Annotated in this window: 95 protein-coding genes, 1 other RNA gene, 3 pseudogenes and 1 riboswitch; of the genes and pseudogenes, 63 read left to right on the plus strand and 36 right to left on the minus strand. The window is 37.1% G+C overall.

Annotation, left to right across the window (positions count from 1 at the left end; all coding sequences use genetic code 11):
• Window positions 1–535: 535 nt before the first annotated feature.
• The 4 genes from ACIQZA_RS19470 to cydS all read left to right on the plus strand — a co-directional run bounded on the left by ACIQZA_RS19470 (window position 536) and on the right by cydS (window position 3,920).
• Window positions 536–1,312, plus strand: coding sequence for a sulfite exporter TauE/SafE family protein (locus tag ACIQZA_RS19470; protein WP_400941758.1), 777 nt, complete (start codon window positions 536–538; stop codon window positions 1,310–1,312).
• A gap of 129 nt (window positions 1,313–1,441) precedes the next feature.
• Complete coding sequence (locus ACIQZA_RS19475; RefSeq protein ID WP_400941760.1) at window positions 1,442–2,785, plus strand: cytochrome ubiquinol oxidase subunit I; 1,344 nt, start codon at window positions 1,442–1,444, stop codon at window positions 2,783–2,785.
• A complete protein-coding gene (locus tag ACIQZA_RS19480) occupies window positions 2,782–3,810 on the plus strand; it encodes a cytochrome d ubiquinol oxidase subunit II (RefSeq protein WP_400941762.1) in 1,029 nt (342 codons plus the stop codon). Before ACIQZA_RS19475 ends, ACIQZA_RS19480 begins: the two co-directional genes overlap by 4 nt.
• Window positions 3,811–3,821: 11 nt before the next feature.
• Complete coding sequence (gene cydS, locus ACIQZA_RS19485; RefSeq protein WP_400941765.1) at window positions 3,822–3,920, plus strand: cytochrome bd oxidase small subunit CydS family protein; 99 nt, start codon at window positions 3,822–3,824, stop codon at window positions 3,918–3,920.
• Window positions 3,921–4,324: 404 nt separating this feature from the next.
• Here cydS and ACIQZA_RS19490 read toward each other — a convergent pair whose 3' ends face one another.
• Window positions 4,325–5,230 carry a TetR/AcrR family transcriptional regulator gene (locus tag ACIQZA_RS19490; RefSeq protein ID WP_400941768.1) on the minus strand — a complete coding sequence of 302 codons (906 nt, stop codon included), beginning with the start codon at window positions 5,228–5,230 and terminating at the stop codon, window positions 4,325–4,327.
• Between the two features lie 157 nt (window positions 5,231–5,387).
• Here ACIQZA_RS19490 and ACIQZA_RS19495 point away from each other — a divergent pair, with 157 nt between their 5' ends.
• From ACIQZA_RS19495 to ACIQZA_RS19525, 7 genes are all read left to right on the plus strand, one after another.
• Entirely contained in the window at window positions 5,388–6,902 is a 1,515-nt protein-coding gene (locus ACIQZA_RS19495; RefSeq protein ID WP_400941770.1) for a DHA2 family efflux MFS transporter permease subunit, read from the plus strand.
• 590 nt (window positions 6,903–7,492) lie between these two features.
• Window positions 7,493–7,921: a helical membrane plugin domain-containing protein gene (locus tag ACIQZA_RS19500; RefSeq protein WP_049667242.1), complete on the plus strand. Its 429-nt coding sequence runs from the start codon at window positions 7,493–7,495 to the stop codon at window positions 7,919–7,921.
• A 50-nt stretch (window positions 7,922–7,971) separates the two neighbouring features.
• Entirely contained in the window at window positions 7,972–9,156 is a 1,185-nt protein-coding gene (locus ACIQZA_RS19505; protein ID WP_400941772.1) for an NAD(P)/FAD-dependent oxidoreductase, read from the plus strand.
• Between the two features lie 455 nt (window positions 9,157–9,611).
• A complete protein-coding gene (locus tag ACIQZA_RS19510; protein ID WP_402883525.1) occupies window positions 9,612–9,911 on the plus strand; it encodes a hypothetical protein in 300 nt (99 codons plus the stop codon).
• A gap of 300 nt (window positions 9,912–10,211) precedes the next feature.
• Entirely contained in the window at window positions 10,212–11,180 is a 969-nt protein-coding gene (locus ACIQZA_RS19515) for a quinone oxidoreductase family protein (RefSeq protein ID WP_402883523.1), read from the plus strand.
• Window positions 11,181–11,832: 652 nt separating this feature from the next.
• Complete coding sequence (locus ACIQZA_RS19520) at window positions 11,833–13,290, plus strand: MBOAT family O-acyltransferase (protein WP_400941777.1); 1,458 nt, start codon at window positions 11,833–11,835, stop codon at window positions 13,288–13,290.
• A gap of 18 nt (window positions 13,291–13,308) precedes the next feature.
• Complete coding sequence (locus tag ACIQZA_RS19525; RefSeq protein ID WP_400941779.1) at window positions 13,309–14,352, plus strand: hypothetical protein; 1,044 nt, start codon at window positions 13,309–13,311, stop codon at window positions 14,350–14,352.
• Window positions 14,353–14,424: 72 nt separating this feature from the next.
• Here ACIQZA_RS19525 and pdxR read toward each other — a convergent pair whose 3' ends face one another.
• On the minus strand, window positions 14,425–15,801 hold the full coding sequence (gene pdxR, locus ACIQZA_RS19530) for a MocR-like pyridoxine biosynthesis transcription factor PdxR (RefSeq protein ID WP_402883522.1): 1,377 nt from the start codon (window positions 15,799–15,801) through the stop codon (window positions 14,425–14,427).
• A gap of 95 nt (window positions 15,802–15,896) precedes the next feature.
• Between pdxR and ACIQZA_RS19535 the strand changes: the two genes are divergently transcribed.
• Window positions 15,897–16,493 (plus strand): GNAT family N-acetyltransferase, encoded by a 597-nt coding sequence (locus ACIQZA_RS19535; protein WP_402883520.1) that lies wholly within the window; start codon window positions 15,897–15,899, stop codon window positions 16,491–16,493.
• 28 nt (window positions 16,494–16,521) lie between these two features.
• Here ACIQZA_RS19535 and ACIQZA_RS19540 read toward each other — a convergent pair whose 3' ends face one another.
• The 5 genes from ACIQZA_RS19540 to ACIQZA_RS19560 all read right to left on the minus strand — a co-directional run bounded on the left by ACIQZA_RS19540 (window position 16,522) and on the right by ACIQZA_RS19560 (window position 21,214).
• Window positions 16,522–17,226 carry an ABC transporter permease gene (locus ACIQZA_RS19540; protein WP_400941786.1) on the minus strand — a complete coding sequence of 235 codons (705 nt, stop codon included), beginning with the start codon at window positions 17,224–17,226 and terminating at the stop codon, window positions 16,522–16,524.
• Window positions 17,223–18,071 carry an ABC transporter ATP-binding protein gene (locus ACIQZA_RS19545; RefSeq protein WP_142509655.1) on the minus strand — a complete coding sequence of 283 codons (849 nt, stop codon included), beginning with the start codon at window positions 18,069–18,071 and terminating at the stop codon, window positions 17,223–17,225. Before ACIQZA_RS19545 ends, ACIQZA_RS19540 begins: the two co-directional genes overlap by 4 nt.
• Before the next feature lie 148 nt (window positions 18,072–18,219).
• Window positions 18,220–19,176 (minus strand): LytTR family transcriptional regulator DNA-binding domain-containing protein, encoded by a 957-nt coding sequence (locus ACIQZA_RS19550; protein WP_400941789.1) that lies wholly within the window; start codon window positions 19,174–19,176, stop codon window positions 18,220–18,222.
• Between the two features lie 3 nt (window positions 19,177–19,179).
• Window positions 19,180–19,767, minus strand: a complete 588-nt coding sequence (locus ACIQZA_RS19555) for a dienelactone hydrolase family protein (protein WP_402883518.1) — start codon at window positions 19,765–19,767, stop codon at window positions 19,180–19,182.
• Window positions 19,768–20,389: 622 nt separating this feature from the next.
• Window positions 20,390–21,214 (minus strand): methyl-accepting chemotaxis protein, encoded by an 825-nt coding sequence (locus ACIQZA_RS19560; RefSeq protein ID WP_400941792.1) that lies wholly within the window; start codon window positions 21,212–21,214, stop codon window positions 20,390–20,392.
• A 539-nt stretch (window positions 21,215–21,753) separates the two neighbouring features.
• Between ACIQZA_RS19560 and ACIQZA_RS19565 the strand changes: the two genes are divergently transcribed.
• Together ACIQZA_RS19565 and ACIQZA_RS19570 are read left to right on the plus strand one after the other, a co-directional pair.
• On the plus strand, window positions 21,754–23,268 hold the full coding sequence (locus ACIQZA_RS19565) for a DEAD/DEAH box helicase (protein ID WP_402883516.1): 1,515 nt from the start codon (window positions 21,754–21,756) through the stop codon (window positions 23,266–23,268).
• Window positions 23,269–23,285: 17 nt separating this feature from the next.
• A complete protein-coding gene (locus tag ACIQZA_RS19570; protein WP_400941797.1) occupies window positions 23,286–24,065 on the plus strand; it encodes a YqhG family protein in 780 nt (259 codons plus the stop codon).
• 39 nt (window positions 24,066–24,104) lie between these two features.
• Here the strand turns inward: ACIQZA_RS19570 and ACIQZA_RS19575 are convergent, their stop codons facing one another.
• On the minus strand, window positions 24,105–24,425 hold the full coding sequence (locus ACIQZA_RS19575; RefSeq protein ID WP_400941799.1) for an ArsR/SmtB family transcription factor: 321 nt from the start codon (window positions 24,423–24,425) through the stop codon (window positions 24,105–24,107).
• Window positions 24,422–24,847: an SRPBCC family protein gene (locus ACIQZA_RS19580; protein WP_400941800.1), complete on the minus strand. Its 426-nt coding sequence runs from the start codon at window positions 24,845–24,847 to the stop codon at window positions 24,422–24,424. Before ACIQZA_RS19580 ends, ACIQZA_RS19575 begins: the two co-directional genes overlap by 4 nt.
• 176 nt (window positions 24,848–25,023) lie before the next feature.
• Here ACIQZA_RS19580 and ACIQZA_RS19585 point away from each other — a divergent pair, with 176 nt between their 5' ends.
• The 3 genes from ACIQZA_RS19585 (at window position 25,024) to ACIQZA_RS19595 (ending at window position 26,449) form a co-directional block, all read left to right on the plus strand.
• Window positions 25,024–25,662: a LysE family translocator gene (locus ACIQZA_RS19585; protein ID WP_400941803.1), complete on the plus strand. Its 639-nt coding sequence runs from the start codon at window positions 25,024–25,026 to the stop codon at window positions 25,660–25,662.
• A gap of 248 nt (window positions 25,663–25,910) precedes the next feature.
• Window positions 25,911–25,985 (plus strand): NINE protein, encoded by a 75-nt coding sequence (locus tag ACIQZA_RS19590; protein ID WP_400941805.1) that lies wholly within the window; start codon window positions 25,911–25,913, stop codon window positions 25,983–25,985.
• Between the two features lie 242 nt (window positions 25,986–26,227).
• Window positions 26,228–26,449: a TM2 domain-containing protein gene (locus tag ACIQZA_RS19595; protein ID WP_323656730.1), complete on the plus strand. Its 222-nt coding sequence runs from the start codon at window positions 26,228–26,230 to the stop codon at window positions 26,447–26,449.
• A gap of 524 nt (window positions 26,450–26,973) precedes the next feature.
• On the opposite strand, the gene ACIQZA_RS19600 is transcribed toward ACIQZA_RS19595, so the two are convergent.
• Window positions 26,974–28,287, minus strand: a complete 1,314-nt coding sequence (locus ACIQZA_RS19600) for a short-chain fatty acid transporter (protein WP_400940328.1) — start codon at window positions 28,285–28,287, stop codon at window positions 26,974–26,976.
• Window positions 28,288–28,583: 296 nt separating this feature from the next.
• Between ACIQZA_RS19600 and ACIQZA_RS19605 the strand changes: the two genes are divergently transcribed.
• From ACIQZA_RS19605 to ACIQZA_RS19620, 4 genes are all read left to right on the plus strand, one after another.
• The gene (locus ACIQZA_RS19605; RefSeq protein ID WP_400940330.1) at window positions 28,584–29,462 is read left to right on the plus strand and encodes a LysR family transcriptional regulator; all 879 of its coding nucleotides are present in this window, start codon (window positions 28,584–28,586) and stop codon (window positions 29,460–29,462) included.
• Between the two features lie 107 nt (window positions 29,463–29,569).
• Entirely contained in the window at window positions 29,570–30,277 is a 708-nt protein-coding gene (locus ACIQZA_RS19610) for a CoA transferase subunit A (protein WP_402883515.1), read from the plus strand.
• Window positions 30,277–30,918 carry a 3-oxoacid CoA-transferase subunit B gene (locus ACIQZA_RS19615; RefSeq protein ID WP_400940335.1) on the plus strand — a complete coding sequence of 214 codons (642 nt, stop codon included), beginning with the start codon at window positions 30,277–30,279 and terminating at the stop codon, window positions 30,916–30,918. Before ACIQZA_RS19610 ends, ACIQZA_RS19615 begins: the two co-directional genes overlap by 1 nt.
• A 385-nt stretch (window positions 30,919–31,303) precedes the next feature.
• Window positions 31,304–31,717, plus strand: coding sequence for a VOC family protein (locus ACIQZA_RS19620; protein WP_400940337.1), 414 nt, complete (start codon window positions 31,304–31,306; stop codon window positions 31,715–31,717).
• A gap of 167 nt (window positions 31,718–31,884) precedes the next feature.
• Here ACIQZA_RS19620 and ACIQZA_RS19625 read toward each other — a convergent pair whose 3' ends face one another.
• Both ACIQZA_RS19625 and ACIQZA_RS19630 read right to left on the minus strand, forming a co-directional pair.
• A complete protein-coding gene (locus ACIQZA_RS19625) occupies window positions 31,885–32,340 on the minus strand; it encodes a hypothetical protein (RefSeq protein ID WP_402883513.1) in 456 nt (151 codons plus the stop codon).
• Between the two features lie 415 nt (window positions 32,341–32,755).
• Entirely contained in the window at window positions 32,756–33,886 is a 1,131-nt protein-coding gene (locus ACIQZA_RS19630; RefSeq protein ID WP_142509668.1) for a CamS family sex pheromone protein, read from the minus strand.
• Window positions 33,887–34,666: 780 nt separating this feature from the next.
• On the opposite strand from ACIQZA_RS19630, the gene ACIQZA_RS19635 reads away from it, so the two are divergent.
• Entirely contained in the window at window positions 34,667–35,239 is a 573-nt protein-coding gene (locus tag ACIQZA_RS19635) for a tetratricopeptide repeat protein (protein ID WP_400940341.1), read from the plus strand.
• A 453-nt stretch (window positions 35,240–35,692) separates the two neighbouring features.
• Window positions 35,693–36,871, plus strand: coding sequence for a NupC/NupG family nucleoside CNT transporter (locus ACIQZA_RS19640; protein ID WP_142509670.1), 1,179 nt, complete (start codon window positions 35,693–35,695; stop codon window positions 36,869–36,871).
• A 194-nt stretch (window positions 36,872–37,065) separates the two neighbouring features.
• Here the strand turns inward: ACIQZA_RS19640 and ACIQZA_RS19645 are convergent, their stop codons facing one another.
• On the minus strand, window positions 37,066–37,314 hold the full coding sequence (locus ACIQZA_RS19645) for a DUF3923 family protein (protein WP_400940470.1): 249 nt from the start codon (window positions 37,312–37,314) through the stop codon (window positions 37,066–37,068).
• A 702-nt stretch (window positions 37,315–38,016) separates the two neighbouring features.
• Window positions 38,017–38,238, minus strand: a complete 222-nt coding sequence (locus ACIQZA_RS19650) for a TM2 domain-containing protein (RefSeq protein ID WP_132363744.1) — start codon at window positions 38,236–38,238, stop codon at window positions 38,017–38,019.
• A 907-nt stretch (window positions 38,239–39,145) separates the two neighbouring features.
• Between ACIQZA_RS19650 and ACIQZA_RS19655 the strand changes: the two genes are divergently transcribed.
• Complete coding sequence (locus ACIQZA_RS19655; protein WP_142509673.1) at window positions 39,146–39,352, plus strand: transcription initiation factor TFIIIB; 207 nt, start codon at window positions 39,146–39,148, stop codon at window positions 39,350–39,352.
• A gap of 112 nt (window positions 39,353–39,464) precedes the next feature.
• Window positions 39,465–39,731, plus strand: a complete 267-nt coding sequence (locus ACIQZA_RS19660) for a hypothetical protein (RefSeq protein ID WP_142509674.1) — start codon at window positions 39,465–39,467, stop codon at window positions 39,729–39,731.
• Window positions 39,732–39,959: 228 nt separating this feature from the next.
• Here ACIQZA_RS19660 and ssrS read toward each other — a convergent pair.
• Window positions 39,960–40,152, minus strand: a non-coding RNA gene (ssrS, locus tag ACIQZA_RS19665) — 6S RNA.
• A 246-nt stretch (window positions 40,153–40,398) separates the two neighbouring features.
• On the opposite strand from ssrS, the gene ACIQZA_RS19670 reads away from it, so the two are divergent.
• Window positions 40,399–40,737, plus strand: a complete 339-nt coding sequence (locus tag ACIQZA_RS19670) for a zinc ribbon domain-containing protein YjdM (RefSeq protein WP_402883511.1) — start codon at window positions 40,399–40,401, stop codon at window positions 40,735–40,737.
• A 265-nt stretch (window positions 40,738–41,002) separates the two neighbouring features.
• Here ACIQZA_RS19670 and ACIQZA_RS19675 read toward each other — a convergent pair whose 3' ends face one another.
• Both ACIQZA_RS19675 and ACIQZA_RS19680 read right to left on the minus strand, forming a co-directional pair.
• Window positions 41,003–41,515, minus strand: coding sequence for a zf-HC2 domain-containing protein (locus ACIQZA_RS19675; RefSeq protein ID WP_402883510.1), 513 nt, complete (start codon window positions 41,513–41,515; stop codon window positions 41,003–41,005).
• A gap of 102 nt (window positions 41,516–41,617) precedes the next feature.
• Window positions 41,618–42,256, minus strand: a complete 639-nt coding sequence (locus tag ACIQZA_RS19680) for a YfbR-like 5'-deoxynucleotidase (protein ID WP_132363732.1) — start codon at window positions 42,254–42,256, stop codon at window positions 41,618–41,620.
• A gap of 324 nt (window positions 42,257–42,580) precedes the next feature.
• On the opposite strand from ACIQZA_RS19680, the gene ACIQZA_RS19685 reads away from it, so the two are divergent.
• Window positions 42,581–43,021: a hypothetical protein gene (locus ACIQZA_RS19685; RefSeq protein ID WP_400940353.1), complete on the plus strand. Its 441-nt coding sequence runs from the start codon at window positions 42,581–42,583 to the stop codon at window positions 43,019–43,021.
• 239 nt (window positions 43,022–43,260) lie between these two features.
• Here ACIQZA_RS19685 and ACIQZA_RS19690 read toward each other — a convergent pair whose 3' ends face one another.
• The 4 genes from ACIQZA_RS19690 to ACIQZA_RS19705 form a co-directional block, all read right to left on the minus strand.
• Complete coding sequence (locus tag ACIQZA_RS19690) at window positions 43,261–45,096, minus strand: FtsX-like permease family protein (protein WP_402883507.1); 1,836 nt, start codon at window positions 45,094–45,096, stop codon at window positions 43,261–43,263.
• On the minus strand, window positions 45,086–45,847 hold the full coding sequence (locus tag ACIQZA_RS19695) for an ABC transporter ATP-binding protein (protein WP_400940358.1): 762 nt from the start codon (window positions 45,845–45,847) through the stop codon (window positions 45,086–45,088). Before ACIQZA_RS19695 ends, ACIQZA_RS19690 begins: the two co-directional genes overlap by 11 nt.
• 116 nt (window positions 45,848–45,963) lie before the next feature.
• Window positions 45,964–46,944 carry a sensor histidine kinase gene (locus tag ACIQZA_RS19700; protein ID WP_402883505.1) on the minus strand — a complete coding sequence of 327 codons (981 nt, stop codon included), beginning with the start codon at window positions 46,942–46,944 and terminating at the stop codon, window positions 45,964–45,966.
• The gene (locus tag ACIQZA_RS19705; protein WP_142509681.1) at window positions 46,941–47,630 is read right to left on the minus strand and encodes a response regulator transcription factor; all 690 of its coding nucleotides are present in this window, start codon (window positions 47,628–47,630) and stop codon (window positions 46,941–46,943) included. The genes ACIQZA_RS19700 and ACIQZA_RS19705 overlap by 4 nt, the downstream gene beginning before the upstream one ends.
• A 986-nt stretch (window positions 47,631–48,616) precedes the next feature.
• Here ACIQZA_RS19705 and ACIQZA_RS19710 point away from each other — a divergent pair.
• The gene (locus ACIQZA_RS19710; protein WP_400940366.1) at window positions 48,617–49,639 is read left to right on the plus strand and encodes a GGDEF domain-containing protein; all 1,023 of its coding nucleotides are present in this window, start codon (window positions 48,617–48,619) and stop codon (window positions 49,637–49,639) included.
• Between the two features lie 333 nt (window positions 49,640–49,972).
• Here ACIQZA_RS19710 and ACIQZA_RS19715 read toward each other — a convergent pair whose 3' ends face one another.
• Window positions 49,973–51,094, minus strand: a complete 1,122-nt coding sequence (locus ACIQZA_RS19715; RefSeq protein ID WP_403009955.1) for a response regulator — start codon at window positions 51,092–51,094, stop codon at window positions 49,973–49,975.
• A 534-nt stretch (window positions 51,095–51,628) separates the two neighbouring features.
• On the opposite strand from ACIQZA_RS19715, the gene ACIQZA_RS19720 reads away from it, so the two are divergent.
• The 8 genes from ACIQZA_RS19720 (at window position 51,629) to nhaC (ending at window position 61,267) form a co-directional block, all read left to right on the plus strand.
• The gene (locus tag ACIQZA_RS19720) at window positions 51,629–52,411 is read left to right on the plus strand and encodes a 3D domain-containing protein (protein ID WP_400940368.1); all 783 of its coding nucleotides are present in this window, start codon (window positions 51,629–51,631) and stop codon (window positions 52,409–52,411) included.
• A 185-nt stretch (window positions 52,412–52,596) separates the two neighbouring features.
• Entirely contained in the window at window positions 52,597–53,148 is a 552-nt protein-coding gene (locus tag ACIQZA_RS19725; protein WP_132363714.1) for a superoxide dismutase family protein, read from the plus strand.
• Between the two features lie 427 nt (window positions 53,149–53,575).
• Window positions 53,576–54,568 (plus strand): TAXI family TRAP transporter solute-binding subunit, encoded by a 993-nt coding sequence (locus tag ACIQZA_RS19730; protein WP_402883503.1) that lies wholly within the window; start codon window positions 53,576–53,578, stop codon window positions 54,566–54,568.
• A 502-nt stretch (window positions 54,569–55,070) separates the two neighbouring features.
• Window positions 55,071–55,586, plus strand: coding sequence for a DUF1850 domain-containing protein (locus tag ACIQZA_RS19735; RefSeq protein ID WP_400940375.1), 516 nt, complete (start codon window positions 55,071–55,073; stop codon window positions 55,584–55,586).
• Window positions 55,583–57,622, plus strand: coding sequence for a TRAP transporter permease (locus tag ACIQZA_RS19740; protein WP_400940377.1), 2,040 nt, complete (start codon window positions 55,583–55,585; stop codon window positions 57,620–57,622). The genes ACIQZA_RS19735 and ACIQZA_RS19740 overlap by 4 nt, the downstream gene beginning before the upstream one ends.
• A gap of 293 nt (window positions 57,623–57,915) precedes the next feature.
• Window positions 57,916–58,059, plus strand: coding sequence for a hypothetical protein (locus ACIQZA_RS19745; RefSeq protein ID WP_400940379.1), 144 nt, complete (start codon window positions 57,916–57,918; stop codon window positions 58,057–58,059).
• A 372-nt stretch (window positions 58,060–58,431) separates the two neighbouring features.
• Window positions 58,432–59,547, plus strand: coding sequence for an amidohydrolase (locus ACIQZA_RS19750; RefSeq protein ID WP_400940381.1), 1,116 nt, complete (start codon window positions 58,432–58,434; stop codon window positions 59,545–59,547).
• A gap of 274 nt (window positions 59,548–59,821) precedes the next feature.
• Window positions 59,822–61,267, plus strand: a complete 1,446-nt coding sequence (nhaC, locus tag ACIQZA_RS19755) for a Na+/H+ antiporter NhaC (RefSeq protein WP_400940383.1) — start codon at window positions 59,822–59,824, stop codon at window positions 61,265–61,267.
• A gap of 107 nt (window positions 61,268–61,374) precedes the next feature.
• On the opposite strand, the gene ACIQZA_RS19760 is transcribed toward nhaC, so the two are convergent.
• Window positions 61,375–62,613, minus strand: coding sequence for a hypothetical protein (locus tag ACIQZA_RS19760; protein ID WP_402883501.1), 1,239 nt, complete (start codon window positions 62,611–62,613; stop codon window positions 61,375–61,377).
• 85 nt (window positions 62,614–62,698) lie between these two features.
• Between ACIQZA_RS19760 and ACIQZA_RS19765 the strand changes: the two genes are divergently transcribed.
• Together ACIQZA_RS19765 and ACIQZA_RS19770 are read left to right on the plus strand one after the other, a co-directional pair.
• Window positions 62,699–63,811: a mandelate racemase/muconate lactonizing enzyme family protein gene (locus ACIQZA_RS19765; protein WP_400940388.1), complete on the plus strand. Its 1,113-nt coding sequence runs from the start codon at window positions 62,699–62,701 to the stop codon at window positions 63,809–63,811.
• A gap of 12 nt (window positions 63,812–63,823) precedes the next feature.
• Window positions 63,824–64,504: a GNAT family N-acetyltransferase gene (locus ACIQZA_RS19770; RefSeq protein ID WP_402883499.1), complete on the plus strand. Its 681-nt coding sequence runs from the start codon at window positions 63,824–63,826 to the stop codon at window positions 64,502–64,504.
• Window positions 64,505–64,571: 67 nt separating this feature from the next.
• Here ACIQZA_RS19770 and ACIQZA_RS19775 read toward each other — a convergent pair whose 3' ends face one another.
• Window positions 64,572–65,279: a Fe-S oxidoreductase gene (locus ACIQZA_RS19775; protein ID WP_402883528.1), complete on the minus strand. Its 708-nt coding sequence runs from the start codon at window positions 65,277–65,279 to the stop codon at window positions 64,572–64,574.
• 108 nt (window positions 65,280–65,387) lie between these two features.
• Between ACIQZA_RS19775 and ACIQZA_RS19780 the strand changes: the two genes are divergently transcribed.
• Together ACIQZA_RS19780 and ACIQZA_RS19785 are read left to right on the plus strand one after the other, a co-directional pair.
• On the plus strand, window positions 65,388–65,828 hold the full coding sequence (locus ACIQZA_RS19780; protein ID WP_402883498.1) for a DUF4395 domain-containing protein: 441 nt from the start codon (window positions 65,388–65,390) through the stop codon (window positions 65,826–65,828).
• A gap of 561 nt (window positions 65,829–66,389) precedes the next feature.
• Entirely contained in the window at window positions 66,390–66,878 is a 489-nt protein-coding gene (locus tag ACIQZA_RS19785; protein WP_402883496.1) for a GNAT family N-acetyltransferase, read from the plus strand.
• Window positions 66,879–66,940: 62 nt separating this feature from the next.
• On the opposite strand, the gene ACIQZA_RS19790 is transcribed toward ACIQZA_RS19785, so the two are convergent.
• The 3 genes from ACIQZA_RS19790 to ACIQZA_RS19800 all read right to left on the minus strand — a co-directional run bounded on the left by ACIQZA_RS19790 (window position 66,941) and on the right by ACIQZA_RS19800 (window position 70,090).
• Window positions 66,941–67,906, minus strand: a complete 966-nt coding sequence (locus ACIQZA_RS19790; RefSeq protein WP_400940394.1) for a DMT family transporter — start codon at window positions 67,904–67,906, stop codon at window positions 66,941–66,943.
• A 90-nt stretch (window positions 67,907–67,996) separates the two neighbouring features.
• The gene (gene pepT / locus ACIQZA_RS19795) at window positions 67,997–69,226 is read right to left on the minus strand and encodes a peptidase T (protein WP_402883495.1); all 1,230 of its coding nucleotides are present in this window, start codon (window positions 69,224–69,226) and stop codon (window positions 67,997–67,999) included.
• Between the two features lie 213 nt (window positions 69,227–69,439).
• Complete coding sequence (locus ACIQZA_RS19800; protein WP_403009958.1) at window positions 69,440–70,090, minus strand: lysoplasmalogenase; 651 nt, start codon at window positions 70,088–70,090, stop codon at window positions 69,440–69,442.
• A gap of 152 nt (window positions 70,091–70,242) precedes the next feature.
• On the opposite strand from ACIQZA_RS19800, the gene ACIQZA_RS19805 reads away from it, so the two are divergent.
• Entirely contained in the window at window positions 70,243–71,922 is a 1,680-nt protein-coding gene (locus ACIQZA_RS19805; protein ID WP_402883492.1) for a hypothetical protein, read from the plus strand.
• Window positions 71,923–71,989: 67 nt separating this feature from the next.
• Here ACIQZA_RS19805 and ACIQZA_RS19810 read toward each other — a convergent pair whose 3' ends face one another.
• Together ACIQZA_RS19810 and chrR are read right to left on the minus strand one after the other, a co-directional pair.
• Window positions 71,990–72,415, minus strand: coding sequence for a hypothetical protein (locus ACIQZA_RS19810; protein ID WP_402883490.1), 426 nt, complete (start codon window positions 72,413–72,415; stop codon window positions 71,990–71,992).
• Between the two features lie 197 nt (window positions 72,416–72,612).
• Window positions 72,613–73,344: a class II chromate reductase ChrR gene (chrR, locus tag ACIQZA_RS19815; protein WP_400940407.1), complete on the minus strand. Its 732-nt coding sequence runs from the start codon at window positions 73,342–73,344 to the stop codon at window positions 72,613–72,615.
• Between the two features lie 353 nt (window positions 73,345–73,697).
• On the opposite strand from chrR, the gene scpC reads away from it, so the two are divergent.
• Window positions 73,698–75,218 (plus strand): succinyl-CoA:acetate CoA-transferase ScpC, encoded by a 1,521-nt coding sequence (scpC, locus tag ACIQZA_RS19820; RefSeq protein WP_402883488.1) that lies wholly within the window; start codon window positions 73,698–73,700, stop codon window positions 75,216–75,218.
• Between the two features lie 197 nt (window positions 75,219–75,415).
• Here scpC and ACIQZA_RS19825 read toward each other — a convergent pair whose 3' ends face one another.
• Window positions 75,416–76,897, minus strand: a complete 1,482-nt coding sequence (locus tag ACIQZA_RS19825) for a DASS family sodium-coupled anion symporter (protein ID WP_142509704.1) — start codon at window positions 76,895–76,897, stop codon at window positions 75,416–75,418.
• 463 nt (window positions 76,898–77,360) lie between these two features.
• Window positions 77,361–77,993 (minus strand): glycerol-3-phosphate acyltransferase, encoded by a 633-nt coding sequence (locus ACIQZA_RS19830; RefSeq protein ID WP_400940414.1) that lies wholly within the window; start codon window positions 77,991–77,993, stop codon window positions 77,361–77,363.
• Window positions 77,994–78,290: 297 nt separating this feature from the next.
• Window positions 78,291–78,403: riboswitch (SAM riboswitch) on the plus strand.
• Window positions 78,404–78,520: 117 nt separating this feature from the next.
• On the opposite strand from ACIQZA_RS19830, the gene ACIQZA_RS19835 reads away from it, so the two are divergent.
• The 3 genes from ACIQZA_RS19835 (at window position 78,521) to ACIQZA_RS19845 (ending at window position 82,516) form a co-directional block, all read left to right on the plus strand.
• Entirely contained in the window at window positions 78,521–79,822 is a 1,302-nt protein-coding gene (locus ACIQZA_RS19835) for an O-acetylhomoserine aminocarboxypropyltransferase/cysteine synthase family protein (protein WP_400940416.1), read from the plus strand.
• A gap of 354 nt (window positions 79,823–80,176) precedes the next feature.
• Window positions 80,177–80,563 (plus strand): hypothetical protein, encoded by a 387-nt coding sequence (locus ACIQZA_RS19840; RefSeq protein ID WP_400940419.1) that lies wholly within the window; start codon window positions 80,177–80,179, stop codon window positions 80,561–80,563.
• A gap of 966 nt (window positions 80,564–81,529) precedes the next feature.
• Window positions 81,530–82,516: a homoserine dehydrogenase gene (locus tag ACIQZA_RS19845; RefSeq protein WP_248718722.1), complete on the plus strand. Its 987-nt coding sequence runs from the start codon at window positions 81,530–81,532 to the stop codon at window positions 82,514–82,516.
• 52 nt (window positions 82,517–82,568) lie between these two features.
• On the opposite strand, the gene ACIQZA_RS19850 is transcribed toward ACIQZA_RS19845, so the two are convergent.
• Entirely contained in the window at window positions 82,569–82,799 is a 231-nt protein-coding gene (locus ACIQZA_RS19850; protein WP_049667308.1) for a MerR family transcriptional regulator, read from the minus strand.
• 633 nt (window positions 82,800–83,432) lie between these two features.
• Between ACIQZA_RS19850 and ACIQZA_RS19855 the strand changes: the two genes are divergently transcribed.
• Genes ACIQZA_RS19855 through ACIQZA_RS19865 form a run of 3 tightly spaced genes read left to right on the plus strand, consistent with a single transcriptional unit; the run spans window position 83,433 to window position 86,469 of the window.
• Window positions 83,433–84,125 (plus strand): response regulator transcription factor, encoded by a 693-nt coding sequence (locus ACIQZA_RS19855; RefSeq protein WP_142509710.1) that lies wholly within the window; start codon window positions 83,433–83,435, stop codon window positions 84,123–84,125.
• Window positions 84,103–84,258, plus strand: a complete 156-nt coding sequence (locus tag ACIQZA_RS19860) for a hypothetical protein (protein WP_185903509.1) — start codon at window positions 84,103–84,105, stop codon at window positions 84,256–84,258. The genes ACIQZA_RS19855 and ACIQZA_RS19860 overlap by 23 nt, the downstream gene beginning before the upstream one ends.
• A 15-nt stretch (window positions 84,259–84,273) precedes the next feature.
• A complete protein-coding gene (locus tag ACIQZA_RS19865) occupies window positions 84,274–86,469 on the plus strand; it encodes a sensor histidine kinase (RefSeq protein WP_400940424.1) in 2,196 nt (731 codons plus the stop codon).
• Between the two features lie 514 nt (window positions 86,470–86,983).
• Here ACIQZA_RS19865 and ACIQZA_RS19870 read toward each other — a convergent pair.
• A complete protein-coding gene (locus ACIQZA_RS19870; RefSeq protein ID WP_400940427.1) occupies window positions 86,984–88,132 on the minus strand; it encodes an acyl-CoA dehydrogenase family protein in 1,149 nt (382 codons plus the stop codon).
• Window positions 88,133–88,555: 423 nt separating this feature from the next.
• On the opposite strand from ACIQZA_RS19870, the gene ACIQZA_RS19875 reads away from it, so the two are divergent.
• The 4 genes from ACIQZA_RS19875 (at window position 88,556) to ACIQZA_RS19890 (ending at window position 93,823) form a co-directional block, all read left to right on the plus strand.
• Complete coding sequence (locus tag ACIQZA_RS19875) at window positions 88,556–89,635, plus strand: metallophosphoesterase (protein WP_400940429.1); 1,080 nt, start codon at window positions 88,556–88,558, stop codon at window positions 89,633–89,635.
• A gap of 324 nt (window positions 89,636–89,959) precedes the next feature.
• Window positions 89,960–90,793 carry an undecaprenyl-diphosphate phosphatase gene (locus ACIQZA_RS19880; protein WP_400940431.1) on the plus strand — a complete coding sequence of 278 codons (834 nt, stop codon included), beginning with the start codon at window positions 89,960–89,962 and terminating at the stop codon, window positions 90,791–90,793.
• A gap of 443 nt (window positions 90,794–91,236) precedes the next feature.
• Window positions 91,237–92,538 (plus strand): protoglobin domain-containing protein, encoded by a 1,302-nt coding sequence (locus tag ACIQZA_RS19885; RefSeq protein ID WP_402883484.1) that lies wholly within the window; start codon window positions 91,237–91,239, stop codon window positions 92,536–92,538.
• Between the two features lie 322 nt (window positions 92,539–92,860).
• Complete coding sequence (locus ACIQZA_RS19890; RefSeq protein ID WP_402883483.1) at window positions 92,861–93,823, plus strand: 2-hydroxyacid dehydrogenase; 963 nt, start codon at window positions 92,861–92,863, stop codon at window positions 93,821–93,823.
• Between the two features lie 330 nt (window positions 93,824–94,153).
• Here ACIQZA_RS19890 and ACIQZA_RS19895 read toward each other — a convergent pair whose 3' ends face one another.
• Complete coding sequence (locus tag ACIQZA_RS19895) at window positions 94,154–94,954, minus strand: TIGR00266 family protein (protein WP_142509717.1); 801 nt, start codon at window positions 94,952–94,954, stop codon at window positions 94,154–94,156.
• Between the two features lie 497 nt (window positions 94,955–95,451).
• Between ACIQZA_RS19895 and ACIQZA_RS19900 the strand changes: the two genes are divergently transcribed.
• From ACIQZA_RS19900 to ACIQZA_RS19925, 6 genes and pseudogenes are all read left to right on the plus strand, one after another.
• On the plus strand, window positions 95,452–96,930 hold the full coding sequence (locus ACIQZA_RS19900) for an aldehyde dehydrogenase family protein (RefSeq protein WP_402883482.1): 1,479 nt from the start codon (window positions 95,452–95,454) through the stop codon (window positions 96,928–96,930).
• 26 nt (window positions 96,931–96,956) lie between these two features.
• Entirely contained in the window at window positions 96,957–98,129 is a 1,173-nt protein-coding gene (locus ACIQZA_RS19905; RefSeq protein ID WP_142509719.1) for a saccharopine dehydrogenase family protein, read from the plus strand.
• A gap of 10 nt (window positions 98,130–98,139) precedes the next feature.
• Window positions 98,140–99,333 carry an acyl-CoA dehydrogenase family protein gene (locus tag ACIQZA_RS19910; RefSeq protein ID WP_402883480.1) on the plus strand — a complete coding sequence of 398 codons (1,194 nt, stop codon included), beginning with the start codon at window positions 98,140–98,142 and terminating at the stop codon, window positions 99,331–99,333.
• Between the two features lie 428 nt (window positions 99,334–99,761).
• Window positions 99,762–102,647, plus strand: a pseudogene (locus tag ACIQZA_RS19915) (collagenase); the annotation flags it as partial.
• A 6-nt stretch (window positions 102,648–102,653) separates the two neighbouring features.
• Window positions 102,654–102,992 (plus strand): annotated as a pseudogene (locus tag ACIQZA_RS19920) (PPC domain-containing protein); the annotation flags it as partial.
• Between the two features lie 252 nt (window positions 102,993–103,244).
• A complete protein-coding gene (locus ACIQZA_RS19925) occupies window positions 103,245–105,335 on the plus strand; it encodes a beta-propeller domain-containing protein (RefSeq protein WP_402883478.1) in 2,091 nt (696 codons plus the stop codon).
• Between the two features lie 51 nt (window positions 105,336–105,386).
• On the opposite strand, the gene ACIQZA_RS19930 is transcribed toward ACIQZA_RS19925, so the two are convergent.
• On the minus strand, window positions 105,387–106,793 hold the full coding sequence (locus tag ACIQZA_RS19930; protein WP_402883477.1) for a polysaccharide deacetylase family protein: 1,407 nt from the start codon (window positions 106,791–106,793) through the stop codon (window positions 105,387–105,389).
• A gap of 271 nt (window positions 106,794–107,064) precedes the next feature.
• Between ACIQZA_RS19930 and ACIQZA_RS19935 the strand changes: the two genes are divergently transcribed.
• Together ACIQZA_RS19935 and ACIQZA_RS19940 are read left to right on the plus strand one after the other, a co-directional pair.
• Complete coding sequence (locus ACIQZA_RS19935; RefSeq protein ID WP_400940453.1) at window positions 107,065–107,817, plus strand: threonine/serine exporter family protein; 753 nt, start codon at window positions 107,065–107,067, stop codon at window positions 107,815–107,817.
• A 12-nt stretch (window positions 107,818–107,829) separates the two neighbouring features.
• Window positions 107,830–108,297, plus strand: coding sequence for a threonine/serine exporter family protein (locus ACIQZA_RS19940; RefSeq protein ID WP_400940456.1), 468 nt, complete (start codon window positions 107,830–107,832; stop codon window positions 108,295–108,297).
• An 88-nt stretch (window positions 108,298–108,385) separates the two neighbouring features.
• Here ACIQZA_RS19940 and ACIQZA_RS19945 read toward each other — a convergent pair whose 3' ends face one another.
• On the minus strand, window positions 108,386–110,407 hold the full coding sequence (locus ACIQZA_RS19945) for a GGDEF domain-containing phosphodiesterase (protein WP_142509725.1): 2,022 nt from the start codon (window positions 110,405–110,407) through the stop codon (window positions 108,386–108,388).
• Window positions 110,408–110,634: 227 nt separating this feature from the next.
• On the opposite strand from ACIQZA_RS19945, the pseudogene ACIQZA_RS19950 reads away from it, so the two are divergent.
• From ACIQZA_RS19950 to ACIQZA_RS19960, 3 genes and pseudogenes are all read left to right on the plus strand, one after another.
• A pseudogene (locus tag ACIQZA_RS19950) lies at window positions 110,635–111,315 on the plus strand (DMT family transporter).
• Between the two features lie 76 nt (window positions 111,316–111,391).
• Window positions 111,392–113,113, plus strand: a complete 1,722-nt coding sequence (locus ACIQZA_RS19955) for an ABC transporter ATP-binding protein (protein WP_402883475.1) — start codon at window positions 111,392–111,394, stop codon at window positions 113,111–113,113.
• Window positions 113,113–114,945, plus strand: a complete 1,833-nt coding sequence (locus tag ACIQZA_RS19960; protein WP_402883473.1) for an ABC transporter ATP-binding protein — start codon at window positions 113,113–113,115, stop codon at window positions 114,943–114,945. The genes ACIQZA_RS19955 and ACIQZA_RS19960 overlap by 1 nt, the downstream gene beginning before the upstream one ends.
• Window positions 114,946–115,343: the final 398 nt, after the last annotated feature.

The raw sequence follows: 115,343 nt of genomic DNA on the forward strand, positions 1-115,343 counted from the left end.
ACGATATTCGCTGTCAATTTGAAACGGATATTAAAGCTACTAAATGAAAATGAATAAGGAATAGAGACAGAAATAAGGCGCTTCCTGTTCAAAATTGAACAAGAAGTGCCTTATTTTTATCTGAGAAAGGTTCGCTTTTATGAAAACGTAAGTTTTTCAGTGCCCTCCGGACGTGAGTGGTCTTTTTTTTATCTCCGTTCAGTAAATGTCCAAACATCTGCTGGAATAGAGAAACTCAGTCTAAGAATGCCACGTACTGTGGCAATACCGAAATGACCGACATCGTGTCAGCCCTCATGTTGCCGCTGCCGCTGTGCTCTCGCGCAAAAAACATCTGCCGCTGCGCTTTCGCGAAAAATACATCTGCAAGCATAGCACAAAACTGACTTTGGAAGTAATTATGCCAATTGATTCTATCCGAAATAATTTGCAATATTGTCACAGTGAGTAAAGCTAATAGTGGAAAACCCCTATATGTCTGAAATTACAGCAGGACTATACTGAAAGCACATAAATAAAAGGAGATGCAAGCACAGTGGATATAACATTTATAATTGTCATTTTCTTGATTGGATTCGTTGGATCTTTTGTGTCCGGTATGTTGGGAATAGGCGGTTCAATCATTAAATACCCAATGCTACTCTATATACCGCCACTTTTTGGCTTAGTCGCATTTTCAGCACATGAAGTTTCAGGCATCAGTGCGGTACAAGTGTTTTTTGCGTCGATAGCAGGTGTTTGGGCATATCGAAAGGGTGGCTATCTTAATAAGCCTCTCATTATTTATATGGGTGGAGCAATTTTAGCTGGTAGCTTTGTTGGGAGCTACGGATCACAGTTTTTATCTGAAAACAGTGTGAATATCGTATACGGCGTTTTAGCATTGATTGCAGCTGTGATGATGTTTGTTCCTAAGAAACAAATCGAAGATATGCCGATGAATGAAGTAACTTTCAACAAGCCACTAGCGGCAATTTTAGCATTTATTGTTGGGATTGGTTCAGGGATTGTTGGTGCTGCAGGTGGTTTCTTGCTTGTTCCGATAATGCTTGTAGTGCTCGGTATTCCAACGCGTATGACGATTGCAACTAGCCTAGCTATTACGTTTATCTCATCGATCGGAGGAACAGTCGGGAAGTTAATGACAGGGCAAGTCGATTACTATTCTGCAGTCATCATGATAGTGGCAAGTTTACTGGCGGCTCCACTTGGCGCAAAAATAGGTAAAAAGATGAATACGAAAATTTTGCAAAGTATTTTAGCTATACTCATCTTAGCGACAGCAATTAAAATTTGGGTTGATTTACTATGATGAAAAAACAAAAGGTTGCTACGTATAAATCACATGAGAAAAAGCTGATACTTATAAGTTTTTTAGTAGCTGGAATAATGTTTCTTTCGATAATTGGGAGAATTTTTGGTACCTAGGAGATGAAATAAAATGAATGATTCAGCTGTAATGTGGAGTCGGGCCTTAACAGAGTTAACATTGTCATTCCATATCGTTTACGCAACAATTGGTGTCGGTATACCTTTAATGATCATGATTGCTCAATGGGTTGGATTGAAAAATAATGACGAACACTATTTATTACTCGCAAGAAGATGGGCAAGAGGATTTGTGATTACTGTGGCAATCGGAGTTGTCACTGGTACTGCGATTGGATTGCAGCTATCGCTACTATGGCCAAACTTTATGGAATTGGCTGGTCAGGTAATTGCATTACCATTGTTTATGGAAACGTTCGCGTTCTTTGTTGAAGCAATTTTCTTAGGGCTTTATTTATATACATGGGATCGATTCAAAAATCCAAAGAGACATCTTTTATTATTGATCCCGGTAGCTATTGGTGCATCTATGTCGGCTGTTTTTATTACGATTGTGAATGCATTTATGAACGCGCCACAGGGCTTTGACCTTGTAGATGGAGAGCTTGTAAATATTCAACCGGTATTGGCTATGTTAAATCCCGCAATGCCAACGAAGGTAGCGCATGTATTAGTAACATCTTATATGACAGCAGCATTTTTATTAGCTTCTATTGCAGCTTATCGTATGCTGCGAGGATCGAAGCATGTGTATCATAAAAAAGCCTTACATCTTTTATTGAAACTTGGACTAGTATTTTCGCTAGCGGCACTCGTTGTAGGTGACTTTTCAGGGAAGTATTTAGCTGAATATCAACCAGAAAAATTAGCTGCTGCTGAATGGCATTTTGAAACAAAAGAGGATGCTTCACTTGTGCTATTCGGCGTGCTGGATGGAGAAGAAGTGAAATACGCCATTAAAGTACCATACGCACTAAGTGTATTGGCGCATAATAATCCTTTTGCTGAAGTAAAAGGTTTAGATCAATTTTCGAACGATGAACAGCCACCACTTTATATCCATTATTTGTTTGACATCATGGTAGTAATCGGAACTTTATTAATAGTCGTAGCAGTTAGTTATGTGCTAGGTAAGTGGCGGGGATGGAAGTTTATTTCTTCAAAAAGCTTTAAGAGAATAGTAGTAGCAAGTGGTCCATTATCGCTTATTGCTGTAGAGGCAGGCTGGTGGTTTGCGGAAGTAGGACGCCAGCCATGGATACTTCGTGGTTATATGAAAACAGCGGAAGCTGCCACAACAAGTGGCCAAGTCGATACTATGCTAATACTATTTGCAGGGCTGTACATTGTATTAGGGATAGGAAGTATCGTCGTACTTATTCGTATGTTCCGTAACAATCCGATTGAACTTGAAATTGAAGAACATAAACAAGTGGAAGGAAGTGCAGGGCAATGAGCTTAGAGATATTAGGAATTTCAGTACTATGGTTATTTCTTTTCGGCTATGTCATTGTTGCGTCCATAGACTTTGGAGCGGGCTTCTTTAGTGCTTATAGTGTCTTGATTGGTAAAGACCAAATACTAGCCAATATTATTAAGCGCTATTTATCTCCGGTATGGGAAATTACCAATGTCTTTCTTGTATTTTTCTTTGTTGGAATGGTAGGTTTCTTTCCTCAAACAGCTTATTATTACGGCACAATTTTGCTAGTGCCAGTTAGTATCTCATTAATATTGATAGCAATTAGAGGGAGTTATTATGCTTTTGAATCCTACAGTGAAAAAGGTGGACACATTGGTTATACAATGATGTACGGAATTACTGGTTTATTTATACCTGCATCCCTTTCTATTGTGTTAACGATATCTGAGGGAGGGTTCGTGAAAATTGTAAATAAAGAACCACATTTGCAAATTGCTAAACTTTTCACGAATCCGTTAACTTGGTCTATTGTGCTATTAAGTATAGTGGCAGTTTTGTATATTTCGGCTGTTTTTTTAACATGGTATGGGAAAAGAGCGCGAGATGAACATGCTTCAGATTTAATGAGAAAATATGCGCTCGGTTGGTCTTTGCCGCTCGTAATAAGTGTAATAGGGATTATGGTGGAGTTAAAGGGACATGTGCCTGAGCATTATGAAAATATGTTAAATCTATGGTGGCTTTTCGCCATTTCGGGTGTGCTATTTCTTATAACATTAATTCTTTTATTTAAAAAGAAAAACTATGGTATAGCCGTCTTTTTAATGGTCGCTCAGTTTGGCTTTGCATTTTTCGGCTATGGTATTTCACATTATCCGTATTTACTGTATCCGTATTTGTCGGTCTATGATAGCTTTACAAATGAAACAATGGCGATAGCATTAGTGATAGCGTTTGTTGGAGGGTTAGTTCTACTCATACCTTCACTATATTTAGTAATGAAATGGTTTGTGTTTGATCGTGATTATGCTTGCGGTAAACATGATCATCATGCATAGGGGGAACTATAATGAATCAATTTATTATTTTGTATGCACCTTTTCTTGTAGTAGCTATTAGCATTGGGATTGGCTTTTGGGTAGGGCCGAAAGATCGTCAAGTTAAGTAATAAATGCATTCATCACTGTAATGTGTGTTCTGACTGGGCGCTTTCCTAGGGGCGTCGGGGTAACAGATGTTTTTTGCGCGAAAGCGAAGCGACAGCAACAACGTGTTTTGTCTGTGCGAAAGCGAAGCGACAGCAACAACGTGTTTTGTCTGTGCGAAAGCGAAGCGACAGCAACAACAGGATGTTGGTCACGAAGGTGTTATCACAGGAAGTGATGCTTTTAGCCTTCGTACCTCTATCGCTAATCCCCAAGGAATCGCCCAGCCTCCACTCCAATCAACTTACAGGTTTATCAAATGCGCATAATAAAATAAATGAATAGGATAAAAGCCTGGAAAAAGGAGCTAGATGGAAAGTCATGAGTGTTTGACTTTCTATAAGCTCCTTTTGTTTATGTGGTTATTTTACTTGATGCACCGCTCTGATGGTCGTTCGATTTTTACATAGCGCCATAAGCTATTAGCGATATCACGTGCCTCTTCTGTGTGTTCGGTCCCAACGAATGCTTTACGGAAAGGCGTAAGAAGTGATTCAATGATAAAGAGTTTTGGTTTCTCGCGCTGCAGTTCCTCTAATAAGAATTCTACGTACTCTAACCCTTCCACTGTTTCATTCTTAGATAACCCTTTTTTAAAGCCTGTTAATTGCTCGATGACTATTTCTTTATTAACTGGTCTATAGTTCACGACGTTTTGTATCGTGTTGATCATTTCCGTACTAATGAGGATCTCTTTTGATTCAAGCATAACGGGTATAATTACGCTAATATTGCGTAATGCTACACGTACAATGGCTTCGCGATTTATATATTTATAGTCAGCAATTAAGACTGCACGCAATGTGAGGTTAATCATACCAAGTGTCTGCACAGCACATTCATAGCTAATTGAGCTAATTTCTTCTCCAAAGACTTGTACAAGTCGGTTAGCAAGCCACTCCAGTTCTTGTAAATGATAGTTTAAAATAATTTTTTTCAGTTCATTATCACGAGAATGGAAAACCGATTCAAAAATTTGAATTAAATTATGTTCTCGATTGACATACATGAGTACTGCAACTTGCTGTGTTAATACTTCTAAATCAGTAGGATCTTTGCCGTAAAGAAGCTCGTGTCGGCGATTACTTGCCTCCTCGCGCCCTTCATCTAATATGGCGATTAAGCATTCATTTTTAGAAGATAAATGATTATAAAATGTGCCCTTTGAGATTTTGGCCTCACTAATGATGTCGTTAATCGATGTATCCACGAAACCCTTTTCAATAAATAGGGCACGAGCAGCAGTAATAATTTGTCTTTTTCTTTTGTTCATAACCTCACCTTTTTAAAAATATTATACTCTTATTCTATATCAAAAACGCCTATATATCAATGTTTTTGAAATTTATAATCTTAATTGTTGAAAAAAGTAGACTGCGAGTATAAAATAAGTTTTATCGAAAAAAACAAGAAAGAATTGAGGGATATAAATGAATAGTGGTCAAACACTACAAAAGCCACCCTATGGTATGATTGGTATTTTATTTGTGGGTGCTTTTGTTGCTTTTCTAAATAACACATTGTTAAATGTTGCATTACCAACAATCATGAAAGATTTTGGTATAACGTATTCAAAGGTACAATGGTTAGCAACAGGTTATATGCTTGTAAGTGGTATTTTAGTACCTGCTTCAGCATTCTTTGTAACACGCTTTAAAAATAGACATCTATTTATTGCAGCGATGTCAGTCTTTACAATCGGTACAATTATGGCTGGCTTTGCGCCTAACTTTGGTATGTTACTGGCAGGTCGTATGGTGCAAGCAGCGGGTGCTTCAAGTATGTCACCACTTTTAATGAATGTAATGTTAATTAGCTTCCCAAAAGAAAAACGTGGGGCGGCAATGGGGATCTTTGGTTTAGTCATGATTACAGCACCAGCGATCGGTCCAACATTATCAGGATATATTGTTGAGCATCATGATTGGCGTATGCTATTCCAAATGATTATTCCGTTTGCTGTAATTAGTTTATTGTTTGGCATTTGGAAATTAGAAAACGTGATGGAGACACGTAAAATTCATTTAGATTTCCTTTCAGTACTATTATCAACAGTTGCATTCGGTGGTATTCTCTATGGTTTCAGTACTGCTGGGGATAAGGGTTGGTCAAGTCCTTGGGTATATGGCACAATTTCAGCTGGTCTTCTTGCTTTAATCATCTTCATATTTAAACAACTACGTATGGATCAGCCTTTACTAGAATTACGTATTTATAAATACCCAATGTTTGCGTTAGGGTCAGCTATCTCGGTTATCGTGTCAATGGCTATGTTCTCTGGGATGATTTTAACTCCTGCTTATGTACAATCGATTCGTGGAATTGATCCATTTAAAGCGGGCTTAATGATGCTTCCTGGAGCAGTTGTAATGGGGATTATGTCGCCGATTACTGGGAAGCTTTTTGATAAATTTGGACCGCGTATACTAGCGATTATCGGTTTAACGATTACAACAATTGCGACATTCGGTTTAACAAAGTTAGAAATAGATTCAAGCTATACATTTATTGTGTCCTTGTACACAATTCGTATGTTTGGTTTATCAATGGTTATGATGCCGATTATGACAAACGGTTTAAACCAATTACCACTAACGATGAACCCGCATGGTACAGCTATTAATAATACTGTACAGCAAGTGGCAGGGGCAATTGGTAGTGCCGTGATGGTAACGTTCATGAATAACCGTACAAAAGCAACAGCCGAAGATTTAATTGTAGAAGCAAAAGCCAATGCAGCGCAATCAGGTGTTGCGATGACACCTGAGCAAATGCAACAAATGCAGGATCAGATTATGCAAACTGCTTTATTAGATGGTATTACACACTCATTCTTAATAGCAGCTTGTGTTACAGTCCTTGCGCTAGTGCTTGCGTTCTTCCTAAAACGCGTAAAAATTGAAAGCTCAGCCGCTTCTATGGATTTGAAAAAACCAACTAAATAATTATGTTTTTAGGCCTGTTAGTAGAATTGTTCTTCTAACAGGTTTTTTGATAAAAAATGTGGCAATTTGGGCGATAAATCGTGATTAGGTATCGAGAAATAAAAAAAATAGGCGATAAATTTTTTTATTAGTATTATACGAACAATCGAGGGGAAGTTTAAATAGACTAAATACTATTGAAAATCAAATGTTTTACAGTGACAATTTAAAAATTTGAAATCAAAAATATTGTATTTTTTAATAGTGGAGATAAAAAGAAAACTTAAATACGATGCATTGTTAACAAAATCAATGAATTTTGAAAAGATTGTCGAAATTGTGATTTAGCGCATTGAAATAATGTGCAAACAGACTTATAATGGAGTTTATAATGTCACCAAGACAAGATAAGGATGGAATTATGATGCACTTTTTGCAAAATAAAGTTAACATTGTAATAACAAGTTATACGGATTGCTATCCAGCTCTTGGGACTGGTGATTTGTAAGATATACGCGCTGTAACGACTGTTAAGAAGTGCCTTAATGGTCTTTTTTACATGGAAGCAATAAAATTAAAATAGTAAAAGTGATGGCAAAGGAGAGTTCAAAATGTCAGAAACGAAAAACCAAACACAGTCTGAACAATTAACTGTGAGTCAAGAACAACTGGATGTGCTAGATCAATTATTAAAGCCTGAGGTTCAGGAATCACTTACAACTTTAGTTGAACAATTACCTAAGTTAACTGAAATGATGACGTTATTAACAAAATCATATGAGTTTGCTCAAGCTGTTGCAACTGACGAAGTACTTAAAAATGATACTGTTGGTGCGGTAACAGAAATGGCTGGTCCAGTAGTAGGCTCAGCTAAAAACCTTGCAGCTACTGCAATTGAAGCGAAAGACCGTGCTTCTGAAAGCCAAGAAGTAATTGGTTTATTCGGTCTTATGAAAATGTTAAAAGACCCGCAAGTTCAAGGTGTTTTCCGTTTTGTTAATGCTTTCTTACAAGTAAGCGCTGAACGTAAAGCTAAATAAGACTCGACTCGAGATACATTCAATTCGTAAGGACGGAGGATTAATTAATCATGTCAAAAGAAATCGTCATCTTAGGTGCTGGTTACGCTGGCGTTTTAACTGCATTAACAGCACGCAAGTATCTATCGGCTGATGAAGCTAAAATTACTGTAGTAAACCAATTCCCAACACACCAAATCATCACTGAACTTCACCGTTTAGCTGGTGGTACTATTGCTGAAGGTGCTGTTGCTTTACCACTTAAAAAAATCTTTAAAGGTTTAGATATCGATTTACAAATCGCTAAAGTTACAAAATTCAATGTAGACAGTAAAAAAGTGGACCTAGATACTGGTTATACTTTAAACTACGATACTTTAGTAGTATCTTTAGGTAGCCAAACTGGATTCTTCGGTATCCCTGGATTAGAAGAAAACTCTATGGTACTTAAATCAGTGAACGAAGCAAATAAAATTAACAAACACATCGAAGATCGTATTAAAGCATATGCACAAACAAAAGACGAAGCAGATGCAACAATCGTTATCGGTGGTGGCGGTTTAACAGGTGTAGAGCTTGTTGGTGAAATCGTGGACAACTTCCCGAAAATCGCAGCAAAACACGGTGTTAACTTTGCTGATCTTAAAATTAAACTTGTTGAAGCTGGTCCAAAAATCTTACCAGTACTTCCGGATGCACTTATCCAACGTGCAACTGAAAGCTTAACAAAACGTGGCGTTGAATTCATTACAGGTACTCCTGTAACAGGCGTTGATGGTAATGTTATCTCTCTTAAAGATCGCGAACCAATCGTTGCTAATACACTTATTTGGACAGGTGGGGTAGCTCCACTTCCAATCGTAGGCGAGTCTGGCCTTGCTGCTGACCGCGGTAAAGCTACGATTAACGAGTTCTTACAATCTACATCTCACGATGATGTATTCGTCATCGGTGACGCATCTGTTGCATTACCAGCTGATGGCGGGCGTCCGCTATATGCACCAACTGCTCAAGTTGCATGGCAAATGGGTGAGTGTGCTGGTTACAACTTATTCGCACAATACAAAAACCAAGAGATGAAGCCTTTCTCGGCAATTAACTCTGGTACACTTGCAAGCTTAGGTCGTAAAGACGCTGTTGCGACTATCGGTGCTAGCAACACAGAACTTAAAGGTCTTCCTGCAACACTTATGAAAGAAGCGTCTAACATTCGCTATCTTACACATATTAAAGCGCTATTCGGCTTAGCGTATTAATATTTTATGAGGCTGAGACATAACTAATAAGCTCTTTGCGAAAGCCGAATTCTTTCAAATAAATTAAGCAATATATATAGAAAACCCGAACAATGGCAAAACACCGTATGAGTGTCTTGCAGATTTGTTCGGGTTTTACTTTAGCTAAAATACTTTGTTTTATTTTAGGGTAGCTAAAGCGAAAAATCAGAGCGACGGAATGAAGAATTAAAGCGACGGAGAGAATAGCCAGAGTGGCGGACAGAAAAGTCGAAGTGATAGAAAGACCAGCCAAAGCGACGGAAGAAGAGCCGAAGTGACGGAAAGAAATCGGAGCGACGGAAAGAAGAGCCGAAGTGACGGATAGAATCGTCAAAGTCGTGGATAGAGTGGCCAAGGTCGTGGATAGCCCTGAGCGACGGAAAGAAAAGTCAGATTGACGGAAAGAAATCGGAGCCACGGAAAGAAGAGCCGAAATGATGGATAGAATCGTCAAAATCGTGGATAGAGTGGCCAAAGTCGTGGATAGAACAGCAAAAATCGTGGATAGCCCCGACAAAGCGGCGGAAAGAAGAGCCAGAGTGACGGAAAGAAGTCAGAGCGACGGAAAGAAGAACCGAAATATGGATAGAATCGTCAAAATCGTGGATAGAGCGGCTAAAGTCGTGGATAGAACAGCAAAAATCGTGGATAGCCCCGACAGAGCGGCGGAAAGAAGAGTCAGAGTGGCGGAAAGAAATCGGAGCGACGGAAAGAAGAGCCGAAGTGACGGATAGAATCGTCAAAGTCGTGGATAGAGCGTCCAAAGTCGTGGATAGAACAGCCAAAATCATGGATAGCCCCGACAGAAATGCCAAAGAGACGCAAAAGCCAGATTTTATAGGAATATTTCTGAATTCGATGACTAGAGGAAGGTTTAATGCTAAAGCAATAGCAAATAGTAGCACCTTCTATTAAAGAGATGCTTGTATGAGATTCCGTGGTATTGTTCTTTTATCATTTTTATTTTTATGGAAATACAACCTATTTATTCCCTTTTATTTTATAATCTAACTATAACAAGGAGGGGGAAGTTTATGCAGGCTGTGATTATTAATGAGTTTGGCACTTCTGATGTTTTAAAGTATGTGGAATGTCCAAAGCCCACTATTTCAGCGGGGGAAGTATTAATACGTACGACGTATACGAGTGTGAATTTTGCTGATATTAAAAATAGAAAAGGTAATAAAGCAAAAGCAAATTTCCCAATGATACTCGGTTTAGATGTAGCTGGTGTAGTTGAGGAGGTTTTTGCTAAAAGTAGCGCTTTTAAAGTTGGAGATGTGGTTCTTGCATTCCCGAAAAATGGAGCCTATGCAGAATATGTAGTGGCGGATGAGCAGCTAGTCTTTAAAGTTCCGAATGATGTCCCTTTGGAAAAGGCAGCCGCTGTGCCAACGGTTTTGTTTCTATCCTATCTTTTGGCACATCAAATCGCTCCAATTAGCTCAGATGATAGCGTATTAATTCATGCTGCATCTGGTGGGGCAGGGACGATGCTGATTCAAATGGCGAAAAAGCTAGGCGCCAAGAAGATTATTGGCACTGTTGGTGATATGGGGAAAGCGACAATTGCCCTTGAACTAGGTGCACATCATGTACTGACATACGATAATTTTAGTGCGCAAGTCAATGAATATACGGATGGTCATGGTGTTAACATTATTTTTGACTCCATTGCCGGGGATATTACGGAAGAGAGTTTTAACTGTTTAGCTCCGTATGGTACGCTAGTGCAATTTGGAAATAGCGGTGGTAAAGCCGGGAATATAAAAACATCTGACTTGCATAGTAGCTGCCGCAATGTGAAAGGGTTTAGCTTAGGAACGACTCGGGCTTCCAAGCCTGCAGTGCTACAACAAGTTGCACAGGAGATGTTTGCGCTGTTGAAGGATGAAAGTTTCCAAGTACCAATTGCTAATATTTTTGCATTAGAAGACATGCAGAAAGCGCATGATTTGATGGAAAGTCGTCAGCATCAAGGAAAGATTTTAATTAAAATATAGATGAACGACCTCTGTATAGTGATCAACACGCTATACAGAGGTTACTTTTGTTTTAGATCCTATAGCTTGAAAAAAGCATTGTTGTGAGTGGATGCCCAAAATCAAACCCACCCATTAATAGAATGAAAGCAAACTAGTAAAAACTTTATTAGGAATCACCACTTTATTTGTAGGTATAATTCTAACTTTCATTTTTCGACAACAAACAGGAATTTCCTTTAAACAATTGTTAAAATGAGGTATTATTATATAGGTTTTTGTCTTTCTCTACCTTATTTTGAAATCGTTATTTGTTTTAGGTTAACTTTTTAGTATAATATAATATTTGGCCTCTTTAAATACATAATGAATATAACAATGGTATTTATTTCATTTAGATTTTACGAGTGTATCAATGTTAAAGTGTTATATGGCTAATTTAAGTGATGTAAATATAATATTAAAACATTAAATTTGATAGGCTCTTCACTAAATATTTGTTAAACGTATGTCGTGTTTTAGGTTGATTGTAGGCCTTTGGAAATGCGTCAAAGATGAGATCCCTGGAGCGCAAGTGAACGCCTTCAGGTAAGCGTCTAGTCGGAACGGAAATGTTGTGGTGAGGAGTCTTAAATTTTGAATATAAAGGAATGGCTATTAGGGGAGTGGTGCAATGCTTTTTAATTCCTTTGAATTTATTTTCTTGTTTTTACCTATAACATTTATTATCTATTTTTTATTAAATCGTTTCAGAGACCAGCAATATGCGATCTATTGGTTGGTACTGAGCTCTTTGATTTTTTACGGCTATTTTAAGTTAACTTATTTAGCAATCATCTCAATTTCAATAGTTGTGAACTTTGCTTTAAGTCGGGTAATTAGTAGTACCAATAGTCGTTGGAGAAAAACGTATATGATAATTGGAGTCATCTTCAATATTATAATTCTCTGTTACTATAAATATACCGATTTCTTTATTGGTAATATAAATAGTTTATTTGGTACAAATTTTGCACTGTTGCACTTATTGCTACCATTAGGACTTAGTTTTATTACATTCCAACAAATTGCTTTTATTGTTGATAGTTATCGTGATGGAACAGCTCATTATAAATTTAGCCATTATGCGCTGTTCATTTTGTTTTTCCCGCAGTTAATTGCAGGACCAATTGTTCAGCATGATGAAATGCTTCCGCAGTATGATACTAAGGGAAATCGTAAAATTATTCATGAACATGTTGCACGAGGTTTATTTATTTTTGCAATTGGTTTAGTGAAGAAAGTTGTAATTGCTGATACGGTGGGCATATGGGCGAATGAAGGCTTTGCCAATTATAGTAACTTAAGTTTTATAGAAGCTTGGATTACCTCATTATCGTATACAGTGCAACTTTATTATGATTTTAGTGGATATTCTGATATGGCGATCGGTTTAGCATTATTATTTAATATTAAACTGCCAGTAAATTTCTACTCTCCTTATAAAGCACGTAATATTCAGGAGTTTTGGAAAAAGTGGCATATGACGTTGAACCGGTTTTTAACTACATATGTCTATTTTCCATTAGGTGGTAGTCGTAAAGGGGCATATAGAACGTATATAAATATATTAATTATTTTCTTCATCAGTGGATTTTGGCATGGTGCAGGATGGAATTTTATTTTATGGGGACTGATGCATGGCTTTGCGTCTGTAGTTGTGAGACTTTTTAGTAAAACAGGTATTAAGCTTCCGTATTTACTTTCGTGGTTTATGACTTTCCAATTTGTTAATATCGCTTGGGTATATTTCCGTGCAACAAGTATTGAGCAAGCGAATACTATTATAGCCAAAATGTTTACGCCAAACATGACAGCTATAACTAATTTCTTTACGGAGCCGCACACGAATTTTGCGCAAGCGGGAGCTTTTAATATTTTGGGACTATCATTCAGTGATCCAATAGTTATTGTTGTAGGACTCTTAATCACACTTGTTATTGCATTTACGGCATTAAATTCTATTCAATTAATGGATAAGATGAAATTTAATTGGGGAGCAATCATTTATACGCAATTTATGATTGCACTAGTGCTAGTATCGATTTATTATATGCAAAAAAATAGTATATTCTTATATTTTAATTTCTAAATAAAGGTGTGAATGAACTTGGATCCGAAAAAATGGTTAGTAAAATTATTTGCCACATCTTTCATAGTAATAGGATTACCTGTTTTCGGAATTATGGGTTTCAATTATTATATTGACCCTCTTTGGAATTACACACATGCGAATGACTTTAACGACTATCAGCTTGGCTTTGATGAAAGACAATTAAAAACAAATTATATCAATAGCCATGATTTTAACTATGATAGTTTGTTAATGGGAACGAGCAGGATTACGTATCTTGATGAGAGGGCTTTTACAAAAGAAAATGTTTATAACTATTCATTGAGCGGACTGCATATTACAGAATATTTGCCTTACATGAAATATGCTGAAAAGAAAAATGGTAAGCCGTTTAAGAGAATTTTTATTGAGTTATATTTTGATTCGGCGAATGCTGGCAAACCTAGTACATCGAATCCGCCGCAAACTTATATCGAGGCGTCGGAGGCACCTTTTTATGCAATAAAGTCCTTATTTTCAGCAAGCACGATGCATTATGCTCTTTTTAATTATGATATTTCAAAAGCAAATCATTACGACGGTGCTCGTAGTTACACACGTAATAATATTGCACAAACTACGTATCCAAATGATGATATGGAGCAGGGGTGGCAAAAATTCCAGAAAAATTTTAAAGCAGGGACAGCCAAGCCTTTTATGTACGATACCGACTATCGAAAAAGGCTTCAAGCTATAAAAGACGCATTCCCAAATACAGAACTAGTAGTCTTTACAGAATTAATGCCTGCCAAACGGCTTCAGACAATTTTGCATAATGAAAATCGTTACGAGGCTTATAGTAGATGGATGAATGATATGGTAGATGTGTTTGGTACCGTGTACAGCTTCCATGGTGTGAATGAAATAACAGCGAATGAGAACGACTTTTTCGACTGGTTGCATTACTACCCAAACGTTGGGGATTTAATCATTAAAGCTTTAGAGAACAGGGAACAACGATCAACTATTATGCAGACTGTAGATAAAGGGAATCTTGATAAGTACCTTAAAAATGTAGTGGTAGATATTAATATTGACTAAATGATGAAAAGATGACGCTGATATGTACTGTCAGGGTCATCTTTTTTTATCCATAAAAAGGTTTATCTGCGATTATTCTAGTAAGGGGGATTGCCAAATTGTTGCAAGTAATACAATGCTTTCGTTAATTTGCCCAAGGGTTAGCCCACCATAGCCCATAATGACCATAGCATGTTTAGAGCCTTGCTGATAGGAGGTTGAACATGGATAGACTTTAATTCCTACCTCCTGTGCAAGCCTAATGGCATTATGTTCAGAAAGCCTTTTTGGTAACTTCATAACGATGTGTAGCCCAGATTTTTCACCAATTACTTCGAATTCCTCAGAAAAATGGGTGTTAATAGCTGCTAGTAACGTCTGTTGCTTTTTACGGTAAATAGTACGCATTTTGGCTAAATGCTTATCGAATAAGCCTTGAGCAATAAAATCGGCTAATACAAGCTGATCTATTTTTGAGACAACAGATTTTTGCTCCTGATTAAAAAGCATAAATTCTTCGACTAACGATTTAGGCAAAATCATATAACTAATACGGAGCGATGGGATAAGTGTTTTAGAAAAGGTTCCGAAATAAATAACACGTTGTAGCTGATCCATCTTTGCTAAAGAGGGAATAGGGAGCCCCTTATAACGAAATTCCGAGTCATAATCATCCTCAATAATATATGCCTTCGCAGAATTAGCCCATTGTAGAAGTTCTGCACGCCGTTCAACCGGCATGACCATCCCGAGCGGAAACTGGTGTGCGGGTGTTGTGTATAACATGTGGATGGGTTTTTTCGGTATTGATACCCCTAAGTTATCAACAGGAATAGCATGAGTTATTAATCCACATTGTTGCAATGTTGCACGTACTCTTTTAAAGCCAGGCTCCTCTAAGCCAACGTGTGCTTTTTGGCCAAAAAAGTGACAGAGAGCCTGAAGCTGATTTTGTGTACCACTATAAACGAACACCTGTGATGCTTCACAAGTAACTCCTCTTGATCGTTCAACATAGCGAGCGATTTCCGTCCGGAATATAGCTTCTCCTGGCCAAGGACTTGTTGTTAAATTATCCACATTAAAGTGCTTTTTCAACAGCTTATGCCAGATCGAAAATGGAAAAGCTCCCTTATCCACATGTCCGTTATTAAAATCAAATTTTATAGTATATGTAGTTGGTGTTATAGCTGTGGATATGTGCTGATTTTGCTGCTGTTCCCATTCAAATTCAAAGGGCGCTATAAAATAACCAGAGCGTTCCTTACTATAGATATAGCCTTCAGCTAGTAATTGTTCATAAGCTTCCTTAATCGTGTGGACACTAACATCAAGCGTTTTAGCAAGTGTTCGTTTAGATGGCAATTGCTCATGGGCCAGTAGTTTCTTGCTTAAAATTGTTTGTTTTAATTCCTCGTAGATTTGCACGTATTTCGATGCATCTCCAGTAAATGAGATCGATAACTCCAAAATATTGCACCTCCTGGTACGGTGAATTTTTTAAAAATTGGTTCTATCTATCATATCAAAAATACCGTTAAATAGGTAAAAAGGAGTGAAGCAACATGAATTTTAAAGCATTAGAAAATGAGGTAGTATTACTGAAGCCATTAGAACAACAGGACACGCAAGGGCTATTGGAGGCAGCTAGTTATCCAGAGATATGGCCCCACATGTCCACAACAATTGAGAAAATGCTCGATGTGAATAACTTTGTGGACAAGGCATTAACAACAAAACGTGAAAAAACTGAGTTTCCATTTGTAATTGTGGATAAAAAATCTGGACAAATCATTGGTTCGACTCGGTTTATGGACATTGATGAAACGCATAAACGACTTGAAATAGGTACTACATGGATAACACCTGCTTTTTGGCGTACGGCCATTAATACGAATTGCAAATATTTATTATTACAATACTGCTTTGAGGTACTCTACTTACAGCGTGTTCAAATTAAAACAGACCACGGAAATTTACGTTCTCAAAAGGCGATTGAACGTTTAGGGGCAACAAAGGAGGGGGTCTTACGTAATCATATGGTGCGGAAGGATGGTACGACTCGTCATACAGTGATGTACAGCATTACTTTACAAGAATGGCCACAAGTGAAAAACCATTTGCAGCAGTTGCTAGTTGATGCTACAGAGAAATTGGGGTAAAGAAATTAGTACATAAAAAGAATGGTCATTAGTCGACCATTCTTTTTTTATAAATAAATCCTGCTACAATCCAAGTTACTAGTGACCAAACGATGATTGAAGCTATTGGAATAATGACATCCATTGTTGTGTATGATCCTTCTAAAGCTTCTGCTAATAGTACCAATTGAGAACTTGGTAACCACTCGGCAATCTTTAAAATCGGATTAGCAGAAGACATAGCTAGTGCAAGAGGACCGAATGAGAAAATAAGGACAACGGGTAGAATGATAAGAGATCCTTCCATAATCGTTTTGGCGAATAATCCACATAATGTTCCTATTGCAATATAAAACACAGTCGAAAGTATTAAAGCGATAGCTAAGATGAAAGGATTAGCTGGGGTATAGCCCACAATGAAAATAGTCAATGCCACGATTACTATCGTAATGATAAAGACAAACAAGCTTTTACCAATTAAAATATCGCCAAGTGAAGCAGGGGAAAGCATGAGACTACGAAGCGTATTTTTTTCTTTCTCCTCTGCAATTAGACTGCATTGTACATAGGTAGTCACCATAGAAAATGCCATATTAATTAAAAGGAAATAGAAAGCAATAGCAGTTGAACCTGATTTTAAAAAGAATGCCAAAACAAGTGGCATAAGTACCATAATGGATACCGCATAGTTACGTGAAAATTCCTTATAATCCTTCATTAAAATAGCTTGAATACGTGTCATTGAAAGGTTCATACTAAATCACTCCCTGTTATTTGCATAAAAATATTTCCTAGTGTTGGCTCGTTCGTATATATCCGAGAAACTTCGTTAGATTGCATCCAATGAAACAGTTTTTCAGCATCTTGTTCTCCATTTTGAATGATTTCACAAGCACCATTTGTTAATTCCACTGTAATAGATTCATCGCCAAATTCTTTTTTCAAATCCTTTGGCGCACCAATTGCTCGAATTTTACCTTTATGTAAGAAGGCTACACGATCACAAAGTATTTCGGCTTCACTCATATCATGTGTTGTTAAAAATATTGTCGTACCCATCTCGTTTAATTTGCGCAAGCCATTATAAATATGCTGTGTATTAACAGGATCGAGAGCAGAAGTTGGCTCGTCTAAAAATAATAATTCGGGTTTATGCATGATAGCACGTGCAAGCGTAACACGTTGCATCATTCCTTTAGAAAGCTGACTAATCTTCTTTTTACGATCACCGTATAAGTTAACAAAATCCAACGCTTCTTTTATGGCTGATTTAGGTAATTGATATAAATTACTGAATAGTAATAAATTCTCCTCGATTGAAAGTCGCGTATATAGTCCGCTATTATCTGTTAAAATACCGAAGCGTTTACGATTATTACTTTGTTTCATCTCATTTGCTGGGCGGCCAAACAATAAAACGTCGCCAGCAGTCTTTTCAGTTTGTGCTGTTAATATTTTTATAGTAGTAGTTTTTCCGGATCCGCTAGGTCCAAGAAAGCCGAATATTTCACCTTTTTGAATGGAAAATGAAACATCCTGTAATGCTGTTTCCTTATTAAATGTCTTTTTCAAATGCTGAACATCGATTACTGCGTTCATTTGAAAACCTCCCTGTGTTGTTGTTGATATCTACACTATAAGGGACAATAAGGGTCTCAACATTATATTACAGGTGAAAGGCTGTGAAATGACCTTTAGTGGAGAAATATTTCAGCTGACAGGAGTCGTTTATTTCCTGGGAAATCTACTAAATTCCGAGTATTTTCTTTAAATCTGCGAGTTTGTTTTTCGACAAAGGTACTACGGTCTTTTCATTGCTGTTTAAGGCTAGGCTATAGCTATTGCGAGTCCACGTAATGATTTCCCGTACCTTTTGTAAGTTAACGATATAAGAGCGATGACTTCTAAAGAAGCCGAACGGTGTCAATTTTTGCTCAAGATCATTTAATGATAATGTGCATGGATAGGCTTCACCTGCAACATATAGTGAAACAATACCCTCAACACTTTCGATATAATCGATTTCAGGGGGATTAAATAAAATGATCTTATCATTTTTCTTTGTAGGGATTTTATCAAGTCGAATCGGTACGCTTTCTTGAGAGGGGGGAGTTGGTTCTGTTCCATCCTCTTTAACGTCTAATGCATGTATGCCCGTGATATCCAGTCTATGTACTTCTGTACTCGAAATAATTAAATCCTCAAGATTGTTAGATAATAAAATGACTGTTTTATTCTTTTTTTGAAGTGCATCCAATAACTGAATGACTTTTTGCTTGGAAAACTCATCTAGGTTTTGGAATGGCTCTTCTAAAACATGTATCTGTGCCTGATTGAGATATGTATGAATCAATTTTAAACGTTGCTTTTCTCCATTCGAAAGCTTGCTGATTTTAATGCTTTTTTGCTCCATCAAAGCGAATAATTTTAATAGATCCTCCATCTTTTCAGAAGAAGCATTGAAAAGCTTTAAGCAAAAGTTAATATATTCTCGGACCGTCAGTCGCTCATACAAGGCATTTTCACGAAAATGTGTATACGTATTACTTTGCTTCGAAAACCATTGTATTAATGTATGTATTTTTGACACATCCGTATGGATGCCGATAATAATACCAGGCCGCATAGAAAGGTGAAAGTTTGGATAAATTACATTTCCTCCTTCTATATAAGGGTCAATAATTATGCTTTCAATTTGGTTCATTACTTAGTCCTCCTTGACTTCATTTGATTGCAAAAATTGCGAGATTTCAGTTTGTGACTGTAAAAAACTTCTATAGTGATAGTTTCCGTTATTAGAGTCCATAAAACCGTGCTGACCTATATATTGTCTCGTATGAACAAATGGAAATGTATCGAGTGTTTCTTTTAATTCATGGACATTAAAACTTTTCTCATGGCTTGGTAAAATAACGAGTGTCGGACAGGAGGGCATTGTATCCAAGTATTGACGAATGCGTGAACCATAAACGCAAACGATACCTTGTAATGGTAGCGTTGATAGTCTCCAAGCTAATGTTGCACCTACACTAAATCCGATTAACAGTACTTCATCAAAATGTGTCCTAGCTTCCAATATTTTTTCGGTTAGTTTATCGAGAGGAGCATCAAAGCTAACCTCATTTATGAAATATTCATAGGCTTCCTGTTCTTGTTCATATTGAAATGTTTTATCGTCTGAATATAAAGAAATGCACTCAACAGTAGTGTTAGCATTACTGTATGCTTCAGCTTGCATTTTTATAAAATCGTTGACGCCATAAATCTCATGTAGAATGAGTATTTTCCTTGTCATGTTGACCTCATTTTTGCTTTTTTCAATAGTGTACCAAAAAGTAATCATACAGGGTTTATCACCAAAACGTGCGGTTGATTTCCGTTCCGACTGGGCGCTTTGTTGCTGCCGCTTCGCTTTCGCACAGAGCAAAGCTTCCTAGGGGCGTTCGATGAGCCGCTTTTGGTGTTGCTGTCGCTACGCTTTCACACAGTCAAAACATTTGTAGCTGCCGCTTCGCTGTCGCTACAGAAAACATTTGGTGCTGCCGCTACGTTAACACTACGCTTTCGCACAGAAAACATCCGCTGCGCTGCAGGGTCTCGGGCCAACACGATGTTGGTCACGAAGGCGTTATCACAGGATGTGATGCTTTTAGCCTTCGTTCCTCTATTGCTGATCCCCGAGGAGTCGCTCAGTCGGAACGAAAATCAACTATTTACATAGTAGACGTTTTAACAAAAGTCATCCACAACTTTTGGTGATGGACCATCATTTGGTATATTTTGTCAATTTTTGTCATAGGTTTTGTTGTTTCGGTAATTATTCCGAACAGTGCCCAAAAGTAAAAAATCCGGGCAGACTTATGTGGTTCTGGATTGACCACAGCAAGCGAACCGGATTTTTCTGTTGATATATGCCTTTATTTCATTGCGTTAGACATAAAATCCTTCATTTCCATACTAAGCGTATTAAGCTCATCAATGATTTCACTAAAGTCCTGAACAAGTTGTGCCTGTTCGTTAGTGGCACCATTTATTTGAGTCATGTTTTGCTTTAAATTTTCAAGATTATGATTGATGCTTCGAAGTGAGGTTTCAATGTTATCAGTAGCAGTAGTTGTTTCAGTAGAAAGTTTGCGAACTTCTTGTGCAACTATATGAAAACCGGCACCATGTTGACCTGCACGTGCTGCCTCAATTGATGCATTTAATCCGAGTAAATTGGTTTGACGAGAAATATTTTTTATCAAATCCGTAATACCATTTGTTTTTTCAGCATCCTCTAAAGCAAATTGTGTCTGCTTATTAATTTCCTCACTAGTTGCAGCTAGCTCCTCCGAATGAGAGGCAATTGTATGTACTTTATCTTGTAGATTTTGGATAATATCATTCATAGTAACAATATATTTCTCCATTTGTAGAGAATGGTCAATAGGTATTCCAAAGGCTAGCGCGCCTACGATTTGCCCATTTTCACGAACAGGAAAGGAAAATGCGTTAAATTCCACACCATAAAATTCCTTTGGTACATGCTCATTAGTACTTTTGCCTTTAAGTGGGAGATGTAAAATTGCATCACCTGGGAGAATTTTTTGTCCAATTTTATACCCAGAATCTATCCGTTTCCCAGGTAAATAAGCAATAATACTCTCACTCTCTTTATCTACTAATCCAATCATGGACTCGCCTTTCATAGCTAAATGAATGTAAGGCATTGTCAATGTTAATGCTTCAAGAATTTTCATAGTAACCTCCTCGGTATATGTAAGCCCTATTAAATTAGGGCATAATCATAATCTCATTTTTAAAACGTTATTTTTTGGAAAAGTGATACTTCTTTAATTGTATGAAAAAAGGAAGTAAATAAAAAGACTATCTTAATACCATTATCCTTTTAAATTGTACGAAATTAAGGCAATATATTATGAATTTGCTAAAAAAGGAGTAGGACTTTTGCGCAGTGCAAAACGTGGTGTTGATTTTCGTTCCTGCTGCCGCTTCGCTGCAAGGTTCCATCTTTGACGCTGATCCCCAAGGAATCACCCAGCCTCCACTACAATTAACCACTTCGCTAAGAATATATCTTCAGCAATGTTTTACCTTTGCGAAAGCGATAACAGAGGTCCATAGCATCCGCTTTTGAAACGCATAAAATTAATAAAAGTTCTAAGCTTTATTGATTGAACTGATGGGAAAATTCATCAGAAGTTTTTCTTTCGCAAAAGTTTAACATAGCTTTTTCTTTTTTGGACAACCTAAACTTTAGAAATAATGGTATGAGGTGATGATCATGAAAATAGAAAGGTCGTCCGAATGGGAAGAAGGCTTTATCAATAAACTGAATGAACATGGAAAATGGGATAGTTGGACATTGTACAAGATGAATTATGACATTGTGAAAATGAAGCTAATTCCTGATTTCACAGGTTTACAGGCGACGAAGTATTTACCAAATTTAAAGCCGCTTAAGCACCAGTTGGAAGCAGCAGAGACAGTCATTGAACGTATGAATGGTAAAGCGATTTTAGCTGACGAAGTAGGTCTTGGTAAAACAATTGAAGCAGGTTTAGTTTTAAAGGAATATTTGATTCGTGGCCTCGTTAAAAAAGCATTAATATTAGCGCCAGCATCTCTTGTTAATCAGTGGGTTGAAGAATTAAATATAAAGTTCCACATTCCGGCAGTAGCTTTTAAGAAAAATGTTCAGATTGAGCGCCATGATGTCCTTATTATGAGTATGGATACGGCAAAGAAGAGTCCTCACAAAGAGCGAATTTATGAGCAGGATTACGATATGATAATTATCGACGAGGCTCATAAATTAAAAAATCATAAAACACAAATTTATGAATTCGTACAAAGCTTAAAGAAAAAGTTCTGTTTATTATTAACGGCTACACCGATTCAAAACGATGTCTTTGAATTATTTTATCTTATTTCCTTACTTAAGCCTGGTCATCTTGGCAATTATGATACATTTCAATCTGCATTTTCGGCAAGTAAGCATGATTTAGAGCATGATGATTTTTTAAAGGAATTAGTGAATCAGGTAATGGTGAGGAATAGGAGAGAAGACACGGGTATTGAATGGACAAATCGCCGTGTTCAAACAATTCCAATCGAATTCACGAAGGAAGAAGAGGAAGTTTATAATCTGCTTGGAACCCTTCAAAATACAGGCTCATTTTCAATGATTACATTGCAAAAGGAAATGTGTAGTAGCAAGGAAGCAACAGGTTTAACATTAACTAAAATGCTTGAAGACAATGAGCAACCGCAAGAAATTGAAGGAATACTAGCAAAATTAATGGCTTTAGAAGTGAATTCAAAGGCGAAAAAGACCCTTGAAATAGTCGAACAGGCCAAAGACAAAGTAATTATTTTTACAGAGTATAGAGCTACTCAAATTTACTTGCAATGGTATTTACATTCTAACGGTATAACAAGTGTCCTATTCAACGGTAAATATAATAAAAGTAAACGTGATTATATGAAGCATCTTTTTAAGGAAAGGGCACAGGTTCTAATCGCAACAGAGGCAGGCGGCGAAGGGATTAACCTTCAATTTTGTCATCATGTCATTAACTATGATCTGCCCTGGAACCCTATGAAGCTAGAGCAACGAATAGGGCGCGTACATCGATTAGGGCAAGAGCATGATGTTCATATTTATAATCTGGCTATTGTCAATACGATTGAAGAGAACATATTAGCATTACTTCATACGAAAATTGATGTGTTCGAAAAGGTAGTAGGCGATTTAGATGCGATTCTATCTAACTTTAAAGAATCTGTATAGTGTAAGGGAGAAGGACCATGTATCCACAGCAAGTTCATAGTTATTTACGCCAATTTTTTAATGAAAATGATTGCCCTATATTAGGAGAAGATCAGCATTATCTTACTGTACAATTAACGGTTGATATTGATAAAAGAATTATGAATCGCCCTTTTTATTGGCAATACGTAGAAGCTACAAACAGTGAGGCAAATCCAGCTCAAGTAACTTTCATTACAAATCAAACAGCATCAGCAGGGAGCCTTTATGGAGAAGCTATTCATTTTGGTTCTCCGAGAATGAACCAGCTTTTTCAAGCAACAAGGGAGCTAGGAGCTTATGTTCAGCTTTTTGAAAAGGTGGATAATGAAATAGGGCAAGTTATCCTAACTCCTTGGCTAGGTGTTAACTTTAAAGTGTCGTATTGCTGCGATCGAACGAAAGAAACGCTTTATTCATTTGGCATAAACTTGCTAACCGGGATCATAAAAGAGGATTTTCAAGAGACGATATGTACATCTGAATTTGACACTGTTCCAGCAGACAATGCTTTTCATGTTCAATATATCATTAAGCCTCTTAGAGCACTCGAAAGATTACATGCTACTATTGAAATGATGATTGAACGTGATGACCATTCATGGGCTACTGAAGCAAGAAAACGATGGCAGCATGATCAACGTGTACTTGATTATTTTTATGAGGAAGAAGAAGATAAACCAGAATGCTATGACATCGAAAAGAAGGCATTAGAGGAACAATACGATACAAAAATTAAAATAGAAATTATTAATGGTGGTTTATTTTATCTTTATTAAACGAGGAGCTGTCTAATAGTAGGGACAGCTCCTTTACATTTAATTTTCTTCAAAAATACTTTGTAATTGTGCCAATTTATTATCCCAAAATAAATCAAAGTACTGAAGCCAGTCTTCAATTTCTTTTAGTTTTTCGGCATGTAATGTGTATATTTTTTCTCGTCCCTTTTTATGAGCAGACACTAGCTCAGCTTGCTCTAAAATTTTCAAATGCTTTACAACAGCAGTTCGGCTTATAGAAAAATTCTCAGAAATAAGTGAGATCGGTTTATCACTTGCGGCAAGTAGCTGTAGGACATGACGTCTTGTTGGATCAGCGATTGCTTGAAAAACATCATACTTTACAGCAAGTTGTGTCATTGTGATTCCACAACTTCTTTTAATTTTTTGCCGACAAGCATTGTCCAGCCGCCCTCCATTGTTGTACGAATGGCTTCAGCAGGCATGTTAGCTTTAGGAATGATATGTGAAGCTTCTTTCCAGCCACCATGTGTTAATGTAAATTCAGTTTGCTCACCAATTTCTTTCAGTTCAAAAGTGACAAACCATCCATCTGTATCCCATGCAAAACGAACAAAATGTGGAGCATCTACTTGTTCTACTCGACATGGTGAAGGACCAAACGGTGATTGTATCGTAAACTCATGACCTTCAACAGGCTTAAAATCATTTGGCATAAGCCAAGAAGCAATCTTTTCAGCATCCGTTACTGTTTCCCATACTTTTTCAATCGGTGCATTGAGTGTAACTGTTTTAACAATATTCTCTAGTTTTTCTGTCATTTAAAATGAACTCCTTCGCAAAAATATAACCTTAAGGTGTTACGAATATATAACACCTTAAGGTTATATGTCAATTATAAATACATTGGATAAATTTTCATTGTGTCTTTTTGTAAATCCTTATTTATGTTAAAATTATTTTTATAATTTTCTGACTAAGGAGGGAGGTCATTAAAGTGGTGAACATATCTGTGTTTTTATTAATGTGCATTTTATTAATTATTTTGCCTGGTCCGGATACCGCCATTGCAACAAAAAATACACTTACCGTAAGCAGAAAGGGAGGTTTACAGACTTTACTCGGTTCGTGCTGTGGATTATTGATCCATACTTTTGCAGCGGTTATTGGACTTTCGGCGATTATTGTAAAGTCAGCATATGTATTTACCATTTTAAAATACGTCGGCGCGGTTTATTTATGCTATTTAGGTATTAAAACTTTATGGGCATTACGATTAATACGTACACAGTCTCCAGTTGTACAAGACGAAACCCAAATTGAACATAAATATTCAGAGCAATCATGCTTTAAACAAGGCTTCTTAACGAACGTTACAAACCCAAAGGTGGCTATATTTTTTCTAACATTTTTACCTCAGTTTGTAGATGGCAAAAGCGGTACATTTATGCCGTTTCTTATAATGGGGCTTATTTATACTGCATTAACGGGATTTTGGTTTGTGTTTTATGTTTACTTGTTGGATAAAATTAGCGCATTTATGAAAAAGCCAACGACGAAAACGATTATCGAAGGATTGACAGGTGCAGTACTAATTGGTTTTGGCATTAAGCTAGCATTAGAGAAAGCCCACTAAGGTTAAATAGACTAAACTGATAAAAGGATATTATGTTCAATATAAGAGCATATATCCTCTTTTCTTATATATATTAGATTTGATGTAGCCCATAGCGGGAGGCGTAGTGAGGTCTTTAGACCGAGCGTTAAATATTTTTTAGGGGTGAGGGTACAAGAAGTTCTCATAGAGAAACCCCGTCCCTTCTTTTGTGTAACTCGTGCGATAGAAAAATGGATTACACATCAGATAGAAGTTAGATAGTAACGATGTTACTTTGCTTCTTTCTAGGTTATTTCGGAGCACACCGCTTCTACGCTGGAATGATAATACGAATATATTAATGATTGTAACTTTAGAAGGCTTGGGTACCTGGGTATTAATCAATTTGTTTATGAGTGTTATCGGCAAAATCACATAAGATCTACATAATAAACAGTAATGCATAAGGGGCTGGTCAACTAGGATTGATTGGCATAGTCGTAAAAGATAGATTAAGGTGTTGAGAAAAACGTAAAAGAATGATAGACTTCTGTATGGAAATGAAGTAAATTCTTTCCACGCAAAAGAAAGGTGATTGATAAAAATGCAACAACAAACTTCGGAAAAAAACTATATAGCAATGATTTTACTATGTTTCTTTTTAGGTAGTCTAGGAATACATCGCTTCTACGCAGGTAAAATAGGTACTGGTATTTTAATGATTATAACTTTGGGTGGGCTAGGTATCTGGACATTGATTGATTTAATTATGATTATTGTCGGCAAATTCAAAGATAAAGAAGGACTGGAAATAAAACCTTCTTAACAATAATGAATAAGGCGTTGGTTAACTGCGGTTACCTAGCGCTTTTTTTAATGGAGAAATATTGTTTAATAAATCGTAGATGTCCGGGAGGGCTGATATGCGCCCTATGTGTCACCTGTGGCTCCTTATATACCTCTTGCAAGGTTGCGGGCTGCATTTAAGTCAGTGTTAGCTTCGTGTTTGCGGTTGATACATTTGAATTGTTCTTAAGTTGGTCGATACACTTCTTTCCTCACTTTGTTGTGAACGAATCCGCAATCAGGAACACGAGTTGATTGGTGCAACATTACCACTAACAGCATCTTGCTAACGAGTGCGTTAGTGGAATAAAAAGGACATAACATAGTAGTCATATAAAATATGTTATGTCCTTTGAGTTATTAATTTTTTTCAATTCAGGTCTTGATAACTAAATCGGGCTTTTTTTTACGGCTAAATGAAACCCTTAAGTCTATTACGCTCTGAGGGTAAATAAAAAAACTTCACGGATATACATCCCGTGAAGTTTAAAACTCTATATTTAGTTAGAAGAAAAGGAAGCCGATGCTAATAATAATGCCTGTAAAGATTAAAACGAATAAACAAAAGCCCATTATATCCCTAGCTTTTAAGCCAGCGATTGCAAGGGCTGGTAGTGCCCAGAACGGTTGAATCATATTCGTCCAAGCATCACCCCACGCGATTGCCATAGCAGTTTTAGCGTAGTCGGCACCTAAAGTGGTTGCAGCATCTAACATAATAGGAGCTTGTACTGCCCATTGTCCACCGCCTGACGGTATAAAGAAGTTAACAAGTCCCGCTGAGAAAAATGTAAACAAATAGAATGTATGTTCATTGGAAATATTAACGAACCATTCTGAGAATACGGCAGCTAAACCAGAAGCGGTCATCATGCCCATAATCCCTGCATAAAACGGGAATTGAAAAACGATGCCTGTTGTTGTTTTAATGGCATCTTGTGCAGCAGCAAGGAAACGCTGTGGTGTCCCGTGGAAAATGATCCCTAATACAATAAAAATTGTATTAATCACATTTAAATCAAGAACAAAGCCTTTCGTCATAAAATGATGTACTAAATAAACAAGTCCGATAATAGCAAGTAAAATCGTTAAAATATAACTACGTTCAGAGCGGCTGGCAAAGTTGTTTTCGGGCTTAGGTAACTCTGTTTTTTCTTCAACTAATAAAGCAGGGTTAACCACAACCGTATCTTCTTCCTTTGGCATCATCCAACGATTAAACAATGGTAAAGTGAAGACGATAACGATGACTATAAATAAGTTATATGTTGAAAAAAGTGTAACATTTGTTGGTATGATCCCCATAATGTCAGCGAATTTATGACCTTCAGTCGCAATGGATAACGGAATTGAGCCAGCTAATCCCCCATGCCAAATTACAAAGCCTGAGTAGGCACTAGCAATTAATAAGCGATAATCTACCTTTTTAACATGACGAGCAATTTCCTTTGCGAAAAGGGCACCAATGACAAGTCCGAATCCCCAGTTAATCCAGCACGCTAATAGTGATACGAATGTAATAATGATAATTGCCATACCTGGTGTTTTTATTTTACTTGCAATGGCTGCTAATCCCTTTTTAAAGACTGGGCTATTCGCCAAAATGTGACCTGCAGCCAAGACAATCACCATTTGCATTGTAAACTCTAATAGTTTCCAAAAACCATCTCCCCAATAGATCACCATATCGAGCGGAGAAGAATCTGTTAATGTAACCCCTAATAATAACGTCAATACTGTGAGTATAGTGACAAATATATATGGATCAGGTAAATATTTTTCCATAATAGCATTTGAAATTCTTGTTAACGTTTTCATGTTAGAATTCCCCCTTCCTTTTCTGCCATCCCTTATTGCTAATTGTACATAGAAATATGAATTAAGGAAGATAAAATCGGTATTAAGTACGATAAACTGAACGTAATGTAGAAATAAAGTCGCGGTTGTTATTGCTTAATTAAATACTATTGAAATCATAACAAAGCCTTAGTGCTATTGTATTGATCTACTTATTTTTAAGAAGAAGGATTAGTAGAGAATGAGGAGAATTTATTACTACATAGGGGTTTTGGGAATATTTTTTATAACAAATTAGAATAAATGGGGGTATGTATATGGAGTTGCGAGATTTACAAGCATTTATGACTGTCGTTGAACATAGGAGCTTTACAAAGGCAGCTAATGAATCCTTTGTATCACAACCTTCATTAAGCAAAAGCATTAGAAAGTTGGAGAATGCTCTTCATGTAGAGTTATTAAACCGATCTACACGCAATATAGAGTTAACAGACGCAGGTAGTATCGTCTATAAACAAGGACAAAAAATAATACGTTCTGTACACGATTTACATATATTATTGGATGATTTATCGAACATCGAAACAGGTACGATTAAATTAGGGATACCACCATTAATTGGCACACTATTTTTCCCTGAAATCGCGCGAAAGTTTCATAAGCAATATCCAAAGGTGCATTTAGAGCTTGTGGAACGTGGAGCTAAAATGATCGGAACATTAGTAGAAAATGGCGATGTTGATATGGGGATTGTTGTCATACCTACAGACGAAAGGAAATTTACTATCCAATCATTTGTGGAGGACCAATTTTTTGTCTTTATTAATGAGTCCCATCCATTGGCTCGGCAAGAACATATTCTATTACAAGATTTAAAAAATGAATCATTCATTATCTTCACAGAGGAATTCACACTGCATGATTATGTTATAAAATCATGTAAAAGCGCAGGATTTACACCAATAATCGGCTATAAAAGCTCGCAATGGGATTTAATAGTGGAACTAGTTTCCTCAAATTTAGGGGTGACACTTTTACCATATTCAATAGCCGCAAAGCACACGAATAAAAATGTCAAAATTATTCCGTTACTTAATTTTGACATGCCATGGCGTTTAGGTGTTATTACGAAGAAGAATACATATCAATCTTTTGCCTTAAAGCAGCTACTCAATACAATACGTTCTGAAAATTGATTTATGCACTTTTAGAATAAATAATATTCTAATTTATTCCTTTACTTATAAAATAGTATTGAGGTAGAATTTTTCTTAATAACTGAGCAATTTTAGGAGGTTTCGATATGGGGAAGGGGAAAGTGTGGGATTCGTTTGAGGAAGCCGTCGCTGATATTAAAGATGGGGGTACATTAGCTGTAGGGGGCTTTGGGCTATGTGGTATCCCTGAGAAATCAATTGCGGCACTAGTCCAAAGGGGAACGAAGGACTTAACAGTTGTAAGCAATAACTGTGGTGTGGATGATTGGGGTTTAGGGCTTTTATTGGCAAATAAACAAATCAAAAAAATGATTGCATCCTATGTAGGTGAAAATAAAATTTTTGAACAGCAGTTTTTAAGCGGAGAGCTTGAAGTAGAATTGACACCACAAGGTACATTGGCAGAACGTATGCGAGCTGGCGGAGCTGGAATTCCGGGCTTTTACACGGCTACTGGTGTTGGAACACCTATTGCTGAGGGAAAAGATGTAAAGGTTTTTGATGGCAAGGAATATATTTTAGAAAAAGGTATTGTTGCAGATTTTGCCCTTGTCAAAGCATGGAAGGCAGACAAGCTAGGAAATTTAGTTTTCAGAAAAACATCGCGTAACTTTAATCCTCTAGCTGCAATGGCAGGAAAAATTACGATTGCAGAAGTAGAGGAAATTGTTGAAGTAGGAGAGTTAGATCCGGATCATATTCATACTCCGGGTGTATTCGTGCAACGCATTTTACTAGGTGGCAATTATGAGAAGCGTATCGAGCGTTTGACGGTGAAAAAGGGGGATGCGTGATGGCTGATACAAGACAAAAAATCGTAAATAGAGCGGTAAAAGAAATACAAAACGGCATGAACGTCAATTTAGGTATTGGTATCCCAACGCTAGTGGCCAATGCAATTCCGTCTGATTATGACGTTCTATTACAATCAGAAAATGGTCTTCTTGGCATTGGTCCATACCCAGTAGAAGACGCAGTCGATCCTGATTTAATTAATGCAGGTAAAGAAACGGTAACAGCTGTTCCAGGCGCTTCCTTCTTCGATAGTGCCGAATCATTTGCCATGATTCGTGGCGGTCATATTGATCTTGCTATTTTAGGTGGCATGGAAGTATCTGAAACGGGTGACCTTGCGAACTGGATGATCCCAGGGAAAATGGTAAAAGGTATGGGAGGCGCCATGGACCTTGTAGTCGGGGCAAAAAGAGTAGTCGTTGTAATGGAGCATGTCAATAAAAACGGTGAGTCAAAAATAAAAAAACAATGTGAGCTACCATTAACAGGAAAGGGCGTTGTGCATAGATTAATTACAGATATGGCTGTTTTCGATTTTACCGATGAAGGGATGCAGCTTATCGAATTAGCAGAGGGTGTTACTTTAGAGGAAGTAAAAGAAAAGACAGCTGCTTCCTTTAATGTCGCCATAATAGGGTAAAGTGAAACTTTAATCAGTGGGGATTTTCTTCATCCCGACTGATTATTAGTCTTCACCAATCGGGCGTTTCCGGGCAGTTAACCTCTCATAACTATTTTGCTTCCGATTAATCTCGAGGGTGTACCTGACGCTTCTCTTTCGATACGCAATTACTGCCCGTTAATGCGGGGGAAAGTGATTGAATGTAACCAGTTCTTTCATAGAGCTGGTTATTTTTCATTAGGAGAGTCAATCACTTCAGCAATATTGCCTCTTCGCGAGTATTTCAACCAATATCGCGAGTATTTCTGAAGAGAGTGAAGGTTGATTGTTATTTTTCAGACTATTGGCGGTTCTCTAGCTCTATTTTGCAATTATACAATGATTGAAAAGGAGAAAAATAACTATGAGACAACAATGGTCAGATGAATTACAGGTAGCACAGGTACGCGTTGCACGGCCAACTGATAAATTAAAGGAAATTGAAGAATTTTATTGTGAAGGCGTAGGGTTAGAAAAAATCGGCTCTTTTTCAGGACATCGAGGCTACACCGGTATCATGATTGGTCTTCCGAATGCTAGCTATCATTTAGAATTTATAGAGCATACTGAAGGAAGTCCTTGCCCAGCGCCAACAAAGGATAATTTGCTCGTATTATATATTCCAAAACGTTCCACCATACAGCTTATTGCTGAACGCTTATTGCAAATGGGTTACCCTGAGGTAGAGCCAGAAAATCCATATTGGGCCGAAAAAGGTGTCACAATTGAAGATCCCGATGGCTGGCGTCTCGTATTGATGAACACAGGGGGGATTTAAATCGGTATGAGCCTACATTTACATACCCTATGTGGTATATGGATACAGCATTTGATATCGAAAGATGGAAAAGGGCATCATGTAAAAAATTTTTCTGAAGCAATAAGTAAATAGTAAAAAGATACCCCTTTGTTATACGCAGAGGGGTATCTTGATGTTGGAATATTCTATTGTCCTAAAGAAGCATCTTGGTGATAATGAGTAGCAATGGATTCGATATTTAACTGAGTATAGTTTGCCCAATTAGTCTTTTTAAAATCTTCTTCACTAAAGTAAATATTTAAAAGCTCAGTCATAGATTTGCCCCCTTTAGATCCTGTTAATGGGGCATACCAACTAATAGCTGGAGTTTTAACATTTTGAAGCTTAGATAGCTCTGCAAATATTTTAGTGGAATCCTTCAGCATTTGATTTTTCATACCTTTTTTCACATCATTGTCCTGTATAGAGATTGAAACGATACCATTCTTTTCTTCAACAGTGAATTTGTTTTTAACGATAGCTCTTACTATATCTTCAACGGAAGTATTTTTATCGACTGCAACCTCCTTTGGAGCGGTATTTTTCCCGCAAGCGGATAATAGTAGTGTGGTTAGTAAAAACAAATAAAATAATTTCTTCAATGTAATAACCTCCCTTGTTACTACCATATATGCGCAAAATGGAGGTGAATTATACAAAAAGAAGGAAGGTAATAAAAAATCCAAATTATGCCCCTACAAAATAGCTTCGGGAATTGGCTTTGGCTCAGGCTTGCAGAAGTTTTTTGCGCGAAAGCGTAGTGCTAATATAGTAGCAACAAGAAGTTCACTCAGACATTGTTGCTGTCGCTCCGCTTTCGCACAGAAAAAAGCCTTGTTGCTGTCGCTCCGCTTTCGCACAGAGAAAAGCCTTGTTGCTGTCGCTCCGCTTTCGCACAGAGAAAAGCCTTTGCTGTCGCTTCGCTTTCGCACAGATAAATTGCCACAGGATGTGGCGTTTTTAGATTGAGTTCCTCTATTTCAGCGGATTTTTGTACACCCGTTGAAAGAAATTAAATTATAATGGAGCTGCATAAATCTGTTTTTCAGTTGGATCCCAGAGGACAATCCCGATATCTTGATTTTGATCTATAATACGAATAGAAATAGGAATATAATCAAATAAAATAGTATTCAATTTGGTGCTAATTAACTGTAAAAGACCTATCAATTCAGTATCATTTATTAAAGGCGCATTAACTTCTATTTTTAACTCGGTTAAATTCCCGTTTTCATATCGGAGTTTACCAACTATTTTAGGATTTATATGTTTAAAGCCTTCTTGGATATCTTCTTTGAAAATTAATAATTTACTATAAGTATCTTTGTCTAAACTATAAAGTGAATCTGAAGGGAATGTATAATTTTTTATATCTATCCCAGCCCATTTATCTATTTTATCCTCGCCTTCAGGAATAAATGTTTGAGCTAAAAATATTCCTGGAATGATATCATTTTTATTGGATTCTTGATATAAAGTTAAATAAATAGGTACATTGGGTACTTTATTATTATTTCTTATGTTTTTTATTATAGTTCCGGCTATTTCCTTACCGTATTTTTCTACGTCATTAACCTTATCTTCGTTCGTATCGACTTTAACTTGATCTGTATAAGTTAAGCCCTTATCATCATGTACTCTAATGTCATAAAATTCATTTAAGGATATGGCTAAAGACATTCCTTCTACTTTTCCACTTTCTTTGTTAACGAAATTTTGTTCTAAGACATGAGATAATATTTTAGGATTATTTTTCTCATCCTCTAAAACATCTCCAGTACTTTTTTTAATAGGTGGGTTTAATCCAAAACCTTCTTTTGATTTTCTATCTAACCATTTATTTATAATTTTACCATCTAAATATTGACCTTCCTGCATATAAAACTTCTTTGTAGGAAAGTAATTGACTGATAAATCCATTAATCCTTTTTCAATTTCACTGACATTTAATGAATTGTTCATATTACTAAGTATCAACCCTCTTGAAACATTAGATTTTGCAGGTTGTTTAATTTCATATATTTCCTTTTGTTGTATTGATGATGCATACATTTTCTCATCCTTTTTAATAACTGGATCATCATCACTACAAGAAGCTAAAAGAAATAGTGGTGATATAAAAAACAACATACTCTTCTTTATTTTCATTTAAAATACTCCTTACTGATTCTTATGTAATCGCGTTTCAAAAGTTACGCTAATTTCAGTTTGGCTAATTTAAAACTGAAATTGTTCCGTTAAATCTTAAAAGTATTCCTATAAAAATGAATTCATCACAATAACGTGGCCGCCTCGCTGCGCTGCAGAGTCTCGTCTGTGACACAAACCCCAAAAAGTGCCTATTCTATAACTTTTGGTAACGAAACTTTATATTTGGATCATCACCAAAACGTGTGGTTGATTTCCGTTCCGACTGGGCGCTTTGTTGCTGCCGCTTCGCTTTCGCACAGAGCAAAGCTTCCTGGGGGCGTCCGATGAGCCGCTTTTGGTGTTGCTGTCGCTACGCTTTCGCACAGTCAAAACATTTGTAGCTGCCGCTTCGCTTTCGCTACAGAAAACATTTGGTGCTGCCGCTACGTTAACACTACGCTTTCGCACAGAAAACATCCGCTGCGCTGCAGGGTCTCGGGCCAACACGATGTTGGTCACGAAGGCGTTATCACAGGATGTGATGCTTTTAGCCTTCGTTCCTCTATTGCTGATCCCCGAGGAGTCGCCCAGTCTCCACTCCAATCAACCTTTTACATAGTAGACGTTTAAACAAAAGTCATCCATAACTTTTGGCGATGAACCTTATATTTACATTTTAAGTTTGATTCTGGTAAAAGTATATAAAGAAAAAACCGATATTTATTTCGTACGTCATAAAATCAAAATTCGCCCTACGCCACTGCTTTAATTTTTTAATAAATTGGAGGTATTGATAAAATGAATTTTCCGGAGTTTAAAAACTGTCTTTTGACAATAAACGAAATAATTTATTTTGATAGCAATGAGTATCTTCGCGAAAAAACTTCTAATCCTTGTAGATTAAAAGAAATAATAGATATTGCTGAAAATTTACTGGCGAATATTTCGAATGAAGATGAGGAATATTTTCTAATGGGGACGCTGGGGAATTTATATAGAATTTACGGGGAACCACAAAAAGCTGTTAACATTTTAACTGAATGCGTTACTATTGCTAGCAATCAGAATAACAGCAATCGAGAAACCGTGTCATTAATACGTCTTGGAGAGGCAATAAAATATAACGGTAATCCAATGAAAGCATTAGGGATCTTCAACGAAGTTTTAGATAAATGTAAGGCAAAAAATAATTTGTTATATTTGGACTTCGCCATACAACATAAAGGTAAGTGTTTGTTAGAATTAGGGGAAATTGCTGAGGCAGAAAAATGCTTTAAAGAAGCATTAAAGTTAAGGGGAATTAAAGGTGATGTATCTCTTATTGAATCTACACAACAAGCATTAAATTTTATAAAGAAATTGAAATGCTAATGAATAATTATTAAAAATTCCCATAGGTGATGGGTGGTTTAATGGTCACTTAGGTTATGGATGATTGGTATTTCCGTGTAAAATAATTCGACAGATTTAAGGACAGTGATGGATGCTTATAAGTTCATTAAAGTCAGTAAAATTTGAATGAAGATTACAAAAATTTGTTGCATGCAGAGACCATCATATATATGATGGTCTTTTTTGTATAAAACGATAATTTTGTAAGCGTATACACTTTTCGTGAGTTTTTTTCTTTTAACTATTGAATTGCTAGTGAAAACAATGTATAGTGAAGTGATTTGTCTGACGTCTGACTAACTACATATTTTCAGTTATAAGATCTATAGCTGTTATTCAAGTTTCAATAATGGAACATAATGAGTGAAAGAAGGATTTGTAGTTTCGGATATCAAACGCACAAAAATTATCAATATATTTATGGAGGAACTCATGAGATACTTAATATCCATTTGTGGATTGTTACTTGTTTTTGGTTTAGCTCTGTTAATGAGTAAAAACAAAAAAGAAATAAAATATAAAAACATAATTATTATGCTTATCATCCAATTTGTATTTGCAGCTATACTGCTAAATACAAAGGTTGGTTATGTTCTAATCAAAGGATTTACAAAAGTATTTGATCATTTATTGGCTTACGCAAGTACGGGCATAACTTTTGTTTTTGGTGGTTTAGCGAATGAAGGAGAGTATTCCTTCTTCCTAAATGTGTTATTACCTATTGTTTTTATATCTGTATTGATAGGGATCTTACAGCATTTTAAAATTCTTCCTCTCATCATGAAAGGGATAGGTTTACTTTTAAGTAAAGTAAGTGGAATGGGGAAATTGGAATCCTATAATGCTGTTGCTTCTGCAATGGTAGGTCAATCTGAAGTATTCATTACTGTTAAAAAACAATTAGATAAGATTAGTCCACAGCGAATGTATACATTATGCGCATCAGCAATGTCGACTGTTTCTATGTCAGTTGTTGGAGCATATATGACGATGATTGAACCGAAATATGTTGTAACGGCGATTGTCTTGAACTTGTTTGGCGGTTTTATTATTGTTTCAATCATTAATCCGTATACAGTAGAAGCAGGCGAAGATATTTTAAAGATAGATGAACAAAAGCAATCGTTCTTCCAAATGCTTGGAGAATATATCATGGATGGATTTAAAGTAGCCATCATTGTTGGCGCTATGCTGATCGGTTTCGTAGCTTTAATGGATTTAATCAATTCACTATTTGATATGATTTTTGGTATATCTTTCCAAGAAATTTTAGGTTATATCTTTGCACCAATTGCTTTCCTAATGGGTATACCTTGGGCAGATGCTATTACTGCTGGAGGAATTATGGCAACAAAATTAGTAACGAATGAATTTGTTGCAATGATTAGCCTTGGAGAAGTAGCTAAGTCTATGAGTGCGCATACATTGGCTATTATTTCAGTCTTTCTTGTATCCTTTGCAAACTTTTCATCTATCGGTATTATTGCCGGCGCAGTAAAAGGTTTGAATGAAAAGCAAGGGAATGTAGTTGCTCGTTTTGGCTTAAAGTTGTTGTATGGAGCTACACTTGTTAGTATCTTAACCGCTACAATTGTTGGTTTCGTTATTTAATTTAGAAAAAAAGAAGCAGCTGACTGCACTCTATCTATTGGAGTGCAGTTTTTTTATGACCACAATACGTGGATTTTGCACTTCATAGATGGCTAAGGTACAGTTTAGGTGAAGAGTAGAAGGGGATTTACATTAGTACAAATAAAAAAGCCACTTTATTAAAGTGACCTAGAAAACGACAAAGCCCATCTTGATTAAGATAGCCTTTTTGTTTTTGTTGAAGTATTGGTTGTACCTTTTCGAACAAAATGAATAAAGATGAGTAGCATTAGTTGAAATAGTACAACAAATAAAAATAAAATACCCAAAATAATGAATGAGACCATTCTAACTTCCGGAGTTTGAACTACCCCTGCAAAATCAACTTCTCTTACGCCAATAAATATGGCCCCAGCAGCAAAAATGAATAGCCATACAATGTTTAAAGCCCACCATATTTTCATACTCAAATATAAACACCTTCTTCAATTCGTAATTGTTTATAGTTCACTACCCTAACTTAGATTTAATCTCCTTTTGGGTGAGGTGTCCAATGTGCCACTTTGGAGAAACAGGATGTTGGTCACGAAGGAATCACCCAGTTGGAACGTAGATCAATGAGCATTTTAAAAGCAATGCGCGTAATCCCGACTTCTGGTGATGAATCTTAATGCTCCGGTTAATGTTTTTTTATTGTAACACTTTTCCTTTTTGCTGGAAACAAACTTTAGGCGGTGTCACTTCTCAGCCTTAAGACTGATTAACTTATATACAAAAAAACTGATTAAATGAACAAAAAAGTACACAACCGATATTAGCTATCTTTTTTAAACTTTTGGGAGCAATAACGTAATATCGACATTAATGGAAACGTGGAAGTCTTATATACTACAGGAATGGTATGAAAAAAGAAAACAGGCGCTAATATAAGGATAAGAGGGTTCACTGAACAAATTGAATTAAGGAAACGCTATTTAGAACTGGAGTTGCAAGGTGAAATAGATACGTGTGTGTAATGGTAGCGTACCCACAAGCTTCATTCCAAGCAAGGGCAAACAGGGGCCACAAAAACACATAGGGCGCATATCAACCCTCCTTGACATAAACAACATTTCTCTATTCAAAAAAGCGCCAGCTAACCGTAGTTAACCAACGCCTTTCTATTGTTAAGAAGGTTTTATTTCTTTTCCTTCTTTATCTTTGAATTTGCCGACAATAATCATAATTAAATCGATCAATGCCCAAATACCTAGTCCACCAAAAGTTATAATCATTAAAATACCAGTACCAATTTTACCTACGTAGAAGCGATGTATTCCTAGGCCACCTAAAAAGAAACATAGTAAAATCATTACTATATAGTTTTTTTCAGAAGTTTGTTGTTGCATATTTATCAATCACCTTTCTTTTATGTAGTAATAATTAACTACATTTCCATTCAAAAGTCTATCATTCTTTTATGTTTTTCTCCACTTGAAATAAGTGCCAACCATAGTTAACCAGAGTGTTATTCATTGCTGTTTATTAGGTAGGTTTTATAACCTTTTTTATCATGAAGAAAATATTTCCTATTATAAGGAGTTTAAGTGTAATAAAGGGTAGAAGGATCAAATGAAAAAGAAAAAAGGATGATGGGTTAGGAACTATGAAGCAATCGGTGAAGTGTTATCTAAAGTAGCAAGTATAATGACAATGCAAGGATTACTTAATGATGAATTCTAATAAAATGAAAAAAAACAAATGTGCTTTATAATGGATTTACTTTTTCTTGTATGAGAGAAAAACGGTAGAATATCAATTCTCCCAACAACTTCTCCATTTTTTCCCCACTACAAAAAATCCCCCATAGTTTTTACTTATGAGGGAGGTACTTCAAAGCCTTGTGGCTATATGATTAAAATTAAAAAGCCGCGTATGCCGTAGTTAGTATAGAAAGTTTTAAACCACCACTCCTCAAAGAAGAAGTTTGCTGTGAAAATGATAAAAATCAAAGGATTTAGACCAGATTTAGAAGGTTTTTATTATATGAGTTATTTGAATCACACAATTTTTAATGAGATATTTTATTTACTCTCCCAAAAATCTCCCACAGAAAAAAGCTGGGAGATTTATTTGGGAGAAGTACAAATAAATTTAAAGAGCTTTAATTTTTAGCTGTTGTTTTCTAAATGACTGTCATTCTTCAACTAACGATGCAGTTTAGTTGAACAAGATGAAAGCAAATTATTGTTCATTCATAATTACATAAGGAACACCGTAATAATATTTATATAAAACCAAAGTGGAGGTTTACAAATGAAACATACTACGAAAGTAACAGAATGTCCTAAATGTGGTGGAAAAGAATTGGGGAAAGGTCATCAACATAGTAGTTATTCAGTTATGTATCCATCTAATAAGTTAAGCTTTGGGTATGATGTTGAATATATTATTTGTACTGAATGTGGACTTATAATTGAAAGTTATGTAGAAAAACCAGAGAAATTTAAGGGGACACTTTAGATGTTTTTTAAGTAACGGGTGCCAGAGTTAAACAAGGTGTTGCAGCGGAGCATCTTTTTTCTTCTTGTACAAACGGGGGAGTTTAGTGAAAGAATAGAAAGGAGGAAGAGTAATGACAAAAAATAAATTAAAAGGTTTAGTTTCTTTAGGTTCTGTAATAACTGCAATTGGTTTCATATTGCTATTTTTCAGTGTTGATATTGGATTATCACTTGCTGAATATCGGATAGTTACACAAGGTGGGATGGACACTTCTCAATACCTAATTGTAATTGAGGGTTATACAAATAATTTCTTAGCTGCTGGAAGTATCCTTTTTGGGATTGGTATCTCCACCATCATTTTTGCTTATTACAAGATACTTAATATTAACGAATAGAAGTAATAAATATTGTTTTTCTTGACTAATGTATTTTATTTTTCCTTTGTTGATTTGGTTGATGTTCTAGCTTTTGTGGTACCATGATAGATCCTAAACCATAGAATGAAAACTATAGAAAACTTATCTCTCCCAACTTTCTCCCAAAGTTATTGCCCAAACAAAAAATCTCCCATAGTTTTCACTATGGGAGAAATGCTTCAAAGCCTTGTGGCTGTATGATTAAATTAAAAAGCCGCGTATGCCGTAGTTATTATAGAAAGTTTTAAACCACCACTCCTCAAAGTGGGTGTTCGCAGAAGCTTTCCTGCTTATCCTCATGCACCTTAGTGTGAGGCCCGTCATTCCAACTCCAATAATAAAACTCCCTTTTACAGCTTAAAGGTTAAAACTTAATATTATACGAACAATGCAGCCTTTAAGGATATAATAAGGCATGTTAAACAAACTTGCAAGTAAGATGGTTTGTACAAAAAAGTCAATGGGCGAGTGTCCCAATTCATGAATATCCAGAGTGAAATATCTCCAAAAGCTTTTAACAGATTCAAATAGTTTTCACAAATACGAACGAAAAATACGAACATTCTTTACTTAATAGGGCTAAGTATGTAAAGATAGGAGAATATATAGGGTTTACCTAGTAATAAAGTCAAAGGAGGAAGCAGAAATGGCAGCTTATCCAAATTGTCCAAAATGTAATTCTGAATACACATATGAGGACGGAACAAACTTTGTATGTCCAGAATGTGCACATGAGTGGAGCACTGATGTCACGGAACAGGAGACAGATGCGTTAATCGTAAAGGATGCTAATGGCAATCTACTTGCAGACGGTGATTCTGTTACAATTATTAAGGATTTAAAGGTTAAAGGTAGTTCTTCGACGCTAAAAATTGGGACAAAGGTGAAAAGCATTCGTCTCGTTGAAGGCGATCACAATATTGATTGTAAAATCGATGGCTTTGGTGCCATGAAATTAAAGTCAGAGTTCGTAAAAAAGGCATAATTACTGAAAAAAGAGTCGTGAAATGGGGCATTCCAACTAGGTTTGGAAGCTATTCAAAATCGACTCTTTTTTATTTAGTAGGTGTCTAATCACCGACTGAATAAAAGTAAAGCCTCCGGTGGATGTATGGCGCTGCTGTAACATGGCTGTCTAGAAGGTATATCTAATGAAATGCAGGGGATGTTGAACTTATGAATGGGTATAATTGGTGTTAAGAGAAGTTGTCTCAGTTGCAGTGAGACAACTTTTTTCTACTGGTGTAACATTATTTTGTAAACCTACGAAATAGAATTGCAAAAGCAGCACCGAATAGTGCAAAAATAGTATGTAAAATGGCTATAAAGCTAGCTCCAATTAACAGCGTACCAATTTCCGTTAAGGAGTAGGGGGTGACATAGAGTGAATTATTGATATTGTTAATAATAGCCCATACGAAAACAGGTACCGAGCTGATGGCAAAAACAATCCAAATATTTTTGTAAAAGAAATAAGTAAGACAGCCGAAAATCGCGTAAGATATAGCAAAGCTTGTTTGATTGCCAAGTAAGGAAGAGTTAATAGCAAACATAAAGGATAGTACGATAAAAACAAGATGGAAAAGCGTTATCGTTCTTTTCATTAATAAATGATAGCCCAGTGATTGCTTTGAAGTAGCGAGCTGCTGACAATGCTCACAAGTAGTTAAATGTTGTTCGACGAATTCTACAGTAGTTGCTTGGAGCACTTGTTTTTTATACAAAGGTAATAAATCCTCTACAATTGAACAATTCTGTGACAAAAGCTTCCCTCCAATCGATCTCCTTCCATTATACGACTTTTTTGAGAAAATAAAAAAAGCCTTCCGTGAGTTAATTCGTTCGGAAAACTTACATGCACCCTATTAATTTGATGTTAATACTTCATTGGTCAAAGCTTGAATATCAATATGTGTTTTTTCCTTCACAGCATCCTTTAGAATCTCAGTACGGAAATAGTGAACTGACGCTTCAAGAGGAATAGTTAAAATCTTGGAAAGGGCTGATTGATACATATGCACAAATTCTTTATCTGTGTTTCCACGTTTTAACTCAGCAAAGGCTTCGTAGAATTGGTCAAGCTTATCAGCAAATTCAAGTAGGCGACCCTCTATAGTTTTATCCTTACCTTCTTTCATACGCTCAAAGAAGACAGCCTGAAACTCTTGTGGAATCTCATCAATAATAAATTTCTCCATCATTTTTTCTTCCACATGTGCAAGCATTTGTTTAAGCTCTGGGCTAGCATGCTTTACCGGTGTTTTAATATCGCCGATAAATACTTCAGCAAAGTCGTGGTTAATGGTTTTTTCATATAATGATTTCCAATTGATTGTAGCTCCGTTCATTTCTTCAAGTGTGGCGAAGAACATCGCATACTGCGATACCTTCCAAGAGTGAGCAGCCACATTGTGCTCTTCAAATTTGAAGCGACCAGGGCAACGAATAATACGCTCTAGATCGTTAAGGCTTGTAAAAAATTGATGAATTCCTATAAAAATCACTCCTTTTTGGTCTATATGTGCATGTTACTATAATCCATACCCTCTTTGTGCAAATTTCAAACAACTTAACAATGATTCATTTTGCGTTTACAAAGGATTCACAATTGACGATAAAGCACGTTTATGTTGGTGCTATAATGAGGGGGGACTGAATAAATTATGCCTCGGCATAATTTAAGTAACTTATACCCGCATTTATCTCACCACTTATATAGGTGGGAGACATTTGCCGTTTCACTTACGTTACATAAAACATTTGTAGCTGCCGCTTCGCTTTCGCTACATAAAATAATTGCTGAAAAAAGATAAAAAGGAGTTTGCACCATGATGTCGATTTATACACTTCTTCTTTACATACATATTTTAAGTGCCATTCTTTCGATTGGGCCTTTGTTCGTTGTTTTAACAATTGTTAAGAAAATGCGTACAGCATCTCATATTGAAATGTCACCATATATTGAGGCTTTTAAAGGAGCAATTACGATCGTCAAGCATTCGGGGCATGTTCTTGTTGCATCTGGTGTTTTATTAATGTGGCATGCGGGTTATCATTGGAGTACCTCGTGGATTGTTCTTACATTTCTTGTGATGTTGGCCTCTATTGTTTTTTTAGCAAGAGCGTTCAAACCGACTTTACAGACATTTAATACACCTGCCTATGACCAGCAAAAATTTGCTTCATTGTTACATCGCAAAGCATGGATGTACATTTTATTATTGCTAATTATGTTATGGCTAATGGTAGCAAAGCCTGTACTTTGGTAAGAAGCTGGCTCATCACCATAACGTGTCCGTTCCGACTGGGCCTTTGAGCTGTCGCTTCGCTGTCGCACAGATAAAACATTGTTGCTGCAGGGTCTCATCTGTGATACTTATCCCAAAGGAGTAACCTGGAACGGAACTCCCCCCATTCAATGCGCCACAACATTCTCAAAGATTATCTTTAATTTTGTTTTTCAACACTATGAAAATCCGCACTCTGAGAGGAGTGCGGATTTTTTTCATCAATTGCTAAGCAAACGTTTGAAATAACTTTTGCGAATAAATATAAAACTAACGAAGAATAGGGCGAAGAAGCATAAAGAGCTCATCATTGAAACTTGTAAAAATGCTGCTGAAACCATTGTTCGCATGGCAAATAATGTAGCGCATAACATCGTAATAGCTATCGCGAATGGTACAAATATAAGGATTGCCAACTCTTTAGAAACAACAGTGAATAACTCTTTTTTAGATAGCCCAAGTTTTCGTATACCTGCATACTTTTCTTTTTCCTGAAGAAGTGTCGTTTGTAAATAGAAGTAGAGTATGCTCATAGCTGCACTTAAGAAAATCAAGCTCAACATAGAGCCGATAAAGAACATAACACTTTTTGTGAACAACTCTGCGTCATACAATTCGATTTTTGAAGTTACATAACGTTCCTCATATATATGTGGGAAATCCTCTATAATTTTTTTTGCTAACGCTGTATGTGCCGTCCAATTGTCTAACTCAAATAAATAGGCTTTATAGACAGGGTATTTGATGTTGTTATAAACTTCATCAGGCACAATAAAATACGTTTGTTGGAAACCTGTTGTTAATAGATTTTTTTCATTTACAGATACAAGCTTAAATTGCTTTAGATAGTTGTCATCACTTACATTAGTAATTGGTAATGTTTTACGATTGCCGGCAACTGCTATAAATTCATTTGCACGTAAGCTAACCTTTTTATTGTGTAACAAGTTATAATCGGAAATTGACATATAGCCAATACTACGTTCTTCATTCGATTTAAATTCAATAAAATAATTTTGTGAATCCACTGTGGATAATTGTTTTTTAATATTTTCAATATCAGCTTCTACTTTATTTGGACTAGCCTTAGGAGCGGCAATATACTGAAAACTGTATGGATAATTTGCCTCGCTATCCTTTTCAACATTGTAGTAAGAACTAAATAAAATGCTTGTACATAAAAATACACCGCTTAATAAAATAGTGATTAAAAATAGCATATTTGCATGTGATTTCATTTTTGCATTCAGATTAGAAGCAAGTAGCATATTTGTTTGTTTCATATAGGCTGACGATCTCTCAAAAGCCTTTAGCAGGAAGCGCATTCCTTGTGAGATGATTAAATATATTGTACAAAGAACACTCACGAAAAAAGCTACATAGAAAAGACTACCGCCAATATCATAATCTGCATTTAAAAAATAACCTAAACCAATGGAAATCATAATACTTATGAATAATAAAAGATAATGTGGTGTTATCGACTTCTCGATGGCAACATCACTTTTTAATAGTTGAATGGAAGCTTCTTTATTAATAAATCTTGTCATTACTTTTGAAATAACAATGAATAATACAAGGAATAAACCAATAGTTAACATGATTGCTTTAATAGGGACATACATACCGAAAGTTTCTGCATTTAAAACAACTTTGGCACCCATTAAGAAGAGAGGCGAAATGACAAGCCCAAGAATGACTGCTGTAATAATCGCCAATACACCGATAAGAATATTTTCACGAAAAACGAGCGTACGAATTTGTTTCATGGATGCACCAGTAATCATAAAAATACCTAGTGTTTTTGTTTTCTTCTTTAAAAAGGCCATGATGGAATAGGCAATATAAATAAACGAAAACAAATAGACGAGCAAACTTGCTAACATTAATGCAAGGCCGAGTGTTGAGTCGGGATCTAAATTTGTAAGACTTGGATGAAATACTATGACTGAAAATAGAAAGAAAATAATGATAGAGAACATACTGCTAAGGAAATACGAAACGTAAGTCCATTTATCACGTAAAATATTTTGAATAACGATATGATTAAAGCTCATGCTGTCCACCACCTAAAAAAGCAAGTGTGTCCATGATTTCCTGGTAAAATTGTTTGCGATTATGACCAAGATGAATTTCGTTATATAATTTACCATCCTTAATGAATATAATACGATTTGCGAAACTTGCTACATAAGGATCATGTGTCACCATTAAAATGGACGTTTTCAGTTCTGTATGAATAGAACTAAATAAGTTCATAACATCATTTACTGCTTTTGAATCGAGATTTCCTGTAGGCTCATCTGCCAACAATAAGCTCGGTTCGTGAATAACCGCACGAGCAATAGCTACACGTTGTTTTTGCCCACCAGAAATTTCGTAAATTCGTTTTGACAGAAGCTCTTCAATTCCAAGAAATTGAGATACATGTTTAAGTTGGTGCTGCATTTTATCGGCAGGTAAACTATCTAAAGTTAACGGTAATAAAATATTTTCTTTCACCGTTAATGTGTGTACAAGATTAAAATCTTGAAATACAAAGCCTAATTCTGAACGACGGAACTTTGCAAGCTCTTCATCATCTAATGAATATGGGTTTCTACCATTTATAAGAATTTCACCAACAGTAGGGCGATCGATTGTTGATATGCTATTTAAAAATGTAGTTTTCCCACTTCCTGATGGCCCCATGACGGCTACGAATTCGTTCTCACCGAGTTGGAAATCAATGCCATTCAATGCCTTATATGTGATTTCTCCGATATATTCTTTTTGCAGATTGGTCACTTGTAGGATTGATTTTCCCATCTTTGAACAACTCCCTTACTTCGATTGAATAGCTTAAGTATAAAGAAGGAGCAGCATTTTACCTATTCAGATAAATGACGTCAATATGACAAAGTTGTCATATTACGAACTTACAATCATGATTTTTTTACGCTATTTGAAAAATTTATGGAGAAGGTAGTGACGCACTCATGGGACTGTAAAGTAAAAGGGTGTTCTAATTCAGTTAAAATCTTTTTTACTAAATACAAGCCTATACCTGTTGCCTCACCGCTCGTTCTTCCTTTCACACCTGTATAAAATAAATTAAAGACACGTGAAATTTCACTCTCCGGAATCGAATCTCCATAGTTTTGAATTCGTAAAGTAGCTTCGTCATAAATAATTTGAATAGAGCTTTCAGTCTCGCCGTACTTAATGGCGTTATTGATGATTTGATAAAGCACAATTTTTAACCATTTTCGATCTGAATAAATAATAGTGTTTTCAACAAGCGTCACTTTTGGAAAAACTTCTTTGGCAATGAAATAATCCTTTAAATCGTTCACAACTTCCTTAATAAGATCTTTTAATGAGAGTGCTTCTATTTTTAAATCAGCCACAAGATTGGACGTGCGTTCATAAGTTAGTAGCTGATTAAGGGTAAATGTCAGCTTATCGCATTCTAGATTAATTGTTTGCAAATGCTCGGATGGGCTATTTGCGTTAGATTGGATAATCAGTTGAATAACCGACAATGGCGTTTTCATTTGATGGACAAAATGTGAAAGAACAAGCTGTTTTTCTTTTCCTTGCCTCTCTAAATGTTGCTGCTGTGTTAAGTATAAATATTGCATTTGTCGTAGTTTTTCACTGTAGGCTTGCTCAATCATAGCCTGTGGTTCATACAGATGGAGGTCATCGCTTGTGAATGTGTTGTTCTGTAAATGAGCATAGAGTTTTTTTCTGCGATAATAACGGCCAATCAGCCACATGGTAAATAGGAAGCTAACGAGAAAGATAAAATAAAAATAGTGTGAAGATAAATCATCTAATGAATAAATGATCCAAGGTAATAATAGAAAGCTTACACAATAAAGAATGATGACACTTACATGATCTCGAAAGAACAGCTTCATTCTTCTGCCTCCACTAATTGATAACCAAGTCCACGAATTGTTTTAATTTCTAGTCTAGATTGGATAGCCTCGAATTTTTTGCGTAATCGGCCAATATTAACAGATAAAGTGTTTTCTTCAACGAAGGATTCATCATCCCAAATGGCACTTAACAATTTTTGACGAGGAACAACATTAGGATAAGCTTCAAATAATAATTTGCTAAGCTGCATCTCTTTTAACGTTAACAAGCTCTCGTGTTTCTCAGTGTAAAGTCGAACGGTATTTGAATTTAACGTTGTATTAGTAATGGATATTGAATTAGTTTCGGAGGAAGCATATTCTCCGTATGTACGACGAATAAGCCCATTCACTTTTGCCATAAGCACATCTAGTGAAAAGGGCTTAGTGATAAAATCATCCGCACCATTTTCAATCCCATGCACTTGATCGATATCATTCACGCGAGCAGATACAATGATAATCGGGCATTTGGATAGCTGACGGATTTTGCGCGACCAAAAGTACCCATCATAGGTTGGGAGGTTAATGTCCATTACAACGAGATGAGGTTGAATAGCTTGAAATTCCTCTACTATATGATTAAATTGTTGAACGGTATAACATTCAAATTGATATTTTGATAAATGCTCCACAATAATCTTTAAAATATTGGGATCATCTTCTATTATGTATATTTTGTACATAGTATCGACCTTTCTTTAATAACATACTATTAATGTACCCTAATTTTTAAAAATCCATAAATATAGCTCATCACCATAACGTAGGGATGATTCCCGTTCCGACTGGGCGCTTTGTTGCTGCCGCTTCGCTTTCGCACAGAAAAAACATTTGTTGCTGTCGCTTCGCTTTCGCACAGAAAAAACATTTGTAGCTGCCGCTTCGCTTTCGCGCAGAGCTTCCTGGGGGCGTCCGATGAGCCGCTTCACTCACTGCGCTCGCTCCAGGGTCTCATCTGTGACGCTAATCCCCGAGGAGTCGCCCAGTCTCCACTCCAATCCACTTATCTACATAGTGTACCTTTAAAAATATTGCCCCTATTTTTGGAAACGTCTTAAAATATCTACATCAATATAATAATTGTAACTTGAAATTATAGAGAAGAGCCACCAAAAACTCAATTGAGAAGGTGATGGCTCTGTTAATAGTAAGCAACTATTTTTTTGAATATGGAAGGTGACAGTTGTTCCTTCGTTTAATATGCTTTTAATTTGTCATCTCTGTCCGTCAATCCTTTTAGACGTAAACTTGTATTACGTAGACCTAGATCAATCCCAACGCCATAACTTCGTGCCGAGGCATAATGATACTTTCAGACCAATCAGAAAGTATTGGGGAAGCTGATTTCCGCTGCAGGCTACTTTTGTGGGCAAGCGAGAGCCGTTTTCTCCGCTACAACCAACTAAAATGAGTGTCACATCATATCAACAAAAAATCTTTTTATCGATTAATTATAAAGCAATATTTTCATAAAAATATGACCGAGTGAAAAGGGGTTGTTGGTATGGCGGGATTTTGAAAGGGGGGAGGCGAGTGTCCTATTTCCTTTCTAGAGTAGAATGCACATTTTAATACATATTTTTGCAAATAGTAATTCGTTTTTAAGTTTTTTTTAAGAGGCGTGACGTATGATGAAGGAATAAAATCTCAATGGGAGAAATGATCTATTGTGGGTAAATTCAAGTTAAAGTTATCGTTTGTTATTGTTAGTATGACGGTAATGATAGTACTGGCGACTTCTAGTGTTAGTATTTGGAGTGGTTATCAAAATTTTAACGACATCCTTATGCAAAATAAAATTGTCATGCAGGAAAATTACGTGAAGGAAGTTTCAATAATCACGGAGAGCTACGTACAAGAGAAACTGAGGGAACCAAATCGAGATCAATCAATCGAACCTTATATGGTGCAAGTGGTTGACAAGTTACTTGATGAAAGAGTAGTTTCTTTTAGCGCATTCATAAAAAGTATACTCATGCCTTTACTATTATGGTTAGTCGCAGTACTTGTATTAGTTGTATGGCTTGCTTTCAAAATTGCACGACCTTTAAAACAGCTTTTTATTAGTGTAGAGAGAGAAGAAGTACAGAAACTTGAAGAAATTAATGGCTGGTATTACGAAGCACATTCATTAAAAAAAGTAGTGCAAAACATGGTTATTAGTTCGGGAAACAGAATATTTGATTTAACTAACCAACTGAACTTAGACGCATTAACAGGAATTCCCAACCGTAGAAGAATGGATCAAATTTTAAATGAGTTAATTATCAATAAAGTGCCACACTCAATAGTTTTAATAGATTTAGATGACTTTAAAAGTATAAATGATACTTATGGTCATACTGTAGGGGATGAAGTTTTAAAAGCTTTCGCAGGTCATATGCAGGAGAACATAGAGAGACAAGGGATGTGCTTTCGATATGGTGGGGAAGAGTTTTTGGTGATATTGCCATCCACGACAATAGACGTAGCTTTAGAAGTAGCGGAGAATTTGCGCATTAAGCAGGCCATGTTAGATACTGCATGTGGAAGACCTGTTACAATGTCTGCCGGCATTACATCATTTACAGCTAATATTAAAACGGCTAATCAGATCATTACAATTGCTGATCAGGCACTATATAAGGCGAAGCAGTCAGGGAGGAACTGTATCTGTGTCGTTGAAGAATTATCTGAAAAAATTATCAAATAAATCTTTCACAATTAGCAATAGAGGAACGAAGGCTAAAACCATCATGTCCTGTGACCAACTTTGTGTTGGCCTGAGGCCCTAGAGCGAGCAACGCGAGTGAAGCGGCTCATCGGACGCCCCCAGGAAGCTTTGCTCTGTGAAAGCGAAACGACAGCACAAATGTTTAGCGTCAGCTACAAATGTTTTTTCTGTGCGAAAGCGAAGCGGCAGCTACAAAGCGCCTAGCCGGAAAGGGAATCAACCCCATGCTATGGTAGTAAGACGGTCGATCTTCATTACTGGTGAAATGAATACATAGATAAGAGGCATCGAGAGTAATCTTCTCGATGCCTTTTATAGATTAAAATTTTCGACAGATATAGTGTTAAATAGCTCAGTTGTTTCTTGCTTTGGTAAAATATTGAGATCCGCTAACAAAGTACTCTTAAAAGTATTGTAAACCTTTACTGCACTTGCTCGATTATCCACTTCTAAATAATGCTTTATTAGCTGTTGTATGGTTTTATCGGAATATGGATTATGTTCTATCGTTAAAAGTAAAATTTGCTCTCGTTTTTTAACATCATGTATTGCTGTATAATGCTCTACTAAATCATGCAGTAAAAGAGTAAATTTGTTGTTCATAAAATTTGCTTTACTAGTAATCCAGGGATAATCTAATGAGGCCATATATTCACCTTGGTAGCTTTGTATTAGTGACTCAGCCATCTCTACATCAAGCTTTCCAGTCTCTGCTTTAGCATTTAAAATATGCTCTAAGTCATGGACATCACATTGAAACGCCTTTAGTTGCAAAATATAGCAGCCATTTGTATACTGTATGACTTCTGAATAGCCCAATGCTGAAAGAGTAGTGCGTAGATAGGAAACAGTTGTATGTAACTGTACCCTTGCCTTTTTAAATTCTGTATTTGCCCATAAAGCATCGATGATTGAATCGCGAGGTACTTGGCTATTTAGGTTAGAAAAAAGAAAGGCAAATAATTCTTTTGTTTTAAGCGTTCTCCAATGGACGGCTTTGTTATTGTGTAAAACAACGAATCCTCCAAAGCATTGTATTGTAAGCGCAGGTTTATTTCGTATTTGTATAGGAGTTGATTTATTTTCTAGGTGAAGGAGCTCTTGGATTCTGTTAATAGTTGTTTCTAGACGAGCCTTTGAAATAGGTTTTAGTAAATAGTCAATGGAGTGAATTTCAAATGCTTGGACAGCATAGTCCCGATACGCAGTGACAAATACAATAAAAATATTCTTGTTCCATTCTTTTAATAGACGTGCAATCTCTAAACCGTTCATGTCAGGCATTTCAACATCTAAAAATGCTACTTGAAAATCCAAGCTCGGTCCCTCTGCCAGCAAATCTTTTGTAGTTGTAAAAGATTTAATGACCTCTATTGAATTAAATTCCTTTAACTTTTTCTCCAAGTTTATAAGAGCTAATGGCTCATCATCCATTACTATCACTCTAATCAAAAAAGGGCACCAACTTTCGAATATTAATTTTAACTTCTTTCAGCAAATGTTTTCTGCAGCGAAAGCTACAATTATGACAAGGAATAATTGATAAGTAGTGAAGTAGGTTAAATTGAAATATCAATGACTGACCCCTTATGTGGATGTATAGCTACTTGCTGCTGTGGTAGATCTTTTAATAATTCGGTAGCAGTTGCAGTATTTAGATTGAGTGCATTTTGCAATATTAACTTCCATCCGACATCCCTACTCTACCATATTGTAGGATAAGAACACTAATTATCCAATGCGTAAAAATTGCCAATAGTGTTGCGATTTTTTTCGTAAAATTGTTCAATTTACCAAAAATATAATCAATATTGTATATTTTTCCTCCCTTATAGTAATAATTCGTAATATCAGGTCCATTAGTCCTGAGTTATTAATTGCATTCTCTAGCATTGTTTGCATAAAAGAGCCTAACTCTAGTGTGCTAGCAGCAGATTGCAAAATATTAAAATATGGAGGTTTTAAAATATGAAAAAACAAGCTTTAGCTTTAGCTGTAACATTGATCTTGGGATTAGGTGTATGTGCTAGTCCATCATTTGCTAAGGACACAATTTCTTTTAGGCCATTCGATATGTTATGGGGAATCTCGAAAATTTACAATTTATCTTTAGGAGATTTTGAGCCACTGGATGAGACAGATTCGACATGGTTTTATCCAGAGCAAAATTTAAAAGTAGTAGAGCCGAAAATTGATAGTTCGTTGAAAGATCAGCATTTCGTTGAGGCCGGGGATACATTATTTTCAATTGCTCGTGTAAACGGAGTGTCAGTGCAAGAATTAAAGGAATGGAATAACCTTTCATCTGATTTAATTTATGTAGGTGAAACATTAGCTATCAAAGCATCAGCGGCAAAACCTAAAACTCCCGAAAGCAAAACTACAAAGGTAGCAACGACACCAAGTAAAAAGAAAGTAACGACATCAAGCACAAACACAGTGAGTGCTCCAACGAATACGGGCAAAACGTTAACAATGCGAGCAACTGCCTATACAGCGTATTGTGAAGGATGTTCGGGGGTGACAGCGAACGGAACAGATATCAGATCGAATCCGAACTTAAAGGTAATTGCTGTAGATCCGCGTGTAATTCCTCTTGGTACAAGAGTTTGGGTTGAAGGTTACGGAGAAGCAATCGCAGCAGATACTGGCGGAGCGATAAAAGGTAATAAAATTGATGTATTTATTCCTACCGAGGGACAAGCTCGTCAGTGGGGCGTCAAACACGTAACTGTAAAAATTTTAAATTAATGTAAGATAGAGGGTATCTCCGTAGGTTGGAGATATCCTTTTATTTGCATTGTTTTTAAGAATCAGCATGGATTAAAAGCCTAGTGTACAAAGTTTACTTTGTACCAATAATTCACAAAATTCTCAGCAAAATTGCATAAGTGGAAGGAATGTTGGCAACCATCTGAAATAGAGGAGGTATTTTTATGAAAAAAATGAGCTTAATAATTATTTCTTTATTAGTATTTGTCGGTGGTTGTAGCTTCTTTGAAAAGAAGGAGCAAAAAGTGGCAGTTAACGCAAGTTCAGGACCAACTGCAACTGCGAAAGTAATTGGTAAAAACAATGAAAGCTATGGCAATGCCTATTTTGAGGAAGAGGATAATGGGGTTAAGGTGACACTCGCGCTATCAGGATTGCCACCCGGAACTCACGGCATTCATATCCATGCAGTTGGGAAGTGTGAACCACCAACATTTGAATCAGCAGGTCCGCATTTTAATCCGACGCATAAAGAGCATGGGAAGCTTAATCCTAAGGGATACCATTTAGGGGATCTTCCGAATTTAGAAGTTGGAGAAGATGGTAAAGTAGATATGACCTTCTTAGCTGAAGGACAAACATTAGAAAAAAATGCGGCTAACTCATTGTTACGTGATGGAGGTACTACATTAATCATTCATGAATCTGAGGATGATTATAAAACAGATCCTTCTGGTAATTCTGGTGCTAGAATTGCTTGTGGCATTATTCAATAAGGAAAATGAATAGACTGTATCTGAAGCAAAACACTTTAGATACAGTATTTTTGTTTTGGGGGTAAAAATCGACAATATTTTGGTTTATTAAAAAAGAATGTTAAGTATATAAGCCGGAACGGAAATCATCCCACATGATGATAAATATTCCTCTTATAAAAGAAGAATTAAACGGTCATTTTGATCAGAAACATACATTTTTTATACATAGAGGAACTAGAAAAGTTTTCTCGGAAAAAGAATTTAATAGTTTAATGTAGATAAAAATAGTGCGAGGTAGTTATTGATGAACTCCGTGAATAATAGGTATTTAAGAAAAATAGTATAATTATAAAAGACTGAATTTACTATAAATAGATTGACATTATTATACTATGTTTGATAATTTTAAGTAGATTATTACTTTTAACCAAGGGGGAAGGTTACAGTGAAGAAAAAACAATTTAGGCTATTAATGCTATTAAGTGCCTTTGCGCTATTGATTTTGGCTGCGTGTGGGTCTGATAGCGGAACAGGTTCAAAGGACTCGAATAAGGGCGAATCGGCATCATCTGAAAAGCCGAAATTTTTAAACTTATTAACAGGTGGAACACAAGGTACTTATTATGCACTAGGTGGAACGTTTGCTGATTTCATTTCTAAAGAAACAGGCATTAAAACAACTGCTGAAGTATCTCAAGCATCTGCTGCCAACATGACGGCTTTGCAAGATGGTAAAGGTGAAATTGCCTTTGTACAATCAGATATTGCTTACTACGCTACTGAAGGAAAATTTATGTTTGAAGGCAAAAAAATTGATTCAATTGCTGCTTTAGGTGCACTTTATCCAGAAACAGTACAATTAGTAACGACTGAAGCATCAGGCATTAAATCATACGCTGATTTAAAAGGGAAAAAGGTTTCTGTAGGTGCGCCAGGTTCTGGTACTTACGCAAATGCTGAACAATTACTTGAAATTCATGGTTTAACAATGGATGATATCAAAGCCCAAAATCTTGATTTCGGTGAGTCTACTGACGGTCTACAATCAGGCCAAATTGATGCAGCGTTTATTACTGCAGGTACGCCAACTGGTGCAGTAGAGGCATTAAATGCAACAACTAAAGTGAATATTATCGGTATGGATGCTGGTAAAGCAGATGAGTTAATTGCTAAATACCCATATTATGCAAAAGATACAGTAAAAGCTGGTACGTATGGGATTGCAAATGACACAGAAACAGTTTCGGTTCTTGCTATGCTAGCAGTGAAAAAAGATCTTCCGGAAGATGTTGTTTATTCGATGACGAAAGCTATTTATGATAATTCAGGTAAGATTTCCCATGCAAAAGGGGAGTTTATCAAAGCGAAGACAGGTTTAGATGGTATTAGTATTGATGTTCATCCAGGTGCTCAAAAATACTTTAATGAAAGGAAATAACGGAACATTTGGGTTTTGAATTTTATCAAACTATAGCTTATAGCAAGTGAAAAGTTATTTTCTTAATACGAAGAGGCTCGGATTGCGTAAAGCTTCGAGTCTCTTTTCTTCCGTTAAGTATAAGTCGTGAGTAATGGCGAATAGCTTTAACTTCTGTCAGCGGGTATTCAAACACCTGTACCTGTCGCTTCGCTTTTGGTACAAAAGACATTCGCTGAAATAAAGGAACTCAGTCTAAGAACGCCTCGTCCTGCGGCAATTTATCTGTGCGAAAGCGAAGCGACAGCAACAAGGTTTTTTTCTGTGCGAAAGCGAAGCGACAGCAACAACGTTTTTTTCTGTGCGAAAGCGAAGCGACAGCAACAACGACTGAGTGACCAACATCATGCTGCTGACGCTGCGTTAGCACTACGCTTTCGCGCAAAAAACATTTGTTGGTCTAAACTCCGGCGGATGTCACTGAATTATGCCAGGGCATAATTGATGTGGGGGAACAGATGCAGTGCGAAAGAGAACAATCATAATTGTTTTAGCTTTTTTATGTATTTGCTTTAGTCTAGTCATTTTTCTTCCTCTTCAAAAGGTATTCGCATTTACGGAAACACGTATAAAAGATCCGATAGTGCATTATATACCACTGACAACTGAGGATACATTTGAAATTAGATATACTCACTCTATCCATAAAACGGATGTACTCGAACATTATAAATGCATAGAAGGAACACGTATTCAAATGTTAGGGATGGAGTATGAAAGTTTAGCAATCGGCATGCCAAGCTATGCAGAAAAAAATCAAACATTAACAGAACGCAATGGTAAATATTTTTTGCAGTTTGACAATGAAGTCATTGAAAATTTTACGATTTATATTGCCGATTTGGATTTAGACCTTGTATTAGATTACGAGAATTATGAATACGATTTAAAAAAAGACTTACAAAGGGGAAAATCCTATTTATTTGAGGTGAAGCGTTTATCGCTTTATGAACAATGGAAGGGAGTAAGGATGAAATGACGACACAGCATACATCAAACGACGAAGTAAAAAAAGAAGAATTCGAACAAATATCAGCTGAAGAGCAACAAGCGATACTTGAGAAATATGATATTGAATCCAATGTCCGAACGGTATCGGGCATTATGAAGCATGTCATTTTCTTTGGATTACTAGCGTTTTCATTGTTCCAGCTTTACACGGCAATTAAAGGCCAATTTCCAGCGCAAATTCAGCGCACGATACATTTAGGTTTTGGTTTGACCCTAATTTTCTTGCTATTCCCTGCTCGAAAAAAAGCAGCAAAGAATAAAATAGCATGGTTTGATTATATTTTAGCGGTATTATCCATTGTTGTAGGTTCGTATTGGACAATGAATTATACAGAGCTTGTTAATAGTAACGGTACTATTACGCAAACAGATTTTATTGTAGGTCTTATAGCTGTCGTGTTGGTGCTTGAAGCAGCCCGTCGTGCTGTAGGTATACCGATTACCATCATTGCTATATGTTTCTTAATATATGCCTATTTCGGACCATATTTCCCGGATTTTATGGCGCACAGAGGGCAAGATATTGAGAGTATTGTTAATCTCATGTATTTTACGACAGATGGAATTTTTGGAACACCAATTAGCGTTTCAGCCACATTTATTTTTGTGTTTTTGCTTTTTGGAGCATTCCTTGTCAAAACAGGTGTTGGCCAATACTTTAATGATTTAGCGGTATCTCTTGCGGGTAAATTAATTGGTGGTCCTGCAAAAGTGGCGGTTTTTTCTAGTGCACTTCAAGGTACGATTTCAGGAAGCTCTGTAGCGAACGTTGTAACATCTGGATCATATACGATTCCAATGATGAAAAAGCTTGGGTACCGTAAAGAGTTTGCAGGTGCGGTTGAGGCAGCGGCATCTACGGGTGGGCAGTTAATGCCTCCGATTATGGGTGCGGCAGCATTTTTAATGGTTGAATTTATCGGTCGCGGAATAACGTACTGGGATATTGCGAAGGCGGCAGCGATACCTGCATTGCTTTATTTTACAGGTATTTGGATTATGACTCACTTCGAAGCGAAACGTGTAGGTTTAAAAGGCTTACGTGATGATCAAATGCCAAATCGTCGAGAGGTATTTAAGAAAATTTACCTTCTATTACCGATAATCTCTATCATCGTTTTAATGTTAACAGGTACACCAGTCATGCATGCAGCGCTTTACGGTATTCTTATTTCTATTGGCGTTGCTATGTTTAATAAGGAAACACGTTTAAAGCCAATGGATATTATTGATGCATTAGTTGAAGGGGCTCGTACAGCACTTGGTGTTGTAGCGGCAACAGCTTGTGCGGGTATTATCGTAGGTGTTGTTGTAAAAACGGGTCTAGGCTTAAGTTTAGCTAATAGTTTAGTAGAATTAGCTGGTGGTAGTATTATTTTAACGCTAATTTTTGTGATGATTGCTTCCTTAATTCTTGGAATGGGAGCTCCGACAACAGCGAACTATGTAATCACATCAACAATTGCTGCTCCTGCGATCGTAGCATTATTATCACCGAATACACCACAGGAATTAGTACCAGTAGTTGTGTTATTATCGGCACACTTCTTTGTATTCTACTTTGGTATTATTGCCGATATAACCCCGCCTGTTGCACTTGCAGCTTTTGCGGCTTCGGGAATCTCTGGTGGAGATCCAATTAAAACAGGTGTAAACTCAGCGAAGCTTGCGATTGCAGCATTTATTATTCCGTATATGATTGTATTTTCACCGGCATTACTAATGATTGATACAACTATACCTGAAATTATATGGGTAGTAATCACGGCCATTACAGGAATGGTAGCGATAGGTGCGGGAGTAATCGGTTTCTGGTATCGCAAATTGCATTGGTTTGAACGTATTATTGCGATTGCAGCTGGTTTATTACTGATCTATCCAGAAAAATTCTCAGATTGGGCTGGTTTAGCAATCTTTATTGTTATGTTTGTTATTCAATATGTAACGCAACAAAAAGATAACGGTGATGGCGATCAAAAAAGTAAAACGAGCGCTATAGCTTAAGTAATAGGTAAAAAGGGCTTACTCAATTTCTAGGTTAGTAAATGCTTTGCATGTTTACGGGGTAATGGAAGCGTGCAAAGTATATAGAACACTTGTTTTATAAGTTTTACCATGAAGGGAGATGTATCGAAATGATACATCTCTTTTTCTGATTAACTCCGAATTTCAATCTAAAAAGTAGATGGGTTTTATTCTTTTTATGCATAAGGAGCATCGTTTATTGTTTTTTTACAAAGGTCATTGTATAATTCTTTTATCAGAAAATTCAATTAAATAAAAGGAGGGATGATTAAATGAAAAATTTGTTTGACTCAAAATTTGAAACATATCTAATGGATCAGGAACTGGAGCTTAATATGGAAGAGGAAAAAAATGAGGAGCAACTATCGATGGTGCATTATGATGAATATCCAGAAGGTTTTTTTACAAGTTTATAATAAATATTTGAAGGACTGTGCTAAAGGTAGAAATAACCTTTAACACGGTCCTTCGTTTTTTTTCGAAAATTGAAAGTGATTTTTATTAAAATGTATGCCATATAAAAGTTGACCTTCGTTCCGATTGGGCGATTCCTTGGAAATCAGCAATAGAGGAACGAAGGCTAAAGCCATCACGTCCTGTGATAATGCCTTCGACCAACATCGTGTTGGCCCGAGACGTGCAGCGAAGCGAAGTGGCTCACCGAACGCTCTCAGGAAAGCGCCCAGTTGGAACGGAAATCAACCCACACGTTATGGTCATTGGCCTCTTTTTTTTACGAAATAGTTTGCTGTATAATGGGAAACAAAAATGCGTATAGAGGTGTAGTTATGTCAAATGCTGTAATGTTAGAAGAGAAAATTTATCAATGGTTTGATCATTTTCATAAATACCCCGAAGTGAGTTGGAAGGAATTTGAAACTACTAAAAAAATAGCGTCGATTTTAGATGAGTTAAACGTATCCTATCGGTTGTTAGGGGATGTTCCAGGGCTAATTGCGGAAATTGGTACAGGTGATGGAATTGTTGCTGTACGTGCAGATATAGATGCTTTGTGGCAAGAAGTGGATGGGAAATGGCAAGCGAACCATTCGTGTGGGCATGATGCAAATATCACAATGGTGCTTGGTGCTTTATTACTGCTGAAAGGTCGACCATTGCAACATCGCGTTCGTTTTATTTTCCAGCCTGCTGAAGAACTTGGGAATGGAGCTTGTGCAGCCTTTGAACGCGGAGCAGTTGAAGGCGTATCGCATTTGTTTGGTGTTCATTTAAGACCAATTGAAGAGCTACCACTTGGCAAGGTGTCACCTGCTATCCATCATGGTGCGGCATATTTTTTAGAAGGAACAATACGAGGTACTGATGCCCATGGTGCTAGACCTCATCAAGGTAAAAATGCAATCGATGTTATTATGGCCGTACAACAAATGCTCAATAGCATACATTTATCACCTTTCGAGCCTCATTCGGCAAAGTTAACGAAGATTGTTGCAGATGGTGGTAGTACGAATATTATTCCAGGTACTGCGAGCTTCTCTATGGATATTCGCGCGCAACGTAATAACCAACTAGAATTGCTTCGTAGTCGTATTGAGTTTGGCTTAATATCAATCAAGCAGCAGTTTGAGATTGATATGGAGTGGGAATGGTTAGATTTCACACCTGGCGCAGAGGTTTCTTCAGTTGCTGCACGTATGGCTAAAGACGCAATTATTGAAACGCTTGGAAAAACGCATCTAGCTGGGGAAATAACAACGCCTGGAAGTGACGATTTCCATTTTTACACAGTTAAAAAACCTGAATTAAAAGCAACAATGATTGGGATTGGTGCCGACTTAACTCCAGGATTACATCATCCAAAAATGACTTTTGAACGAAATGCACTAATTGATGCTGCAAAGGTACTTGCTTGTGTGCTAGAAAAAAAACCTGAATATGAATAACGATAGCGAGAGGGAGCTATATCAAAAGTGCAAAATTCTTTTGATATATTTCCTTTTTCTTTTCTTTTTTTGTAGAAATGTATGAATATTTTGCATTGTCTCTAATGGCTATTTGAAAGCGTTTTTATGCGCTAAAATAGTCGAAATTGCTAGATAAGCATAAAATTTTTGCGTTGACTTTTAATTTTTTGAATATTACGCTAAAAAAGCGTAAAAATTATTTGCGTCTTTAACAACCAAGATTAACAATTAGTGCAAAAAAGGGGATGGATTCATGAAAAAAGAGATTAATGCGGGTTGGGCACTTCTGACTTTTGCAATAATGATTATAGCTATGCTAGTTACAGTAGTTGTGTTAAAGCAAAGTCCTCACGTACCACTTATTATTGGAACAACTGTAGCAGCCATTGTCGCTAAAATGCATGGATTTAAGTGGATAGAAATTGAGGAAATGATGTATAAGGGGATACGTCTAGCTTTACCAGCCATTGTTATTATTATTTTAGTAGGTTTGACAATTGGCGCATGGATTGGCGGCGGTGTTGTCGCAACAATGATTTATTTTGGCTTAAAATTAATTTCTCCAGCTTGGTTTTTAGTAACAATCATGCTGTTATGTGCAATTGTTTCACTGGCGATTGGTAGCTCATGGTCGACGATGGCGACAATTGGTGTTGCTGGTATGGGTATTGGTTTAAGTATGGGAATCCCTGCAGCAATGATTGCTGGAGCTGTTATTTCAGGCTCGTACTTTGGTGATAAGATGTCACCGTTGTCGGATACTACTAACCTCGCAGCAGGTTTAACAGGTACCGACTTATTTGATCATATTAAACACATGCTTTATACAACAATTCCAGCTCTAGTCATTGCGATTGTTGTATTTGGAATCATGGGAAGAAGTTTCGCAGATATCTCAATGAAATCCGAAAGCATTTTAACAACATTAAAAGTAATGGAGGAAAGCTTTGTTATTTCTCCTTGGTTATTGCTTGTACCAGTTGGTGTAATTGTATTGGTAGCGAAAAAAGTACCTGCAATTCCAGCTTTAATTATCGGAATAATCTCAGGATTCTTACTACAAATCTTCGTACAAGGCGGCACACCTACAATGGCCGTACATGCTTTACAAGAAGGGTTTGTGATTGCAACTGGCAATGACATGGTGGACAATCTATTTAACCGTGGTGGCTTAGATTCGATGATGAATACGGTTTCAATGACAATTGTGGCTATGACATTCGGTGGGGTGTTAGAATATTCCGGCATGTTAAAAGCTCTTATGAATGTCATTATGAAATTTGCTAAATCAACAGGAAGCTTAGTTGCTTCAACGATTGCTGCATGTATTACAACAAATGCTACATGTTCTGAGCAGTATATTTCAATTGTTGTTCCGTCACGTATGTTTGCGAATGTGTATAGAGAGCGTGGCTTGCATTCGAAAAACTTATCTCGTGCGTTAGAAGATGGGGGAACACTAACTTCTGTATTTTTCCCATGGAATACTTGTGGAGTCTTTATTTTAGCAACGTTAGGTGTAGGTGCCATGGAATATGCACCATATGCAATTATTAATTTACTTGTACCTATTATTTCTATTTTTTATGCCTATATCGGATTTGCGATTGTTAAGCTGACACCGGAAGAAATGGAAGCAGCAGAGAAGCGCAAAAAAGAGGAAGAACTAAATGATGCTGATATGGTCATGGCCGACTAATTCTCTTCGGATAGTTAACTAAAGTCTCGCGGATGCAAAGGCATCTGCGAGAGCTTTTTAGTTAATTTCTTTCAGCGGGACGTAATTATGCCTCGGCATCATTGCTCTTAATAGGTTGCAAAGTTCAATTCATATATTGTGCGTGGGCGACCTTGTTGGTGTGTCATTTCTTCACCAACAACTTTTGCATAACCGTTATCCACTAATTTTTTAATAATGCGCTCTGTTGTGCGACGTGTAACTTGTAAGTATTCAGAAAGATTATGGGATGTAAATTGCGCTGATTGTCGCTCTCGGCTAAAATGAATGATCTTGGATATATTTAATGGACTTAAGCTTGTTTGCTTTGCCATTTGTAAAACGTAAGGATCATCTGTTTTTAAAGAAAGTTTTACTTCCGATTTTGGAAATGGACCTAGCAAATTTTTATGTTCATCTAGTATATAAATTTCACAAGGTTTAGCAAATGTTAAAGCATTCTTAGCATTTTGGTTAGCTTCAAAAATTGAATGACCATAACCAAAAGCTAGTTTAAATGGCTCGGTTTGATGTAATAAGTTCTGTAAGGTCTCTTTTTCGAGTGCCTTTTGCAAATGCCCAGCTGTCGTATATAGCTCAAAAGAGTAAGGTGAAATTTCTTTATAAGTTGCATGTGTAGTAGCGGCGATGTGCGTTAACATATCATGTTCTATAGGTTTATTTTCAAGAGCTTCTAATAGTCCAACAACAGCTTTGACAGATTCGGATTTTATAAGAAGTGATTGGGATTTCGTTTCCTCTAAGCATTGTACAATGGAGTTAGTTGCATCTAACATGCGCATTGCAGGTATTTGAAGAGCTTGTAATTCATCGAACACACTATGGATACTTGTTATGACAAAATCAATGCTGTTAGCCTCCCATAAAGCTATATGATGCTGCAATATAGAGTGGGTGGGTTTCGTGATAGAAATAGGTTGGATATATGGTTTTGAACCATAATACTCTATTTCTGTTAGAACATTTTCTACAATAGCTGGATTCATAACATCAATGGAAATTCTATTTAAAGGTACTGCATGATTGGCTATAAGCGATAATAAAGTTGTAGAAATTGCCGTCTCATCTTGTTTTATATAATTCCAAGGTATTGGCAGTTCTGACAGTGCAGATTGGGCATGTAAATAGGGGAGTGTTCCCCCGAATAAAAGAGCATCACATGGCTTCATTTCCTTTAACAAAACGGGTGCTTCTGCAGGTTGCTTGTAAAGATAAAAATCTATTTGAATATTTTCTATGTTTTGTGCGATACTGTTTATACGCTTCATAAATGCTTTAGAGCAGATAACCGCTATTTTAGTAGACATAGGCAACGTTCCTTTTCTATTCTATATTTTTTCAACAATTAACGACGTATTAGCGACAACTAAATTATACAGGAGATTGATAAAAATGAAAATCCAACAAGTAGAAATTTTTGCAATTCATTTACCACTTATTGATCCATTTATCATCAGTTATGCTACATATGATACAATGCCTTCTATTATTTTGAAGGTGACGACAGACACAGGAATTGTGGGCTACGGTGAAGCTGTACCAGATGAGCACGTAACAGGGGAGACGTGGGAGAGCACATATGCTGTATTAAAGAACCAGCTTGCTCCTGCAATCATTGGAGAAAATCCAATGGCCTTTGAAAAGCTTCACGATAAATTGAATAAAGTTGTGAAGGATGTACCAGCAGCGAAAGCAGCGATTGACATTGCTTGTTTCGATATTGCAGGGAAAGCGTTACAAGTTCCGGTGTATCAACTACTAGGTGGGCGTTATCATGAGAAATTCCCGATTACACATGTACTGAGCATTGGAACACCTGAGGCAATGGCAGAAGAGGCGGTTAACCGTGTAGAGATGGGCTATCGATCATTTAAAATGAAGGTAGGAACAGAGGTAGCCCGTGATGTTGCTCGTATTAAAGCGGTGCGTGAACGTATTGGTGAAGACATCGCCATTCGAGTAGATGTAAACCAAGGATGGGGCAATGCGTCAACTACTTTACAAGGTTTACGTGCATTAAAGGATCTAAATATCGATTGGTTAGAGCAGCCAGTAGATAGTGAAGATATTGATGGTATGGTAGAAGTGAAGTTGAAAACAGATGTACCATTAATGATTGATGAAGGGCTTCACGGTGTACGTGAAATGCGTGAAATTATTGCAAAGCGTGCAGCAGATAAAGTCAATATTAAATTAATGAAGTGCGGTGGAATTTATCCTGCTATGAAACTAGCGGTGATGGCTGAAATGGCAGGCATTGAATGTCAAATCGGTTCAATGGTAGAATCATCGGTTGGTTCAGCAGCCGGTTTCCATGTAGCATTCTCTAAAAAAATAATGACAAGTGTAGAATTAACAGGTCCATTAAAATTTTCTAAGGATGTTGGAAACTTACACTATGATGTGCCATTTATTTGTTTAAATGAAAAACCAGGATTAGGTGTAGACGTAGATGAAGAAATCCTTAAAGAATTATGTAAGTTCTCAACAATTGTAACAGCCTAAGGAGGCGGCGGAATGGAAAAAATTTACGAAGGCATGCTTGGAGAAACGCCGTTTTTTGTGACAACATTAAATCTTCGGCATTTGCAAGAGATTGAAAACTTACAGCTTGTGGTTTATCAATCATTAGCGGACCAAAGTGTTTTACAACCATTAAGCACTGAGGAATTTGACTATATTTTAAGCGGCAATGGCATGATGATAGGTGCTTACGTAGGAGATGAGTTAATTGCCTTTCGTGCATTATTGAATCCACCTGTTGATGGCGAACACCTTGGCTATGATTGTGGGATTGCCGAGGATGAATTTCATAAAGTTTTATATCAAGAAATATCGAATGTCTCACCAACATATCGTGGCTATGGATTACAAAAAACATTAGCCCAAGTTGTCATGGGCCATATCGATTTAGAAAAATATGATTATGTATGCTCAACAGTAAAGCCATATAATATCCCTAGCTTGAAAGATAAATTTTTTCAAGGGCTAGTCGTAAAGGGATTAAAGATTAAGTATGTAGATAAGCTACGATACATTTTCTATAAAGACTTGCGTCAAGAGCTATCCACCTTTACAGAAAAGAAGACGATTTCAATGGATGATACAGTTGGTCAGCAACAGCTTTTGAAACAGGGTTATATAGGTACTTCTATGTATGAGGATCAAAATAATTGGTTCGTCGTTTATGAAAAATAAATACCAGCAAAAAAAGCCTTACCTTTTACTTATTGTAAGAGGTAAGGCTTTTTTGTTTAGGAGATTCTTATTTCATCGGGCAAAAGCCACAAGCCATTAAACCAGGTATGTCTTTAGAAAAACAGCATGATTTCCGTACGGGAATGTTCACTAAATTAGTGGGGCTTTGACCTCCTGTATATTGTGCCCACCAAGATTTGTTGGAGAAGCGAGCCCATGTTTTAGGGTCCTCTAAAGCTTCAATATCCTCCATCGCTTGATCAGCTAGACTAGGATTAGAAAGCAATACATGATAGTGCCAAAGTAGATATCCAAAGAAATTCTCCCAAATAGTAAGAGGGGAAATAGATGTTACTTTACGGAGCTGTTGAACGATAACATGCCCATCATATAGAATCTTCTCAATAACGGTTTGACGTTCTTCCTCCTCGACATAGCGCCAATCGTTAGGGTTAACAAACATTGCGACTGTAAAACTGTCGAATTCTTTTGCTGCATCAAAGCGAAGCTCGATAGGTTTTCCATTCCATACCTCGTCATAGGCAGCAAGCATGTAAAGTTGCATAGCGAAAAACATACCGTAGCGACGTGCAAAGTGTGAAATAGCGGCTGTTTCCGTTGCTGCCTCCGTAATTCCCATCATCAGGTTTAAAAAGTCAGGATGGTAAAAGTCCTTATGTATATCAGCTAATGTAAATATTGTCCGCTTTGGTTCTGTTGTATAAATGCTATAGGAATTCAATTGTCGAACTTGATCCATCGTTAATGCTGGCATTGTCATCACCTTTTCTTTCATTCTTCTGCTACTTCAATTATAAATTAATCATTTTTGCTTCACAAATGGTATGCAATATAGTAAAATGCATTAAACATATCTGTAAGGTTGGTTTTAAAATGTCACAGCCTCAATGCAATCCCAAGGCCTCTCGTTCGACTCAATCAATGGACGATTTCGTTAAGTGTCATTCTAACGTGGGTAACGGGGGTCGCTTGGATTTTAGCAATTCCTTTAGTAGCAAATTTACTTGGTGTTTTATGCAATTGCAATCCTATTATTCGGGTAGGGAAGCTGTGTCTAAAAAATACGCTATCTACATATATACCAGAGGATGCGCAGCAGCAAAAATTTAATTCTAGTATTGCTAGCTTTTGTTTAGCAGGAGGAATTTTAGGTTACTTGCTTAAATGGCAGGTGGTTGGCTATCTCTTTACGGGAATAGTTGCTATAGCTTCATCGATAGCAATTGCAGGCTTTTGTATAGGTTGTTTCTTTCATTTTCAGCTAAAGCAATGGCAATATCGTCGCTCGCTGAAGAAGGCATAAAAAAAACTTAAAAAATTTTCAGATTAATGTTGACTTTGTAATTGATAATGATTATCATTATCGTATAAAGATTATTCCTCCTCTACAATACAGTGTAGAGAGGATGAACTTTAGCTACTTTTCTCCAGAAGTTTGCTAGTTCATGAAAACGCTCCTAAAACCCCCCTCATTTTTTGGGAACGTAAAATCTCTAGACGACTCACTCCATTGTGATTGAGTCGTCTTTTTTTGATTGAAACTGCAATTGTTCCGATAAAATGAGAATATGTTGCGATAAATCTTCAAAGCGTTCCGATAAAAATGAAATCCTTATCACAACGTGTCGTTGATGTCCGTTCCGGCTGGGCGCTTTGTAGCTGCCGCTTCGCTTTCGCACAGGGCAAAGCTTCCTAGGGGCGTCCGATGGGCCGCTTCACTCGCGTTGCTCGCTCCAGGGTCTCATCTGTGACGCTGATCCCTGAGAAGTCGCCCAGCCTCCAAGCAAATATGTAATCTTAAATGATTATACCAAAAATTACAATTTAATATATAATATACCTTAATGAGAAGGAGTGTTTATTTATGTTTTCTATTAGAAACTTCGAAGGTAATGAAAAAGAGTTTGAGTTCTTTCTAGATATGTTATATGAATCTATTCATATTCCTGAGAATAAACCATCAAAAGAAGTTTTACTAAACTCGCCTGGCATAAGAAAATATCATGAAGGTTGGGGGAGAAAGGGAGATAAAGTGTTGATTGCCTTTGACTCAGAAAATCAAACTGTTGGAGCAGTCTGGTACAGATTGTTTGGCGATAATAATAAAGGCTATGGTTATATTGATGGCAACACGCCTGAAATAGGAATGGCTGTTTCAAAAGAAGTAAGAGGAAGAAGGGTGGGGACTTTACTGATGCATAAAATGATTCAACAAGCAAAGGATGAAGGATACAATACCATTTCACTTAGTGTAGACCTCGAAAATGACACGGCCATTAATATATATCAAAAACTAGGTTTTAAAGATTATGAAGTAGTGGGGACATCTAAAACAATGATTTACAAATTATAGTGCTCTCTAGAATAAAAAATGTACAATACTAAAAGTAAATTAAGTAATGTACATTTTTCATATTACTGAGTAGGGCTGCTGCTATGAACAGCGCTTTTTTTTCCTAGTATCATCGTATAGTAGCTATGTAGCAGCATGCCAACAATGATGACACCTAAGCCTGCGAGTGCAATTGGATTTGGGAATGCAATGCCGAGCAATAATACTTCACCAATAATGACAAAGAGTATTTCTGTGGATTGTGTTGCTTCGACTGCTGCAAGCTTGCCTTGGTGATCGCGAACACGGTCTGTTGCAATGAAAAATAATGTTGTGGCGATGACACCAGAGCTTATACCAACAAGCAACGATTGCATCACTTGGTTGATGGAAGGTAGCCCGACCGTTGCTAATGCATAGATAGCTAGAATAATCCATGCAGGCATCGAGGCGATGGTCATGCCGAGAACTCGTTGATATGTATCGATGCGTCCGCCACAGATTTCCATCATTTTGCGATTACCAAGAGGGTAGGCAAATGCAGCGATGACAACAGGTGAAATACCAAGCATTAAACTTTTAAACGGAACAGATTGTGCTTGTGGTAGTTGGATAAGTAAAATGCCAACTAAAATGACACATGAAATAAGTAATGAAATAAGCGGTATTTTTTGACGTACTGTTTTTTCAGCTACTATTGAAACAAATAGGGGAGCTAGTAATACGCCAGCGACAATTGTCAATTGCCATGTTCCAGAAACGAGCCAACCTGGACCGAATGCTGCTGCAAATGTCAATGGTGCATAGAACAATACGAATCCAATAAAGCTCCAAAGTAGCCAAGCGACAGGCTGTGCTTTCATTTCACCTGATAGTTTGGAAAAACCTTTTCGATAGAAGACGATCACAAGTAAAAACGGAAGCATGAAGAAATAACGCAAAGATGCACTCCAAAGCCAGCTACCACCTTGCATTTCCATTGCATGATTTAATATAAATGTAACAGCAAAAAAAAGTGAGGCTAAAATGCCTAATGCAATTTCTTTCATTAAAATCACCTCAAAACCCTTTGTATAATTTGAAAATTCAGTTATTGATTTTTTTAAAATTATGAAGAAGGGGTAGACCCTTCTTCATAATTATTTTCCTTGTTGTTCAAAGAGCTGTACGATTTCGATAATCACTTGTGTAGCTTTCTCCATCGTTTCTCCAGATACATATTCGAATTTACCGTGCATATTTTCGCCACCCGCAAAAATGTTTGGTGTTGGTAAGCCCATGTAAGAAAGCTGTGAACCATCAGTACCGCCACGGATTGGTAATGTAATTGGCGTAATATCTAACTTTTCCATCGCTGCGCGTGCAATGTCAACGATTTCTTTTACAGGCTCAATTTTTTCGCCCATATTATAGTATTGATCTTCCATTGTAATGCTTAAAGCATCCTCGCCATATTGGGCTCTAATTTTCGCCACAGCATCAAGCATTAATTGTTTTTTGGCTTCGAACTTTTGACGGTCATGATCACGGACGATATATGAGAGCTCAGTATGCTCGATCGCACCGTTAAAGCCCATTAAGTGAATAAAGCCTTCATAACCATCCGTTTTTTCCGGTACTTCATCAGTAGGCATTTCATTTTGGAAAGCGATCGCCATTGTGATCGCATTGACCATTTTATTTTTCGCAGAACCAGGGTGTACACTCGTACCTTTTGTCACAACCTTTACGCCTGCAGCATTAAAGCTTTCGTATTGTAGCTCGCCAAGTGGTCCGCCATCCATAGTATAAGCATAGTCGGCTCCAAATGCAGCCACATCGAATTTATGAGGACCGCGGCCAATTTCTTCGTCAGGTGTAAACGCTACACGCAATTTACCATGTTTAATGGAAGGATTATTTACTAGGTATTCCATAGCCGTCATAATTTCTGCGATACCAGCTTTATCGTCAGCACCTAATAATGTAGTACCATCCGTTGTAATTAACGTTTGACCTACATAATTTTTAAGCTCAGGGAAATCAGTTGGCGACATCGCTAGATTTTCATTGAGCTGGATCGCTCCACCATCATAGTTGTCAATGCGCTGTGGTTTAACGTTTGTGCCAGTAAAATCTGTTGTAGTGTCCACATGTGCTAAAAAGCCAATAGTAGGCACTTTTTTATCTGTATTTGCTTCGAGTGTTGCAAATAAATAACCATTTGCATCTAGTGTAATGTCAGTTAAGCCTATTGCAGCAAGTTCATCTTTTAGTACATGCAATAAGTCAAATTGTTTTTGTGTTGAAGGAGTTGTTTCGCTTGTGAAATCAGATTGTGTATCAATTTTTGCATAACGAATTAAACGCTCGATTACTTGTTCTTTCATAAGTATGGCCTCCTAATGTGTATGTTTAACTTCTTTCAGCGGGCGCGCAAACATCCACTGAAATAGAGGAACTCAGTCTAAGACCGCCACGACCTGTGGCAATTTAACTGTGCGAAAGCGAAGCGACAGCAACACCACCAACACACGACTGAGTGACCAACATCGTGTTGGCCTAAAGCCTCCGGACATAATTATGCCGAGTCATAATTGATATTATTGTAACACTTTACTTCGGATTTCGGAATATTGAGAAATGCTTAAGGCAATTAGAATTTGGGCACTGTAATATGTCAACATAATAATCTCATGTGAACATGGTAAAGGCATAACAAATTTATTAATAGCTAAATAGGAATCTGATGAAATAAAGAGCAGAGCGCCAATCGTTGCAAATGTAGAACCAGTTCGAATGGCAGTCCAACCCATCGTTAATATGACGGAAATATAGGCAATTACAGCGATACCAAGCACGACTTCTCCTGATGAAAATACTGTACCTGCAATCCACACAGCCATACTTGCTCCGTAAACGAGTAAGACAATCTTCGCCCAAGCCGGTACTTGTCGTTCATTAGTAGAAGAAAAGGCCAGGATATAAAAAATATGCCCGATTAAGAAGCTTGTTAGCCCAATTAGAAACCACTGTAGCGTATAATCGCCGACCATACAAAACACAAGTCCGATAACAATCAGTAGTTGATACTTTTTAATGCCTAAATTTTTTGATGTAGCGGCTAAGATAATGATTAAAAGCATTGGAATAACTTTAAAGATAAGTATCAAGCTTTCTGCAATATGGGACAGGAAAAAATCATAATAAAGACCGAACAACATAATAAATGCTATTAAAATTTTTTTAGACAAATTTCTCATCTCCTTTTCTTTGAAATTCTTTATCTATGTAACAATTTCCTTTATTCTTTTGTGAAAGAGGGTACCCATTCATCTTATGTATGAAACTTTTTTGGTATGTAGTCGTAAATAAGTGGACAGTAAGGTTAGAGAGGGTGAACAAAATGACTAAGCTATTAATAGCTTCGGCAGTCATTGGGCTAATCGCGAGTGTTTTATTAACACCGCTTATAACAAAAAAACGAGAAGATGGCGGATCTAAAAAGGTCATTAGATACTTCTTTATCGGTGTATTTGTACTAGGATTTTTAGCTACTGGTATAACAGTATATGTGACAAAAATGGATGTAAACTGGCTTGCTTTTTGGCCCGCTATTATTTTATTAACATTAGGCGGCGCGCTTCTTGCAGGTGGTATAGAAAGAAAAATAAAGGGTGTTTTATTTTTAGCTAGTTTAGGTGTTGCAGTGTATGTATTATCAGCTCCTTTATGGAATGCTAATGAAAAATTCAAATCAGCTGAAATGAAGGAAGAGGTTGAAATAAAACCATTCGATGAAACACAAACACCAGCTAGTGTTCCCCCTAAATTTGCGCGTAATAAGATGAAAAAAGCGTTCGGACAAGTACCGAATACGAGTTATTATGAGCTAGGGCGCTTACAAATTCAAAAAGTGAATGGTGAGTATGTTTATATTGCACCAGTTGAGTTCTCTGGGTTCTTTAAATGGATGAACGGCGGTTCGACTCCTGGTTACTTTATGATGAGTGCAACGGATTCAGCAGATAATCCAAAATTTGTTAAGCAGGAAATGAAGTATGTTCCGTCTGCTTATTTAAATTCAAATTTAGAACGTCATATACGTTTACAACATCCATTCCTTGTTTTTTGCGGAGATGTACAACTTGAAATAGATGATGATGGTAAACCATACTACATTCGTTCATATGGTGAATTTATTTCTGCACGTAATGGTTTCGATGTAAAAGGGATTGTGCTTGTAGATGCGCTAACAGGAAAATCAGAAGTTATTAAGCTGGAGGATGTCCCAGAATTTATTGATGGAGCGGTTTCTCCAGAAACGGTAAGCTTACAAAATAGTTATTTCGGTAATTATGTACATGGATTTTGGAACAGTAAGTTTGGTAAGAAAGATGTAAAACTGCCTTCTGATGAGGGAACAGAGGAAAACGTTAGCCCAATTTTTAACGAGAAAGGCGAAATGTATTATTTCACAGACTTTACGAGCCCTAAAGAGGGTGTCGATTCAATGCTTGGCTATTCCTTAACAAATGCAAGAACAGGTCAAGCAACCTATTATACTGGAAATCAAGACGCTTCTTATATGGATTCACAAGGTAACTTGCAAATTATCGAGAAGAAATTTATAGAGAAAAAATGGTCTGGAGAAATGCCTGTGTTGTATAACTTTTACGGTGAAGCAAGCTGGCTAACAGCGGTACTTGATTCAAATGGTTTCTTACAAAATTATTTCATCGTATCTGCGGCAAATCCTGAAATTTCCGTATATGCAACGACTCCTAAAGAGGCATTAAAATTATATAAAACAGCCTTAAGTCGTGGTGGAACTACAGTCGAAGGAAGCTCACATGCGGAAGAGAAAAATGCAAGTGGAAAGGTGCTTCGTGTTTACAAGGAACGTCTCGGTGACTATACAGTTGTATCGTTTTTACTAAATAACGGTGAAAACTATTTAGTAAGCTCGGAAACAGAACCGCTTGCAATTTATTTGCAAGAAGGTGATGATGTCATTCTCACATACGGTGATACAGGAGAGCAGTTCTTACCAGTTCGATCATTGATTATTAAAGGATTACAATAGAAGTAAATCAATTTGAATGAAGAAAAAAGACGATCTAGTAGTACTATGCTACGAAGATCGTCTCTTTTTATGTTGGCTGAGATTCCATATAGTGAAGCATCTTTTCCTGGTGATTAGTAAAAAGTGCTTTCGCATGATCGTTTAACGTAAATATTTCATGAATGTACCCTTGAAGTAAATGATGTTCAAATTCAAAAGTATAAGAATCTTCGTTTTCTAATATATGTGCTAATAAAAGTGCATGTAACACCACGACCTCTAGATTTTGTGTATTTGTAATAAATTTTAAGTTGAGGATGGTAGTGTGGGAAACGAATTGATTCACATAATTAATAGGATCTTTATAAACAACTAAGTCGATATGTGGTTCAAGTCGTTTTCTTAATAAAGTACACTCATTATTTAAGTCTTGAATTTTTAAAAATAAACCTCTTACACTTCGCTTATGTTGTTGTTCTAATGTACGAGCAAGATGTTTATTGACATAGGACATTTATACATAACTCCTTTTCACATAGCGGTCATCTATTAGTATTAATGGAATTGTTTGAAAAGGAAAGAGTCTTTTTGTTTAATTTATACCTAAATTTAACATATTGATTTGGACAAAAATACTAGGTGTACAGAGCGGATAATGAAAAGTGAAGTTACTATCATACGATAGTAACTCCACACAGTTTGCCGACAACATTATTTCCAACTGAAACCTTTTTTTGCTAAAAATTCATTAATGTGAGGACGGCGCTGTTCAATTAAAAAATCAGCCATTTGCTTTGTCCAATTATCAATTTTTCGATTGGATGAGCGATTATTATAGTATGTTTCCATTGTGTCGTTGTAAGCTGGTAAAAGCTCCTCGTATTTGTCTGCATTGTATTCATTTTCATGTAATACTGCTGCAACCGGTAAACGAGGTTTTACTTCATTACGACGAGCAGGAACCCCAATTGTTAAGCCGAAAAGTGGGAAAACATAGTCAGGTAGATTGAATAATTCGCTTATTTCTTCAGGTTTATTACGTACGCCTCCAATGTAACAAATCCCATATCCCATTGATTCCGCAGCAACGACAAAGTTTTGAGCGAATAATGATACATCAGCTACTCCAACAAGTACGTTTTCTGCCGAATCAGCCACAATATCTACACCTTCTAATTTACCTGCTGATTGCAGACGCTTGAAATCTACACAGAAGACAAAGGCACCGCCAGAAGTTTCGTATTGACGAGGGTTACCAGAGAGCAACCCTAATTTTTCTTTTTTCTCTGCATCTGTTACCCAAATTACACTATAAGCTTGTACGAAATGGGAAGTAGCAGCCATTTGTGCAGTAGAAATTAATTCTTCTATAATTTCTTTTGAAATCGGATTTCCATCATAAATACGAACCGAGGAGTGGTTCTGTAATAATTCTTTAACCATTTAAAATCTCCTTTTCCCCTTTATATAACAAGAGCATATCACGCTTCTTCTTCAAAATCGAATTTATCTTTCTTCAGGAAATATTTTTGTAGTGAAAGCAAAGCGACAGCTACAATTACACCAAGGTAAAATTTATTAGAAGGTGTTGAAAATTATTTTTGAATAATTTGCGAATGCATAAAATTTCTCGTAATATAAAATATTTCGTTAGTTATAGATTAAAAATTCTAAATAGTTTAAAATTATATACGGACGGTTTATTTGGTTGGATTTATAATAATTGGATGACTATACCATAAAAATTAAACCGAGTAATTTAGTTAAACAAAATAAAGTGGGATGGGGGAAGAGGGATGGCAGAAAAGTTGGCGAAAAAGCTTCGTAATGAACAGCTACGGAGCAAGGTTGTAACAGCAGAAGAAGCAGCGTCTTGGATTAAGGATGGTATGGTACTTGGGATGAGCGGCTTTACACGTGCTGGTGATGTTAAAGTGGTGCCCCTTGCACTTGTGGAGAAAGCTAAAAAAGAGAGCTTCAAGGTAGATGTATATACAGGTGCATCACTTGGCCCGGAAGTTGACCAATACTTAGCAGAAGCTGGCGTTATTCGTAAACGTGGACCTTTCCAAGCAGATGCCGGTATTCGTAACAAAATCAACAGTGGCGAAATTTCATTTGTTGATGCGCATTTATCACATAATGCGGAGCTAGTGCGCCAAGGGATTATTGGTCCTATTGATTTTGCGATTATTGAAGCGGCTGCTATTACAGAAGACGGCTTACTAATTCCTACTACTTCAGTTGGTAACTCTCCTATTTTTGTGCAAGAAGCAGACCAAATCATCATTGAGTTGAACATAGCTCAGCTTGATGCATTAGAGGGTGTCCATGATATTTTTGTACCGGGACCACAGGGGAAACGTGATCCGATTCCATTACAACATGTATCCGATCGGCTTGGCACAGTTGGTATACCACTAGATTTAGATAAAGTAAAAGGCATTGTGATTTCAGATATTTTAGATGCACCATCAACGATTGTTCCCGCAGATGAAGAAACAGGTATTATGGCCAATCATTTATTAAACTTCCTACGTGAAGAAATTAAAGTAGGTCGTTTAACAACAAGCTTAAGACCCATTCAATCAGGTGTAGGCTCAGTAGCAAATGCTGTTTTATTAGGCTTTAAAGATTCTGAGTTTGAGAACTTAGAAGTATATTCAGAAGTACTGCAAGATGCAGTATTCGAATTAATTGATGCAGGGAAGGTAAACTTTGCATCTGCTACTTCTATTACCCTTTCTGAGGAAGTTGGAAACCGAGTTTATGGTAATTTTGAAAAATATGCAGATAAACTAGTATTACGTCCGCAAGAAATTTCTAACCAACCAGAAATTATTCGCCGACTCGGGTTAATTTCTGTTAATACAGCGCTAGAGGTAGACATTTATGGGAATGTGAATTCTACGCATGTTTCTGGCACAAAAATGATGAATGGAATCGGCGGCTCCGGGGACTTTGCACGTAATGCGAGATTAGGTATTTTCGTCACGAAATCTTACGCGAAAGGTGGAAATATTTCTAGTATCGTTCCAATGGTCTCACATGTAGACCATACAGAGCATGATGTAGACGTAATCGTCACAGAGCAGGGAGTAGCAGACCTACGTGGACTTGCTCCAAAAGAACGGGTTGGCCTCATTATCGATCACTGTGCACATCCGGAATATCGTGAGCAATTATGGAAGTATTTTAATGATGCTAATGAAGCAACAGGTGGACACCATACGCCACACAATCTAGAAAAAGCGCTCTCATGGCATGTGAATTACGCAAAAAATGGTACGATGAAAAATCCAGCTTTATCGAAATAATAAAGTAATAAAAGCCTTGAAGGACAGTTGACTTGTTCCTTCAAGGCTTTTAATTTGTTAAAAATGAAATCCAAAAGCATCCTCGAGAAGTGAATCAGGTAAGCTGGGAAGTAATCGGGTAGACCGGAAAAGTGATAAGGTAAGCCTGGGAAGTGATTAGGTAATCCCCTCAGTTGTTTAAAAAAACCCTGGCTTCCTTACAGTAATCCAATCCATTTCCAATATGTTGCAGAAAATAAAAGAACTAGAATGTATCCAATAATCGTTAATGGTATACCGGATTTTAAGAAATCTTTTGTTGTAAAGGCTCCTGTCCCATACGCAAGCATATTTTGCGGTGCGCTAATAGGTAAGAGGAAGCCGAAGCTAATGACGAATTGTTGTACGATAACGAAACCAACCTGATCGACATTAGTCGTTAATGTTGAGGCTAAAACGATAAATACAGGTACAAGCGCAGATGCTAAGCTTGTTGCACTCGCAAAGCCTAAATGAATAAGAATATTAAATAAAGTAACAAGCGCGATTGTTGCAAGAATTGGCATAGAATCTAAACCAAGTGAACCGAATACTTTATCAGATAACCACGATGCACCTTTTGTATTAAGCAAGACCGTGCCTAGCATAATTCCTACAGCGAAGACGATAATTGTCCCCCAAGGAATATGTGGTTCAACTTGCTTCCATGAATAGACTCCGATTTTTGGCATTAATAAAATGGCGATTGCAACGATTGTGACAGTTGTCGTATCGAATGGGTGAAGTTTGCCCTCAGCAGCCCAGAAAAATAGTAAAACTACTGATGTTATGATTAATCGAATTTCAGGAGCCTTTAATGGACCAAGTTCCGCAAGCTGTTTTTTTATTACTTCTCTACCACCTGCAATATTACTTGTTTCAGGCTTAATTAGTGTAATCATAATGAAAAATAGAGCGACTGACATGATGATTGAGAAGGGAGCAGCATAAAGTAACCAAGCACCCCAAGAAATATCCACACCAAACTGTTCTTTGATGAAGTTTAAAGCGACCATATTTTGAGCTGCTGCCGTCTTTATACCGATATTCCAAATAGAGACAGCTTGCACAGAGGTAATGACAAGTAGAGCAGCAAGCCGACTATCACGTTGTAAACCAAATGCTGCTACCATTCCAAGTAGTATTGGCACAACTGCGCCTGCACGTGCAGTAGCAGAAGGGACAAAGAATGCGAGTGCAATAGATACTAAAATAGCACCGAATACAATGGCTTTCGTTTTTGTCCCTACGAGTGAAAGAATCCATAGCGCAAGTCTTTTATGTAAATTGGTAATCTGCATGGCTGCCGCTAGGAAAAGTGCTGCGGCTACTAGTGCTACTGCTGAATTACTAAATCCACTTAATGCTAATTTTAATGCATCTGAAGTGCCTAGCTCTCTCGTTGAATCTTCCATTGATGGAGCTAACCCTAATAAGATTGTAACGAGAGCAATAATCATAGCAGAGCTAACAGGGTAGGATACTGCCTCTGTAACCCAAAGGATGACCGCAAAAGCTAAAATAGCTAAAGCGCGTTGTCCGGCTACAGGTAAATCACCGTTGTTAGGTAAAAAAGTAATGATGATTAATGAAGCGAAGGCTAATCCAATCCAGAGTGGTTTCAAATTACGTTTTGGTTTTGCTTGTTCAGAAGTAGACATACCTTTTCATCCTTTCTTAAACATGACTGTAATTTTCACATCGGCTAGTAAAATGCTTTATTAAGAAAGTTAATTTGTCTATTTATTGTAAAAAAACTAGTATGTGAAATACTCTCTATTTATAGCGATAATGGGCAGTTGCGAGCAAATAGACGGTCATAGAAAAGACAAAAATATCCAAAAGATATTATTTTTGATTCATCACCAAAAGTTGTGGATGACTTTTGTTAAAACGTCTACTATGTAAATAGTTGATTGGAGTGGAGGCTGGGCGACTCCTAGGGGATCAGCGATAGAGGAACGAAGACTAAAAGCATCACATCCTGTGATAACGCCTTCGTGACCAACATCGTGTTGGCCCGAGACCCTGCAGCGCAGCGGATGTTTTCTGTGCGAAAGCGAAGCGGCAGCAACAAAGCACCCAGTCGGAACGGAAATCAACCACACGTTTTGGTGATGATCCTTATTTTTTCTTTTTGAATGCTGAAGTCACTTTAGGCTCAGTTCCTAGCAGCAATCGCTTAATATTTTCGATATGTAAAATGATGGCTATACCAAAAAGTAATAGGGCTATAATCGTTGGGACTGTTCCAGGAATCCATAAATATGTGGCTGTACAGAAAACGAGATAAAACTCAAGTACACCGACAATTAAATAGTTCGTTACGAAAGATAAAATAACAAATAAAATGAGTGCAAATAAGCCAATTGTCCAATCAATCGCAAGTAATATCCCTATGATTGAAGCAGTTCCTTTACCGCCATTGAAGCCCATATAAAATGGGAAATTATGACCTAGAATGACACCGGCAGCTACAATATACGTGAAGAACCAAACTTGTACTTCTGTTAATTGTGTTATATCTGCTAAATAGGCATGTGCACAGTTTATAGCTGCAACGCCTTTGCTGATATCGATCAGTGCAACTAATATGCCGTATTTCCAGCCAAGGGAAAGTGTTGCGTTAGAGGCACCTGCATTGCCATGACCAGTCTTTTTTAAATCTACCCCAGATAAAAACTGAGCAACTTTAGAGCCGTGAATACAGCCAATCAAATAACCAACAAGAAGAAAAATAATAACGGCTTTTATCATAAAAATTCTCCTTTCAAAATAAAATAGGCTCGTCACTAAAAGTTAGGAATGACGTTTGTTATAACATATGCCCTAAAGTTGATTGGAGTGGAGACTGGGCGCCCCTAGGAGAGCACATAGTCGGAACTGTAATCAACCCCACATTTTGGTGATAAAAACAATAAATATCAAAATAGTGTATGCGTTCGTATTACGTAAAAAAGCAGACGGAAGTTTCAGAAAAAATAAAATTTTAGTATTGACAGTGAAAAAGTCTATGTTTATACTGTGTAACAACGATGGAAATTGAATCTCATACTCTTATCAAGAGCGGCGGAGGGATAGGCCCTATGATGCCCGGCAACCAGTAAGTGATGAACTTGCTAAGGTGCTAATTCCTACAGATTCTTATTGGATCTGGCAGATAAGGGGAGGAAAACTTGCAGCCGCAACCCTCTTCTTAGCTGAAGAGGGTTTTTGTTTTCTACTAAAAAAATCCTCCTCATCTCCGGTACCATCGTAAAAAAATAACCATTTGGAGGTATACAATGACAAAATTTAAACCAGAAACATTGCTGTTACACGGTGGCCAAGAGCCAGACCCGGTAACAGGATCACGAACAGTACCGATATATCGCTCAACGGCTTTCGTTTTTAAAGACACTGCTCATGCGCAACGTCTTTTTGCCTTAGAGGAAGCCGGCAATATTTACACACGAATTACAAACCCAACTGTAGATGTTTTTGAAAAACGCGTCGCTTTATTAGAAGGCGGTACAGCAGCGGTAGCACTTTCATCTGGTGCAGCAGCTATCGCATTCTCCATTTTAAATCTTGTAGGGGCAGGCGATGAAATCGTTGCAGGTAGCTCTTTATACGGAGGTACTTATAATTTATTCGCCAACACACTACCAAACTACGGTATTAAAACGATTTTTGTAGACGAAACAAATCCAGAAAATTTCCGAGCAGCTATTACTGATAAAACAAAGGCCGTGTTCGCTGAAATTTACGGTAACCCAAGTTTAAAGGTACTAGATATTGAAGCAGTAGCAAATATAGCACATGAAAACGGCTTGCCATTAATTATTGATAGCACATTTGCTTCACCATATGGCTCTACACCAATTGACTACGGTGCAGATATTGTTGTTCATTCCGCAACAAAATGGATTGGTGGCCACGGAACAACGTTAGGTGGCGTTGTAGTAGATGCAGGGAAGTTCGATTGGACTCGTGGCCGTTTCCCAGGTTTTACTGAGCCAGATGCTTCTTATCACGGTTTACGTTATGGTATTGACACAGCAGAGGCAGCATTCGCCACAAAATTGCGTGTGCAATTACTACGCGACTTTGGTCCAACATTAAGTGCAGATGCAGCATTTAATTTATTACAAGGTTTAGAAACGCTTCATTTGCGTATTCCTAAACACAATGAAAATGCATTAGCGGTAGCTGAATATTTACGAAACCACCCATCTGTGGAATATGTAAATTACAACGGCTTAGAAGATTTCCCTACCTATAATTTAGCTAAAAAATATTTAAAAAATGGCTTCGGTTCAGTGCTTACATTTGGTATTAAAGGTGGACGTGAAGCAGGGCGTAAATTAATAGATAGTGTGAAATTATTCTCGCACGTAGCAAATGTAGGGGATGCGAAATCATTAATTATTCATCCAGCATCTACTACACATCAGCAACTATCTGCTGAAGAGCTAATCCAAACTGGCGTAACCGAGTCGCTCATTCGCTTATCCATCGGTTTAGAGGCAGTAGAGGACATCATTGAAGATTTAGAACAAGCTATTGAACAAGTAACAGCTTCACAACAAAAAGTAGAAGCTTAATAAATAAAGGACATTGGCTAATGTTGTAGCGTTTACGTATTTTCTCATTCGATAGGCCTCATTTGGTAATGCGTCAAACGTTGCTACATCATCCGCTCTCCTCATTTGGTGAAGAAGCTGAAAATTAATACCTAGTAATTTTATAAGTATTATTGATTTTCTTAATTCCTTGTTTTATACTAGGAAATAAGAAAAGTGTTCGAAGGGCTACCAACCTAGAACCAATGTTTTCAATTAATGCTTAAACTAATTTAGTTTCATAAGTGCTCCCCCACTTTTGAATAGATGAAGAGGAGTAGTTACTCAGCCAGTAGCTACTCTTTCTACAAAACTGATGATAAAGGAGTGTTTTAAATGGGAAATGTGTATAGTGCGCAAAACATTGCATCTTATCTTATTTATGAATTAAATGAAGGTCATGTGTTTGTGAACAACATGTCCATTCAAAACATACTTGCGTCAGTTGAACGTAAATGGCAAGAGAACTTTGGACATTCTGCTTTTAATGAAATGGTCTATGTCAAAGAGGAAGGCTATACAGTAAAAGAAGTTTTCGAAGCTTATGAAAGCTATGGAGCAAATCATATTCCTCTTCCTGCGACAGAGTATTATTTAAAATACGGTACATTCCAATTAGTTGAACGTACGTATGCAATACCAAATTATACGTGGGAGGAAATAGGATTAGTTCAACAAGCTTTAACACAATATCGTTATAAATTGCTAGCCAACGCTAGTTAATTATCCCTCATATTTTTGGCTCATTCTCTGCTGCTACAGGGAATGAGCTTTTTAAATTAGACGATGAAAATATACAGAAAAAATTTTTATTAATATATTTCAAAAGAACAATTTTTATGAATGTCTTTACATACATATATATAATAGAAGAAAGGCATTTGTTTTTTAACTTCTTTCAGCAAATATATTTGTAATGGAAGTGCAGTTACAGAAGTCTCTCACATTTATAGTTGGTGAGATTAATACGTAGTTAAGTTTCTTTTCAGCGGGTTTGCAAACATCTGTACCTGTCGCTACGCTTTCGGTACAAAAGACATGCGCTGAAATAAAGGAACTCAGTCTAAGAGCGCCACGTCCTGTGGCAATTTATCTGTGCGAAAGCGAAGCGACAGCAACACGGTTTTGTCTGTGCGAAAGCGAAGCGACAGCAACAACAACAACGACTGAGTGACCAACATCATATTGGCCTAAAGCCTCCGGTGGATGCCATGGAATCGGGAAGGAGTTTTTTGTGCAAGCACAAAGCCGATTCCGGACACAATTATGCCGAGGCACAATTGATAAAGAAAAGTCAATAATTGTTCCATCATTATAGATTCGAGTGAAAAATCATATAATAAAAGGGATGAGAACGATTTCTTTTGCACGTCTACAGAAAACAAATGTCCATCCTAGAAAGATTTTTCTTGTGCAATGTAAGTATTTACGTTACAATTTTCTTTAAGTTGAATTTTGAATTATTTGAATTTGTGTGTGTTTCAAAGGTTTTTTAGCTTCATTCAGAATATTTTTTGTAGCGAAGGTTAGATGACTTAACCTAAATATCTGTTTGAAAACGAAGTGTTGGAAACACGGCAAATTGACCTGCTTTGTAAAGTCGGCGCACAATTCAAAATATGTCCGAATTAAGCTGAGACGAAATAAATTTAATGAAACTGCGGAATGTAAGTTGGAGGGAATACAACAATGGCAACTATAAAGGCAGCTATATTAGGATTTGGAACGGTAGGTCAAGGAATTTACCATATATTAAACGAAAAGCGTGAAGAGCTTAAAAATAAATTAGGAATTGAGCTAGAAGTAGCAAAAATTTTAGTTACAGATACTAGCCGTGAACGTGTACCAGGCACAGCGCATTTAATGACAACTAGTATGGATGAAGTCTTAGCAGAACCAGGTATGCAGGTTGTTTTTGAGGCGATTGTCAATGAGGAGCCAGCATTTACTTATTTAAAGCGCGCTGTGGAACATAAATGTCATGTCATCACCGCTAACAAAGTAATGTTTGCAAAACGAGGCTTGGAGCTACAGGATCTTGCAAAAGCAAACGGTGTTTTTGTAGGCTTTGAGGCAACGACTGCTGGCGGTGTACCAGTTATTAAAACGATGAAAAACATTTTGCTTGTCAATGATGTTAGTCGTATTCAGGGTGTTTTAAATGGGACATCCAACTATATTTTAACGAAAATGCGTTCACAAGGCTGGTCGTTCGAAACTGCACTAAAAGAAGCGCAAAATTTAGGCTATGCAGAGGCAGATCCTTATAATGATATTTCAGGACAGGATGCCTTTAAAAAATTAATGATTTTAAGTGCTTTGGCATTTGGAGAACAACCAGACTGGGCTGACGTCGAAGTAGTAGGTATTGATAGTATTTCAGCAGAACAAGTAAAAGAAGCATGTGAAAAAGGCTTGCGTTACCGCCACGTTGCTGAGGTTGAGAAACTAGCAGATGGTAAAGTGGTTGCAAAGGTTGGCCCGCAATTAGTTGATAAAGAACATCCACTTTATCCAGTTGATGATGTCAATAATGCTGTGGCATTAGATACTAATTATATTGGCACATTGACGCTAGTTGGACCTGGGGCAGGCATGTATCCAACAGCTAGTGTAATGGTTGAGGATTATGCGGAAATTATCGGTAAGCGAGCTGGATTTGTCGTAACAATATAATAGAAGCCTATCATTCAACAATGTTCTACTTGTTTGAATGATAGGCATTTTTTTAATCCTCATCTTTAACATCGATATCCTCTGGAATAGGTGTATTCCGCCAAATCTCTATTTCCTCTTTAATACGATCTAACTGCTCAAAATAAGTGCTAAATTGCCCGCTATTAATTAGTATTTGGTCTCCGTCGTATACTGAACGAATACGGCCCTCGTAAACTAGGCGAAGTACTTGATCCTCTGGCATACCAAGTTCGATGGCTGTTTCTTCAATTGTTTTATACATAAATTTCGCTCCTTTTATTGTTTTTATTATAACCTCCATTTAATAGAAAGCCTACTATGGGTTAATAAATGAAAGAAAAAGGAAAATGGTAATTGTTTGATTTTGGATAAATCTGTATTATTAATGTTAATGAGTTGTGACGGTTAAGGGGGCAATAATGATGATTAGCTATTACCATTTTGCAATGTAAAATGAGCTGTCTGAAATGTTCAAGGAAATGGACATTTTCGCTGCGTTATTCAAGGTCTTTTTTTCTCATCAATTCGTCTTACAGGTGTAGCTATTGGAACCATTGTAACGTTTGGTAGCTCTCTCCTGTCTTTTGTGATGCTTTAGAATGTAAACTTTGGAAATTTTGCGACAAAGATGTGGGGAACATCAACTATGTTAACAATGGGGAAGGGGCTATCCTGGGGGAATTAGACTAGCCTACTCCTTGGGGATTAGCGATGGGGAACGAAGCGAAGGCTAAAACCATCACGTCCTGTGATAACGGCGAACATCCTTTTGTGAATTCCTTTTCGATTCCGTGACACCCGCCAAAGTTAAAACCTTAAGAAATTCTTCATTTTTATACTAACCGGTTTTTAAGATTTAAAAGGTACACTATTAATTGAGAGCGAGGTGTATATCATGACGAAACTAACAGTTCTTGTAACAGACGATGATCAAGATATTCGTGATGGTATTGAAATCTATTTAAAGAATGAAGGCTACAATGTCATTAAAGCTGCTGACGGCTTAGAGGCACTCGGAAAATTAGAAAACAATGAAGTACATTTAATTATTTTAGATATTATGATGCCAAATATGGATGGAATTACAGCAACATTTAAAATTAGAGAAGAGCGCAATATTCCAATTATTATGCTTAGTGCAAAGGCGGAGGATGGCGACAAAATTCATGGCTTGTCTGTAGGCGCTGATGATTACGTCACAAAGCCTTTTCATCCGCTAGAGTTGTTGGCTCGAGTGAAATCTCAGCTGCGACGTTATGTACAACTTGGGACGTACAATGAGGGAGCAGCAAAGGTGGAAATCGACGGACTTGTATTAGATGAAGATGCAAAGGAAGTCATTTTAGAAGGTGAGCCTGTTCGATTAACACCAATCGAATATAAGATTACGGAATTATTAATGAAAAATGTAGGGCGTGTATTTTCGATAAGAGAGATTTATGAGCGTGTGTGGAATGAGGAAGCTTACAATGCAGAAAATATTGTGGCTGTACACATTCGAAAAATACGTGAAAAAATCGAAGCAGATCCGAAAAATCCACGCTATTTAAAGGTGGTGTGGGGCGTTGGCTATAAAATGGAAAAATAAAATAGAGCAGTATGTTACAATTGCAGGGTTTGTAGCAGGGGTTATTGGACTAATTTATTTCGGTGTGTATGCCTATCAAATAGTAACTTCACGCTCTTCGGGGATGTTACAATTACTTGAGAAAATTTTTTAGAGAGGAGTTAAAAGTATGTTGAAAAATTGGAAACCTCTTCTCGTTCTTATATGTTTAATCTGGGTAATTTTCGGTATATTTACGTTCTCTAAGATCGGGTACCAATATATTGGAAAGTCGTATTTTCAATCTGAAAATTTCCAGCATGAACTTGATAATTTTCAGTCAGAATTAGGACCATTAGTGTTGAACATGCCAATAGCTGAGGATTTGAAAAGAAAAATTGTAGTTACACAAAGTGAAATAGAGGAACATCGTAATCGCTATGGAACATTAGGAGAACAGATAGATAGTATTAAAACTCAATATGAAGGACGTATTCAAGAAGCTGCTAATGTAAATGCAACGGAATTAAAAGCCAAGCTTGAGAAAGAGCGGGATGCAATAATTAAAGATATTACGAGTAATTTTGAGGATGATGAGCATGTCCGTAAAAAAATCCTAGCTCAAAAGGAAGAGCTTGTTGATCAATATATAAAGGCAGCAAATGAAGAAGCAAAGAGTTTTGCGAAAAATTATAATTATTGGTCTTATGAATTAACGAACATTGAAACAGGCAAAACATATCGTTCCGGTGATGTTTCGGATAGTAGTGCGTTCAAAATTAAGTATAACGGACAACACCCATTAACTGCTTGGAATATACTTGATAATTTAAACCAATTTGTTTACCGGGCCGATAGCTACGTGGATATAGAGGATTTGAGGGAAACTTCTGATTACACTGGTATCATAACCATTTCAAAAAAATCAGCCCAAACAGTCGATATCTTGGGAGGATATGACCATTTTACACGCAATCAATACATGTTCTACTTTATATGGCTAACGAGTATTGTGGCAGCTATTTTTGCATGGAAAGGGCGTAAAGAAGTACTGCAGATGGTACAAGGTTTAAAGGAAAAAGAAGCTCTTGCAAAGATGAAAATTGACTACCCGATTGGATTATTAATAATAAGTGCATTCATATATTTTATAGCATCTGAAATTGCTTTTGAATCGATTGAGTTTGTCCCTTATCAATCTAACTATGTACATTACTTAATTAGTTTGCTGTTTAAAATAGGTGCCTTAATCATTATTGCAATGCTGTTCTTTGTACAGCTTATTTGGTTGTATGATCGAGTGAATACAACACAGAAATTAAAAGAAGACTTAAAAGCTAGCTATTTATGGTCACTTGGCGGATCAATCACAGATTTATTTATAAATCGTTCCATTGCATTACATTCCATTGTAATGATTGGGGCAGCGTTTTTCGGTGGTGGCAGCCTTGTTGCCACAATGGTAGGAGGTGGCGGATTCCCCTTTTTAATGTTGGGCATCTGTGCAATGATCGGTATACCAGCCATGATTCTCTTCCTTTCTAGAATGGGCTATTTAAACCGAATTATGAAGGATACGAAAGACATGGCAGAAGGGCGTTTAAATCGCGATGTCAAGGTAATGGGCAAATCACCACTCGCTGGGCATGCAGAAAATCTTAATCATTTAAGGGACGGCGTACGCACGTCTATGCATGAACAGGCAAAAAGTGAGCGTTTAAAAACAGAGCTTATTACGAATGTTAGTCACGACTTACGCACGCCGTTAACATCTATTATTACGTATACAGATTTATTAAAAAATCCTGATGTTACAGAGGAAGAGCGTAAGCAATACATTCATATCCTTGATAAAAAATCAGAACGTCTAAAATTACTGATTGAGGATCTTTTTGAAGTGTCTAAAATGGCGAGTGGGAATATGGAGCTTCATCGCACTCGAGTTGATTTAACCCAGCTTGTACAGCAGGCGGTAGGGGAGCATGAGGAAGATTTAGCACAGGCGCATTTAGATTTACGCATGACAAAACCACATGAGCCAATCTACGCATATGTGGATGGACAAAAATGGTGGAGATTAATCGATAATTTAATCGTTAATGTTTTGAAATATGCATTAGAAGGCACACGTGTTTATGTAACATTGAAACGGACGGCAGAAGGTGATGCTGAATTCACAGTGAAGAATGTTGCAAAATATGAAATTAGCGAGAATGCTGATGAGTTATTTGAACGCTTTAAGCGAGCTGATGCATCACGTCATACAGAGGGCTCAGGGCTAGGCTTAGCCATAGCACAATCCATTGTAGATTTGCATGATGCTCGTATGAGTATAGAGGTAGATGGAGATTTATTTAAAGTAATTGTTCGAATTCCAACAGCATAGACAAAGAACAGCGGCAAACATTTTGCCCGCTGTTTTTTGGTATGGCGGGGTTATCCGCGGCAATGACGTTCAATCCACGGATATGACGTTCCAATCCGCGACTTTGTCGGCTCTATCCGCAGCTAAGACGTTCCAATCCACGATTAAGACGGTTCAATCCGTGAATTTGACGTTCCAATCCACGATTGTCGGTTCAATCCGCAGATACTATGTCCTATCCACGATTAAGACGGCTCTATCCGCGAATATGATGTTCTTATCCACGATTAAGACGGTTCTATCCGTCACTTCAGCTCTTTATACCGTCACTTGTGCCAATTCATCCGTCGATCCAGCCCAACAATCCGTCACCCCGGATCTTCGCTTTAATTCGCTGCCAATGCGCTAACACTACACTTACACATCATTTGTGCTGGAATTTTGTAAAGAAGTGAAGCGACTCATCGGGCGCTCGCAGGAACGGAGGAAATCAATCCCCTCGTCTTGCTGAAGAGAATACATTTCAGGTTCAAAGTTATAAACCTAAATTCTTGGCAATAATCACTTTCATGACTTCGTTAGTACCTGCATAAATGGACATGACAGGAATATCTCGATATCTTCTAGCAATCTTGTATTCCTCCATATAACCGTAGCCACCATGTAACTGCATGCACTGAATAGCAAGCTCGCGTGCATTTTCCGTTATCCAGTATTTTGCCATCGAAACTTTTGTCACAACATCATTTCCTGCGATATGTTCCTCTATTAAAGATTCTAAAAATGATTTGCCCAGTTCAATTTTTGTCGCCATTTCAGCTATTTTAAATTGTGTATTTTGGAAGTCACTAATTGATTTTCCGAAAGCTTTGCGTGATTTTACATAATCAATTGTTAAGGCCAGCATGTCCTCAGCAGCCGTTTGCGCAGCGATGGCTACTGCTAGACGCTCTTGCTGTAGCTTTTCCATCATATAGATAAAGCCTTTACCTTCTTCGCCAAGGAGATTTTCTACAGGTACACGACAATCCTCAAAATAAAGCTCTGCTGTGTCCTGCGCGTGCATGCCAACTTTTTCGAGTTTGCGACCTTTCGTGAAGCCCGGCGTCCCGTCCTCGATGACAAGGAGGCTAATACCGCGATGTTTTTTTTCTGCCTGAGGATTTGTTTTTACAGCAACGACTGCTAAATTTGTATGAATACCATTTGTAATAAATGTCTTTTGCCCGTTGACGATATAGTAATCACCATCACGAATAGCAGTTGTTTGAATGTTTGCCAAATCCGAACCTGCACCTGGCTCTGTCATAGCAATTGCAGTAATATTTTCGCCTGTAACACATTTTGGTAGCCAGCGTGATTTTTGCTCATTTGAGCCGTATGCTTCAATATAAGGAACGACAATATCGTTATGCAGACCAACGCCAATAAGGCTCGAACCTACACGCTCAAGCTCTTCTTGAATAATAACGCCAAAACTAAAATCTAGTCCGAGACCGCCGTATTGTTCTTCTACTTGAGGGCATAGATAGCCCATTTCTCCAAGCTTACGCCAAAACTCAAGTGGAATAAGATGCTCTTTCTCCCATTGTGGATAGTGTGGTTCAGCTTCTTCTGCTAAAAACTTACGTAAGGTTTTACGAAATAACTCATGCTCTGTTGATTCAAATTTATATTTTGCCATATGAACAACACCCCTTTTTTCTCCCGTACATGCGTAAATTTTTTCTTGCAATTACAATGTTACTTAAAAATTCGGAAAAATCAAAGTATATTATTCATAGATTTTTTTACATCATCTAATAATTATAGTGAATTGTAAGGAGGGGTCTTACATAACATGATTTGATTCATAGGCGCTTCCGATAAGCGCTCCAAGGTCTCACTGTAAACCAGAAGAGATCCAATCATTTGCCTAGATTACGATATTGTCACCTTCCTAATTAGATTGTCATGTAAATCATACGATTAAATGACAAGAAAAATGTACAATATATTGAGCAGATTGGTTGCCCTTACATACTTTCAATAAGAATACTTAATGCAAATTTAAAGATTAAGTATAATGCTATAATCAACTAAGACTATATGAAAGTAGGGAACTGAAATGCCTAAAGTAATCGGTGGAATTCTATTAATAAGTATATATAGTGCATTAACTTTTTACTTAGGATGGGGATTGAGACAGTGGCTTGTGGCAATGGGGTGGTTCCGATTCCCAATTTTATATTGGGTAGTACTGTATATCATTGCGTTTAGTATTGTTATTAGTAGATTGCATGAGTCCTTACGAGTCTTTTCAATAATCCATAATTACTGGATGTTTATTTTTGAATACGGATTAATGCTTTGCTTGTTAGCACACTTGATTATTTGGTTAAGCCCCTTTAAAAGTGTACAGATCATTGGAAGTATAGCCATTGCTATGTTTTTTGTACTAAGTATTGTAGGCACTTATTTAGCATATTCACCTGTTGTCCGTCATTTAGAAATAACGATGGATAAAAAGAGTAGTGAGCTAGATTCGATGAGAGTTGTAGTTGCTTCAGATTTTCATTTAGGGGTTCTCTCAAATAAAAGGCATTTACAACGCTTTGTTACTTTATCGAATGAAGCACAACCAGACATCGTCTTTTTAGTTGGGGATATTGTGGATGACGATCCTAAATGGTTTGCTAAAGATGGAATGGCAGATGTGATGAAGCAATTAACATCGACATATGGAGTGTACGGTGTACTAGGCAATCACGAATACTATGGCAAGAAAATCCCTGAATTTATTAAAGAGATGGAAAATGCTAATGTAAAAGTTTTGTGTGATGAAACTATTAGAATCGATAATGTGATAGTATTAACGGGGCAAGAGGATATTACAAACAAGGATAGAAAGCAACTAGATGCATTGAAGACAGCGGATGATTTGCCTTGGTTTGTTATGAATCATACCCCAAATGATTTAATTACGCCTGCAAAAATGGGCGTAGACTTCCATATGTCAGGGCATACACATAAAGGTCAACTATGGCCTAATCAGTATATAACGGCTCGTGTATTTGAACTTGATTATGGTTATAACATAAAGGAAAAAATGCATACACTTGTTTCATCAGGTTTTGGCTTTTGGGGTCCGCCAATGCGAATAGGCAGCCGTTCCGAATTATGGGTTGTAAATATAAATTTCCGTTAATTGGTAAATTACGCTTGGGCTCAAAATAACCCCTGTATTATGGTGAATTTTGGTCCGTTATCTGAAGACATTTTGAAATAAATGACATGTGAATAAGTTGATTGGAGTGGAGGTTGGGCGACTCCTTGGGGACTAGCTTCACAGATGAGCCCATGGAGCGGAAGCGGATGTTTTCTGTGCGAAAGCACCCAGCCGGAACGGAAATCAACGCCACGTTATGGTGATAAGGCAGTCTACTCATAACTGAATGTTATAGTCATAGTATATGAAAAAGTGTATTTTATAATATGTTGGTATTTAATTTATAAAAGGTAAGGTGAAAACGTGGATATCATTGAATTATTAAAGGCGCTTATTTTGGGCTTTGTCGAGGGAATGACAGAGTTTGCGCCAGTGTCGTCGACAGGTCATATGATTATTGTAGACGATATGTGGCTAAAGACAGAGGAGTTTTTAGGGATGTATCCCGCCAATACGTTTAAAATTGTTGTACAGCTTGGCTCCATTTTAGCGGTAGTCGTTGTTATGTGGAAGCGAATGTTAAATTTAGTGGGACTTTATAAAATTGATGGCCAATCGAAATCTGTGAAAGGTCACTTCAACTTACTACATGTGATTATGGGTATGTTGCCAGCAGTTATATTAGGTTTTGCGTTCAAAGATTTTATCGATGATCATTTATTTAAAGTAGAGCATGTTATATATGCTTTAGTAGCTGGAGCACTTTTAATGATTGCTGCCGATAAATTAGCACCGAAAAGACCAAAAGTGGATTCTTTAGATAAAATTTCTTATGGTTTAGCTTTTAAAGTAGGGTTAGTACAATGTTTATCACTTTGGCCAGGATTCTCCCGTTCAGGGGCAACAATATCTGGTGGTGTACTATTTGGCATGAGTCACCGTGTGGCAGCAGATTTTACTTTCATTATGGCAGTACCAATTATGGCGGGTGCTAGTTTAGTATCTGTCCTGAAAAACTGGGATACGCTATCTATGGATTATTTTGGATTCTATGTAGTAGGCTTCATTAGCTCATTTATCTTCGCATTACTATCAATTAAATTCTTCTTAGCACTTATTTCAAAAGTGAAATTAATGCCATTTGCTATTTATCGTATAGTACTAGCTGCTGTACTAGCTGTTATTATCTTTATGTAAATAATAAAGTCACTCTTCTATTAAGAATGAGTGGCTTTTTTAATTTCTTTCAGCGGGTGTACAAACATCTTACCTGTCGCTACGCTTTCGGCACAAAAAACTATCCGCTGAAATAGAGGAACTCAGCCTACGAACGCCACGTCCTGTGGCATGAACGAATGACCGACATCGTGTTGATCCTCTAAGTACTAAGCCGATTCGGCAAATGTTTTCTGCGCGAAAGCGAAGCGTCAGCGGCAATTAGGCCGAGGCATAATTGATCAAATTAAGAAGAAATGCATGGTTAATAAGTATTGTTCGAAAGTAGTATGTTAGATTATTGCGTATTGCAAAACAGATATTTTTTTCCTATATATTGTCATTACAGTTGTAAAGAACTTATAATTAAATTCAGAGAGTTTTTTGTTTTCTGATTATATTTGGTAGAATAGACATACAAAGAGGTGGGAAAATTGTTTCAAATTGGAAATAAATTTAAGAAGAATACAATTGAGATTACTGATGAATCAAGTATAGGGGTTATTATTCAAGATCAGGAACGTTTACTACAGTTAAATCTAGTAAATTTAACTAGAGAAGATTTACAGTTAATTAGAAGTTTAAAACCGTATATTGAACGAAATGTTGGAGAGGTAGTGGCAGCATTTTATCATGCGATTGAGAGTGTGCCAACATTACGTGAGGTTATTGAAAAGTATAGCTCTAGTGAGAAGTTACGCCAAACATTAAGCCATCATATTATAGAAATGTTCGAAGGGCGTATAGACGATGCATTTTTGAAGAAGAGAAGGCGAGTAGCAAAAATGCATGTGAAGATTAACTTGTATCCTAAGTGGTATTTAGCAGCCTTTCAAAACCTTGAAAAATTTTTAAGACAGATTGTGTATAAACTTCAATTAACGAGGGATGAAGAAGAAAAGTTTTGTGAGGCCGTTAGTAAAATGTGTAATTTTGAACAACAGATTGTCCTAGAGGAATATGATAATTATGCTAATACATTAATTGAGAAGCAACAGGATAGTGTTCGAGCACATGTTAAGGAAATTATAGGTGGGATATCTACGCAGCTAGAGACCCAATCTCATAGTACCAATGAAACAGTGACCGAACTCGTTTATAACGCCAAAGAAGTGAATGAATACTTGAAGGAAAGTATCGATGAGGCAAAAACAATGCAAGAGGTATCGTCTGAAGGTTATTCTAAAATAATATTAATTAATGAGCAAACAGGGGAAATTCATCATAAAACAGTTGAAATGTCGGGTATGGTGGAGCAATTAGATCATTCTTCTTCCAAAATTAATGCTGTCATTGAAATAGTAAAAAATATTTCTGGTCAAACAAATTTACTTGCGTTAAATTCGGCTATTGAGGCTGCACGTGCAGGAGAGCACGGAAAAGGCTTTGCAGTCGTGGCGAGCGAAGTTCGTAAGCTTGCAGACCAGACGAAAACTTCGGTTGAACAAATTGCGAATCTCATAACTATGTCTAATGGGATTACACAACAAGTTGTTCAAGCAATTCATGAGATTCAAGAACTGGTGAACAATAGTATTGAGCAAAATGAGGAATCTTTAAAAGCATTCGACGCAATATCTAGCTCAGTAAACGGTTCTATCTCAAACTTCCAAAACGTCGGACTGAAAATAACGGAACTGGCGGAAATTATAGAAACGATTGGAGAATCTTCTGAGGAATTAAAACAAGTTGCCAATCGATTAGATACAACAATTAGAGATTTTTAACGACTATGCATAGAGCCTATGCATAGTTTTTTTGCTTTCTCGGGGCGTCCGATAAGCCGCTTTTGTTGCTGACGCTTCGCTTTAAGCACAGATAGAACTGTTGATCCCCGAGTTGTTAATCTCTTGAACAAATCGTGTTTTATTTTTCATAAATAATAGGACAAAATCGTCTTTCTGAAGGATAAAACAGTAAATAGATGGATGAAGTTTGAAGAGTGCCAGAAAAGAGTAGCTATCACACACGTAAAGATAAGAAATCCCTAGAAAATGAGCGTTCTAAGTGTTAAGCTATAGGCGAATTGAATTGAGGGGTGTTCGGAATATGAAAAAGAGATTATTTATTACACGAAAGTTCCCAGCGCATATAGTTGAACCGTTGAAAGAGTATTATGATATCGAACAATGGGAAGAGGAGGAAATTGTTATACCACGAGAAAAACTATTGGCAGCTGTTGCAGATTGTGAAGTATTGTGGGTAACGCTTGCTGACCAAGTCGATGAAGAGTTATTATTACACGCACCCAAACTAAAACTCGTGACTAATTTAGCTGTTGGATACAATAACATTGATGTCAAAGCTTTGCGTAAGCGTGAAATAATGGCAACTAATACTCCAGGAGTTTTAACAAATACGACTGCAGATTTAGTATGGGGATTATTGCTTGCTACTGCTCGAAGAATTCCAGAAAGTGAACGATATTTGCGTGAGGGTAAATGGAAAAGCTGGTATCCGATGCAATTAGTAGGTAAAGATGTTTCAGGATCCACTATAGGAATTATTGGTATGGGACGTATTGGCCAAGCTGTTGCTAGACGAGCAAAAGGTTTTGATATGAAAATTTTATACAACAATCGTAGACGTCGCCATGAGGTAGAAGAAATGTATGGCTTTCAATATGTATCATTGGAGGATCTTTTAAAACAATCGGATTTTGTTGTTATTATGACACCTTTTAATAATGACACAGTAGGACTTATAGGAGCAAAGGAACTAGCTTTGATGAAGGATGACGCAGTATTAATTAACGCATCACGTGGTGGCATTATCGATGAGAATGCACTGTATGATACGTTGAAAAATGGTAAGTTGTGGGCAGCTGGGCTAGATGTCTTTGAACAAGAGCCTATAGCTTTGAGTCATCCCTTATTGACGCTTCCAAATGTTGTAGCAATTCCGCACATCGGTAGTGCCTCGCTTCAAACTAGAACTGCTATGCTGATGCTGAACGTTAAAGAGCTTACCGCATATGGGCAGGGCAAGGCTGTAACGAATCGAATAGATTGATGACACTGAAGGTAACAGAAGTAGGGGTACCTTTTGTAATAAAGCTGTAAAGATTTGTTTTTTGGGGAATAAATGGTGTAAATCAACTGTGATTATAAGAGAAGGAGCACATCGTAATTAGATGTGCTCCTTTAACTAATTTCTGCGGGTGTCCAAACATCTGTACCTGTTGCTACGTCAGCACTACGCTTTCGCGTAAAAAACATTGTGCTGCTGTCGCTACGCTTTCGCATAAAAAACAGTTGTTGGACAAAAGCCGATTCCGGACGCATTGTTTATCTTAGCGACGGCTACAATTATGCCTCGGCATAATTGATTAAATAGCGTCCATTATTTATTAAACATATCAAATAAACCGCCAATGCCGCCTTCACCTTTAGATTGACCGCCACCGCCTTGAGAAATTGGTGCTGCAGCGAAGACGCGGCTTGCTAAACGGCTAAATGGTAATGATTGGATCCATACTTTACCTGGACCCTTTAAAGTTGCGAAGAAGATACCTTCACCACCAAATAATGCAGTTTTTACGCCCTTGACCATTTCGATATCGTAATCTACATCAGATGTCATAGCAACTAAACAGCCTGTATCAACACGTAATACTTCACCAGGTGCTAGAGTCTTTTCGTGAATAGTGCCACCTGCATGTACAAAAGCCATGCCGTCTCCTTCAAGCTTTTGCATAATGAAGCCTTCACCACCAAAGAAGCCAACACCGATTTTTTTCTGGAATTCAACGCCGATTGAAACTCCTTTTGCAGCAGCTAAAAAGGCATCTTTTTGACAAATAATCTTTCCGTTCAATTGGCTTAAATCCATTGGAATAATCTTACCAGGGTATGGAGAAGCAAAATACACATGGCGTTTACCTGAACCAACGTTCGTAAATGTCGTCATGAATAAACTTTCACCTGTAATTAGACGTTTTCCAGCTCCAAATAATTTACCCATAAGTCCACTTTCTAGGCTTCCTGTTGAACCATCGCCAAAGATCGTTTCCATATGGATAGAATCATCCATCATCATTAAAGCTCCAGCCTCAGCTACCACTGTTTCTTGAGGGTCAAGCTCAACTTGCACGTATTGCATATCGTCGCCATATAATTTGTAGTCAATTTCGTGATTATTCATAAAGGATTCCTCCAAAAAATAATTTTGTTATTATATACGATTATAAGTTGTATTAGTTTCATCGTATAATTAAATATTTTAGAAAAAAAGGGAATAAGCTAGTAAATGTCGAATGTAAAACACTAGAATGAGTATTTTTATTTTTGTTTAGCTGGAATTTATGATTGTTTTAACTTCTTTCAGCGAGTGTCAAACATCCCGCTGAAAGAAGTTAAAACCTCCGGGCGCAATTATGCCGAGGCATAATTGATTGCTCACAAAAGACTTTCATCCGTAACTGACATCAATGGTTCAGCTAAAGAAAATAAAGCCACTGACGATTGTCACCGATGTTATTGCTGCAAAAGCACGCTCTTTAACCTCTATATATTAAAAATTCGGAATTTTGACACACTCAATTCTATATACTATAGAGTAATAGATGATATCTGCTTGAAAGCAATGCAATTGGTAACATTGAGGCAGAGGCACAATAGATAGTTCAGGGGGTGTATGTAGTGGAAATTAAAAACTATATCGGCGGTGAATGGGTAACAAATTCACATTTACAAAGTATAGTAGTGACCAACCCTGCTAATGGGGAGCAGCTAGCTACAATACCGTTATCTACTGCAAGTGAGGTAGATGAAGCGGTAGCGGTTGCAAAAATTGCGCAAAAAAGCTGGGCATTAGTACCTGCACCTAAACGTGCTGACTATTTATATGCCATCGGTCAAAAAATGAAAGAGAAGAAGGAACATTTGGCGACCGTTTTAACAAAAGAAATGGGGAAGGTTATTGAAGAAGCTAGGGGTGAAGTACAGGAAGGGATAGACATGGCCTACTATATGGCTGGTGAAGGGCGACGGTTATTTGGGGAGACAACACCGTCAGAGCTAGCTAATAAATTTGCTATGAGTGTACGGGCACCTATTGGCGTTGTAGGTTTAATAACTCCGTGGAATTTCCCTGTAGCTATTGCGACTTGGAAGTCATTCCCTGCAATAGTTGCTGGCAATACGTTCATTTGGAAGCCGTCAAATGAGACGCCTATGATGGCGTATGAGATGGGCAAAATTTTTGAAGAGGTTGGCTTACCAGGCGGAGTGGCAAATATCGTTTTTGGTACGGGGCCAACAGTTGGAACAGCATTGATTGAACATCCAGATGTTAAGGTCATTTCATTTACCGGCTCTACAACAACAGGCAGTAAGGTAGCAGAGCTAGGTGGTAAACACCTGAAGAAGATTTCATTAGAGATGGGTGGAAAAAATGCAGTCATAGTTATGGACGATGCTGATTTACAGCTAGCTACTGAAGGTATCTTATGGAGTGCATTTGGCACTGCTGGTCAAAGGTGTACGGCATGTAGTCGCGTGATCGTGCATAAAGATGTAAGAGAGGAACTAGAAAAACGTCTATTAGACGAAATGCAAAAGCTAACAATTGGGGACGGCCTGGATGAAGGTGTGAAGATTGGACCTGTGATTAACAAAGCCGCATTGGAAAAGATTAGTCACTATGTGCAAATCGGCAAACAAGAAGGGGCGACATTGTTAGCTGGAGGTAGAATTTTATCTGAGCCTCCTTATGATAAAGGGGTTTATTATGAGCCTACACTATTTACCAACGTGAAGCCTGACATGATTATTGCACAGGAAGAAATCTTTGGTCCGGTCGTTTCTTTAATTGAAGTAGCAAGTTTGGATGAAGCAATCGAAGTAAACAATGGCGTAAAATTTGGCTTATCCAGTTCAATTTTCTCACAAGATGTGAATACGATTTTCCGCGCACAACGAGATTTAGATACAGGTATTGTTTATGTGAATGCTGGCACAACAGGTGCTGAAATCCATTTGCCATTTGGCGGCACAAAAGGCACGGGGAACGGTCACCGTGACTCGGGTGTAGCTGCTTTAGATGTCTATACAGAATGGAAAAGTATTTATGTAGACTATAGCGGTAAATTACAAAGAGCACAAATCGATACAGAATAACAGATCAATGAAAGGGGATGTTCTTGATGAAAGTTGTTGTATTAGGTGCAGGTTTAATGGGGAAAGAGGTAGCTCGTGATTTAATAAAAAATAGTAAAGTGGAGCGTGTATTTTTAGGGGATATAGACGTGAAAATAGCGCAGAACTTTGTGGACTCTTTAAATACAGATAAGATTGAAGTTGTAGAGCTTCATGCTGAACGCGATGACTCGTTATTGGAAGTTATCTCAAAAGGCAATGTAGTCGTTAATGCATTGTTCTATTCCTTTAATGAGCGTGTTGCAAGAGCAGCAATCGCAGCTGGTGTCCATTCCGTGGATTTAGGTGGTCATATTGGCGGTGTAACAGAAAAAATATTAGATCTCGACGAAGAGGCAAAAGCAAAAGGTGTAACCATTATTCCGGACTTGGGTGTTGCTCCAGGTATGGTCAACATTTTAGCGGGTTACGGTGCTTCGAAATTAGATGAGGTAGAATCTATTAAACTATTTGTAGGCGGTATTCCAACAGAGCCGAAGCCACCTCTTCACTATACACGTGTATTTTCCCTAGATGGTGTCTTTGATCATTATACAGAGCCGTCAAAAATGATTCAAAAAGGTAAACTTCAAGAAGTTCCATCGTTATCAGGCGTTGAACCTATTTATTTCAAAGATTTTGGTGTGCTTGAGGCTTTTTATACATCTGGCGGTATATCGACATTGTATAAGACATTCCCGAATGTCCAAACACTAGAATATAAAACAATCCGTTATAAAGGACATGCAGACAAGTTTAAGTTATTAGCAGATTTAGGATTCCTCGATGCTAGTAATAAGGTAGAGGTAGAAGATCAAGAGGTTTCTGTGCGTCCAGTTGTTCGTGAGGCACTTAAAAAGAAACTCGAACTTGGTACAAAACCTGATGCAGTGCTACTACGCGTAATTGTAGCAGGTGAAAAAGCGCAACAACAAGTGACTTATGAGTTCGAAATGGTTGTGCGTAAAGATATGACAATTAATGAAACGGCTATGGCTCGTGCAACAGCAAATACAATTTCTGTCGTTGCTCAAATGATTGGGGAAAATAAAATTACAGAGCGCGGTGTATTTGCACCTGAATCAATTGTACCGGGCGACATTTATATTAAAGAGATGGCAAAACGTGGTGTTGTCATTAAGGAGACGTCGCATATATCAGCAATGATTGTGAAATGGTAGGTGCTTGGTCATGAATTTCGAATTTACCACTGAGCAAGAAATGCTACGTAAAACAGTGCGGCAGTTTGTGGATGCCGAGATTATTCCACATATTGCGAAGTGGGATGCTGAGGGTGGCTTCGATCCGAAGATTTGGTCAAGACTTGCTGAGCTAGGTTTAATGGGTGTTTGTGTACCAGAACAATACGGTGGTAGTGGGATGGATTACAATGCACTCGCCATCGTTTGTGAAGAGCTTGAACGTGGCGATACAGCGTTTCGTACAGCTGTTTCAGTTCATACAGGTTTGAATAGCATGACTTTAATGCAATGGGGAACAGAGGCTCAAAAACAGCAATATCTTGTTCCGCAGGCAAGAGGAGTTCGGATTGGGGCATTTGGTTTAACAGAGCCTGGAGCAGGGTCAGATGTAGCTGCAATGTCTACCACCGCAGTAAGGGATGGAGATTTTTACGTGTTAAATGGACAGAAAACATGGATTTCCTTATGTGATCTAGCTGACCATTTTATCGTTTTTGCCTACACTGATAAATCGAAGAAGCATCATGGTATTAGCGCATTTATCGTAGAGCGTTCCATGACGGGCTTTACATCGATGGCCATTAAAGGTAAATACGGTATTCGTGCTGGTAATACGGGCGAGCTCTTTTTTGAAAATCTACGTATACCTGTAGAGAATCGCCTTGGAGAAGAGGGAGAAGGCTTTAAAATTGCCATGTCTGCGCTAGATAATGGTCGTTTTACAGTAGCTGCAGGTGCTGTCGGTCTTATTCAAGCGTGTCTTGAGGCGAGTGTGAAATACTGTCATGAACGCGAAACATTTGGTAAGCCTATTGGCGAGCACCAGCTAGTAGGGCAAATGGTTGCCAAAATGGAAGCGGGCTATCAAATGAGCCGCTTACTTGTATATCGTGTTGGAGAGTTGAAAAACAAAGGTTTACGTAATACGCGGGAGACATCATTAGCAAAGTGGCAGGCTTGTGATTTTGCGAATAAAGCTGCAGATGATGCCGTCCAAATTCATGGAGCATATGGTTATTCGGATGAATATCCAGTCGCTCGTTATTTACGTAACTCGAAAGCACCAGTTATTTATGAAGGCACGCGGGAGATTCATACGATTATGCAGGCTGACTATGTATTAGGAAAACGTCAAGATAAGTCATTGGCAAAAATGCTACCAAAATGGCCATTTGAAGAATAGTCGTTTTATGGTGATTATTTATGGATTGGTCTAAAGTTAATTAGACTTGCTTCTATTAACTTCTTTCGGGGGCAGCACCTACAAAATGTGAATATTCTAAGTGAAATTTCATAAAGAAAAAGCCGATTTCCTAAACGTTAAAAGGATAATCGGCTTTTTACTATTCAGTAGTCTTTGTGACCGTAGGAGTCCAAATGATTACAGTTGCTTTCTAGTTAGGATCCGAATTTCGGATTCTTTTTTTATGTTAAAGATTGGTGTTAGGGTCTAATTGTGTCTTAGCGTTCAAATTATACAAGAAAATATTTCTAAAATTAACATTTTATATTGCTTTATTCACATAATATGTTATTTTTAGATGGGCAATATAGTTCCAAATAATCAATATATTACCATCACATGAAGGTAGTACTATAGGAGGATTTTTTATGAAGAAGAAATTAAAACTCAATCAAGTGTTAATTGGAGTAAGTACAATGGCACTGTCGTTCGGAGCGTTACAAGCAGAAGCATCGGCAGCAGAAAAAACGCCTTATAATGTATTACAAATGAAGCCTGTGGGCATAGATACTTCGAAAGATAAAATCGCACATTCTACAACGGCTGATGAAACATTATCATTTGAAAAACGTTTGGAAATGGGAGATTTTTCGGAACACCCAGCTCCAACTATAAAGCTTGCTGAAACGAAGCAATTGCAAGAACAGTACTCGACGGCAGAGCTTAATAAAATGAGCGATAGTGAGCTAATTGATACGCTAGGAAATATTCGCTGGTATCAAATTACAGACTTATTCCAATTCAATGATGAAACAAAAGCTTTTTATCAAAATAAAGAACGCATGCAAGTTATTATTAATGAATTAGGGAAAAGAGGAAGTTCTTTTACGAAAGATGACTCAAAGGGTATTGAAACATTTGTTGAGGTATTGCGTTCTGCATTTTATTTAGGATTTTATAATCAGGAACTAAGTTATTTAAACGAGAGAAGTTTCAAAGATCAGTGTTTACCAGCATTAAAGGAAATGGCTAAGAATCCGAACTTTAAACTTGGTACAGAAGAGCAAGATAAAGTGGTATCCGCCTATGGGAAATTAATCGGTAATGCTTCTAGTGATGCAGAAACAGTTCAGTATGCTGCGAAGATTTTAAAACAGTTTAACGAGAATCTCTCTACATATGAAAGCGATCGTTTAAAAGGGCAGGCGATCTATGATTTAATACATGGTATTGATTATGATCTGCAGTCGTACATGCATAAGACAGGTAACGAAGCGAATACGACGATGTGGTATGGAAAGATAGATAGTTTCATCAATGAAGTGAATAACATTGCTCTTATACATAATGTAACAAATAACAATAGTTGGTTAATTAATAATGGCATTTATTATGCAGGGCGTTTAGGAGTATTCCATAGTCATCCGGATAAAGGTTTAGAAGTTGTTACACAAGCGATGCATATGTATCCATATTTAAGTGAAGCTTACTTTGTGGCAGTAGAGCAACTTACTACAAATTATGATGGAAAAGACTTTAACGGAAATGCAGTAGATTTAGAGAAAATGCGTGAAGAGGGCAAGAAGCAGTATTTACCGAAAACATATACGTTTGATAATGGCTCGATTGTCTTTCAGACGGGCGCTAACGTAACAGACGACAAAATTCAAAGATTATACTGGGCTGCAAAAGAAGTAAAAGCACAATATCACCGTGTAATTGGGAATGACAAAGCATTAGAACCAGGTAATGCTGACGATGTATTAACAGTTGTTATTTATGACTCTCCAGATCAATATCGATTAAACCGTCAATTGTACGGCTATGAAACGAATAATGGTGGTATTTATATTGAAGAGAAGGGAACGTTCTTTACATATGAACGTACGCCGGAGCAAAGTATTTATAGTTTAGAAGAGCTGTTCCGCCATGAATTCACACACTATTTACAAGGTAGATACGAGGTTCCTGGTTTATTCGGAACAGGTGATATGTATCAAAATGAACGACTAACATGGTTCCAAGAAGGAAATGCAGAATTCTTTGCAGGATCAACGCGTACAAATGATGTTGTTCCACGTCAGAGTATTATTAGTGGATTATCAGATGATCCATCACAACGCTATACAGCTAAACAGACATTGTTTGCGAAATATGGATCATGGGATTTTTATAACTATTCCTTTGCTCTACAGTCCTTTATGTATACGCATCAATTTGAGACATTTGATAGAATTCAAGATTTAATTCGTGCGAACGATGTGAAAAATTATGATGCGTATCGTGACGCTTTAAGTAAAGATCCACAACTGAATGCTGAATACCAAGCTTATATGCAGCAATTAATTGATAATCAAGAAAAATACAAGGTGCCACAAGTAACAGAAGATTATTTAGTGGAACATGCACCAAAAGCATTAAACGAAGTGGAGCAAGAAATTGTCGATGTTGCTAACGTACAAGATGTAAAAATGACAAAACATAAATCTCAATTCTTTGATACATTTACACTCGAAGGTACGTATGTAGGCAGTGAAACGCAAGGTGAATCTAAAGATTGGAAAACGATGAGTAAGCAAGTGAACGAAGTACTGGAGCAACTGTCGCAAAAAGAGTGGAGCGGCTATAAAACAGTGACAGCGTATTTCGTCAACTACCGTGTAAATGCAGCAAACCAATTTGAATATGATATTGTTTTCCACGGCATTGCGACGGATGAAGGAGATAATCAAGCGCCTATTGTAAAGATAAATGGTCCATATGCTGGAATCGAAAATGAAGAAATCCAGTTCAAGAGTGATGGTTCAAAAGATAAAGATGGAGAAATCGTTTCTTACCTTTGGGATTTTGGTGATGGAAAAACAAGTGAAGAGGCAAACCCTACTCATGTATACGAAAAAGAAGGCACATATAATGTGACATTAATAGTGAAAAATGATAAGGGAATAGAAAGTAAAGATCATGCAATTGTAGCCGTACGGAAGGGCGCACAAACAGGGAATAATCATCAAGAAGAAACGAAGACAATTCCATTTAATACGCCCCTAAAAGGTAGTTTGATGGGCGATGATGATACGGATGCATACACATTTGAAGTTACGTCTCCAGAAGAAATCGATATTTCTGTCTTAAATGAAAATCAAATTGGCATGACATGGGTGCTTTGTCATGAGTCTGATAAGCAAAATTACGTAGCAGTTGGACAGGAAGATGGAAATAATATAACAGGTAAACTTCATGCGGAACCAGGAAAGTATTATTTATATATTTATAAATTTGATAATGAAAACGGGACATACACAGTAAATGTACAAAATGAATCAAAAACAGAGATAAAACCAAATAATCGTCCAGAAGAAGCGACTACGATTCCATTTAATATGCCCCTAAAAGGTAGCTTGATGGATGATGATCATACGGATGTATACACATTCGACGTTACGTCACCAAAAGAAATCGATATTGCTGTCGTAAATGAAAATCAAATTGGCATGACATGGGTGCTTTGTCATGAGTCTGATATGCGAAATTACGTAGCATATGGACAGGAAGATGGAAATAGTATAAAAGGTAAATATAATGCGAAACCAGGCAAATATTATTTATACATTTATAAATTTGATAATGAAAACGGGGCATATACAGTAAATGTACAATAATTATTAAGAAGAAAGTTTTAGTGTCAAGAGTAGAGGCTGATCTGATCTCTATAATGTATAACCATATATCAAGTGTCTAACTTAAAAAAGAGCAGCAGCTAACGTAAAATACAATAGCTGCTGCTCGTAATTAAGCCGAGAGGGATTCACTTCCTCTCGTTTTTTTAATGATAAAAAAATTCGGAATAATGTAACTTTCCTATTCTTTGGTAGTCTAATTAATAAACAAGTTTATGAAAGGGAGGAATAATAATGAAAAAGAATTGGTTAGCAATTTTACTCATCGCAGTACTAGCTATTTTGCCAGGAATTATTATGCTGGTCTCGACCCCAAAAGTAGAGGCACAAACTAAGAGTACGAGTACGACTACCTATAGCTGGCAAGTATCCTTTACTGAGGCACTAAAAGAAAGCGCAGTAGCGGAAGACGATGTTTACGTAACAAATAGCAAAAATCAAAAGGTAACAGCAACAGTAACATTTGGGGAAGATAAAAAGACAATGATCGTAAGTGATTTAGCACCTGGAAGCTATAAATTACATGTGAAGAAAGAAGCGTTTGTACTAGATGGACCTAAAACAACATCGCAAGTAATAGCATTTACCATCATTGAAAAGCTTGAAGCTGTAAAATCAGAAAAAGAACTACAACAATATTTCGAAACACTTTTAGCTAACTCACAAAAAGAACTGAATGAGGCGACCGTAGAAATGGCAAAGAGTGAAGACAAAGCGAGTGCAGACAACTCCTCTACAACGAATAATCAGGTCGAAGGGGTGGAAGAAGGGGATATTGTTGTTGTCAAAGATGGCTTTATTTATGCTGTAAAGGATCAGGGCATTACTGTAGTAAATGCTAGAGATCCGAAAAAATTACAGTTAGCAACTACAATCAAACTGAAGAAGTCACGATATATTTCGAAACTAGCATTATATGATAATTTATTAATAGTGATTGGGGATGAATATTTAGAAAAAACAGGCACAAGCATGTCGACAGCCTCTTTGTATGATATTTCAAACCCAAAGAATCCGAAGCTTATACGTGAAGTAGGGCAAGAGGGGTATTTAAACGATATTCGAATTACAGATGATACATTATATTTAATCGGGAATATGTATCCGAATTATTGGATGCTTAGAGAGCAAAAAACGCCGGATTTAAAACCGAAAACATTTGATAGTGTAGAAGGAAATGAGTACAAAAGTTTACCTCTAGAGAAAATTTCTATTTTACCAAATACAATGGATGGAACATATAACTTAATTACAGCGGTGGATTTAAAAAATGGTGCAAAGACAACTGCGAACACTAAGGGGTACTTAGGTGGTAGTAGTGGACTTTATATGTCGGAGAATGCACTTTATTTAACAACACCAGTTTATGATGGAAATCGGGTGCCTGCTTCAGGTCGCATGATGGATATGATCTGGATACCGAGAACAACTAATACACAAGTTTTTAAATGGAATATTGATGGAACTGCCATAAATTTTGTAGGTACGACGGAAGTAAAAGGATCCGTGTTAAATCAATATTCAATGGATGAATATGAAGGCAATTTCCGCATCGTTACAACCGAAGGAAATGCGTGGGATGACCAAAAAATATCTCGAAACCACCTATTTATTTTAGATGAAAATTTACAAGAGCTCGGTGCAGTAAAAGATTTAGCTCCTGGTGAAAAAGTGTATTCTGCACGCTTTATGGGCGAAAAAGCATATGTAGTAACATTTAAGCAAGTGGATCCATTGTTTGTTATTGATGTGGCAAATCCGAAAAAACCAACTGTGCTAGGTGAGCTAAAGATTCCAGGCTTTAGTAACTATTTGCATCCATTAGACGATACACATTTAATCGGCATTGGCTATGATACCGAGCAACGCTATGATGCATATTCGAAGCGTAATTTTACGGTCACAACTAATATGAAAATGTCATTGTTCGATGTTTCAGATTTCAAAAATCCAACGGAACAATCAACAGTAAAAATAGGCGGAGAAGGCTCGTACTCTGAAGTTCAATACAATCCGAAAGCACTATTCCGCAACAAGGAATACAATTACTTCGGTTTCCCGGTTGTCCTGTATGATGCAGGGAAGGGTGATGAAATCGTCTACAAAGGTCAAGGCGCGCAAATCTATGAAATCACTGCAGATAAAGGAATCGTCCTAAAAGGAAATATTGTTAATAAAAGCACTGGCGATCAGTATGAAAATTGGGAGCAGCGTGTACAGCGAGTAGTCTATATAGATGACGCTCTTTACACAGTAGCGAACAATGAAGTGAAGAGCTATCAGCTAAAAGACTTCAAACCACTTGATACATTAACTGTAAAATAAAAAGGAAAGTCCAATAACCTCAATCTTGAGGTTATTGGACTTTCGCTGTGGTTATTTTTGACGATATGGAAGAATTTCCGATACTGTCACGAATTCATAGCCTTGCCCTTGTAAATAAGCAAGCACGGAATCAAGACCATCGGCAGTCGATTGATGAATATCATGCATTAAGACAATGGCGTTATTGTGTAAATTATTTTTGACATTAGGTAGTAACTGTTGCGCATTGCGATACTTCCAATCTAATGTATCGATCGACCATAAAACAACAGGAACTGGAATTTGACCGTTGATAGTATCGTTTGTTGCTCCATACGGTGGTCTAAATACAGTTGGCTTTTGGTTAATGGCCTTTTCTATCTCCGCAACTGTAGATGTGTATTGATTTACTGCCGACTCTAGTGACAGTTTTGTTAATACAGGATGGTTCCATGAATGATTCCCTATTTCATGTCCTCGTGCAAGAACATCTCTTGCGATATCAGGATAATATTGTACACGACTACCAAGCATAAAGAAGGTAGCTTTTGCGTGATATTTATCAAGAGTATCTAATATCTGTTCTGTAACCTTTGGATGTGGACCATCATCAAAAGTTAAGGCAATACGCTTTTTGTTTGGATCACCTGTATTAGTTGGCTTTACCGGCTGTTCCATAGCAATCTGGAAATCAGAGGCTAACAACGGATTGATAAGTGATAGTGGGAGCTTCACAATTGGTGGACCTGCTGCTCCGCTAGCAATCTCATACTTATCAAAATAGAATTGTATCGAATCATCAACGATAGCAAAGCGATTAAAGTTAGACCACTTCGGTTCAGTTGACTTTATTAAATCATCCTTGAAAAGCTCATCCTTTAACTTAAGGTTTTGTTGTAAGTCGTTACGTATATGAGTAGCTAAGACTGATAAATTGTTTTTATCGTTGTTCAACAATGTTTTAATGGAAATTAGTTCACCAGTTTCATGATTGATGAAGAATGTTTTTGTTGAAACCTCGGGGTTGGCGCCGCCTGTATACAACATTTTTGTTAGCACAAAGGAATAGTATTGCTTTTGATATGGGAAAGTTTCCAAACTAATATTAAGCTCACCCATTACCTCTTTATCTTTATTTTCTTTCATAGATGACAGATAGTTTTCTTTTGAATCCGTTATGTACTGTAATACAGCATCGTTAAAAGCTTTATTATCTGTTTCTGGATAGTGAATAGCAAAAGGTATTCGCTTATCATTAGAGACATCTGTTACAATACGTATACCTGGAAACGCAGAGCTATCTGTGGATAGATTACTCTTTATTGAATCTGAAGTTGTCTCTTTAGAGGCACTAATTTTTTGAAACTTAAAGTCATCCTTTGATAGGATAATGACTAAAATAATAGTTGTTAATGTAATGATGAGGCCAATTAATAGGAAATCAATCATTGGGCCGCGTTTTTTTCTGCGTTCCGGCATTTTTGTGGATACGCTCCTTTCCTTATTTAGTTTTTTAGACTGCTTATAAAATCAGACGTGTTAGTCATTGAAAAAGTTATACGAATCTATGAAGTTTTGCTATCAATTTATGGGAAACCCATCTCCATGAATAAATTACTCATTAGCTACCATTTTTAGCATATGAAAGCCAAAGTACTTTGGTTAAAAGTTTAAAAAAATTTTAGTTGAGTTTTTATTTGCAGTTCGATACTATTGGCAAGGAACCCTTTAAAGGAGGCTGATAACTGTAATGGTTTTACATGAAGTGGACAATGAATTTACGATTGACTGCTTATTGCTTGCAGGTCGAATTATGATTGAAAGTGGTGCAGAAACATACCGTGTGGAGGATACAATGCTACGCATGGCACATTCTCAAAATATGCTGGATGCGCAATGTTATGCTACACCTACAGGGATCATTTTTTCGTTAGGCAAGACACAGCCGACGAGAATTACATCAATTTCCAATAGGGTAACAGATTTGCAAAAAATAGCCTTGGTAAATTCAGTATCTCGGAGACTCACATCTCACATGATAACATTAGAAGAAGCTTATGACGAGCTAAAGTCGATACAAAAAACAAATTATTTTTTACCAATATATATTCAAGTCATATCAGCGGCTCTTGCGAGTGGTTGTTTCCTTATAATGTTTAAGGGAGGATGGTCTGATTTCCTTTTTGCATGTTTAGCAGGGGGATTAGGCTTCCTAGTGCTTTTATTGATAAATGATTTAACAAGAGTGAAATTTTTCGCAGAATTTACAGCTTCTTTAGTAGTAGGGTCTATAGCTGTCTTTTCAGTGAAATATGGCCATGGTACAGAAATAGATAAAATTGTTATTAGCTCCGTTATGCCACTAGTACCAGGTATTTTGATCACGAATGCAGTTCGGGATTTAATAGCAGGTCATTTTATGTCGGGGATGGCGAAGGGTGTAGAGGCCTTTTTAACAGCTTTTGCAATCGGTGCAGCTATTGCTGTCACTCTATCGTTTTAGGAGGCAGACGACATGGACTATATCGTACAGTTGATTCTTAGTTTTTTTGCGACTACAGGTATCGCAATTATTTTTAATGTACCTAGAAGAAATCTAGTTTATTGTGGTTTTGTTGGGGTAGTAGGCTGGATGATTTACTTCATTCTAACAGAACATGGCATGGATGTAGTATATGCCTCATTCTTTAGTTCTTTCATAATTGCTATCGTTTCCCATTTATATGCTCGGCGCTTCAAAATGCCAATGATTATTTTTATTGTCGGCGGTATTATCCCGTTAGTTCCGGGAGGTATGGCTTATAATGCAATGAGAAATATTGTAGAGGATGATTATATACAAGGGCTACAGTATGGATTAAAGGCATTTTTAATTACAGGTGCCATCGTTATAGGACTTGTGTTTGCAGAGGTACTAATACAGCTTATTTTCCGTTCTGTACGTACCAGTAAAGCGACATTCCAAAAGGTCTACAAGAAATAAGACACTCATCAAATGTAAGAGCACGGCGGATAGAACAAATATAAAAAAGGAGGTTGCGTTTTAAACGTAACCTCCTTTTTCAAATTTACTATTTAACTAGTAATGCTTCAATTTCCTCTGCGTGAATTGGTTTACTAATATAGTAACCTTGAATAGCATCACAGCCATAAGAAATCAAAAGATCCGCTTGTTCAGCAGTTTCGACACCTTCTGCTACAACTTTAAGTTCCATAGATTTTCCGAGTTGCACCATACCGTGCATTAGCTTTTGCGTTTTTTCGGACTTTAATAAAGAACTTGTAAATGTTTTATCGATTTTCAATGTATCTATTGGTAGAATTTGCATATATCTAAATGAACCATACCCGGTACCGAAATCATCTAGTATAAAGGCAATACCTTCATTTTCAAGCTTACGCATTTGCTGTGTGATAAAGGTAGCGGCTTCTGCTTCTAGCGCAAATTTCTCAGTGATTTCAATTTGAATAAGGCTTGCAGGACAGCCGGTTTTTGCCAAAGTTCCAAGGATTGACTTTGCCATGTTTTTATCACGGAATTCGCGTACAGAAGAGTTAATGGATACTTTTAAACCAAGACCAGCTTTTTGCCAGATTAGCGCCTGTTCACAAGCTTTTTCTAGCATAAAGGAACCGATATTATTAATAAGACCAGTTTCCTCAGCGATTGGAATAAGCTCATCTGGTGAAACAACGCCAATTACTTCATCTTCCCAACGAACTAGTGCTTCTACAGCTGTAATTTTACCTGTATAAACATCAATTTGCGGCTGATAGAGGACTTTTAGATTTTTTTGGTCAAGAGCCTGAAGTAAACGTTTTTCAATTAAAGCTTTACGATTTAATGCTTTATGTGTTGCTTTGGATAGTGAGACGATTTTATCGCCACCTGCTTCACGGACAGTTGTAATAGTAGCAATGGATGCCTTCATTAGTTGGGAGAATGTAGTTTGATCCTCTGGATAACGTGTAATTCCGCCACTAATAGAAATAGGGACAGCAACATTACTGTTATAAATTGGATGTTGTTGTAAGTAAGACAGGAAGCCTTGAATAAACCATTCACTTAATGGTGTAATCACGACAAAATCATTTTCGTTAATACGTGCCATTGTACTATCTTGGAAGTACATTTTTATACGATTTGTAAACTCTACAATAAGACTTTGACCGATTTGCTGATCATGTAACTCTTTTAATGTATAAAATTTATCAATACTTAAATAGACAAAAGAAAAGTTTCTTTCATCCTCAATCATATTGGAAATCACTTTTTCAAGTCGATGTGCATTCATCAGACCAGTTTCTGTATCAATATAAGCGATTTTTTCCAGCTGATGTTGAATTGACTTGGACTTGGTGATATCCTTTTCAATTAATAAAAATTGTTGCTCATTTGTTTCGATATTAAATGTAGGGATAGCTGTTAGTAGTACCCAATAAGATTGACCCGCTTTTGTAACTTTTTCGACTTCACCTTGCCACGTTTGGCCAATGTTTAAATTCCGCCAGATGGTATTTGTGATTTTTTCACTTTCTTTATTTTCGGGGAATAATTGCCAAAATGTTTTACCAATCACGCGTTTTGGTGTCCATTGACTCGTTTTTAGAAATTCATTATTACATTCTAAAATGAACCCATCATGATCAAGTGTTACTGTCATAAATGTCGAGTCTAATCCCTTTTTTAAGTCTACGAGAGTGCTGCTACTTGAGACAGAATTAATCATTAACTCTGGTAGCATGAACATCATAAGAACGAAATGCTTTCCTTGTTCAGTAAATGGTTTAGCTAGTAGCGCTGTTGTAATTTCTTCATTTGTATACGTTTTTAATTGAATTTGATTGATATACGTGCTGTCATTATTTTGCATAATAGCTTGAAAGGTTTCTAATGAAAGCTGACGTAGTAAATTTTCATGAATGAATAAAGTGGTATGTTCTTTAATAGTAGTATCTGAAAAATCAAATAGCTGTTCAGCAAGCTTTCCCAAATTTATAACTTGTCCATCTTGATTCATGACAATAGCAGGAAAAGGAAGTGAATTTAAATAATGTTCATCGATCGTAAATGATTTTTGCATATGACTCATGATTATTCGATCTCCTTGAGTAATCTATATATACTATTATTATAGTTAATTATCGGGAATTAGTCATTATGAATATGATTGTAAATATTTGATAATAAAAAATTTCGGGACTTTTTTAGTTAGGAATAAGGAAAAAATTGAAGAAAAATAACATTTTTTAGTATGAATATAGGGATCTAGAATTATTAGAAAGATTGAAAAAAATAGTATTAATCGTCTCCTGTGCGATGATATGGGGAGAACCCGGACCTTAAATGGAGTTGTTACTCAACAATACGCCATTGATGGTTTCCATTTCGTTATTGTTTGCAGGTATTTAATTACCTACATATTTATCTTCATTCAGTGGGTGTCCTAACACCTACTGTTAAATTGCCACAGGACGTGGCTATCTTAAACTGGGCTTCTCTATGTATTTTCTACTTTATTACAGTTTCTAGCACCGATATTTGTTGTTGCCTATGTCTCTCTTAGTTTAAAGAAATGGCCATCGAAATATCAAGTGATAGGGATTATTGGTACACTTATAGGTTTGCCCCTCCTACTAACGAATGCTTCATTTGACGATTTATTAGTTAGTAGTAAAGCCTTATTGGGGAGTAGCGCTTGGTCTTACGTTTGCCTTCTACACATTGTACCCTGCAAGTTTGATAAAAGAATGAAGTGTACTACTTGTTGCCGTAAGGGGAATGCTTATAGGAGGATTTACATTAGAGATTAATTGTTGCATTTGGAGTCAAATCTGTTGTTTTTGTGCTATTTTAAGTAGAAACAAGTATGATTTCTAGTATTAAACCGCTACAGCAATGGTTATTTCAGTTATCGTATTTAGGTTTTGGTAATTAGTTGATGTCTTCGTTATGCTTGTTTATTTAACATGGCTTTCTGTAGGTGAAGAAAAAGCGTAAAAATACTATCTGTATAGGAGTTATTCACTATATTTGAAATTTGTGGAACTCCTTTCTAATAATAAGGGGGAAGAATATGAAAGAAATTTTTTCCTATGTGAAGCCTTATAAATGGACTGCATTTATCGCGTTATGCTTAATGCTGTTGGAATTGTTTGTGGAGCTCGCTCAGCCACTTATCATGGCTAAAATCATAGATGATGGAGTACGAGCTCAAAATCAAGGGATGATTTGGCAATGGGGAATTGTTTTACTTGGCTTATCGTTCGTAGCCTTTATAGCCGGTGTCGTTAATTCGTATTTTTCATCGCATACAGCACAGAGTTTCTCCTATGATTTACGAAATGCATTGTTTGAAAAAATACAATCCTTTACATTAACCACTTATCAAAAATTTTCAACAGCTTCTCTTATTACAAGGTTAACGAATGATGTAACGCAAGTTCAGACGGTGCTGTTTATGAGTTTGCGTATTATGCTTCGTGCACCACTTGCCGTTGTTGGCAGCATCGTTATGGCCTTTGTAGTAAATGCTAAATTAGCGTTGTTTTTAGTTATTGGCGCACCGATTATTTTGATTTTTCTTATTTTTATGGTGGCAAAAGGTGTGTCTTATTTTGGACTTGTGCAAAAAAGAATGGATCGTTTGAATCGTGTACTACAGGAAAATTTACAGGCTATACGATTAGTGAAGGCTTATTTACGTGGTGCGTATGAAGCATCTCGTTTTGATGAAGTTGCCTCACGCTTAAAAATAGATACTGTAAAGGCTTTACGCACAATGGAGTATATTATGCCTGTGCTGTTATTCATCATGAATATGAGTCTGCTTGCAGTACTGTGGTTTGGGACAAAACAAATAGCTTCAGGTACAACACCGCTTGGAGATGTAGTTGCCGTTGTCAATTATGCAATGCGTATGACAGGCTCGTTTTCGATGTTTGCCTTTATTATTATTTTTTATGCGCGTGCAAAAGCCTCCGCAGAGCGTATGGCAGAAGTTCTTTCAACTAAGAATGAGATTGAGCTACCATCATCTGCAGAGAAAACGTCTAAAGGCTTGAATTTTGGAGAATTGGCTTTTGAGCATGTTAGCTTTACTTATCCTGGGGAAGACTCGCCTGTACTATCCAATGTAAGCTTCCAAGTGAAATCTGGTGAAAAGCTTGCCATTATGGGGGCAACAGGTGCAGGGAAATCTACGTTGTTACAGCTTATTCCACGTTTCTACGATGTGACTGAAGGTAAAATAGTAGTAGAGGGGAAAGAAGTACAGCAATGGGATTTACAAGAGCTGCGTGAAATCATCGGCTATGTTCCACAACAATCGTTATTATTTACAGGAAGCATTGCTGATAATGTTCGTTGGGGCGATGCAGAGGCTGAAATGGATGCAGTGCTGCAGGCTGCAATGCAAGCACAAATTCATGCTTCTGTGGAGGATTTCCCGAATGGTTACGAGACAAAAGTCGGTCAGAAGGGTGTTAATCTTTCAGGCGGTCAAAAACAAAGATTATCGATTGCAAGAGCGTTATTAAGAAAAGGGCATATATTAATGCTTGATGATAGTACAAGTGCACTTGATGTTAAAACGGAGCAGGCATTATGGGAGGCTTTGAGTGAAGAACAAGCAACAATGCTAGTAGTCACTCAAAAAATTCGGACAGCTAAAGGTGCAAGTCGCATCTTACTCATTGATGCAGGAAAAGTGGTTGCATATGGGACGCATGAAGAGCTTTTACAAACGTCAGTGCTTTATAAAAAAATCGCAATCTCTCAACAGGAGGTGGAGGAATAATGAGATTTTTCCAAAAGCCTTTTGGCTATGAGCCGATTTTAACGAAAGATGGTGTGAAGCAAGTTGTTAAGAAAAAGAAGAGACCTCGCGCAACAGATTGGAAAAGAACACTACTACGTTTATGGAAAATAGTCGATGAACAACGTGTACTACTAATTATTGTGCTGTTACTTGTCTTGGCGAGTTCCATCTTGTCTCTTCTTGGACCGTATTTAATTGGTAAAATGATTGACATGTACGTAACGCATGGAGAGCTTACAGGACTTGAAAAAGGGATTATGCTGTTAATCGGCATTTATGCTCTATTAGCAATATCATTATTTTTGCAAAACTATTGGATGATTGGTGTTGCCCAACAAACCATATATAGATTACGAACGAGTGTCTTTGCTCATTTCCAAAGACTGCCGATTACCTTTTTTGATCGTCGTCAGCATGGAGAATTAATGAGTCGGATGACGAACGATATTGAAGCAGTTAGCTCAACATTAAATAGCTCCTTTATCCAAGTGTTTTCTAGTGTAGTAACGCTTACAGGAACAGTGATTATCATGCTAAGTTTAAGCCCCTTACTAACGGTATTAACGATGACCATTATACCGGTTATGTTTTGGGCGATGCGTTGGATCACACGAAGAACCGCACCATTATTTAAGGAGCAGCAAGCGGCCATAGGAGCTCTGAATGGCATGATTGAAGAAACGATTTCGGGCCAACGGATTGTCAAAGCTTTCTCACAAGAGGAACGCATGAAAGCGGAGTTTCGCGAAAAAAGTTTACGCTTAAAAAGTACTGGCTTTTGGGCGCAGACATATTCAGGGTATATACCAAAGGTCATGAACTTTTTAAACAATATGAGTTTTACAATTGTAGCTGGTATTGGCGGTGTACTTGCTTTTTATGGGCATGTATCAATCGGAGTAATTGTTATTTTTACAGAATACGCGAGGCAATTTACACGACCTTTAAATGATTTGGCTAATCAATTTAATACCGTGCTGTCAGCGATTGCTGGTGCTGAGCGTGTATTTGCGTTACTGGATGAACAGCCCGAGGAGGAAGCTGCTTCAGCACGGGAGCATAAGCTATTAGGGCAAGTTAGCTTTCGGCATGTGTACTTTAAATATGAGCAAGCAGCGGAAGCTTACACTTTGAAGGACATTAATTTTAACGTGGAGCCCGGACAAACGGTAGCTCTGGTTGGAGCAACCGGTGCAGGAAAAACAACGATCTTGCAGCTTATTGCAAGATTTTATGAAGTATCAAAGGGTGAGGTTTTATTTGATGGTGTAAACGTTCAGCAAATAGAACGACAAGCACTGCGCTCGCAAATGGCCTTTGTGTTACAGGATCCGTTTCTGTTCGAAGCGTCTGTACGTGAAAATATTCGTTATGGTCGATTAGATGCTAGTGACGAAGAGATAGAGGAAGCGGCGAAGCGTGCAAATGCACATGACTTTATCATGATGCTAAAGGATGGCTATGACACTGTACTTGCTGCAGATGGCAGTGGAATTTCGCAAGGTCAAAAGCAGTTATTATCAATAGCACGAGCTTTGATTGCTGATCCGAAAATTTTGTTGTTGGATGAGGCGACAAGTAGTATTGATACTGTTACGGAGCTTGCGATTCAAGAAGCTCTTGATGTGTTAATGCAGGGGCGCACAAGCTTTGTTATTGCTCACCGTTTAAATACAGTACACAATGCTGATATTGTGTTTGTTATGCGCAAAGGTGAGTTAGTTGAAGCAGGCCCTCAACAAAAATTAATGGAATCAGGTGGTATTTATGCGCAGATGTTACAATCTTCATCTCATCATCTTGATGAGTAGTGTGAAAGTAACGATGTAGGTATAAATCTCATTCATCCAGTATAAAAAAGAGTGATTTCGAACATTTGGAATTGCTCTTTTTTAGTTGAAGTATTGATTTTTATTCTATAATTTAAATGTAATTTATTGGGATAAATAGTATAATTAAGTATGAATGGCTAAGAGGGAATATTTCTTTTAGGTGAGGGAGCAACTAGATGCTCACTGGCAGCGGAAATAGGGCCTGCAAATGAATGGGTTGTATAAAAATGCATACCTTATTCTAGTAATTTTCAGTTTATAACCGTTGAAAATCATATAAAACCTTTTAATTTCACTATATTTGGAGTAAAATTGTTAATAAATAGAAATGATTAGAAGTGGTTAGTATAATTTGTTGCCAGCTTATTTTCTTTCTT

The organism is Lysinibacillus sp. NPDC096382, assembly GCF_044762845.1.
Lineage (GTDB): Bacteria > Bacillota > Bacilli > Bacillales_A > Planococcaceae > Lysinibacillus.

Coding starts and splice junctions, on each gene's coding strand:
- ACIQZA_RS19870 (WP_400940427.1), bottom strand. CDS start 88,132: ATGGCAAAATATAAATTTGAATCAACAGAGCATGAGTTATTTCGTAAA.
- ACIQZA_RS19955 (WP_402883475.1), top strand. CDS start 111,392: ATGAAAGAAATTTTTTCCTATGTGAAGCCTTATAAATGGACTGCATTT.
- ACIQZA_RS19685 (WP_400940353.1), top strand. CDS start 42,581: ATGATGTCGATTTATACACTTCTTCTTTACATACATATTTTAAGTGCC.
- ACIQZA_RS19630 (WP_142509668.1), bottom strand. CDS start 33,886: ATGAAAATAAAGAAGAGTATGTTGTTTTTTATATCACCACTATTTCTT.
- ACIQZA_RS19505 (WP_400941772.1), top strand. CDS start 7,972: ATGTCAAAAGAAATCGTCATCTTAGGTGCTGGTTACGCTGGCGTTTTA.
- ACIQZA_RS19805 (WP_402883492.1), top strand. CDS start 70,243: ATGACTAAGCTATTAATAGCTTCGGCAGTCATTGGGCTAATCGCGAGT.
- cydS (WP_400941765.1), top strand. CDS start 3,822: ATGAATCAATTTATTATTTTGTATGCACCTTTTCTTGTAGTAGCTATT.
- scpC (WP_402883488.1), top strand. CDS start 73,698: ATGGCAGAAAAGTTGGCGAAAAAGCTTCGTAATGAACAGCTACGGAGC.
- ACIQZA_RS19715 (WP_403009955.1), bottom strand. CDS start 51,094: ATGGATGATGAGCCATTAGCTCTTATAAACTTGGAGAAAAAGTTAAAG.
- ACIQZA_RS19565 (WP_402883516.1), top strand. CDS start 21,754: ATGATCATGAAAATAGAAAGGTCGTCCGAATGGGAAGAAGGCTTTATC.
- ACIQZA_RS19605 (WP_400940330.1), top strand. CDS start 28,584: ATGGAGTTGCGAGATTTACAAGCATTTATGACTGTCGTTGAACATAGG.
- ACIQZA_RS19705 (WP_142509681.1), bottom strand. CDS start 47,630: ATGTACAAAATATACATAATAGAAGATGATCCCAATATTTTAAAGATT.
- ACIQZA_RS19855 (WP_142509710.1), top strand. CDS start 83,433: ATGACGAAACTAACAGTTCTTGTAACAGACGATGATCAAGATATTCGT.
- ACIQZA_RS19620 (WP_400940337.1), top strand. CDS start 31,304: ATGAGACAACAATGGTCAGATGAATTACAGGTAGCACAGGTACGCGTT.
- ACIQZA_RS19765 (WP_400940388.1), top strand. CDS start 62,699: ATGAAAATCCAACAAGTAGAAATTTTTGCAATTCATTTACCACTTATT.
- ACIQZA_RS19775 (WP_402883528.1), bottom strand. CDS start 65,279: ATGCCAGCATTAACGATGGATCAAGTTCGACAATTGAATTCCTATAGC.
- ACIQZA_RS19960 (WP_402883473.1), top strand. CDS start 113,113: ATGAGATTTTTCCAAAAGCCTTTTGGCTATGAGCCGATTTTAACGAAA.
- ACIQZA_RS19560 (WP_400941792.1), bottom strand. CDS start 21,214: ATGAAAATTCTTGAAGCATTAACATTGACAATGCCTTACATTCATTTA.
- ACIQZA_RS19745 (WP_400940379.1), top strand. CDS start 57,916: ATGAAAAATTTGTTTGACTCAAAATTTGAAACATATCTAATGGATCAG.
- ACIQZA_RS19660 (WP_142509674.1), top strand. CDS start 39,465: ATGACAAAAAATAAATTAAAAGGTTTAGTTTCTTTAGGTTCTGTAATA.
- ACIQZA_RS19555 (WP_402883518.1), bottom strand. CDS start 19,767: ATGACAAGGAAAATACTCATTCTACATGAGATTTATGGCGTCAACGAT.
- ACIQZA_RS19545 (WP_142509655.1), bottom strand. CDS start 18,071: ATGAACGCAGTAATCGATGTTCAGCATTTGAAAAAGACATTTAATAAG.
- ACIQZA_RS19895 (WP_142509717.1), bottom strand. CDS start 94,954: ATGAATAATCACGAAATTGACTACAAATTATATGGCGACGATATGCAA.
- ACIQZA_RS19490 (WP_400941768.1), bottom strand. CDS start 5,230: ATGAACAAAAGAAAAAGACAAATTATTACTGCTGCTCGTGCCCTATTT.
- ACIQZA_RS19540 (WP_400941786.1), bottom strand. CDS start 17,226: ATGAACCTTTCAATGACACGTATTCAAGCTATTTTAATGAAGGATTAT.
- ACIQZA_RS19725 (WP_132363714.1), top strand. CDS start 52,597: ATGAAAAAAATGAGCTTAATAATTATTTCTTTATTAGTATTTGTCGGT.
- ACIQZA_RS19570 (WP_400941797.1), top strand. CDS start 23,286: ATGTATCCACAGCAAGTTCATAGTTATTTACGCCAATTTTTTAATGAA.
- ACIQZA_RS19645 (WP_400940470.1), bottom strand. CDS start 37,314: ATGAAAATATGGTGGGCTTTAAACATTGTATGGCTATTCATTTTTGCT.
- ACIQZA_RS19910 (WP_402883480.1), top strand. CDS start 98,140: ATGAATTTCGAATTTACCACTGAGCAAGAAATGCTACGTAAAACAGTG.
- ACIQZA_RS19835 (WP_400940416.1), top strand. CDS start 78,521: ATGACAAAATTTAAACCAGAAACATTGCTGTTACACGGTGGCCAAGAG.
- ACIQZA_RS19930 (WP_402883477.1), bottom strand. CDS start 106,793: ATGCCGGAACGCAGAAAAAAACGCGGCCCAATGATTGATTTCCTATTA.
- ACIQZA_RS19810 (WP_402883490.1), bottom strand. CDS start 72,415: ATGTCCTATGTCAATAAACATCTTGCTCGTACATTAGAACAACAACAT.
- ACIQZA_RS19695 (WP_400940358.1), bottom strand. CDS start 45,847: ATGGGAAAATCAATCCTACAAGTGACCAATCTGCAAAAAGAATATATC.
- ACIQZA_RS19925 (WP_402883478.1), top strand. CDS start 103,245: ATGAAAAAGAATTGGTTAGCAATTTTACTCATCGCAGTACTAGCTATT.
- ACIQZA_RS19700 (WP_402883505.1), bottom strand. CDS start 46,944: ATGAAGCTGTTCTTTCGAGATCATGTAAGTGTCATCATTCTTTATTGT.
- ACIQZA_RS19580 (WP_400941800.1), bottom strand. CDS start 24,847: ATGACAGAAAAACTAGAGAATATTGTTAAAACAGTTACACTCAATGCA.
- ACIQZA_RS19610 (WP_402883515.1), top strand. CDS start 29,570: ATGGGGAAGGGGAAAGTGTGGGATTCGTTTGAGGAAGCCGTCGCTGAT.
- ACIQZA_RS19875 (WP_400940429.1), top strand. CDS start 88,556: ATGCCTAAAGTAATCGGTGGAATTCTATTAATAAGTATATATAGTGCA.
- ACIQZA_RS19520 (WP_400941777.1), top strand. CDS start 11,833: ATGCTTTTTAATTCCTTTGAATTTATTTTCTTGTTTTTACCTATAACA.
- nhaC (WP_400940383.1), top strand. CDS start 59,822: ATGAAAAAAGAGATTAATGCGGGTTGGGCACTTCTGACTTTTGCAATA.
- ACIQZA_RS19720 (WP_400940368.1), top strand. CDS start 51,629: ATGAAAAAACAAGCTTTAGCTTTAGCTGTAACATTGATCTTGGGATTA.
- ACIQZA_RS19690 (WP_402883507.1), bottom strand. CDS start 45,096: ATGAGCTTTAATCATATCGTTATTCAAAATATTTTACGTGATAAATGG.
- ACIQZA_RS19640 (WP_142509670.1), top strand. CDS start 35,693: ATGAGATACTTAATATCCATTTGTGGATTGTTACTTGTTTTTGGTTTA.
- ACIQZA_RS19600 (WP_400940328.1), bottom strand. CDS start 28,287: ATGAAAACGTTAACAAGAATTTCAAATGCTATTATGGAAAAATATTTA.
- chrR (WP_400940407.1), bottom strand. CDS start 73,344: ATGGTTAAAGAATTATTACAGAACCACTCCTCGGTTCGTATTTATGAT.
- ACIQZA_RS19575 (WP_400941799.1), bottom strand. CDS start 24,425: ATGACACAACTTGCTGTAAAGTATGATGTTTTTCAAGCAATCGCTGAT.
- ACIQZA_RS19750 (WP_400940381.1), top strand. CDS start 58,432: ATGTCAAATGCTGTAATGTTAGAAGAGAAAATTTATCAATGGTTTGAT.
- ACIQZA_RS19635 (WP_400940341.1), top strand. CDS start 34,667: ATGAATTTTCCGGAGTTTAAAAACTGTCTTTTGACAATAAACGAAATA.
- ACIQZA_RS19760 (WP_402883501.1), bottom strand. CDS start 62,613: ATGTCTACTAAAATAGCGGTTATCTGCTCTAAAGCATTTATGAAGCGT.
- ACIQZA_RS19500 (WP_049667242.1), top strand. CDS start 7,493: ATGTCAGAAACGAAAAACCAAACACAGTCTGAACAATTAACTGTGAGT.
- ACIQZA_RS19740 (WP_400940377.1), top strand. CDS start 55,583: ATGACGACACAGCATACATCAAACGACGAAGTAAAAAAAGAAGAATTC.
- ACIQZA_RS19650 (WP_132363744.1), bottom strand. CDS start 38,238: ATGCAACAACAAACTTCTGAAAAAAACTATATAGTAATGATTTTACTA.
- ACIQZA_RS19475 (WP_400941760.1), top strand. CDS start 1,442: ATGAATGATTCAGCTGTAATGTGGAGTCGGGCCTTAACAGAGTTAACA.
- ACIQZA_RS19655 (WP_142509673.1), top strand. CDS start 39,146: ATGAAACATACTACGAAAGTAACAGAATGTCCTAAATGTGGTGGAAAA.
- ACIQZA_RS19790 (WP_400940394.1), bottom strand. CDS start 67,906: ATGAAAGAAATTGCATTAGGCATTTTAGCCTCACTTTTTTTTGCTGTT.
- ACIQZA_RS19515 (WP_402883523.1), top strand. CDS start 10,212: ATGCAGGCTGTGATTATTAATGAGTTTGGCACTTCTGATGTTTTAAAG.
- ACIQZA_RS19480 (WP_400941762.1), top strand. CDS start 2,782: ATGAGCTTAGAGATATTAGGAATTTCAGTACTATGGTTATTTCTTTTC.
- ACIQZA_RS19865 (WP_400940424.1), top strand. CDS start 84,274: ATGTTGAAAAATTGGAAACCTCTTCTCGTTCTTATATGTTTAATCTGG.
- ACIQZA_RS19510 (WP_402883525.1), top strand. CDS start 9,612: ATGATGGATAGAATCGTCAAAATCGTGGATAGAGTGGCCAAAGTCGTG.
- ACIQZA_RS19830 (WP_400940414.1), bottom strand. CDS start 77,993: ATGATAAAAGCCGTTATTATTTTTCTTCTTGTTGGTTATTTGATTGGC.
- ACIQZA_RS19550 (WP_400941789.1), bottom strand. CDS start 19,176: ATGAACCAAATTGAAAGCATAATTATTGACCCTTATATAGAAGGAGGA.
- pepT (WP_402883495.1), bottom strand. CDS start 69,226: ATGAAAGAACAAGTAATCGAGCGTTTAATTCGTTATGCAAAAATTGAT.
- ACIQZA_RS19770 (WP_402883499.1), top strand. CDS start 63,824: ATGGAAAAAATTTACGAAGGCATGCTTGGAGAAACGCCGTTTTTTGTG.
- ACIQZA_RS19535 (WP_402883520.1), top strand. CDS start 15,897: ATGAATTTTAAAGCATTAGAAAATGAGGTAGTATTACTGAAGCCATTA.
- ACIQZA_RS19785 (WP_402883496.1), top strand. CDS start 66,390: ATGTTTTCTATTAGAAACTTCGAAGGTAATGAAAAAGAGTTTGAGTTC.
- ACIQZA_RS19905 (WP_142509719.1), top strand. CDS start 96,957: ATGAAAGTTGTTGTATTAGGTGCAGGTTTAATGGGGAAAGAGGTAGCT.
- ACIQZA_RS19945 (WP_142509725.1), bottom strand. CDS start 110,407: ATGAGTCATATGCAAAAATCATTTACGATCGATGAACATTATTTAAAT.
- ACIQZA_RS19845 (WP_248718722.1), top strand. CDS start 81,530: ATGGCAACTATAAAGGCAGCTATATTAGGATTTGGAACGGTAGGTCAA.
- ACIQZA_RS19935 (WP_400940453.1), top strand. CDS start 107,065: ATGGTTTTACATGAAGTGGACAATGAATTTACGATTGACTGCTTATTG.
- ACIQZA_RS19890 (WP_402883483.1), top strand. CDS start 92,861: ATGAAAAAGAGATTATTTATTACACGAAAGTTCCCAGCGCATATAGTT.
- ACIQZA_RS19495 (WP_400941770.1), top strand. CDS start 5,388: ATGAATAGTGGTCAAACACTACAAAAGCCACCCTATGGTATGATTGGT.
- ACIQZA_RS19850 (WP_049667308.1), bottom strand. CDS start 82,799: ATGTATAAAACAATTGAAGAAACAGCCATCGAACTTGGTATGCCAGAG.
- ACIQZA_RS19615 (WP_400940335.1), top strand. CDS start 30,277: ATGGCTGATACAAGACAAAAAATCGTAAATAGAGCGGTAAAAGAAATA.
- ACIQZA_RS19825 (WP_142509704.1), bottom strand. CDS start 76,897: ATGTCTACTTCTGAACAAGCAAAACCAAAACGTAATTTGAAACCACTC.
- ACIQZA_RS19940 (WP_400940456.1), top strand. CDS start 107,830: ATGGACTATATCGTACAGTTGATTCTTAGTTTTTTTGCGACTACAGGT.
- ACIQZA_RS19670 (WP_402883511.1), top strand. CDS start 40,399: ATGGCAGCTTATCCAAATTGTCCAAAATGTAATTCTGAATACACATAT.
- ACIQZA_RS19595 (WP_323656730.1), top strand. CDS start 26,228: ATGCAACAACAAACTTCGGAAAAAAACTATATAGCAATGATTTTACTA.
- ACIQZA_RS19840 (WP_400940419.1), top strand. CDS start 80,177: ATGGGAAATGTGTATAGTGCGCAAAACATTGCATCTTATCTTATTTAT.